Source organism: Mycobacterium sp. ENV421 (assembly GCF_002887815.1).
Classification (GTDB): Bacteria; Actinomycetota; Actinomycetes; order Mycobacteriales; family Mycobacteriaceae; genus Mycobacterium.
In genome coordinates this window covers 1-111,758 of the sequence record NZ_PDHO01000004.1, presented here as the reverse complement: position 1 = coordinate 111,758, position 111,758 = coordinate 1, and the positions used below count along the sequence as shown (strand labels likewise).

Annotated in this window: 112 protein-coding genes and 3 pseudogenes (1 of these 115 running past the window's edge); 55 read left to right on the top strand and 60 right to left on the bottom strand. The window is 67.6% G+C overall.

All coding sequences use genetic code 11. The features are described from left to right. Positions 1-332, bottom strand: the start of a protein-coding gene (locus tag CRM90_RS06820) for a glycoside hydrolase family 2 protein (RefSeq protein ID WP_233209201.1). It extends 2,425 nt beyond the left edge of the window; 332 of the gene's 2,757 nt are visible here — the first part of the coding sequence; it begins with the start codon at positions 330-332; the stop codon falls past the left edge of the window. A 206-nt stretch (positions 333-538) separates the two neighbouring features. Here CRM90_RS06820 and CRM90_RS06815 point away from each other — a divergent pair, with 206 nt between their 5' ends. Beyond that, on the top strand, positions 539-1,204 hold the full coding sequence (locus CRM90_RS06815; protein ID WP_102806242.1) for a GNAT family N-acetyltransferase: 666 nt from the start codon (positions 539-541) through the stop codon (positions 1,202-1,204). A gap of 117 nt (positions 1,205-1,321) precedes the next feature. Then, on the top strand, positions 1,322-2,587 hold the full coding sequence (locus CRM90_RS06810; RefSeq protein WP_102806241.1) for a competence/damage-inducible protein A: 1,266 nt from the start codon (positions 1,322-1,324) through the stop codon (positions 2,585-2,587). On the opposite strand, the gene CRM90_RS06805 is transcribed toward CRM90_RS06810, so the two are convergent. Beyond that, positions 2,584-2,841: a hypothetical protein gene (locus tag CRM90_RS06805; RefSeq protein WP_102806240.1), complete on the bottom strand. Its 258-nt coding sequence runs from the start codon at positions 2,839-2,841 to the stop codon at positions 2,584-2,586. The two genes, CRM90_RS06810 and CRM90_RS06805, sit on opposite strands and share 4 nt — an antisense overlap. A gap of 256 nt (positions 2,842-3,097) precedes the next feature. Here CRM90_RS06805 and CRM90_RS06800 point away from each other — a divergent pair, with 256 nt between their 5' ends. Both CRM90_RS06800 and CRM90_RS06795 read left to right on the top strand, forming a co-directional pair. Beyond that, positions 3,098-3,325, top strand: coding sequence for a hypothetical protein (locus tag CRM90_RS06800; protein ID WP_036347763.1), 228 nt, complete (start codon positions 3,098-3,100; stop codon positions 3,323-3,325). Between the two features lie 55 nt (positions 3,326-3,380). After that, complete coding sequence (locus CRM90_RS06795; protein ID WP_102806239.1) at positions 3,381-3,908, top strand: hypothetical protein; 528 nt, start codon at positions 3,381-3,383, stop codon at positions 3,906-3,908. A 65-nt stretch (positions 3,909-3,973) separates the two neighbouring features. Here CRM90_RS06795 and CRM90_RS06790 read toward each other — a convergent pair whose 3' ends face one another. The 3 genes from CRM90_RS06790 to CRM90_RS06780 all read right to left on the bottom strand — a co-directional run bounded on the left by CRM90_RS06790 (position 3,974) and on the right by CRM90_RS06780 (position 6,921). Beyond that, positions 3,974-4,888, bottom strand: coding sequence for an alpha/beta fold hydrolase (locus CRM90_RS06790; protein WP_102806238.1), 915 nt, complete (start codon positions 4,886-4,888; stop codon positions 3,974-3,976). Between the two features lie 74 nt (positions 4,889-4,962). After that, a complete protein-coding gene (locus tag CRM90_RS06785) occupies positions 4,963-6,432 on the bottom strand; it encodes an amidase (protein WP_102806237.1) in 1,470 nt (489 codons plus the stop codon). 54 nt (positions 6,433-6,486) lie between these two features. After that, positions 6,487-6,921 (bottom strand): hypothetical protein, encoded by a 435-nt coding sequence (locus tag CRM90_RS06780; protein ID WP_102806236.1) that lies wholly within the window; start codon positions 6,919-6,921, stop codon positions 6,487-6,489. Between the two features lie 217 nt (positions 6,922-7,138). Here CRM90_RS06780 and CRM90_RS06775 point away from each other — a divergent pair, with 217 nt between their 5' ends. Beyond that, a complete protein-coding gene (locus CRM90_RS06775) occupies positions 7,139-7,765 on the top strand; it encodes a hypothetical protein (RefSeq protein WP_102806235.1) in 627 nt (208 codons plus the stop codon). A 203-nt stretch (positions 7,766-7,968) separates the two neighbouring features. Here CRM90_RS06775 and CRM90_RS06770 read toward each other — a convergent pair whose 3' ends face one another. Further along, positions 7,969-8,841, bottom strand: a complete 873-nt coding sequence (locus tag CRM90_RS06770) for an AraC family transcriptional regulator (RefSeq protein ID WP_199189807.1) — start codon at positions 8,839-8,841, stop codon at positions 7,969-7,971. 25 nt (positions 8,842-8,866) lie between these two features. Here CRM90_RS06770 and CRM90_RS06765 point away from each other — a divergent pair, with 25 nt between their 5' ends. Then, the gene (locus tag CRM90_RS06765) at positions 8,867-10,129 is read left to right on the top strand and encodes an amidohydrolase family protein (RefSeq protein WP_102806234.1); all 1,263 of its coding nucleotides are present in this window, start codon (positions 8,867-8,869) and stop codon (positions 10,127-10,129) included. A 47-nt stretch (positions 10,130-10,176) separates the two neighbouring features. On the opposite strand, the gene CRM90_RS06760 is transcribed toward CRM90_RS06765, so the two are convergent. Next, entirely contained in the window at positions 10,177-11,034 is an 858-nt protein-coding gene (locus tag CRM90_RS06760) for a DUF559 domain-containing protein (protein WP_102806233.1), read from the bottom strand. A 195-nt stretch (positions 11,035-11,229) separates the two neighbouring features. Between CRM90_RS06760 and CRM90_RS06755 the strand changes: the two genes are divergently transcribed. From CRM90_RS06755 to CRM90_RS06745, 3 genes are all read left to right on the top strand, one after another. Beyond that, complete coding sequence (locus CRM90_RS06755) at positions 11,230-11,727, top strand: lipoprotein LpqH (protein ID WP_102806232.1); 498 nt, start codon at positions 11,230-11,232, stop codon at positions 11,725-11,727. A gap of 100 nt (positions 11,728-11,827) precedes the next feature. Further along, on the top strand, positions 11,828-13,510 hold the full coding sequence (locus CRM90_RS06750) for a hypothetical protein (RefSeq protein ID WP_199189806.1): 1,683 nt from the start codon (positions 11,828-11,830) through the stop codon (positions 13,508-13,510). Continuing rightward, the gene (locus CRM90_RS06745; RefSeq protein WP_102806476.1) at positions 13,507-14,865 is read left to right on the top strand and encodes a CHAT domain-containing protein; all 1,359 of its coding nucleotides are present in this window, start codon (positions 13,507-13,509) and stop codon (positions 14,863-14,865) included. Before CRM90_RS06750 ends, CRM90_RS06745 begins: the two co-directional genes overlap by 4 nt. Before the next feature lie 62 nt (positions 14,866-14,927). On the opposite strand, the gene CRM90_RS06740 is transcribed toward CRM90_RS06745, so the two are convergent. Next, positions 14,928-15,587 carry a hypothetical protein gene (locus tag CRM90_RS06740; RefSeq protein WP_102806230.1) on the bottom strand — a complete coding sequence of 220 codons (660 nt, stop codon included), beginning with the start codon at positions 15,585-15,587 and terminating at the stop codon, positions 14,928-14,930. A gap of 66 nt (positions 15,588-15,653) precedes the next feature. Here CRM90_RS06740 and CRM90_RS06735 point away from each other — a divergent pair, with 66 nt between their 5' ends. Both CRM90_RS06735 and CRM90_RS06730 read left to right on the top strand, forming a co-directional pair. Next, positions 15,654-16,973 (top strand): hypothetical protein, encoded by a 1,320-nt coding sequence (locus CRM90_RS06735; protein ID WP_199189805.1) that lies wholly within the window; start codon positions 15,654-15,656, stop codon positions 16,971-16,973. Continuing rightward, positions 16,970-18,100, top strand: coding sequence for a hypothetical protein (locus CRM90_RS06730; protein WP_102806228.1), 1,131 nt, complete (start codon positions 16,970-16,972; stop codon positions 18,098-18,100). Before CRM90_RS06735 ends, CRM90_RS06730 begins: the two co-directional genes overlap by 4 nt. On the opposite strand, the gene speB is transcribed toward CRM90_RS06730, so the two are convergent. After that, on the bottom strand, positions 18,097-19,092 hold the full coding sequence (gene speB, locus CRM90_RS06725) for an agmatinase (RefSeq protein WP_102806227.1): 996 nt from the start codon (positions 19,090-19,092) through the stop codon (positions 18,097-18,099). The genes CRM90_RS06730 and speB overlap by 4 nt on opposite strands. Positions 19,093-19,223: 131 nt before the next feature. Between speB and CRM90_RS06720 the strand changes: the two genes are divergently transcribed. Further along, positions 19,224-19,619: a nuclear transport factor 2 family protein gene (locus CRM90_RS06720; RefSeq protein WP_102806226.1), complete on the top strand. Its 396-nt coding sequence runs from the start codon at positions 19,224-19,226 to the stop codon at positions 19,617-19,619. Between the two features lie 3 nt (positions 19,620-19,622). Here CRM90_RS06720 and CRM90_RS06715 read toward each other — a convergent pair whose 3' ends face one another. Both CRM90_RS06715 and yaaA read right to left on the bottom strand, forming a co-directional pair. Next, positions 19,623-20,747, bottom strand: coding sequence for a GGDEF domain-containing protein (locus tag CRM90_RS06715; RefSeq protein ID WP_102806225.1), 1,125 nt, complete (start codon positions 20,745-20,747; stop codon positions 19,623-19,625). A gap of 176 nt (positions 20,748-20,923) precedes the next feature. Continuing rightward, on the bottom strand, positions 20,924-21,670 hold the full coding sequence (gene yaaA, locus CRM90_RS06710) for a peroxide stress protein YaaA (RefSeq protein ID WP_102806475.1): 747 nt from the start codon (positions 21,668-21,670) through the stop codon (positions 20,924-20,926). A gap of 127 nt (positions 21,671-21,797) precedes the next feature. Between yaaA and CRM90_RS06705 the strand changes: the two genes are divergently transcribed. Further along, complete coding sequence (locus CRM90_RS06705; protein WP_102806224.1) at positions 21,798-23,078, top strand: diguanylate cyclase domain-containing protein; 1,281 nt, start codon at positions 21,798-21,800, stop codon at positions 23,076-23,078. Positions 23,079-23,125: 47 nt separating this feature from the next. Then, positions 23,126-23,755, top strand: a complete 630-nt coding sequence (locus CRM90_RS06700) for a nitroreductase family protein (RefSeq protein WP_102806473.1) — start codon at positions 23,126-23,128, stop codon at positions 23,753-23,755. On the opposite strand, the gene CRM90_RS06695 is transcribed toward CRM90_RS06700, so the two are convergent. The 3 genes from CRM90_RS06695 to CRM90_RS06685 are packed head-to-tail and all read right to left on the bottom strand — an operon-like array spanning position 23,746 to position 26,081. Beyond that, on the bottom strand, positions 23,746-24,882 hold the full coding sequence (locus CRM90_RS06695; RefSeq protein ID WP_199189804.1) for an alkaline phosphatase family protein: 1,137 nt from the start codon (positions 24,880-24,882) through the stop codon (positions 23,746-23,748). The two genes, CRM90_RS06700 and CRM90_RS06695, sit on opposite strands and share 10 nt — an antisense overlap. A 21-nt stretch (positions 24,883-24,903) precedes the next feature. Next, complete coding sequence (gene modA, locus CRM90_RS06690) at positions 24,904-25,665, bottom strand: molybdate ABC transporter substrate-binding protein (RefSeq protein ID WP_102806472.1); 762 nt, start codon at positions 25,663-25,665, stop codon at positions 24,904-24,906. Between the two features lie 11 nt (positions 25,666-25,676). Further along, positions 25,677-26,081, bottom strand: a complete 405-nt coding sequence (locus tag CRM90_RS06685; RefSeq protein ID WP_102806223.1) for a TOBE domain-containing protein — start codon at positions 26,079-26,081, stop codon at positions 25,677-25,679. A 126-nt stretch (positions 26,082-26,207) separates the two neighbouring features. On the opposite strand from CRM90_RS06685, the gene CRM90_RS06680 reads away from it, so the two are divergent. Continuing rightward, entirely contained in the window at positions 26,208-26,987 is a 780-nt protein-coding gene (locus CRM90_RS06680) for a CDP-diacylglycerol diphosphatase (protein WP_102806222.1), read from the top strand. Between the two features lie 8 nt (positions 26,988-26,995). Here CRM90_RS06680 and CRM90_RS06675 read toward each other — a convergent pair whose 3' ends face one another. Further along, positions 26,996-27,493, bottom strand: a complete 498-nt coding sequence (locus CRM90_RS06675; RefSeq protein ID WP_502693244.1) for an Rv1352/Rv1906c domain-containing protein — start codon at positions 27,491-27,493, stop codon at positions 26,996-26,998. 127 nt (positions 27,494-27,620) lie between these two features. On the opposite strand from CRM90_RS06675, the gene CRM90_RS06670 reads away from it, so the two are divergent. Beyond that, positions 27,621-28,547, top strand: coding sequence for a homocysteine S-methyltransferase family protein (locus CRM90_RS06670; protein WP_158248991.1), 927 nt, complete (start codon positions 27,621-27,623; stop codon positions 28,545-28,547). Positions 28,548-28,554: 7 nt separating this feature from the next. Here the strand turns inward: CRM90_RS06670 and CRM90_RS06665 are convergent, their stop codons facing one another. Together CRM90_RS06665 and CRM90_RS06660 are read right to left on the bottom strand one after the other, a co-directional pair. After that, positions 28,555-28,908: an STAS domain-containing protein gene (locus tag CRM90_RS06665; protein ID WP_353616973.1), complete on the bottom strand. Its 354-nt coding sequence runs from the start codon at positions 28,906-28,908 to the stop codon at positions 28,555-28,557. Positions 28,909-29,157: 249 nt separating this feature from the next. Further along, positions 29,158-30,120: an LLM class flavin-dependent oxidoreductase gene (locus CRM90_RS06660; RefSeq protein ID WP_102806218.1), complete on the bottom strand. Its 963-nt coding sequence runs from the start codon at positions 30,118-30,120 to the stop codon at positions 29,158-29,160. Between the two features lie 112 nt (positions 30,121-30,232). Between CRM90_RS06660 and CRM90_RS06655 the strand changes: the two genes are divergently transcribed. Beyond that, the gene (locus CRM90_RS06655) at positions 30,233-30,808 is read left to right on the top strand and encodes a restriction endonuclease (RefSeq protein WP_102806217.1); all 576 of its coding nucleotides are present in this window, start codon (positions 30,233-30,235) and stop codon (positions 30,806-30,808) included. 11 nt (positions 30,809-30,819) lie between these two features. Here CRM90_RS06655 and CRM90_RS06650 read toward each other — a convergent pair whose 3' ends face one another. Continuing rightward, the gene (locus tag CRM90_RS06650) at positions 30,820-31,680 is read right to left on the bottom strand and encodes an aldo/keto reductase (RefSeq protein WP_102806216.1); all 861 of its coding nucleotides are present in this window, start codon (positions 31,678-31,680) and stop codon (positions 30,820-30,822) included. A 104-nt stretch (positions 31,681-31,784) separates the two neighbouring features. On the opposite strand from CRM90_RS06650, the gene mug reads away from it, so the two are divergent. After that, positions 31,785-32,306, top strand: coding sequence for a G/U mismatch-specific DNA glycosylase (mug, locus tag CRM90_RS06645; protein WP_102806471.1), 522 nt, complete (start codon positions 31,785-31,787; stop codon positions 32,304-32,306). Positions 32,307-32,309: 3 nt separating this feature from the next. Here mug and CRM90_RS06640 read toward each other — a convergent pair whose 3' ends face one another. The 3 genes from CRM90_RS06640 to CRM90_RS06630 are packed head-to-tail and all read right to left on the bottom strand — an operon-like array spanning position 32,310 to position 35,256. Beyond that, positions 32,310-33,554 carry a sulfotransferase family protein gene (locus CRM90_RS06640; RefSeq protein ID WP_102806215.1) on the bottom strand — a complete coding sequence of 415 codons (1,245 nt, stop codon included), beginning with the start codon at positions 33,552-33,554 and terminating at the stop codon, positions 32,310-32,312. Next, complete coding sequence (locus CRM90_RS06635; RefSeq protein WP_102806214.1) at positions 33,551-34,630, bottom strand: DUF1214 domain-containing protein; 1,080 nt, start codon at positions 34,628-34,630, stop codon at positions 33,551-33,553. Before CRM90_RS06635 ends, CRM90_RS06640 begins: the two co-directional genes overlap by 4 nt. Before the next feature lie 2 nt (positions 34,631-34,632). Continuing rightward, positions 34,633-35,256, bottom strand: coding sequence for a TetR/AcrR family transcriptional regulator (locus CRM90_RS06630; RefSeq protein ID WP_199189803.1), 624 nt, complete (start codon positions 35,254-35,256; stop codon positions 34,633-34,635). Positions 35,257-35,389: 133 nt separating this feature from the next. On the opposite strand from CRM90_RS06630, the gene dsbE reads away from it, so the two are divergent. The 3 genes from dsbE to CRM90_RS06615 all read left to right on the top strand — a co-directional run bounded on the left by dsbE (position 35,390) and on the right by CRM90_RS06615 (position 37,119). After that, positions 35,390-35,869, top strand: a complete 480-nt coding sequence (gene dsbE / locus CRM90_RS06625) for a disulfide bond-forming protein DsbE (protein ID WP_502693243.1) — start codon at positions 35,390-35,392, stop codon at positions 35,867-35,869. 12 nt (positions 35,870-35,881) lie between these two features. After that, complete coding sequence (locus tag CRM90_RS06620; RefSeq protein ID WP_102806212.1) at positions 35,882-36,739, top strand: cytochrome c biogenesis CcdA family protein; 858 nt, start codon at positions 35,882-35,884, stop codon at positions 36,737-36,739. Positions 36,740-36,807: 68 nt separating this feature from the next. Then, positions 36,808-37,119, top strand: a complete 312-nt coding sequence (locus CRM90_RS06615; protein ID WP_102806211.1) for a hypothetical protein — start codon at positions 36,808-36,810, stop codon at positions 37,117-37,119. Positions 37,120-37,827: 708 nt separating this feature from the next. Here CRM90_RS06615 and CRM90_RS06610 read toward each other — a convergent pair. Further along, positions 37,828-38,670: pseudogene (locus CRM90_RS06610) on the bottom strand (5-methyltetrahydropteroyltriglutamate--homocysteine S-methyltransferase); the annotation flags it as partial. A gap of 4 nt (positions 38,671-38,674) precedes the next feature. Here CRM90_RS06610 and CRM90_RS06605 point away from each other — a divergent pair. Further along, positions 38,675-38,998: pseudogene (locus CRM90_RS06605) on the top strand (SPFH domain-containing protein); the annotation flags it as partial. Between the two features lie 354 nt (positions 38,999-39,352). On the opposite strand, the gene katG reads toward CRM90_RS06605, so the two are convergent. The 3 genes from katG to CRM90_RS30200 all read right to left on the bottom strand — a co-directional run bounded on the left by katG (position 39,353) and on the right by CRM90_RS30200 (position 42,323). After that, positions 39,353-41,479 (bottom strand): catalase/peroxidase HPI, encoded by a 2,127-nt coding sequence (katG, locus tag CRM90_RS06600; protein WP_199189819.1) that lies wholly within the window; start codon positions 41,477-41,479, stop codon positions 39,353-39,355. A 102-nt stretch (positions 41,480-41,581) separates the two neighbouring features. Continuing rightward, positions 41,582-42,025, bottom strand: coding sequence for a Fur family transcriptional regulator (locus tag CRM90_RS06595; protein ID WP_102806208.1), 444 nt, complete (start codon positions 42,023-42,025; stop codon positions 41,582-41,584). 67 nt (positions 42,026-42,092) lie between these two features. Further along, the gene (locus CRM90_RS30200) at positions 42,093-42,323 is read right to left on the bottom strand and encodes a hypothetical protein (protein WP_142391334.1); all 231 of its coding nucleotides are present in this window, start codon (positions 42,321-42,323) and stop codon (positions 42,093-42,095) included. A gap of 131 nt (positions 42,324-42,454) precedes the next feature. On the opposite strand from CRM90_RS30200, the gene CRM90_RS06585 reads away from it, so the two are divergent. Beyond that, a complete protein-coding gene (locus CRM90_RS06585) occupies positions 42,455-43,351 on the top strand; it encodes a mycobacterial-type methylenetetrahydrofolate reductase (RefSeq protein WP_102806206.1) in 897 nt (298 codons plus the stop codon). Positions 43,352-43,363: 12 nt separating this feature from the next. Beyond that, a complete protein-coding gene (locus CRM90_RS06580; protein ID WP_102806205.1) occupies positions 43,364-44,320 on the top strand; it encodes an enolase C-terminal domain-like protein in 957 nt (318 codons plus the stop codon). Positions 44,321-44,328: 8 nt separating this feature from the next. On the opposite strand, the gene CRM90_RS06575 is transcribed toward CRM90_RS06580, so the two are convergent. The 3 genes from CRM90_RS06575 to CRM90_RS06565 are packed head-to-tail and all read right to left on the bottom strand — an operon-like array spanning position 44,329 to position 46,522. Further along, positions 44,329-44,514, bottom strand: coding sequence for a hypothetical protein (locus CRM90_RS06575; protein WP_096311505.1), 186 nt, complete (start codon positions 44,512-44,514; stop codon positions 44,329-44,331). A 2-nt stretch (positions 44,515-44,516) separates the two neighbouring features. After that, positions 44,517-45,497, bottom strand: a complete 981-nt coding sequence (locus tag CRM90_RS06570; RefSeq protein ID WP_102806204.1) for an MOSC domain-containing protein — start codon at positions 45,495-45,497, stop codon at positions 44,517-44,519. 17 nt (positions 45,498-45,514) lie between these two features. Next, positions 45,515-46,522 carry a DUF3533 domain-containing protein gene (locus tag CRM90_RS06565; RefSeq protein ID WP_233209199.1) on the bottom strand — a complete coding sequence of 336 codons (1,008 nt, stop codon included), beginning with the start codon at positions 46,520-46,522 and terminating at the stop codon, positions 45,515-45,517. Between the two features lie 180 nt (positions 46,523-46,702). Here CRM90_RS06565 and qcrB point away from each other — a divergent pair, with 180 nt between their 5' ends. Further along, complete coding sequence (gene qcrB / locus CRM90_RS06560; protein WP_102806203.1) at positions 46,703-48,328, top strand: cytochrome bc1 complex cytochrome b subunit; 1,626 nt, start codon at positions 46,703-46,705, stop codon at positions 48,326-48,328. 54 nt (positions 48,329-48,382) lie between these two features. Then, the gene (locus CRM90_RS06555; protein WP_199189801.1) at positions 48,383-49,315 is read left to right on the top strand and encodes a zinc-dependent alcohol dehydrogenase; all 933 of its coding nucleotides are present in this window, start codon (positions 48,383-48,385) and stop codon (positions 49,313-49,315) included. Here CRM90_RS06555 and CRM90_RS06550 read toward each other — a convergent pair. Next, positions 49,312-51,840: a glycogen/starch/alpha-glucan phosphorylase gene (locus CRM90_RS06550; protein ID WP_102806467.1), complete on the bottom strand. Its 2,529-nt coding sequence runs from the start codon at positions 51,838-51,840 to the stop codon at positions 49,312-49,314. The two genes, CRM90_RS06555 and CRM90_RS06550, sit on opposite strands and share 4 nt — an antisense overlap. Positions 51,841-51,972: 132 nt before the next feature. On the opposite strand from CRM90_RS06550, the gene CRM90_RS06545 reads away from it, so the two are divergent. The 3 genes from CRM90_RS06545 (at position 51,973) to CRM90_RS06535 (ending at position 54,204) form a co-directional block, all read left to right on the top strand. Then, the gene (locus CRM90_RS06545; protein WP_102806202.1) at positions 51,973-52,521 is read left to right on the top strand and encodes a cysteine hydrolase family protein; all 549 of its coding nucleotides are present in this window, start codon (positions 51,973-51,975) and stop codon (positions 52,519-52,521) included. 93 nt (positions 52,522-52,614) lie between these two features. Then, the gene (locus CRM90_RS06540) at positions 52,615-53,805 is read left to right on the top strand and encodes an acyl-CoA dehydrogenase family protein (RefSeq protein WP_102806201.1); all 1,191 of its coding nucleotides are present in this window, start codon (positions 52,615-52,617) and stop codon (positions 53,803-53,805) included. 54 nt (positions 53,806-53,859) lie between these two features. After that, positions 53,860-54,204, top strand: a complete 345-nt coding sequence (locus CRM90_RS06535; protein WP_102806200.1) for a hypothetical protein — start codon at positions 53,860-53,862, stop codon at positions 54,202-54,204. A gap of 11 nt (positions 54,205-54,215) precedes the next feature. Here the strand turns inward: CRM90_RS06535 and CRM90_RS06530 are convergent, their stop codons facing one another. Together CRM90_RS06530 and CRM90_RS06525 are read right to left on the bottom strand one after the other, a co-directional pair. Beyond that, positions 54,216-55,601 carry an aspartate aminotransferase family protein gene (locus CRM90_RS06530; RefSeq protein ID WP_102806199.1) on the bottom strand — a complete coding sequence of 462 codons (1,386 nt, stop codon included), beginning with the start codon at positions 55,599-55,601 and terminating at the stop codon, positions 54,216-54,218. Positions 55,602-55,628: 27 nt separating this feature from the next. Next, positions 55,629-57,146: a CoA-acylating methylmalonate-semialdehyde dehydrogenase gene (locus CRM90_RS06525; RefSeq protein ID WP_102806198.1), complete on the bottom strand. Its 1,518-nt coding sequence runs from the start codon at positions 57,144-57,146 to the stop codon at positions 55,629-55,631. 81 nt (positions 57,147-57,227) lie between these two features. Here CRM90_RS06525 and CRM90_RS06520 point away from each other — a divergent pair, with 81 nt between their 5' ends. Beyond that, the gene (locus tag CRM90_RS06520; RefSeq protein ID WP_102806197.1) at positions 57,228-58,823 is read left to right on the top strand and encodes a PucR family transcriptional regulator; all 1,596 of its coding nucleotides are present in this window, start codon (positions 57,228-57,230) and stop codon (positions 58,821-58,823) included. A 19-nt stretch (positions 58,824-58,842) separates the two neighbouring features. Here the strand turns inward: CRM90_RS06520 and CRM90_RS06515 are convergent, their stop codons facing one another. Further along, positions 58,843-59,670, bottom strand: a complete 828-nt coding sequence (locus CRM90_RS06515) for a formate/nitrite transporter family protein (protein ID WP_102806196.1) — start codon at positions 59,668-59,670, stop codon at positions 58,843-58,845. A gap of 83 nt (positions 59,671-59,753) precedes the next feature. On the opposite strand from CRM90_RS06515, the gene CRM90_RS06510 reads away from it, so the two are divergent. Beyond that, entirely contained in the window at positions 59,754-60,533 is a 780-nt protein-coding gene (locus CRM90_RS06510) for a hypothetical protein (protein WP_102806195.1), read from the top strand. 232 nt (positions 60,534-60,765) lie between these two features. Then, positions 60,766-61,251: pseudogene (ripD, locus tag CRM90_RS06505) on the top strand (NlpC/P60 family peptidoglycan-binding protein RipD); the annotation flags it as partial. A 101-nt stretch (positions 61,252-61,352) separates the two neighbouring features. On the opposite strand, the gene CRM90_RS06500 reads toward ripD, so the two are convergent. Both CRM90_RS06500 and CRM90_RS06495 read right to left on the bottom strand, forming a co-directional pair. Next, positions 61,353-61,643 carry a DUF4193 domain-containing protein gene (locus CRM90_RS06500; RefSeq protein ID WP_102806465.1) on the bottom strand — a complete coding sequence of 97 codons (291 nt, stop codon included), beginning with the start codon at positions 61,641-61,643 and terminating at the stop codon, positions 61,353-61,355. A 170-nt stretch (positions 61,644-61,813) separates the two neighbouring features. Continuing rightward, on the bottom strand, positions 61,814-62,599 hold the full coding sequence (locus CRM90_RS06495; protein ID WP_102806194.1) for an acyl-CoA thioesterase: 786 nt from the start codon (positions 62,597-62,599) through the stop codon (positions 61,814-61,816). 57 nt (positions 62,600-62,656) lie between these two features. Here CRM90_RS06495 and CRM90_RS06490 point away from each other — a divergent pair, with 57 nt between their 5' ends. Then, the gene (locus CRM90_RS06490; protein ID WP_102806193.1) at positions 62,657-64,510 is read left to right on the top strand and encodes a fatty acyl-AMP ligase; all 1,854 of its coding nucleotides are present in this window, start codon (positions 62,657-62,659) and stop codon (positions 64,508-64,510) included. A gap of 4 nt (positions 64,511-64,514) precedes the next feature. Continuing rightward, positions 64,515-65,303: a transporter substrate-binding domain-containing protein gene (locus CRM90_RS06485; protein ID WP_102806192.1), complete on the top strand. Its 789-nt coding sequence runs from the start codon at positions 64,515-64,517 to the stop codon at positions 65,301-65,303. A gap of 4 nt (positions 65,304-65,307) precedes the next feature. On the opposite strand, the gene CRM90_RS06480 is transcribed toward CRM90_RS06485, so the two are convergent. The 8 genes from CRM90_RS06480 to CRM90_RS06445 all read right to left on the bottom strand — a co-directional run bounded on the left by CRM90_RS06480 (position 65,308) and on the right by CRM90_RS06445 (position 73,387). Then, positions 65,308-66,081 carry an enoyl-CoA hydratase/isomerase family protein gene (locus CRM90_RS06480; RefSeq protein ID WP_102806191.1) on the bottom strand — a complete coding sequence of 258 codons (774 nt, stop codon included), beginning with the start codon at positions 66,079-66,081 and terminating at the stop codon, positions 65,308-65,310. Positions 66,082-66,117: 36 nt separating this feature from the next. Next, entirely contained in the window at positions 66,118-67,008 is an 891-nt protein-coding gene (locus CRM90_RS06475) for an acyl-CoA thioesterase domain-containing protein (protein ID WP_233209198.1), read from the bottom strand. Positions 67,009-67,109: 101 nt separating this feature from the next. Further along, the gene (locus CRM90_RS06470; RefSeq protein ID WP_102806190.1) at positions 67,110-67,445 is read right to left on the bottom strand and encodes a thiocyanate hydrolase; all 336 of its coding nucleotides are present in this window, start codon (positions 67,443-67,445) and stop codon (positions 67,110-67,112) included. Next, positions 67,442-68,152: a thiocyanate hydrolase subunit gamma gene (gene scnC, locus CRM90_RS06465; RefSeq protein ID WP_102806189.1), complete on the bottom strand. Its 711-nt coding sequence runs from the start codon at positions 68,150-68,152 to the stop codon at positions 67,442-67,444. Before scnC ends, CRM90_RS06470 begins: the two co-directional genes overlap by 4 nt. 12 nt (positions 68,153-68,164) lie before the next feature. Then, positions 68,165-69,001, bottom strand: a complete 837-nt coding sequence (locus CRM90_RS06460) for an SH3-like domain-containing protein (RefSeq protein WP_102806188.1) — start codon at positions 68,999-69,001, stop codon at positions 68,165-68,167. A 145-nt stretch (positions 69,002-69,146) separates the two neighbouring features. After that, positions 69,147-69,653 carry an isoprenylcysteine carboxyl methyltransferase family protein gene (locus CRM90_RS06455; protein ID WP_102806463.1) on the bottom strand — a complete coding sequence of 169 codons (507 nt, stop codon included), beginning with the start codon at positions 69,651-69,653 and terminating at the stop codon, positions 69,147-69,149. 5 nt (positions 69,654-69,658) lie between these two features. Then, complete coding sequence (locus CRM90_RS06450) at positions 69,659-70,765, bottom strand: type III polyketide synthase (RefSeq protein ID WP_102806187.1); 1,107 nt, start codon at positions 70,763-70,765, stop codon at positions 69,659-69,661. Between the two features lie 279 nt (positions 70,766-71,044). Further along, entirely contained in the window at positions 71,045-73,387 is a 2,343-nt protein-coding gene (locus tag CRM90_RS06445) for a Tex family protein (protein WP_102806186.1), read from the bottom strand. 97 nt (positions 73,388-73,484) lie between these two features. Here CRM90_RS06445 and CRM90_RS06440 point away from each other — a divergent pair, with 97 nt between their 5' ends. The 6 genes from CRM90_RS06440 (at position 73,485) to CRM90_RS06415 (ending at position 76,662) form a co-directional block, all read left to right on the top strand. Beyond that, positions 73,485-73,916 (top strand): pyridoxamine 5'-phosphate oxidase family protein, encoded by a 432-nt coding sequence (locus tag CRM90_RS06440; protein ID WP_102806185.1) that lies wholly within the window; start codon positions 73,485-73,487, stop codon positions 73,914-73,916. Positions 73,917-74,019: 103 nt separating this feature from the next. Next, the gene (locus CRM90_RS06435; protein ID WP_102806184.1) at positions 74,020-74,304 is read left to right on the top strand and encodes a hypothetical protein; all 285 of its coding nucleotides are present in this window, start codon (positions 74,020-74,022) and stop codon (positions 74,302-74,304) included. A 159-nt stretch (positions 74,305-74,463) separates the two neighbouring features. Then, positions 74,464-75,069 carry a hypothetical protein gene (locus CRM90_RS06430; protein ID WP_102806183.1) on the top strand — a complete coding sequence of 202 codons (606 nt, stop codon included), beginning with the start codon at positions 74,464-74,466 and terminating at the stop codon, positions 75,067-75,069. 99 nt (positions 75,070-75,168) lie between these two features. Next, on the top strand, positions 75,169-75,435 hold the full coding sequence (locus CRM90_RS06425) for a hypothetical protein (RefSeq protein WP_102806182.1): 267 nt from the start codon (positions 75,169-75,171) through the stop codon (positions 75,433-75,435). Between the two features lie 126 nt (positions 75,436-75,561). Beyond that, complete coding sequence (locus CRM90_RS06420) at positions 75,562-76,032, top strand: DUF5078 domain-containing protein (RefSeq protein WP_102806181.1); 471 nt, start codon at positions 75,562-75,564, stop codon at positions 76,030-76,032. 90 nt (positions 76,033-76,122) lie between these two features. Then, positions 76,123-76,662, top strand: coding sequence for a hypothetical protein (locus CRM90_RS06415; RefSeq protein ID WP_102806180.1), 540 nt, complete (start codon positions 76,123-76,125; stop codon positions 76,660-76,662). 5 nt (positions 76,663-76,667) lie between these two features. Here CRM90_RS06415 and CRM90_RS06410 read toward each other — a convergent pair whose 3' ends face one another. Further along, complete coding sequence (locus CRM90_RS06410; protein ID WP_102806179.1) at positions 76,668-77,297, bottom strand: FKBP-type peptidyl-prolyl cis-trans isomerase; 630 nt, start codon at positions 77,295-77,297, stop codon at positions 76,668-76,670. 371 nt (positions 77,298-77,668) lie between these two features. On the opposite strand from CRM90_RS06410, the gene CRM90_RS06405 reads away from it, so the two are divergent. From CRM90_RS06405 to CRM90_RS06380, 6 genes are all read left to right on the top strand, one after another. After that, on the top strand, positions 77,669-78,856 hold the full coding sequence (locus CRM90_RS06405; protein WP_370509908.1) for a S1C family serine protease: 1,188 nt from the start codon (positions 77,669-77,671) through the stop codon (positions 78,854-78,856). A gap of 106 nt (positions 78,857-78,962) precedes the next feature. Next, entirely contained in the window at positions 78,963-79,403 is a 441-nt protein-coding gene (locus tag CRM90_RS06400) for a hypothetical protein (protein ID WP_142391333.1), read from the top strand. Between the two features lie 37 nt (positions 79,404-79,440). Further along, positions 79,441-81,054 carry a S53 family peptidase gene (locus CRM90_RS06395; RefSeq protein WP_233209196.1) on the top strand — a complete coding sequence of 538 codons (1,614 nt, stop codon included), beginning with the start codon at positions 79,441-79,443 and terminating at the stop codon, positions 81,052-81,054. Further along, positions 81,051-82,232 carry a zinc ribbon domain-containing protein gene (locus CRM90_RS06390; protein WP_102806175.1) on the top strand — a complete coding sequence of 394 codons (1,182 nt, stop codon included), beginning with the start codon at positions 81,051-81,053 and terminating at the stop codon, positions 82,230-82,232. The genes CRM90_RS06395 and CRM90_RS06390 overlap by 4 nt, the downstream gene beginning before the upstream one ends. After that, positions 82,229-82,969, top strand: a complete 741-nt coding sequence (locus tag CRM90_RS06385; RefSeq protein WP_199189800.1) for a hypothetical protein — start codon at positions 82,229-82,231, stop codon at positions 82,967-82,969. Before CRM90_RS06390 ends, CRM90_RS06385 begins: the two co-directional genes overlap by 4 nt. Positions 82,970-82,990: 21 nt before the next feature. Beyond that, on the top strand, positions 82,991-84,031 hold the full coding sequence (locus tag CRM90_RS06380) for an alpha/beta fold hydrolase (RefSeq protein WP_102806174.1): 1,041 nt from the start codon (positions 82,991-82,993) through the stop codon (positions 84,029-84,031). A 2-nt stretch (positions 84,032-84,033) separates the two neighbouring features. On the opposite strand, the gene CRM90_RS06375 is transcribed toward CRM90_RS06380, so the two are convergent. From CRM90_RS06375 to CRM90_RS06360, 4 genes are read right to left on the bottom strand one after another with little or no spacing between them, the layout of a single operon-like run. After that, positions 84,034-85,278, bottom strand: coding sequence for a glycosyltransferase (locus CRM90_RS06375; protein ID WP_102806173.1), 1,245 nt, complete (start codon positions 85,276-85,278; stop codon positions 84,034-84,036). Between the two features lie 38 nt (positions 85,279-85,316). Continuing rightward, a complete protein-coding gene (locus tag CRM90_RS06370; protein WP_102806172.1) occupies positions 85,317-86,264 on the bottom strand; it encodes a phytoene/squalene synthase family protein in 948 nt (315 codons plus the stop codon). Positions 86,265-86,300: 36 nt separating this feature from the next. Continuing rightward, complete coding sequence (locus tag CRM90_RS06365) at positions 86,301-87,449, bottom strand: polyprenyl synthetase family protein (RefSeq protein WP_233209195.1); 1,149 nt, start codon at positions 87,447-87,449, stop codon at positions 86,301-86,303. Positions 87,450-87,486: 37 nt separating this feature from the next. Next, a complete protein-coding gene (locus CRM90_RS06360) occupies positions 87,487-89,733 on the bottom strand; it encodes an MMPL family transporter (RefSeq protein ID WP_199189799.1) in 2,247 nt (748 codons plus the stop codon). A gap of 232 nt (positions 89,734-89,965) precedes the next feature. On the opposite strand from CRM90_RS06360, the gene CRM90_RS06350 reads away from it, so the two are divergent. Both CRM90_RS06350 and CRM90_RS06345 read left to right on the top strand, forming a co-directional pair. Then, positions 89,966-90,889 (top strand): TIGR03564 family F420-dependent LLM class oxidoreductase, encoded by a 924-nt coding sequence (locus CRM90_RS06350; protein ID WP_102806460.1) that lies wholly within the window; start codon positions 89,966-89,968, stop codon positions 90,887-90,889. 211 nt (positions 90,890-91,100) lie between these two features. Then, entirely contained in the window at positions 91,101-91,874 is a 774-nt protein-coding gene (locus tag CRM90_RS06345) for a cutinase family protein (RefSeq protein ID WP_502693238.1), read from the top strand. A 67-nt stretch (positions 91,875-91,941) separates the two neighbouring features. Here CRM90_RS06345 and CRM90_RS06340 read toward each other — a convergent pair whose 3' ends face one another. Beyond that, a complete protein-coding gene (locus tag CRM90_RS06340; RefSeq protein ID WP_102806169.1) occupies positions 91,942-93,315 on the bottom strand; it encodes an NAD(P)/FAD-dependent oxidoreductase in 1,374 nt (457 codons plus the stop codon). 184 nt (positions 93,316-93,499) lie between these two features. On the opposite strand from CRM90_RS06340, the gene CRM90_RS06335 reads away from it, so the two are divergent. Further along, a complete protein-coding gene (locus CRM90_RS06335; RefSeq protein ID WP_233209193.1) occupies positions 93,500-95,761 on the top strand; it encodes a putative bifunctional diguanylate cyclase/phosphodiesterase in 2,262 nt (753 codons plus the stop codon). A gap of 42 nt (positions 95,762-95,803) precedes the next feature. On the opposite strand, the gene CRM90_RS06330 is transcribed toward CRM90_RS06335, so the two are convergent. The 4 genes from CRM90_RS06330 to CRM90_RS06315 form a co-directional block, all read right to left on the bottom strand. Continuing rightward, entirely contained in the window at positions 95,804-97,015 is a 1,212-nt protein-coding gene (locus tag CRM90_RS06330) for a thiolase family protein (RefSeq protein ID WP_102806167.1), read from the bottom strand. Positions 97,016-97,047: 32 nt separating this feature from the next. Continuing rightward, positions 97,048-97,446, bottom strand: a complete 399-nt coding sequence (locus tag CRM90_RS06325) for a Zn-ribbon domain-containing OB-fold protein (protein ID WP_102806166.1) — start codon at positions 97,444-97,446, stop codon at positions 97,048-97,050. Positions 97,447-97,521: 75 nt separating this feature from the next. After that, entirely contained in the window at positions 97,522-97,965 is a 444-nt protein-coding gene (locus CRM90_RS06320; RefSeq protein WP_102806165.1) for a thiol-disulfide oxidoreductase DCC family protein, read from the bottom strand. Between the two features lie 58 nt (positions 97,966-98,023). After that, the gene (locus CRM90_RS06315; protein ID WP_102806458.1) at positions 98,024-100,378 is read right to left on the bottom strand and encodes a putative bifunctional diguanylate cyclase/phosphodiesterase; all 2,355 of its coding nucleotides are present in this window, start codon (positions 100,376-100,378) and stop codon (positions 98,024-98,026) included. A gap of 212 nt (positions 100,379-100,590) precedes the next feature. On the opposite strand from CRM90_RS06315, the gene CRM90_RS06310 reads away from it, so the two are divergent. Beyond that, the gene (locus tag CRM90_RS06310) at positions 100,591-101,382 is read left to right on the top strand and encodes an SDR family oxidoreductase (protein ID WP_102806164.1); all 792 of its coding nucleotides are present in this window, start codon (positions 100,591-100,593) and stop codon (positions 101,380-101,382) included. Between the two features lie 187 nt (positions 101,383-101,569). On the opposite strand, the gene CRM90_RS06305 is transcribed toward CRM90_RS06310, so the two are convergent. From CRM90_RS06305 to CRM90_RS06285, 5 genes are all read right to left on the bottom strand, one after another. After that, the gene (locus tag CRM90_RS06305) at positions 101,570-102,139 is read right to left on the bottom strand and encodes an HD domain-containing protein (protein ID WP_102806163.1); all 570 of its coding nucleotides are present in this window, start codon (positions 102,137-102,139) and stop codon (positions 101,570-101,572) included. Positions 102,140-102,225: 86 nt separating this feature from the next. Next, positions 102,226-103,014 (bottom strand): DUF1906 domain-containing protein, encoded by a 789-nt coding sequence (locus tag CRM90_RS06300; protein WP_102806162.1) that lies wholly within the window; start codon positions 103,012-103,014, stop codon positions 102,226-102,228. An 89-nt stretch (positions 103,015-103,103) separates the two neighbouring features. Beyond that, a complete protein-coding gene (locus tag CRM90_RS06295) occupies positions 103,104-103,505 on the bottom strand; it encodes a type II toxin-antitoxin system VapC family toxin (RefSeq protein WP_102806161.1) in 402 nt (133 codons plus the stop codon). A gap of 42 nt (positions 103,506-103,547) precedes the next feature. After that, complete coding sequence (locus tag CRM90_RS06290; protein ID WP_102806160.1) at positions 103,548-104,282, bottom strand: DUF5666 domain-containing protein; 735 nt, start codon at positions 104,280-104,282, stop codon at positions 103,548-103,550. Positions 104,283-104,350: 68 nt separating this feature from the next. Beyond that, complete coding sequence (locus tag CRM90_RS06285; RefSeq protein ID WP_102806159.1) at positions 104,351-104,824, bottom strand: SRPBCC family protein; 474 nt, start codon at positions 104,822-104,824, stop codon at positions 104,351-104,353. A 78-nt stretch (positions 104,825-104,902) separates the two neighbouring features. Here CRM90_RS06285 and CRM90_RS06280 point away from each other — a divergent pair, with 78 nt between their 5' ends. Then, positions 104,903-106,444 carry a phospholipase D family protein gene (locus CRM90_RS06280; protein ID WP_502693237.1) on the top strand — a complete coding sequence of 514 codons (1,542 nt, stop codon included), beginning with the start codon at positions 104,903-104,905 and terminating at the stop codon, positions 106,442-106,444. 37 nt (positions 106,445-106,481) lie between these two features. Here CRM90_RS06280 and CRM90_RS06275 read toward each other — a convergent pair whose 3' ends face one another. Next, positions 106,482-106,691 carry a hypothetical protein gene (locus CRM90_RS06275; RefSeq protein ID WP_102806157.1) on the bottom strand — a complete coding sequence of 70 codons (210 nt, stop codon included), beginning with the start codon at positions 106,689-106,691 and terminating at the stop codon, positions 106,482-106,484. A gap of 21 nt (positions 106,692-106,712) precedes the next feature. Then, positions 106,713-107,201 carry a nuclear transport factor 2 family protein gene (locus tag CRM90_RS06270; protein WP_102806156.1) on the bottom strand — a complete coding sequence of 163 codons (489 nt, stop codon included), beginning with the start codon at positions 107,199-107,201 and terminating at the stop codon, positions 106,713-106,715. 143 nt (positions 107,202-107,344) lie between these two features. Between CRM90_RS06270 and CRM90_RS06265 the strand changes: the two genes are divergently transcribed. After that, positions 107,345-107,932: a TetR/AcrR family transcriptional regulator gene (locus tag CRM90_RS06265; protein WP_102806155.1), complete on the top strand. Its 588-nt coding sequence runs from the start codon at positions 107,345-107,347 to the stop codon at positions 107,930-107,932. Here CRM90_RS06265 and CRM90_RS06260 read toward each other — a convergent pair. Next, on the bottom strand, positions 107,925-108,506 hold the full coding sequence (locus CRM90_RS06260) for a TetR/AcrR family transcriptional regulator (RefSeq protein WP_102806154.1): 582 nt from the start codon (positions 108,504-108,506) through the stop codon (positions 107,925-107,927). The two genes, CRM90_RS06265 and CRM90_RS06260, sit on opposite strands and share 8 nt — an antisense overlap. A 101-nt stretch (positions 108,507-108,607) precedes the next feature. On the opposite strand from CRM90_RS06260, the gene CRM90_RS06255 reads away from it, so the two are divergent. The 3 genes from CRM90_RS06255 (at position 108,608) to CRM90_RS06245 (ending at position 111,402) form a co-directional block, all read left to right on the top strand. Further along, positions 108,608-109,234: a stage II sporulation protein M gene (locus CRM90_RS06255; protein WP_102806153.1), complete on the top strand. Its 627-nt coding sequence runs from the start codon at positions 108,608-108,610 to the stop codon at positions 109,232-109,234. Positions 109,235-109,462: 228 nt separating this feature from the next. Beyond that, positions 109,463-110,995 (top strand): SulP family inorganic anion transporter, encoded by a 1,533-nt coding sequence (locus CRM90_RS06250; RefSeq protein WP_102806152.1) that lies wholly within the window; start codon positions 109,463-109,465, stop codon positions 110,993-110,995. 11 nt (positions 110,996-111,006) lie between these two features. Further along, positions 111,007-111,402, top strand: coding sequence for a MerR family transcriptional regulator (locus CRM90_RS06245; protein WP_102806151.1), 396 nt, complete (start codon positions 111,007-111,009; stop codon positions 111,400-111,402). The last annotated feature ends 356 nt before the right edge of the window (positions 111,403-111,758 follow it).

The following is a 111,758-nucleotide window of genomic DNA, read 5'->3' as shown; positions in this document are numbered from 1 at the left end:
CGATACCACCAGTCCTGCTCGTAGAGGTCTTGCGGCACGTTCTGGAGCAGGTTCTTGCCGTAGTACAGATTCGGGTAGACGCCGTCGTCCTGGAGGGTCTCCAGGACGGTGGCCGGCATCCGGCGCACCGGGTGCCAGGCGGCGGCGTCGTATGTAGTGGCCGAGATGGCGGCGCCGTCAGCGCCCACGCCCTGCGCCGAGGTGAGGCGCCAGCCGTCGGACAGCTCGATGTCCTGGGCGGGTCGCGGCTGCGGGCCGTTGAACACGCGCAGGTCACCGGCGCACAGCAGCAGGAGCAGCAGGACGGAGAGCGTGCCGAGGGTCTTGGCCACCGTCCCCAAACTCCTCAACTCGAGATCCGCGACAGGACACCCCCGCGCAACCGTTCATCAGCCGCGCGTTCATCTTGGCAGAGCAGTGGAGCAAACGCCGTATCTGGTTCGTGTGCAACAGCGCACGCCCGACCCCCGGTCGAGGTTAGTCGCCGGAGTTCGGCGCAGCGCCGCCGAAGTGCGGCGGGCGGATCTACGCTGGGGCCATGACCGACCAAGACCGCGTTGCGGCCCGCCGCGAGATCGCCGATGCTCTGCTCACCGCGCTGGAGCGCCGCCACGAAGTGATCGACGCCATCGTCGCCTCCGACAACCGGGATTCCGCTATCACCGCCATCGCCGAACTGCTCGGCACGTCGCGCCGGGGCACCGAGGCCGTGCTGGGACTGTCCTTCGAGCAGGTGACCAGAGACTCGCGCGACCGGATCGCCGCCGAATTGCGAGATCTGAACAGCCAGCTGTCCTTCACCCTCGGCGAGCGGCCGGCCAGCACCGACGAGAGTCTGCAGCTGCGCCCGTTCGCCGACGAATCCGATCGCGACATCTTCGCCACCCGCACCCAGGAAATCGGTGCGGCCGGTGACGGTTCGGGCGCGCCCGCCGGTTTGGTGGACGACGAGATCCGTTCGGCACGAAGCCGGTTGACGGCCGAGGAGGCGGCCTGGTTTGTCGCTCTCGACGGCGACGAGAAAGTCGGCCTGGTGTTCGGTGAGCTGCTCGGCGGTGAGGTCAACGTGCGGATCTGGATTCACCCCGATCACCGCAAGAAGGGTTATGGCACCGCCGCCCTTCGCAAATGCCGCTCGGAGATGGCGGCGGCATTCCCCGCCGTGCCGCTGGTGGTCCGGGCTCCCGGCGCCGCCCCGCGCTGAGCCTGGCGTTCTACGTCAACGACACCCAGGCCTGGCTGCAGGTGTTGGGCGAGGCCACCGGGCTGACGCCCGATCCCGTGGCCTGATCGGCAGCGCGCCTGCGTAATCTCGCTCGGTATGAGCGTGCGCGCGGGAATCGTGGTCACCGGCACCGAAGTCCTCACCGGACGCGTCGCGGATCGCAACGGCCCGTGGGTGGCCGACCGGCTGTTGGAGTTGGGCGTCGAACTGGCCCACATCACGATCTGCGGTGACCGTCCCGCCGACATCGAGGCGCAGCTGCGGTTCCTCGCCGCCGAAGGTGTCGACCTGATCGTCACGTCCGGGGGGCTGGGCCCGACGGCCGACGACATGACGGTGGAAGTGGTGGCGCGGGTTTGCGGCCGCGAGCTGGTCCTCGACACCGAGCTGGAAGCCAAGATCGCGGCCATCCTCCAGCATCTGATGGCCCGATTCACCGGCGTCGACTTCGACGCGGTGCTCGCGGCCAACCGCAAACAGGCGATGGTGCCGGTGGGTGCCCACATCCTCGACCCGGTCGGCACGGCACCCGGCGTCGTGGTCCCCGGGTCGCCGACGGTCCTGGTGCTGCCCGGTCCGCCGCGCGAACTTCAGGCGATGTGGCCCGCCGCGGTCGCCGATGGCGCCTTCCAGCAGGCCATCGCCGGGCGGACCGTCTACCGCCAGGACACGGTCCGGATGTTCGGGCTGGCCGAGTCGGGACTGGCCGAGACGCTGCGAGAAGCCGAAAGCCTGCCGGGTTTCGGTGATCTGGAGATCACCACCTGTCTGCGCCGCGGCGAGGTGGAGATGGTCACGCGTTACGAGCCGCAGAGCGCGCCGGCCTACGCGCGGCTGATGGACCTGGTGCGCAGCAGGCACGGGGACACGCTGTTCTCCGAAGACGGTTCGCTGGTCGACGATCAGGTCGCTCGGCTGCTGTCGGGGCGGCGCATCGCGACAGCGGAGTCCTGCACCGGCGGATTGCTGGCGGCCCGCCTGACCGAACGGGCCGGCTCGTCGGCCTATGTCGCCGGCGCAGTGGTGGCGTATGCGAACGAAGCCAAAGCCGATGTGCTCGGCGTCGAGCCCGCCCTCATCGAGCGGTGTGGCGCGGTCTCCCAGGAGGTGGCCGAGGCGATGGCGGCGGGCGCGTTGCGCCGATTCGGCGCCGACACCGCCGTCGCGATCACCGGCATCGCCGGACCGGGCGGTGGAACCGAGGACAAACCAGTGGGCACGGTCTGGTTCTGCGTGATGCTGGGCGACGGAACGACGGTGAGCCGGTCGGTCCGGCTCCCCGGCGAACGCGCCGACATCCGGGAGCGGTCCACCACCGTGGCGATGCACATGCTGCGGCGAGCGCTGCTCGGATTGTCCTAAGCCAGACAGCCTTCCGCGTCGGCGACGACAAGCTCGTCGGGGTTGCACAGCGCATACATGCGCGCCGCGAGGTCGGCGAGTTCGACGATGATCTCGGTGCGGCCCAAGCCGGCGTCGAGGGCGTCGTTGAGCAGTAGTTCGATGTCGATGCGGCGGTTCTCGACGGCATCCACGTTCGCGCCGTCGGCGTGCGAGATCCGTGCGGCGCGAATCATCCGCCAGGCGTAATTGCGTTCGGCGAGGACGTCATTCATTACTTCACCTTTCGACGGCGGCGCGCTGACTTATCCGTCAATACACCGGTGAGCCCATTGCTTGAGTCAGCTTCGCTGTTCGTTGCATTCGGCGACAGGGACTTCTGGCCCATGCCGGCAGGGGCATTGGGCATGAGAACGAGTCAGCCCAGCCATTAACGCCGATTGTCGGACCCGTCGAAATTACCTGTATCGGCGTAATTGCTGACGTACCGTGAAACGGTCCAATTCAGCGAGACCCTAATGGGGGGACTTCATGCGAAAATTCATCTTGGGAGTTGCGACGGCAGGAATGATCGCCGGTTCACTGGCCGGCGCGGTCACCGCCAATGCGGCATCGACGAACAATGCCACGCCGTCCGGTCCGGGACATTCACCGATCATCACCGCGCTGGATTGTCAGGGTGGTACCGGAAATATGGGTTGTGGCGCAGGCTTTTTCTGGCGCGACGGCTGGCGCGGCTGGGGCTGCTACCCCTGCTGATCGACTGCTCGTAATTACTCGGCCTTCATTCCTTTCTGAACGGAAGTATTCGAATATGAACTCTCGTTATATTGGCGGCCTCGCCGCCGCCCTGTTATCGGCGGGTATGACGCTGGGCACCGGCCTGGCATCTGCCGACCCCGGTGATTACACCGTCCTGCTGATCGACCCGAATGTGGTGACCGACTCGCTGGCGTATACGGCGGCCCCGCCGACTCTGAATCCCGGCGGCCAGCCCGGCGCCATGACGGTGTACACCCACCGCGACGGCCGCACGATCACCGACACCGTGTGGGTGCTGGCCGATCCGGCCGCGGCTGCCGGTGCGATCAGTTCCGCGCAGGCCGCCACCCCCGTCGCCAACCAGAAGTCGGTGGCCGCGCCGGTCGGGCAGGGCGGACAGCTGATCACCGGAACGTCACCGGACGGCACCCGATCGCTGAGTGTCCTGTACTTCACCGAGGGCAATGCCGCGTCGTCGCTGGAGTTCTCCGGGCCCGTCGCCGACCCGGCACCCAACGATCTGGTGATCGACTTCGGTCAGAAGCAGGACGCGCTGATCAAGAGCCAACTCGGCGCGTGAGCACGACGGCTCGTGTCGCGCTGATCGCCGGCGCGGCGCGGGCTTTCGTCACCGGGCGGGAGTGATCACGCCTTCTCGTCGCGGTCCCACAACTCGAGCATGGTGCGCAGAATGTCTTCGGCCCGTCCCAGGCCGGCCAGGTGGCTCTCCCCGGGGAGCGTGTAGAGCTCGGCGTCGGGCAGCTTGGACACCACGTGCTGGCCGTGGGCGAACGGCACGATGTGGTCGCGGTCGCCGTGCCACCAGCGGACCGGCACCTTGACCTCGTCGAGCCGGAAACCCCAGTCCCGGGCGAACACCACGATGTCGGCAAGCGGCGCCGCCAGCTGTTTGCGGCTGCCGTTGAGCAGGTCGTCGAGGAACATCGCCTTGAATTCCGGGCGGACGAGCATCTTGCGGTCACCTTCGGGGGAGATGCCGGCGTAGATGTACAGGGCCGGTTCGGCCACCGGGCGGATCAACCGGATCAAGCTGACCGCGGCCAGGCGCAGCGGAGCCCCCGCGACCTCGATGATCGGGGCCGCGAACGTGCCGAGTTTCATCAGTCCGCCGGCGATCGCCTCCGGCCCGACGGTCGGGGCCACCCCGCCGAGCACACCGGCGGCCACGATGCGGTCCGGCATCGCCGTCGCGCAGCCCAGCGTGTACGGGCCGCCTCCGGAAAGCCCGACGACGGCCATCTTGTCGACACCGAGGGTGTCGGCGATGATCGCCAGGTCTTTGGCGAACGCCAGCACGTTCTCGTACTGGTACGGCGTGGAGGAGCCGATCCCCGGCCGGTCCACACCGATCAGCCGAATGTCGTTCTGCTCGGCGAACACTCGCGCTTCCACCGGGATCTGACGACGAGCCCCCGGCGTGCCGTGCAGCCAGAACACGGCACGGCCCTGCGCGCAGCCGAACTCAGCAAAACCGATCTGGCGGTCCTCGGAGACGGCGACGTTGCCCTCCAGTTTGGGACGCGCGATAGCGACAACCATGGGCACAGTGTCTCACGCGGCACCGCGGCCGCTGCACCGATCGGCGTAACGGCGAGCTCGCGCAGCAAAGACTCTCAGATCGCGGGCGTACCCAGCCACCCCGCCGGATGCCGCTGCGCCCAGGGCATCGCCTGCTCGAGCTGGGCCGCCAGCTGCAGCAGCACGGTCTCGTCGGGAGCCATCAGCTGAACGCCCACGGGCAGTCCGTCCTCGGTGGTCGCCAGCGGTAGCGAGATCGCGGCCCAGCCAGTCACATTGGCCATTGTGGTCCACCCGGTATGCGCGAATTCCACGTCGAAGAACGCCCTGGTGGTGCCGCGCGGCTGATCCAGGATGCCGTAGTGCGGCGGTGGTGCCAGCAACGTGGGTAACAGCAACACGTCGTGGGCACCCATCCCCGCTGCGAACCGCCGGGTCTGAGCATGGATGGCCGCGATCGCGTCGGCATAGTCCACACCGGCGGTGGTGAACCCCTCGCGCATCATCACCCAGCTGCTGGGCTCGAACTCGTCCTCGCGGGGATCGCGGCCCAGATGGGATTTCGCGAAGTTGTAGAGCTGTACATTGCTGACGTTGTGCAGCACGGCGATCGCGTCGGCGACGACATCGGGGTCGAACGATGGTGCGCCCGGTTCGATGTGATGGCCGGCCGCTTCCAGTGCGCGCCCGGCAGATTCGACGGCGGCCGCGACGCGCGGGTCGGTCGGCGGCGCCGGAAAAGGGGAGTGCGTGGCGATCAGGATCCGCTGGCGCGGCGGCGGCTCACCGATGGCGCGCAGAAAAGGCTGGGCGGGCGGCGAGGCGTTGTACGGATCGCCGGGGGCGCCACCGGTGACCGCGTCGAGGAGCGCGGCGCTGTCGCGGACCGTGCGCGTGAGCGCGTGTTCGACGGCCAGTCCCTCCAACAACTGGCCGGACGGTGCGAACGAGGTGCGGGCACGCCGGGGTTTGAGACCGACCAGGCCACAGCACGACGCAGGCACCCGGATCGAGCCGGTGCCATCCCCGCCCGAGGCGGCCGGCACGACACCGGCGGCCACCGCCGATGCCGACCCGCCACTGGAACCACCGGGGGTGATATCCGGCGACCACGGATTGGCGGTGCGGCCGAACAACGACGGTTCGGTGGTGCAGTGATTGCCCCACTCCGGGGTGTTGGTCTTGCCGAACACCACCAGTCCGGCGGCCAGATAGCGCTGCACGATCCACGCGGTCTCCGGTGCGATGTGGTCGCGCAATGCCCGCGAGCCCATCGCCTCGCGGGCACCGGCCAGCGAGGCCCCAAGATCCTTGAGCAGGAAGGGAACTCCGGCCACCGCGCCGGCGGTCCCGCCGCGCAGCGCGCCACTCTCGTCGAGGGTGACGGCCTGGTCGCGCCCGCGGTCGAACAGGTCGGTGATGACGGCGTTGAGCCCGCGAGCGGCGTCGAGCCGCAGGATCGCCGCGTCGAGAAGCTCGGCGGCGGACACGTCTCCGGAAGCGGCCAGTGCGGCCTGCCCGACGGCATCGAGGTCGGCGAGCTCAGCGGCGAATATGGGATCCATTGTCACGGATCCTCGCCGCCAGGACCGGCACCGGCAAGTTGGCGCGCGGAACTGTCAGTCGCCGCCGGGGGTGGCCAGTTCACTCGACTGGCTCTGCTGGGCGGCGGCGTCCTTGGCTGCCTGCTCCTCTTCGGCCGCCTTCTCCGCCTGGCCCTCCGGGCTCGCCAGCGAGTTGCCGGGCTTGCCCGCGGTGGCGAGCTTCGCGTTGCAGTTCAGGTACAGCAGCACGGTGTCGGTGACGGGGGAGAAGTTGTCGCCCTTGAGCCAGTCGGCTTTCTGTGACCGCGTCACCACGCAGTCGCCCTGGTTGGTCGAGTCTCCGACGGATGTCGCGATGACCGCCTTCTGCCCGGCATCGCCGATCGCCTTGGACGCGTCGGAGTAGGACTGGCCGGCGTAGTCATCGGCCAGCGCGACACCGGATCCGAGCGTGAGTGACATCGCACCGAGCGTGATTGCTCCGAGTCCGAGCCGAACGAGCTTGGTCATCTGTGTTCCTCCACGGCAGATCCTCGACAAAGCAGCGTCACAGGCGCCGGGACGCGGAAACTGAGAATAAGACGACTTACTGGCAACTAACTGGGTGACAGCTGGTGGCATGCTGGCAGCCGCCAGGGGTCGCGCGGCCCCGTCTCTTTGCCTGCCCGAGTCCGGTCTGTCACTTCGCCGATATCGTCCGGTCGGCCCGGACGAGTTGACTGGCTGCATGTCTGAGACCACGACCGAGCCCGACACCGCCGCCGTCCCGGCCGCCGACGAGCAGCCACACGAGCGGTCCACCATCGTCATCCGCCACGTCCTCGAGCGTCAGATCGCCGCGGGCCAGGCACTGAGCAGCCAATTGCTCGATGCTGCAACCGATGTCACCACCGCGATCGCGCATGCCCCCGCTGCGTTCGCGGGCGCTATTCAAGACGGCGAGACCATCGCCGCGGCCTGGGAGCGCGCCGGCACCGGCGTCCAGGATGTCGTCGACGACGCTCGTGGCCGGTTGCGTGCCGCGGTCGTCAGTTATGTCGGTCATCAGGCGACGTTGCCGGTGGCTGTCCTCGGCTACGCCGGTGAGGTCGCCGGTTCGGTGGCCTCCGCGCAGGGCACGGTCGCAGGTTCGGCCCTCGACGGCGCATTCGCCGTCGCGGCCGCCGCAACCCAGGGTGACGATGTACGGGCGGTGCTCGGCCGCAACATCGACGAACTGCGGGCCACCGCGACCGCTGCCCGGGGCGACGTCAACGAGTCGGTCAAGCGGGCCGGCCGCGAGGTCCGCGAGGCCGTCGGCGGTGAACTCGAACCGCTGGTCGCCGCGATCACCGGTGCCAGCGAGGATTCTTGACAGACAACGAACTTCAGGTGACAAGCGGCACACTCAGGCGTGTGGCGCGGCGGCCGGCGTCGGTCGGCTGGCACAGTGGTGATGTGGCACAAACACGGCGGACACGATCGGGCTCCTGGCGGCATCCGTTGTCGCTGGGGTTCGAAGCGCACCGCGGCCTGCTGTTGCTGCGCCTGCGCTGGCACGAGCGGCGCGCGCCCACCTCACATACCGGCGCTGGTGACCCGTCGTCGGTATGACGACGGCGTCTCTCCGCAGAACTGACTGAAGGCCCGGGTGAACGACCCGACGCTGTCGAAGCCCACTGCGGTCGCGGTCTGCTGGACGCTCTGGCCGGGGGCGGCCAGCAGGGCCATCGCGCGCAGCATCCGGGCGTGCAAAAGATAAGTGCGCCAAGATATCTCGGCCTCGCTCTGGAACTGTCTGCGCAGGGTCCGCTCCGACACCGCAACCGCCCGGCACACCTCGGCCAGCGTCACCGACTGCAGATGCTCCTTGGTGTAGGCCATCGCGGCGGCGACCACCGGGTCTTCGGAGCTCGGAAGGCTCAGCGGCGCTTCGTGATCCAGTGCCTCGGCGACCAGGTTGGCCAGCGTGCGAAAGAACCCGTCGGACACCGGGTCGTCCTCGCCGGTGCCTGGGCTTCGGTAGATGGGCCAGCGCAGGGCGTAGAGCATCATCTCCCGGATTAACGGGGATACCGCCAGGATCCGGGCGCGGTCGCCGGCGGTCGGGATGAGTTCCGGGTCGAACATCACCGCGAGGGTCTTGACGGCGGGGTTCATCGTCGCCTGATGTTCCAGCCCGGCCGGAATCCAGGCGGCCTGTTGGGGCGGCAGCAGATAGTGCGCCGATGCGGTCTCGACCTCGACCACGCCGCCGATCGCGTATTCGATCTGATGCACGTCGTGGAAATGCCAGCCGGTGACCAGCAGTTCGCCCTCGTAGAGGTAGCTGCCGGCCAGCACCCGTCCGCCGCGACGCAGCTCGACCTGGCCGATAGTGGCCGGTTCAGGTGCCGGCCTGATTTTGGCCGTTCCGGTCAACTGTCTGGCCGAATGTGCGGAGACGGTCACGATTATCGAGGGTACAACTGAGGCCATGAATGTCGACGACCTGATCCTGGTGAGCATTGACGACCACGTCGTGGAGCCTCCCGACATGTTCCTCAACCACGTTCCGGACAAGTACAAGCCCGAGGCCCCGATCGTCGTCACCGACGACAAGGGTGTGGATCAGTGGATGTACCAGGGCCGCCCCCAGGGGGTTAGCGGGCTCAACGCCGTCGTGTCGTGGCCGGCCGAGGAGTGGGGCCGCGACCCGGCCGGCTTCGCCGAGATGCGCCCGGGCGTCTACGACGTCCACGAGCGGGTACGCGACATGAACCGCAACGGCATCCTCGCCTCGATGTGCTTCCCGACCTTCACCGGCTTCTCCGCCCGGCACCTCAACATGACCCGCGAAGACGTCACGCTGGTGATGGTGTCGGCCTACAACGACTGGCACATCGACGAGTGGGCCGGCTCGTATCCGGACCGCTTCATCCCGATCGCGATCCTGCCGACGTGGACGCCGGAGGGGATGTGCAACGAGATCCGCCGCGTCGCGGCCAAGGGCTGCCGGGCCGTCACCATGCCCGAGTTGCCGCACCTGGAGGGCCTGCCCAGTTACCACGACGAGGACTACTGGGGTCCGGTGTTCCGGACGCTGTCCGAGGAGAACGTGGTGATGTGTCTGCACATCGGCACCGGATTCGGGGCGATCAGCATGGCTCCCAACGCTCCGATCGACAACATGATCATCCTGGCCACCCAGGTGTCGGCGATGTGTGCCCAAGACCTGCTGTGGGGGCCGGCGATGCGTAACTACCCGGACCTGAAGTTCGCGTTCTCCGAGGGCGGTATCGGGTGGATCCCGTTCTACCTGGATCGCAGCGACCGGCACTACACCAACCAGAAGTGGCTTCGCCGCGACTTCGGTTCTCAATTGCCCAGCGAGGTGTTCCGGGACCACTCGCTGGCCTGCTATGTCACCGACAAGACGTCGCTGAAGCTGCGCCACGAGATCGGGATCGACATCATCGCCTGGGAGTGCGACTACCCGCATTCGGACTGCTTCTGGCCGGACGCACCCGAGCAGGTGCTCGCCGAGCTGAACGCCGCGGGCGCTTCGGATTCCGACATCAACAAGATCACCTGGGAGAATTCCTGCCGGTTCTTCAGCTGGGATCCGTTCGCCCGCACCACGCGCGAGGACGCGACGGTCAAGGGGTTGCGCGCCAAAGGTGCCGACGTCGACGTGTCCATCCGCCCGCGGGCCGAGTGGGCGCGGCTCTACGACGCCAAGCAGTTCGCCCAGACCTAGGTCTGATCATCGAGATCGACGCCGGCGTGCGAAGGTGCGTGTGACCCTCACGCCACCGTCGATCTCGATGATGTTCGACGCCGGATTGCGTCGCGCACCTGCCGAAGGATGTCGTCGGGGCGGTCCTCTGCGATCACCCGGATCACGATCCAGCCCAGCTGTTCGAGTCTGCGTATCCGGCGTTGGTCCTTGACGTATTGAGCTCGGTTCGTCCGGTGATGATCGCCGTCGTACTCGACGGCGACTTTGATGTCGTCCCAACCCATGTCGAGCACGGCCAAAATCCGCCAACCATCCAGGACGGGGATTTGTGTGGTCGGCGGCGGAAAGCCCCCGTCGATCAACAGCATTCGTAGCCAGGTTTCCTTCGGGGACGCCGCGCCGCCGTCGACGAGCGGGAGGATCGCTGTGAGCTGCCGGACGCCGCGTGCACCCGGGTGCTCGCGCGCCAGCAGCATGACGTCGTCGATCGAGAAGAAAGTGGCCCACTTCAGCGCGTCGAGGCGAGCAATCGCCAGCTCCGCGGGCAGGTGACGACCAAGATCGAATGCGGTGCGCACCGGCGTTGTCACCGGCAGACCTGAGACCTTCGTGACCTCGCCGCGTGCGAGTGTTTCGTTCCGGACGAGCAGCCCGTCGTGCGGGCGGGAGTTGCGGCCGATCAATTCGATCGGTTCGCCGACGTCGACCCACCGCGAGCCGTGCAACGCGGCGGCCGCCAGTCCCGAGATCACGGCCCGCCGCCCGGACCACAACCACGCCGCCCACGTGCGATCGCCCAAAGACGGCTCGACGGATGCCGCAACGTACACGTCGCGATAGATGGGGCGATACCAGCGGCGCAACTGGTGCTCGGTCAGCTCTCCGGCGGCGAGGGCTTCACTACCGATGAACACGCGATTCATGCCCGCATGCTGGCGTATCCCACCGACAACCCATCGACATCGACGCTGGCGCGCGAAAGTGCGAGAAGCGGGCACGCCGGCGTCGATCTCGGCAGAGCGCCACCGCGAGAAGTTTGGGATCGGTAGCCGCGAGCCGCAGCTGTACTCCTCTCGTGACGGTGCCACCGAGGCGCCGCGCGAACGAAGGGAACTCAGGTGAAGCGAATTCTCGCGGTCGGTGTCGGCGTGCTCGGCTGCAGCATGCTGCTCATGGCTTGCTCCGACAACAACAGCAGCAGCAAGGGCTCCAGTTCGGCGACCGGCGCCGCGCCCACGAGTGTTTCGGTGGCCTCCAGCGGGAAGACGTCGGTGAAGGTCGAGGGCAATGACCTCCAGGGCCTCGACCTGAACTCCGTGACGTGCGTCAAGCAGGGCGGCACGATCAACATCGCCAGCGGCGCGGTGGGCGGTCAGCAGGGGCTCGGCGTGGTCATGAAAGACGGCCAGCCGCCGACCGTGCAGTCCCTCGGGATGGTCGTCGACGGCAACGCACTCGCGGTGAGCGACAACATGGGCATGAAGACCGGTTCTGCGGATGTGAAGGTGGACGGCAACACCTACACCATCACCGGTGAGGCGGCCGGCGCCGACATGAAGAACCCGATGGCCGGCATGATCAGCAAGAAGTTCGAAATCTCCGTCACCTGCACGTGACGTGACCAACCGTTCGGGCGGCGGGAGGCGGACGTGCCGAGCACGTCCGCCGTCTCGCCGTTACCTGTATCGGCGGCCGTGGCAGACCTATGATCCAGCCGTGTCCATCACCGGCGATCTGCAGCGAGCTCGCCAACTCGCCCTCGCCGCTCAGGAGGAGAAGGCCAAAGACCTCCTGCTGTCGCTGATGCCGCAGATCGAGAGCGAGGACCGCGACGACCTCGCGCTCGAAGCCTTCGCCCAACTCGGCGAAATCTATCTCACCCGAACGGCTTACGACGGCACGCGCGAATGCCTCAAGCGGATGACCGACTGCCTCGCCGCGTACCCCGACCGAGGAGCCGACAGCGACCGCGTGGTCGCCCGCTACGCCCTGCGGGCACGCTTCCTGCGCACCGGTCTGGCCGCGGCCGCCGGTGACCACGAGGACGCCGCGGCCGAACTCGGCGGACTGCGCGACGACGACGCCGCGCAGCGGTTCGCCGATCTGGAACCCGAACAGCGGCACCTCGCCACATTGGCCGGGGTGCTGTGCGCGACGGCGCTGTGCGACGACGACCTGCACGTGCCGGCAGCGCACCTGTGGCAGGAGATCATTCCGGTCGTCGACGGGTTGGCCGGCGGCACCGACGATGCCGATCAGCTGTTGGTCGCCGCCGGGCTGGCGTATGGCCGGTTCTGTGTGGAGACCGGCCGACTCGACGAAGGGGAGCAGTGGCTGCATCGGGCTGGTGCCCGCGCCCAGCGCCGCGAGTGGGGATTGTATTGGGCCAGAGCCGAACTCGAGACGGCCGCAGCCATGTGGATGCGCGGTGACCACGAATCGACCGAACGTCTGGTCGGGTCGGCCTATCCGGTGATCGCCGAGCATTCCCGCGCCCACGACGTCGCCCGCTGCTGGCTGTACTTCGGGCTCACCCGGCTCGGTGTCGGCTGGCTCAACGAGGCCGACGAATCTTGGGGTCACGCCGAGACGCAGTGGCGGGAATTGGGCCGCCCGTTGTTCGTCCATCGTATTCTGTTGCAGCGCAGCTGGATTTCGGTGTTCCGCGGCCGGTTCGACGAGGCCGTCGAGCAGGTGGCGGAGGCGCGGCGGTTCCTCGACGGCTGGCCGCGATCGAGTTGGTTGCAGTATGCGCGGCTCGACGATCACCTCGGCTCGATCTGGCGGGCCGACGCGCTGGCCGACCTCAACTTCGACGGAATCGGCGATCCCTCGGACAGCTGGCAGGTCACCAAGGAGCGGCAGGTGGCGTCGCAGGGGGTCACCCGGTTCGACTCGGGAAGCGAGCGCCACCGCAGCGCGCTCGGCAAGCTGGAGAAGGCCGCCGAACTCAAGATCCCGGCCGCGCTCGCCGTCGATTCGGTGCGCTACGCCATGACGGATGCCGACGCGCGCTGGCGATGGGCCTCCCAGGTCTCGGCGCGCATGCTGGCCGGCGCCTTCTCGGTGGCCTGGGAATGGGAGAACGACGAACTGCTCAGTGAGCTCATCGAATACCACTGTGCACGAGGAACGTTCGCCAGTGAGCCGCGCGGTGAAGGCGGCGGCTGGGAGGCGCCTGCCACGGTGACGGTTCCCGTCGAGACCGTCGACGAGGAGGCGTTGGCCGCCGGCGGCTACTCCGTCGACGCCTTGACCCAGACGACGCTGGGAGCGCTGCCGCCGCTGCAGATGGATCCCGACGGCTCACCGATCCTGGCGCGCTACCGGCTGCTTGCGCAGAACCGCTACGGCCAGGCCGTCACCTCCGACGGCCCCGTCTGGTCGACGTGGCCATGACCACGACCCTGGTGCTTCGGTACGCCGATGTCGGCGTGGCGACGTATGCGAGCCTGCGCATCGTCGGCGGGCCCGAGCGCACCGTGACCTGGGTGGTGCACGAGCCGATCGTGCTCGCCGCGCTGGAGGAATTACGCGGGGCGCTGCCCGATCCCGACGGCGACGAGGGCCTGGCCGACGCGCTCGACCGGGCGTTGACCCGCGGCCCGTTCGCCACGCCGAAGGGGGAGTTGACGCTCGCCTACGTCCTCGGTGTGCTGCTGATATCCGAGCCGGCGTGGCAACTGATCAGGGAAGCCACCCGGGAAGCAACCTCCGTCGCCGATCCGCGCCCGGTGCTGTTCGTCTCACCGAGCGCCAGGCTGGCCCGCATTCCGTGGGCGGCACTGGCGGTTCCGCTGATCGGGCCGAGTCCCGAGGAACTGATCGCCGCCCGCAAGGAGGCGGTCACCTTCACAGGGACCACCGCGGCCCGCATCCCGTGGCAGCTCGCCGATATCGACTCCGTCACCGAGGGTGTCCGGCTGATGGAGATGGTCGACGTGGTGATGGCGGTGCCGCCCAACATCGTGCACGCCCCACGCACACCGACTCGGTGGCAGGAAAGAAAGGAAGCGCCGGCACTTCTCGTGGTTGATCCCCGCGTACCGGGCCAGCGACCCGATTCCGCCCTGGGCTCTGTGCTGGGCCGGCCGTCGAGCGAGGGCGCGCTGTCCCGACATTTCGGTGAGCTGCTCGCGCACCGCCGGGTGCTGCCCGAGGTCGCCGCCCCGGTGGAGTTGTTCCGTCGCAGCGACGCCGACCGGGGCTGGCTGGCCGCACAGCTGCAGCGGGCTCCGAGCCGGCTGCTGTTCGTCGGTCACGCCAGTGCCGCCGACCGGGCGCACGGCTACGCCGACCGCGCCGCCCTGCACCTGGCCTGCACGGCCGCGGCGGAGGGCGCGGCCGAACCGGTCGGGGATCACCGCCCGCTACTGGCCTCGGACCTGATGGCCGCCCAGCTACCGGTGCCGCCGCGGGTCGCTCTGCTGGCGTGCGGTTCCGGCGGTGACTATCAGTTCGACGAAGCGACCGGACTGGTCGCCGCGATGGTTCTCTGCGGCAGCGAGCTGGTGACGGCCACGCTGTGGTCGCTGCCGACAACTGCGGGCTACCGGCGGTTCACCGGTCGTGCCGAGGATCCGATGGCCGAGGTGGTGATGGCCGTCGACGACGCGCACGAGGCCGACGACGCGGTGTTGAGCGTGAATCGCTGGCAGCGGGCCCAGCTGCGCCGGTGGCGAGACGGCGATGCCACCGCGAGCCCGTTGTACTGGGCCGCGGTGGTCACCTTCGCGGTCGGGGGTGCCCGGTGAGCGGCGGCGGCCGCGACAGAGCGGCGATGATCAGCTGCGGTGTCGATGAACACGCCGAGCGCTTAGGCAGGGGGCACGCACACCGCGATCGCGGACTCGTTCTCCGGGAGGTAGTAGGCGTCGATGATGCTGCCGGGGGAGACCTTGGCCAGCGCGGCCTCGGGCACCAGGGTGATCTCCTGCGCCGGGAACTGCCCGCCCTCCGGTCGGGTGACGATCAGATCCAGTTCGACCTCGCGGAGCTCCTCGCGCTCGCGGCCGGTGGTGCGCATCCCGGTCACCACACCGCACGAGCGGGTGCCGCGGCGAATCAGATCGAGCTGCTCGTGGGTCAGCACGCCGTAGCGCAGCAGCGTGTGGTCGGCGGTGGCCCGCACCGCGATCGCGTCATCGGCGAGGGTGAGTTGCTTGCGGCTGGCCGGGTCGAAGGACACCAGCACGATCACCCCGGGGCGCAGGGCGGACAGCACCTCGTCGTCGGCACCGTGGCACAGCCGGCCGGTGAAGCGCTGGCCGGCAACGCTTTCCACTTCGATGACGATCACCGGATCGTCGGATCCCGCCACCATCTGCACGGTGCCGACGCCGATCGAGCGCGGGCAGCGGGTACTGCGTGGGCGCCGCCTGCGCGGCGGCTGTCCGGCCAGGCCGGCGGCGACGATGATCGAGGCGAGTGCGATGGCGGAGACGACGGCGATGGCGCCCAGGAGTGCATCAGACATGGCGTGCAGCGTGCCGATCGCCGCCGGCTACCGAACCCAACTTTGCGCCGGCCTTATTCTGTCCCGATGAGCGCCGGCCCGGACACCGTCGCAGGTGTCGGCACATCGCAACCGCGGCGTGCCGTGATCGACCGTGCGTGGCGGATGATCGGCCCCGGCGTCGAGGTTCTCAGCGGCGACGACGGCGGGCCGCTGCGCAGGACGGTGAAGCGGATCATCGATCCGCTGGTGCTGCGGCTGCGTAGCAACCCCGCCTACTCCGCACCGTTCGTCGACGCCGACGTGGCGGCCGAGATGGCCGACGTGATCGGCGACCACGCGGATCGACTGCGTTGGGCGGCAGCATGGTTCGAGTTGATGAAGCAGGAACGCCGGCGCCTGCGCATCACCACCGGTAACGCCCAAGACCTCTATTTCCCGGTGTGTTTCGAGCTCGCCGTCACCGATGGGGCGCCCGGCGGAACCGGGCTCGACATCGCGTCGGCGGCGCTGCGCGCCGTTCATGACGACCGTGACCGCACCGCCGTCGAGGTGCTCAACGCGCATGTCGCCGCACCGCAGGTGATCGATCGGCTGTCAGCGCAATTGCACCGCAGCTGGGCCGATGTTCGGGCTGACGACAGCATCAGCGGACCGTTCCTGGCCGGCCTGACCACGGTGCTGGGTCCCGCCGAGGGGTATCGCGCCGCCGTTGCGCGCCAACGGGTGTGGTCGGCGCTGATCTCCGACGCGACGCCGCACAATCTCGGTGCGCGCGCCCGCAGCCAACCGTCGGCGTTGCCGTGGTCGCTGGTCGACCTCGGTCTGACCGCCGCAGTGCCGCTGGCGCCGCCGCCGTTGACCGGGGGGCCGGAGCGCGACCGGCCGCTCGACCGCAGCGTGGTGGACCGGGTGCGGGCCACCCTGCGCCGCGCGCTGGACCGTGACGAGTTGCCGGACGTGCCGCTGCTGTGTGCCGAGGAGGTCGACCGGGCTTGCGCCCCCTGGGGTTTCCTCGGTGAGGACAAGCAGGCCGCACTGGTGGCGGGTATCGAGGTGGCCGGCCAGCTGGCCCCGCTCGACGAACGGGCCGTGACCACCTATCAGGTGGCGACGATCATCCAGGCCCGGTTGCGCAAGGAGGCCTACGTGCTGCACGCACGCCGGGTGCTGGCCGGCGCCGACCCGGTGCATCCGCGTCAGCGCCGGGTCGTCGAGGACCTTGCGCGCTTCGCCCAGCCCTACCTGAGTCGGCTCTGGGCGCGGTTGCACGGCCGCGACGTGTGGCAGGAACCCTGCGACGATGTCGACGATCTGCGGGCTCTGCTCGAGGGGGTCGCCCGTTCGGTGAGCCTGGACCACCGGCAGCGGATCAAGGCGATGCTGGAAGTGCAGGTAGCCCAATGAGATTGGTAGCAGATTCGGGGTTATGGCGGATCGGGCCCGCGGTGGCGGCGGTGCCACTGGTCGCGGTGCTGGAGGTCGACGGCGCGGTGCTGGCCTGGACCGTCGACGAGTCCGCGACGGCTTCCGGCGTGCAGATCACCCTGACCGACCCTGGCCGGGCGGACTGGCTGTGGCGGGTACTCGGCGAAGACGGTCACCATGCGCTGGCTGCCGCCACTACTGAGCCGCCGGATCATGATGCCGGAGTTGACCTTTCGGGCTTCGAGGTGCGTTCCGGCGCCGTCGACGGGTTGCGCAGGCTGGCGGTGGGACATTGGCTGCGCCGGTGGTGGCCGGCCAGTGTTCGCGACGGCATCGTCGGCCTCGATCCGGCGCTGCTGGATGCCGAGATCGCGCTGCTGACCGCCGATGCCGAGGACTTCGTCGCCGACGACGGCTTGGACGCTGACATCGGAGCGTTGCTGGCCCCGCACGCCGGCGCGCTCGCGATGCACCTGCTCGTCGGTGACCCGCGGGTGGTCGCGCTGGTCCGCAACGCCGTCCGGCTGGCCGAGGAGGTGGGCGTCGACGCACCGGGCTGGGCCGAGCTGAGCGATGCCGTCGAGAACGTCCGGCAACTGCCGGCAGCGGCGCGTCAGGACGATTATGCGCTGGCCGCCGGCGGCGACACCGGACCAGCCCCACCGGGACTCATCGCCCGTGGCACGGCGTCGATCGCCTGGTCGGGGGTGCCCGCCGGCGTGTTCGACGCCGCCGAGGACACCGTCAGCTGGGCGGTGGCCGCCGACGGCGACGCGGTGACCGCGACGCTGCACACCGCGGTGATCGGCCCCGGCTCACCCGCCGCCATCCCCGTCGCGCTGCGCTGTGGGGAGATCACCGCAGTCGGCGAACTCGACGCATCAGGCCGGACGAGCATCCCCGTCCTCGACACAGCGAATGCACCGCTGACCGCCACCGGCGGGTGGGACCAGGACTGGTCGGCCAGCGTCGTCACCGTCGGGGCCGCGGTGGCCGAGTCCGGCGACGCGCGCGAACGGGTCCGGCGGTTCGCCCGGCAGCGACTCGCGCAACCGGGATCCGATGCGTTCCTCGCCGAGACCCTGGCCGCGGAGTCCGACTATTAGGCCAGGGGCGACGGCGGTCCTGGCTTGACGTCGGCCGCGTCGCGGCGGCGGGCCGCCATCCCGGCCAGCGCCTCGAACACCACCCGGTGGGCCGCATTGACCGTCAGTTCGGCGTGGTCATAGGCGGGGGCGACCTCCACCACGTCGACGCCCACGACGTCATGCTCGTAACAGAGTTGCCGCACCATGCGCAGCAGATCGGCACTGGTGATCCCGCCCGGCTCAGGTGTTCCGGTGCCGGGCGCGTGTGCGGGGTCCAGAACGTCGATATCGACTGACACATAGAGCTTTTCGGCCTTGTCGAGCGCTTCGGAGACGGCGCGGCGCATCACGTCCTTGAAGCCGTGGTCCCAGATCTCCTGCATGGTGTGCCAGGTCATGCCCTGTTCCTGCATCCACTCGAAGGTGTCCTGGGGCGGCCAGTATCCGCGCAACCCGACCTGAACGAAATGCGTTCCGGGAACGGCCCCGGACTCGATCAGCCGCCGCATCGGGGTGCCATGGCTGGCCAGATTGCCGTCGATGATGTCGGCGGTGTCGGCGTGGGCATCGAAATGCACGATCCCGACGTTGCCGTACCCGTGCACGTCGGCGACCGCGGTGGCCGACGGCCAGGTGATCGAGTGGTCGCCGCCCAGGACCACCGGCACGATGCCCCGGGATGCGACGGTGTGCACCCGCTCGCGGATGTTGGCGTGCGACACCTCGGTCATTCCGTGCGGGCAATGCGCGTCACCGAAGTCGACGACCTCGAGCCAGTCGAAGATCTCCAGCCCGAGATCCATGTGATACGTGCCGGGTTCATAGGCGGTGGCCCGGATGGCCCGCGGACCGAACCGGGCACCCGGGCGATTGGTGGTGGCGATATCGAACGGGGCGCCGACGATCGCCACGTCCGGGCGCCAGCTGTCCAACTGCTCCGGCTCGGTCAGAAACGGGCGATGCCCGAACGAGGCCAGGCCCGCGTAGGGCAGATCCAGTTGCCCGGCCATCCCCGGAGGCAGGTCACGCGTGGGCTTGTGGTCATGACCGGAACTCATTGGCCAGACATTACCGCCGCGGAGCCTGCCGGGTTAGCCTCGACGGGACAGCGTTGCCGTAGGAGTCTGGGGGAGTTGACACCGTGAGCGAACCGACCCGAGCCGAGATCGCCCGCGCGTTCGCCCAGCACCGATTCGACGACGCTCTTCCGCATCTGGCCCGCGACGTCGTGTGGACCATCGTCGGCTACTCGGTGCTGGAGGGCGCCGACGCCGTCGCCACCACGTGCCGTGACACTGCGGGCGGTCTCGCCGCGACCGTGGCCACCTGGGACCGGTGCCTCACGGTGGAACAGGACGACACCGTCGTCGTCGAGGTGCTGGGCCGATACCGGCGTCAGGACGGCGTCACGATCGTCTCCAGTTGCCACATCTGCCGATTCGCCGGCGCCGAGATCACATCGATCACGTCCTACGGCGTCGAGGTCGACCCGGACTCGGTAGGCGCGCCCAGCGACGTCCGGCACGCCGCCCACTGACCGTCACAGCAGCGGGGTGTCGTACCCGTCGTTGTCGCCATCGCAGATGCTGAGGTTCGGGCTCACCACGTAGCGGGCCTGATTGCCGCCGGCCCGCCGCGCCTCGTACATCGCGGTGGTGGCCAATGCCACGATCTCGTCGAGGATTTCGTGGGGCGGGTGCTCGACCAGCGGGTGCAGCGGGGTGCTCACCACACCGATGCTGGCCGTCATCCCGGCCGGCGACGACGCGATCGCACCGCGGATCCGCTCGATCAGCGGTGACGAATCGGGTGTCGTGAAGCAGTCCGCGACAAGGAATTCCGCCTCGCTGACATGTCCGACGATCGCGTCGCGGCGCACCGTCTCACGCAGTGCCTGGCCCGCGGCCACCCGTGCCCGGTTGCCACCGCGGTTGCCTGCGACGGCGACCATCGCCGCGAAGCTGTCGATGTTGACGACGGCGATCACCAGAAAGCGGTCGTCGCCGCGGTTGCGTGAGGCCAGCAGGGTGGACGTCTGCAGATAGAACGCGTCGCGGTTGAGCAGTCCGGTGAGCGGTTCGACGGCGTCGGCGCCGTCCTCGGCGCCGGTCAGCCACACCACCAGCCGGCAGGCGAAGGCCGCGAACACGTACAGCAGCAGGATCAACGCGACACCGGCCAGCGCCAGCGGAAGGTCGGCTCCGGCCAGCTGCACCGTCAGGTAGATCAGGGTGCCGAGGGCGATGGTGAGGACCGTCGCCAGCAACCGCGGACCGTGGAAGAGCGCGGCGTACCCGATGATCAGTGCGAACGACGAGGCGCCCAGCAGCCCGTACAGCGGGACCACCGGAACGATGCATCCGATCGCGATGGACACCGCGGCGACGGCGACCAGCACCGCCGACTCGGTCCGGGTCGGCCAGCGATGCCGCAGCCAGATGAACGTCGATCCGAAGCACAGGGCCGACACCACGATCAGCAGGGATTGGCTGAACGGCCACCGCATGGCGGCCGAGCTCCCGATGGTCGACAACGTGATCAGGCCCAGCGTGAAGACGCTGCCTGCGATCACCCGAGAGGTGTAGGTCTGCGCGCCGCGGGCCGCGAGCAGAGCGGTCAAGGTGTAGTACTGATTCGCGGATCGGGTGGACAACGCCAGACGCATTACCCCACCCTTCGTGATCGCACCGCTGCTGCACGACTTGTCAGCAACGAAATCGCGGTTGCGCTACCGATGCCGGGTTCCGAGCCTAGCGAACGCTTTCTGCACTGGCCACCCCCGGTTTTCTCAGTTTTTCCGGAGACGACAATTCGGTCGGCGTGGCGAACGGCCGGATTTGGTCACGCTGCGACGACGACGGTCAGCTCGTTGCCTGCCCGCTCGACGTGCATCCCGGCGCGGCGGGCCACGGTGGCGACCGCGGCTGCGTCGCCGGGTTCGGATCGCGACGTCGCGAGCGCTCTGGCGAACCGGCCCTTGTGCGCCTTGTTGAAATGCGTGACGACTGTTCGGCGGCCATCCGGGTGTTCGGCGAGGACGTCGACGCGTACCGCGCCGGGCAGCCGGCCCAGCGCCGCGTACGAGCCGGACCGCAGGTCGACGATCAGCTCGGTGGCGGCCATCTCGGCCAGGACCGGCTCGAGGACCGGACGCCACCGAGCCGCGAGCGTCGCGCTGCCGGGCAGTTTGGAGGTAGCCGACAGCCGGTATGCCGGGATCGGGTCGTCGGCGCGGAGCACTCCGAACAGGGCGGAGCCCACGGCCAGCCGGGCGTGGGCTCGCGCCTTCGCGGCGCCGCGCAACGACTCCACATCCAGGGCGTCGTAGAGCACACCGGTGTAGCGGACGATGGCCGGCAGCGTCGGGGCGGTCAGCAGCGCGGCATTGCGGTCGATCTCGGCGTCCTGGGCGGGGGAGATCCCCAGCGCCGCCCGGCACGCCTCGGGATCAGCGGCCAGCGTGACGAGTTCGTCGATCAGGTCTTGGCGCAGCGGCGTCAAAGCCGGGTTGCTCAGACCGTCGAGTCGCAGCGGGGGTCCGTCCCCGCCACTGCGTTTGGTCTCCGACGGCGGAAGCAGAACGATCACGGTCCAGACGGTAGCGGGCTGCGCGCGACGCCCGTACCGGCCCCCGGCCGCGACGCTGATAAATTTGTCGGTCAGTGTTTTGACACAACAGGACACGACTCACCAGAAGCGCATCGAGGGGTAAAGGGTGGCGTCGGCCGAGCAGCCGGGCCCTGACGACGAACTCCGGCAACTGTGGCAACTCATCAACCATCTGCCGGGCATCGTCGGATATTGGGATCGCAATCTACGCAACAGGATTGCCAATGATGCCTACCTGCAGTACTTCGCGATGGCGCCGCACCAGGTGCACGGCCGGCATATCCGCGAGGTGGTGGGCGAGACCGTCTACGCGCTGAATCTGCCCTACATCATGGGCGCCCTCGCCGGCCGCGAGCAGCTGTTCGAGCGTGAGATCGTCGGCCTCGGCGGGGTCACCCGTCGCACGCTGCTTGCCTACATCCCCAACATCGTCGACGGCGACGTGCACGGCTTCTATGTCCAGGGCACCGACCTCACCGCGGAGGCGCAGGCCGAGCGGACCCTCGACGACGCGCGACGGCTGTTCGAAATCAGCATGGCCAACGCCCCCTACGGAAAAGCGGTTGGGATGACCACCGGCGAGTTGTTGCTCGCCAACCCGGCGCTGTGCGCGTTGACCGGGTATGACGCAGACGAACTGGTCGGCCGCGACTACCGCGAGCTCATCCACCCCGACGACGTCGCTGCCGGTGACGAGGAGATGGCAGCGCTGCTGGCCGGCACCGTCACCCAGGTCTCCTCCGAGCGCCGCTACATCCGCCGCGACGGGAGTGTGATCTGGATGCAGCGCAGCGCGGTCCTGGTGCCCGGCCGGTTACCGGGTGCCGAAGATTTGATCATCGCGCAGTTCCAGGACGTCACCGCGCGGCGGAGCGCCGAAGCCGAACTGGCCCGGCTGGCCGTGACCGACCAGCTCACCGGGCTCTACAACCGCCGAGCTCTGGTCAGTCGCGTCGCACAACACCAGAGCGCCAGGCCGGGAACGCCGGTCGGCATGATCTTCATCGACCTGGACGGCTTCAAGCATGTCAACGACTCGCACGGGCACGCCACCGGTGACGTCGTCCTCGCCGAGGTGGCTCGCCGCCTGGGTAACGCTGTCGAGGAACCCAATTCGGCGTACCGCCTCGGCGGTGACGAGTTCGTGGTTTTGCTTCCGGAGGCCGCGCGGGGCGCGGAGGTGCGCGCTCTGTCGGTGGCCGTGCACTCCGCGCTGACCGGCCGCTACGCCGCTGACTCGAGCGAGTTCGACCTCACCGCATCGGTGGGGTGGACGTGGGGGCACGCCGACACCGCCGAGGACCTCATCCGCAAGGCCGACATCGACATGTACCGGCACAAGGCACGGCTTCACCAGTCCGCCGTCGGTGGCGACCGCGACGTCTGATAAACCGTCTCACCGTGAAGGCAATCAGCAGCGATATCTGGGATGTCATGTCGACGGCCAGAACCATCCGGCGGTTCACCTCCGAGCCGGTCGACGACGCGACGCTGAGCCGCTGCCTGCAGGCCGCGACCTGGGCACCGTCGGGTGCCAATGCCCAGGGCTGGCGATTCGTGGTGCTGCGTTCGCCCGAACAGCGGGCGGTGGTCGCCGAAGCGGCCGCCCGCGCACTCGAGGTCATCGAGCCGGTGTACGGGATGAGCCGGCCCGCGCCGGAGGACACCGGCAGGCAGGCTCGCAACAACCGCGCGACCTACGAATTGCACGACCGCGCAGGGGAATTCACCTCAGTGCTGTTCGCCCAGCAGCACTATCCCACCGCCTCGGAGCTGCTGCTCGGCGGATCGATCTTCCCGGCGATGCAGAACTTCCTGCTCGCTGCCCGCGCTCAAGGGCTCGGCGCCTGCCCCACCGGTTGGGCGTCGTACGGCGGTGCGGAACTGTTGCGCGAGGCGGTCGGCGTGCCCGACGACTGGCTGATCGCCGGCCACGTCGTCGTCGGCTGGCCGCGGGGCAGGCACGGGCCGCTGCGGCGCCGACCGCTGTCGGCCGCGGTCAACCTGGACCGGTGGGACGCGCCCGCCGACGAACTGCTGGCCGCCGACGACGCTCAGCCGTAGGACAGCAGCAGCGGCACCCGCTGTTCGGCGCCGGTCAGCGAACCGTGCTGGCCGATCAGTGCCGACTCCATCGGCTCGGCCGTCCGTCGCACCAGCGCGGCGCGGTCGCGGGTGGCGGCCACCACGTCGCCGATCCGGGCACGCACCCGGTCGGTGACTGCGTCACCGAACCAGCCCGCGGTGATCGCCTCCTCGCGCGAGACCACCCAGGCGTGCTCGGCCAGCGTTTCGCGCCAGGTGGCCAGGACGTCCGCGCCGGCGCCGTCGCGCACGTAGACATGACGGGCCCGCGCCTCGCCGCCGATCGCCGCCACACCGTCGAGCAGACCGGCGGCGGCGTCGAGGTCCACGGTGGCCGCGCCGTCGACAGCCACCATGCCGTGATCGGCGACCACCGCGAGCAGCCCGCCGGCCGGCAGTGCCTCCACGACGGACTCCACCAGCCGGTCGACCTGCCGTAGCTCCATCCGCCAGGCCGGTGATCCGGGTCCGTAGAGGTGGCCCATCAGATCGAGATCCGCGTGGTAGCCGTAGCAGAAGCCACCGCCGGCGACCGTGGCGCGGACTTCGGCTGCCAGATCACCGATTCCGATCACCCCGACGTAGCGGCCGCCGCGCAACACCGCCCGGGTGAGCCCGGAGCCGGTGAACTCCGCGCCGGAGATCACACTGACCGCCATGCCTGCTGATGCGGCGCGCTCGAAATTCGTTGGCAGCGGCTGGATTTCCTCGGGGACGGCGCGGTCGCGTGCGTCGTCGCCCCACGGGTGCGGACGCCACCGCAATGCGTTGATGATGCCCACCTCGGGCAGCCGGAAGGACAGGCCGACCATGCCGTGACCGCCCGACGGCAGGCCGGTGCCCACCGCCGCCAATCCGGCCGCGGTGGTCGACGGGAAGCCCACATGCAGAGTGCGGCCGCGCAGCCCGGCCAGCACCGGGGCGTCGGCGGCGTAGGTGTCGAGCAACTCGGCGCCCAGTCCGTCGATCAGCAGGACGCACGCTCCGGCGACGGGTCCGGGCAACTGGATACGCGGTTCGAAGCCGGCCACGCCCATCGCGGCCAACACCGACGGCACCACGTCGGCCAGGTGGGGGATGTCGGCATCGAGGTGTGGCAGGTTCACGGCATCGAGCCTGCCATGTCCTCAGGGCTTGCCGAAACCGGCTTTCGTCAGGATCGCCTGGCCGGCCGGGCTGGTGACCAGATCCACGAATTTGCCTGTCAGAGTGGGATTGCCGGACTGCTTGAGGGCTGCGATCGGATAGGTGTTGACCGCACCTGCCGCTTCGGGGAACGACACCGCCAGAACTTTGTCGCCCGCGGCCGCGGTGTCGGTGACATAGACCAGTCCGGCGTCGGCCTGACCGCTGGTGATCTTGTTGAGCACGTCGGTGACCGAGGACTCCTCGCTCACCGGAGCCAGCTTCACTCCGGTCTTGTTCTCGACGCTCTGGGTGGCCGAACCGCACGGCACCTGCGGGGCGCACACCACGACGGTGAGGCCCGGTTTGGCAAGGTCTTGAAACGTCTTGATGCCCTTCGGGTTTCCGGGGGCGACGGCGATGGTCAAGGTGTTGGAGGCGAAATCGACCGGCGCCCCGGCGAGCAGTCCGGCTTGGCGGGCCTTGTCCATGTTCTTGGTGTCGGCGGAGGCGAAGACGTCGGCGGGAGCGCCTTGGGTCAGCTGGGTCACCAGATCCGAGGAGCCCGCGAACGAGAACTCCACGGAGGCACCGGGATTGTCCTTGCTGAACTGATCGCCGATCGCGGTGAAGGTTGTCTTCAGCGACGCGGCGGCGAAGACGATGATCTTCTTGTTGCCCGGCGAAGTCGGCGTGGACGACGGTTGCTGTGCCGAGGAACCGCAGCCTGCGATGAGAAGCAGCGCGGCGGCCAGTGCCGGCATCAGACGTGTGATCACTTCGGTCCTGACGTTTCGACGATGACGGTGGTGGCCTTGACGACCGCCACCGCAACGCTTCCTGGTTCGAGGTTCAGGTCCCGCACGGACTCACTACTCATCAGCGAGACGACGGTGAACGGCCCGCACTGCATCTCCACCTGGGCCATCACCGTGTCGGTGACCACTCTGGTGACCAGCCCGGCGAACCGATTACGGGCGGAGCTGGCGACCGACAGCGGGTCCTTCGGGCCCGCGGCGGCGTTCTTGCGGGAGTACGCGGCCAGCGCTGCTCCGTCGACGGTCTTGCGGCCGGACTGGTCGCTGCCGGTCGGCAGGGCGCCGTCGTCGATCCAGCGCCGGATGGTGTCGTCGCTGACGCCGAGGAGCTCGGCGGCCTCTCGGATTCGCAGCATCGGCACGGCCGAACTCTAGCCGATTCTACCCGCGTTTGCGGAGTCACTGTGCGGTTCTATCCGCAGATACGGTAAAGCGGTGCATCGGTCGGCGCGGTTGCGTCCGCGTCGTAGGGTGTCGCCGTGCGACTCATGCGCGGCAGCGCACCGCTGGCGGCGGCACTGGCGCTGGGCCTGCTCGCGCCGCAGACGGCCGACGCCGATCCGAATGCGTTGTGGCGGATCGTCCACGACCAGTGCGTCGTCGATGTTCAGCTGCATCACGACCCGGCCCCGTGTTCCCGCGTCGACCTCGGCCGCGGAGAGAGCGGCGGTTACGCGGTGCTCAAGGACATTGTCGGAGACCGCCAGTATCTGCTGATCCCGACCGCCCGGATCCCGGGTATCGAGAGCCCCGAGCTAGTGGCGCCCAACGCCACCAACTACTTCGGCGCGGCATGGCAGTCCCGGTCGTTCGTCGAGCAGCGGGCCGGCGGAACCATCCCGCGAGACTGGATGAGTCTGGCCATCAACTCGGCGACCGCGCGGACGCAGAACCAGCTGCACATCCACATCGACTGTCTGCGCGCCGACATTCATGACGCGCTGCGCGTGGCGGCCGGTGCCATCGGCGCGACGTGGGCGCCGGTCCCGGTTCCGCTGAGCGGTCACACCTATTGGGCGAGGACCGTCGACGGCGCCGATCTCGACGCCAACCCGTTCACCCTCCTCGCCGACGGCATCGACGGCGCCCGCGACGACATGGGGGAGTACACGCTGGTGGTCGTCGGTGCCACCGACGACGCCGGCCGGCCGGGCTTCGTCATCTTGGCCGACCGCGCCGACGACACCGGAAATGCCGGCGGTGAAGAGTTGCAGGATCACGACTCCTGCCCGCCGACCCTTCCGGCGACGCCCAACACCGCGAAATAACCGACGGCTCAGTACGGCGGCATCTGCCCCTGGCCGGACGCCCCCGCCATCCCGTTGAGGGTGTCAAGAGCATGGCGCAGCTGAAGCTGGGAGAGCAACGGTCCCGCCGGAGCCGGCGGCTGCTGATCGGTCAGCGTCCACGGCTGGCAGCCGTCGGTCTTGAATGTGGCGTCGCCCGGATCGATCTGGACCACCGCCGGTTTCTTGGTCAGCGCGTTGTCGACGTTGGTCTGGCCGTCGGGTCCGCCGGTGCGCTTCCAGTAGCACGCACCGCCCTCGAAGGGTCCTGCCGATGCGTAGGTGCCCGGCACGATGTCGACACCGACCTTGTAGGTGCCGTCGCTGTCGATGGTGGACTTCGGCGCGCCGGCCGGCGTAGCGCCGGGTTCCGGCGTCGGTGTCGCACCGGGCGTGGGTGTCGGGGCTGACGCGTCGACCGGACCGGGTGCGGGCCCGGTCGGGGACGGCGACGGCGCCGGGGCGGTGGTCGGGTCGGCGGCTGCGATACCCCCGCCGACGACGCCGGCGGCGACCGCCAGCGCACTGATCGCGATCACATGTGTTATTCGACCCACGTCAACTAGGGTAACCCGGCGCCGGGTCATGCCCGTCCGGACTGCGTTAACGTCAGCTATGCCCAGCTTCACCGACGCCGTCGCGAGCGGGATTCCGGTGCTCACCGACGGCGCGATCGAGACCCGTGTCATGTTCGAGACACCGATCGTGATGGATCCCGATGTGCAGGTCGCCGGGTTGCTCGGCAACCGGCAGGGTGAGGCGGCCTTGCGCGCGATCTACCGCGGCTATCTCGATGCGGCGACCTCGAGCGGTGTGCCGCTGGTGATCGGCACACCCACGTTCCGGGCGAGCCTGAACTACACCCGTCGCGCCGGCCTCGGCGACACCGCGGCCGTCCGGCGGCTCAACACCGCCGCGGTCGCCTTCCACCACCAGTTGCTCGCCGGGCAGACCGGCCCGCCGGTATGGATTGCCGGGGTGCTCGGCCCGGCCGGCGACGCCTACCGGCCCACCGAGGCGCCGTCGGAATCTGCTGCCTTCGACTACCACCGGCCGCAGATCGACGCCCTGGCCGAGGCAGGGGTGGATCTCATCTTCGCGGCCACCTTCCCCGCGGTCGGCGAGGCGCTCGGTGCGGCCCGGGCGATGGCCCGAACCGGATTGCCGTTCGTCGTGTCGTGGGTGCTCGGTCCGGACACCCGAGTCTTGGATGGAACCCCGCTGGACCAGGCGATCCGGCAGGTGGACGACGCCGCGGCGCCCACCTACTTCTCACTGTCGTGCATCCATCCGACGGTCGCCGCCCGCGCCCTCGAAGCGAGTGGGGATGCGGTCGACCGGATCAGCGAGGTGAAGGCGAACGGGTCGGCGCTGAGCCCCGCCGAATTGGTGACGTTGGACCATGTCGACAGCGACCCGCCCGCCGAATTCGCCGCCGCCATGGACGACATCCGGCGCAGTTACGGGGTTGCCATCGTCGGCGGGTGCTGCGGCACCACTGACGAACATCTGCGCGCCCTCGGGGCGCTGCTCACCCGGTGACGGAGGGTCAGGCGGTCTTGCTCAGCAGGGGAAGCAGCAGGCGACGCCGGTTGAGAACCGCGTCGTCGAACTCGTGCTCCGCCTCGGCGACCGAACCCACGACCGGGAACACGACATCGCTGTCCCTGCGCAGGCGGCGGTTCACCGCGTCGCTGCCGACCACGGCCCATTCCACGCCGGCGACGGCGCAGACATCGTCGATATCGCACAGCAACCGGATCGCCTGCGGAGTAAAGGAGCTCACACCGGACAGGTCCAGAACGAACGGCTTCTCGCCGAGGACCAGCCGCTTGGCGCATTCGGTGACCCGGTCGACGTTCACCGAATCGATCCGTCCGCTGACTGCGACAACCGTTGCCATGTGCCGAGAGTGTGCTCGAACGTGGGCGCCCTCGTAGTCGACAGCGGGGTTGCCGTATCGCGACGTGAAGCTCGACATGGGTGCCTCATTTCGGTCCTGTTGCGTGTGTGACGGGGTGTAGACCGCCTCAACTTGACCCAAACGTTATGCCGCAAATTTAAGGTCACCGGGAGCAGTGGCTAAATCCTTGGTAAGAACCCAACTTTCGGATCCACCCCCCGAAACCGGGCAACGCCGGCCACGTGGCGGCTACCGGAGGGCGGGCAGAACATCATCCGTAAGCAGGGTTACGGACTTCCACGCTTCCTCCACCGGCATACCGCCAACCAGCGGATGCATCACGATTGGGCCGTAGTTTGCCGATCCCCGGACCTCGTCGATCAGCTGGTCGGGAGTGAGGAACCGGTACCTGCCGGAGGCGCGGACCTCAGCCAGGGTCTGCACACCCGGCAGGTGCATGGACGACCGCGACGGGTCGTCGGACCACGCCCCGTAGGTGACCGCCTCCCACAGAATGTGGCTACCGAGTTCGGCCCACGCCCGCTCGGGATCTTCGTGCAGATAGATCATTCCGCGGTTGACTGCGGGCGGCATGAGGACGAACGGCTGAAGGTCGGCCTCCCGGCACAGTTCGGAGTAGTACTCCGCGAGGTCGGGCCGATGGTCGGGCAGGCTCAGCGGCAGACCGAACCGCACTGCCCGCCGGACGGTGGCCCGAACGCCGCCGCCGACATAGAGCGGAGGGTGCGGCGTGGTCCAGGTGCCCGACACGACGCCGGTGTCTCCGGTCCAGGCCGCCAGCATGGTCTCCAGCAATTGATCCATGAGTTCGCCGCGCCGGCCGAAGTCCACCCCGAGGGCCCGGTACTCCTCTTCCCGGTAGCCCAGACCGACCGTGGTGTGCAACCGGCCGCGGCTCATGGCATCGACGAGCGCGATGTCCTCGGCCATACGCACGGGGTTCCACAACGGTCCCAGCGCGCAGTCGATGCTCGCGAAGATGTTGGCCGTGCGGGCCAGAAACATCCCCGCGATCATCACCGGATTGCAGCTCCAGCCGTGGCCGGTGACGTGATGTTCGTCGACGCTGATCGCGGCGATTCCGTGCCGGTCACCGAACTGCGCCAACTCCATTGCAGCCGAAAGCAATTCACCCTGGACGCCCGGATCTCCTCCTGGAGAGGCGAAATTGAAGCGGAGAATTGCAAGCATCTGAGCACTGTATTGCCGTGACTGCGCCAAACTCGATGCGAACTGGTCACGATTTGGCCGCTGTGCTCGGTCGCCGGAAAGGACTGTCGGCGGCCGTCGCTACGGTGACGGCGTGCGCGAGGGCTCGGCCGCGGTGACGACGGCATTGCAGTGGCTGGGACTGTGGATGGTCGCCACCGCGCTGCTGGGGTTCGTCGGCATGCTCAACAGCCTGGGGTGGGTGCTGGCCGCGCTGAGCGCGGTGGCGGTCGCGGTGAGTGCGTGGCGCGCGCTGCTGGCCTGGCTGGATCACCGCCGAGCCCTCCGGCGCGATGCGCTGTACCGCGCCACCGGGCAGGCTGCCGTCGACGCCATGACCGGCGTGGAGTTCGAGCAGTACGTGGCCGCGGTGCTGCGAGGTCTCGGCTATACAGTCGAAATCACCAGGGCCACCGGTGATTTCGGTGTGGATTTGATCGCGACCCGCGACGACACCCGCACCGCGGTGCAGTGCAAGCGGCAGAGCCGGGTGGTCAACGGCTCCGCTATCCAGCAGGTCGTCGCAGGCGCGGCCGTCCATGACTGCACGGCGACCATGGTGGTGTCCAATCACCGGTACACCAGGGCCGCTCAGCAACTCGCCGAGGTCCACGGTTGCGTGCTCGTCGACCGCACCCGCCTGGCGCGGTGGTCACGGGTTCGGCGCTGAACTCGTGGGTGCTAACCGGCTGCGGTAGCCGCGTCGATCGCCCGGAACTCCTCCTCGGTCAGTTCGATCGCGGCGGCGGCGACGTTCGATTCCAGGTGGTCGACGCGTGAGGTGCCGGGGATCGGCACGATCGCCGGGGAGCGCTTCAGCAGCCAGGCCAGCGCGAGCTGGGACGGGTTGGCGCCGTGGTCTGAGGCCAGGGAACCCAACGGACCGTCGGTGTCGGCCAGCGGACCGGCGGCAAGCGGGAACCACGGGATGAACGCGATGGATTCGGCTTCGGCCTCCTCCAGCAGAGGTTCGGCCGTGCGGGTGGTCAGGTTGTAGAGGTTCTGAACCGACACGATCGGGGCAATCTTCCTGGCGGCCCTGAGTTGGTCGACGTCGATCTCCGAGAGCCCGATGTGCCGGATCTTGCCCTCCTGTTGCAATTTCGCGAGTTCGCCGACCTGGTCCTCGAGCGGGAAGTTCGGATCGATGCGGTGCAGTTGATGCAAGTCGATGGTGTCGACGCCGAGCCGGCGCAGGCTGAGTTCGACCTCCTGGCGTAGGTAGCTGGGATTGCCAAGCGGTATCCAGACGTCCGGACCCGTGCGGAGCAGCCCGGCCTTGGTGGCGATCACCACGTCGTCCGGGTAGGGATGAAGAGCCTCGTGGATCAGTTCTTCGGCGATGTAGGGACCGTAGGAATCGGCGGTGTCGATGAAGTTGACGCCCAGCTCGACCGCGCGACGCAGGACTCGAACGGATTCGTCGTGATCTTTCGGCGGGCCCCAGACACCTTGGCCGGTGAGTCGCATCGATCCGAAGCCGAGCCTGTTCACGGTCAGATCACCGATGGTGATGGTGCCGGCCGCTGCCGCGTTCGTCATGGTGCTCCGTTCATCGTGGGTGGGATCTACCTCGAGCCTGGCATCGGTGCCCGGGCCTGTCCATCGACGGCGTGGATTTCCGGTCCGTGGTTCACTCCTTCTCGATGACGACGTATCAGCCAAACATCCTTGCCCGCGGTCTGGATGTCGTCTTCTGCGGTATCAATCCGGCGCTGACGGCAGCGGCCGACGGCCACAACTTCTCCAGCCCCACCAATCGGTTCTGGTCGGTGATCCACCTGGCAGGGTTCACCGACCGGCGGTTGTCGGCAGCCGAGGAGCGCACACTTCTGCAATACGGTTGTGGCATAACGGCTGTCGTAGCGCGGCCGACGTCGAGTGCACGCGAAGTGTCGACGCTCGAGATTCAGCAGGCGCTGTTGTCGTTCGAGTCCACAATGCGTGCGGTATCGCCGCGCGTGCTGGCGTTCCTGGGTAAGCCGGCAATTTCGGTGGTGCTCGGCACCGCGGCGGTGAGCTGGGGCCGGCAATCTGCCCCGGTGGCCGGCTCGACCGCGTGGGTGCTGCCCAACCCGAGTGGCCGCAACAGGCGGTTCACCACCGAGGCGCTCGTCGCGGCCTACGCCGAACTGCATGCTTTCGTCCGAGCCGGCGCAGACGGGTAGGCCTCAGCCGACGAACCGGTCCCGGTAGGCGCCCAGCCGCTCGGCGACCTCGCCGGCGTCGAGTCCCACATCGGCGAGGTCGTAGATCACCTCGCCGTGGCGGCCGCGGGGATGCTCGGCGATGAACTCGGCCATGGCGGTTCGCACCTCGTCGTCGAACGGCTGATCGGCCGCCGCGTAGATCGCCGCCAGGGTGCCGGCCTCGTCGGCCATGAAGTCGGTGAACCGCACGTCGATCGACTGATCGGCCGGGAGCACGTCGCGGTCGCGCAGGCAGCCGCTGAACAGGTCGTCGGCCCGGTCGAGCCAGTACCGCGCGATCATCACCGGATCCGGCTGGGCGCAGGCCATCCGCGAGGCGTAGGCGATCATGGTGACCATCGACCGCGTCACCTCGACCGGATTCCGATGTGTCACAACGAAAGTCGCGTCGGGAAAGGTGGCGTACAGGGTGGGGAACTGCTCGAGGTGTTGCGGCGACTTCAGCACCCAGCGGGTGCCGCCACGCAGCCACTGCATGGCCTGCAGCTGACGTTTGAGGTAGGCGTACGACGGCCCCTGGTCATGGGATTTGTAGTGTGCGGCGAACGACGGCAGATAGTAGGTGGTCTCGAACAGCATGCCGGAGATGTCGTTGGCCAGCAGCTGGATCTCCTCGTGCGCATGGTCGACGGTCATGTCGTGCATCCGCTTGAACTCCGGCATCGTCGTCTCGATCAGGTCGAGTCCCGCCGTGCATCGGTCGCGGCGTGCCTGGTCCTCTTCACCGGGAGCGGGGAAGGGTTCCAGGCTCTCCCAGTAGGGCAGGTATCGGATGTTCGGGTCGGCGGCGATCAGGTTGTGCAGGTGGGTGGTGCCGGTGCGGGGCAGCCCGCAGATGATGATCGGCCGGGCGATCTCGATGTCCTCGATCTCGGGGTGCTCGGCGACCAGTGCTTCCAGCCGCAGCCGGTTGACCAGGTTGCCGACCAGCTGCTCGAAGACCACGGCCACCCCGACGTCGGAGAGCCCGGCCTCATCGCGCAGGGACGCGGTCAAGACGTCCAGTCGTTCCCGGAAGCTGTCGTCGCCCCACCCGGTCAGCCCGGTGCGTTGGGTTGCCGTGTCGAGCAGCGCTTCTGAGGTCAGCTCGAGGATGGATCCGTAACCGGCGAGCGCGTCCCGGATCGGCTGGGCGGCCTCGGGGAACACCGGCTGCGCCAGGTCGGTCAACCTGATCGGCTGGGGGCGCTGCACGTCGGCGGTCATGCCAGACCCCCGGCGACCTGAGTGACGTCGACGACCCGGCAGGTGGGCCGTTTCGGGGTTTCCTCGGGCAGGAACCAGCGCAGCCAGATCAGGCCCTTGGTGCGCCCCGCCGTCGACACCCAGTTGGGGTGGCCGGGATCGGTGTCGCTCACCACGATTCGCCAGGACCCGTCGGGTTCGTAGGTGACGTGCGCGCCGTTGATCGTGACCCGCTCGTAGGTGTAGTCGTAGGTGTGCAGGAACGGATTCCACAGGCACAGATTCCAGAACACGCACTCCGGCGACGTGCCGTCGATGATCAGTGCCTGGCCGGGCTGCAGCTCGTAGGCGCCCATCGCGTACGCCGCGTCGCCGGCGGCCCACCCGTAGGTCTGCTGCGGAACCGGGTAGGGCTCGGCGATCTCGTTGGCCGGCTCGACCTTGGTGGGGATGAATGAGTACTGCTCGGCGAGCCAGGTTCGTGCGGCGCGCAGCCGACGGACCAGGTCGGCGCGATCGTCGTGCTTGCGGGCCGGGGGATCGATGGCCTCGATCTTCCACTGCGCCCGGCGATCTGTTTCGGGGTTGTCCAGGTAATCGCGGGTCAGTGCGACGACGGCGTCGTCCTCCAGCTCGAGCCACGCACCCGCTTGCGGGTCGGGGCTGATGGTGAAGTCGAAGTTGCCGTCGGCGTCGAACTGCAGGGAGCGGTCGTTCAGCGTTCCGACGATGCGGTTGCTGTAGTGGCCGTCGTCGGGCCCGCCGTAGACGGTGATCGACAGGTAGACCGAATCGCCCCGGTTGCCGGTCACCCGGTAGGTGCGGGTGGGGTCGATCGGCGCGAGTTGATAGAACGCGTCCGAGTTGTCGCCGCCCCACCGCTGATAGGGGCCGATCACGTCGACGAACCGCGGATTGTCCTTGTCTCCCCAGACATAGGTGTCGACGGCGACGCGCAGCAGGCTGAACGTGAGCCGATACCCGTCGAGGATGTCGGCTTCCGGCAGTGGTGGGTCGCTGGCCAGAAACTTGCGTTCGATCCCGCCGAGTTCGTCGAGCAACTCGTGGAAACCGGTCGACAATTCATCGTCTGCCATGTTCAGTCCTTTTCTCGTGCTTGGGCGCCATGCATGATCAGAGAGCACAGGGTGTCGACGAGGTGGTCGGTGTCGGCCCGCCCGTCGACCAGGGCGCCGTAGAACGTGGTGCCGACCAGCACGTTGAACAACGTGTCGGTGTCGACGTCGGCGCGCACCACCCCTTGGGTGGCGGCGGTCCGAACCAATGCGGCGAGCTCGGCCCGAATCTTGTCGTCGAGCAATTGCTGTGTGCGGATGTGCAATTCGGAGTCTCGGCGCCGTTCGGCGAGGATGCCCAACGTCGCGGCCTCGACCACCGGCTCGCGCCAGAAGGCCACCGCGCCGCGAACGAATTCCCGCAGATCGGTTTCGAAGTCGCCCGACCGCGGCAGTTCGGCTGTGCCACCGTCGGTTCCGAACGCGGCTTCGAAGACGACATGGGCCTTGGACGGCCAACGGCGATATATGGTCGGGCGGCTGACACCGGCGGCCCGGGCGATCGACTCCATGGTCACCTGGTCGTAGCCGACGTCGGTGAGTAGTCGGCGGGTGGCCGCCATGATCGCGGAGTCGGTGCGCGGGTCCCGCGGCCGGCCTCGAACCGGCTCTGGCGCTGCCGCCTCATTGCGATCGGGAGCCGTCATCGAGAATTATGTTCCGTTACGTCACGTAACTTGTCAACAAAGTGTGACGTCGGGGTTGAACCGGTTCACCCCCGGGCATCGTGCCTACACAATGAAGGCGCCCCGACGGCCAGGAGGTCATGCCATGAAAGTCATGCTTCGAGCGCTGGCCGTGGTGCTCTCGGCGCTGAGCATCGCGGTCGCGGCGCCGCCGACGGCCGGCGCCGACGACCAACTGGCGTTCACCGGCACGACGCTGAGCGGCGCACCGTTCAACGGCGCGAGCCTGCAGGGCAAGCCGGCGGTCCTCTGGTTCTGGACGCCGTGGTGCCCGTTCTGCAACGCCGAAGCCCCCAACGTCAGCCAGGTCGCCGCGGCCAATCCCAAGGTGACCTTCGTCGGCGTCGCCGCGCGTTCCGATGCCGGGCAGATGCAGGCCTTCGTGTCGAAGTACAACCTGAACTTCACCAACCTCAACGACGCCGACGGATCCATCTGGGCGCGGTTCAACGTGCCATGGCAGCCCGCGTATGTGTTCCTGCGTCCCGACGGCTCGTCCACGTTCGTCAACAACCCCACCTCGGCGATGTCGGAGCAGGAGCTCAGCGACCGGGTGCAGGCGCTGGTGTCCTGAGCTTTCGAAAAAGTGGATGCGAATCTGACCGGCCTGGCATTGGCCGCGGGGATGGTGGCTGCGCTCAACCCGTGTGGGTTCGCGATGCTGCCGGCCTACCTGACACTCGTGGTGCGTGGGGAGGACGCCGATCCCGGCCGCACCGCCGCGGTGGGCCGTGCGCTGGCGGCCACCGCGGCGATGGCGCTGGGCTTCCTCGCGGTGTTCGGCCTGTTCGGGTTGCTGACCGTCCCGGTCGCCACCGCGGTCCAGCGCTATCTGCCCTATGCGACGATCGGTATCGGGATAGTCCTTGTCGCCCTTGGCATCTGGCTGGTCATGGGCCGGGAATTGACCTGGGGGCCGACCGGGCCGAACTGGCGGGGGGCGCCGACGGCGCGGCTGGGGTCGATGTTCGGCTACGGCGTGGGCTACGCGGTGGCGTCGCTGTCGTGCACCATCGGGCCGTTCCTCGCGGTCACCGGAGCCACGCTGCGTGCCGGTTCTGCTGTCGACGGCGTGCTCGTCTATGCCGCCTACGCCGCCGGCCTTGCTCTCGTCGTCGGTGTACTCGCCGTCGGAATCGCCCTGACCAGTACGGCTTTGGTGGACCGGCTGCGCCGGTTGTTGCCCTACATCAATCGGATCAGCGGCATCGTGCTGATCGCGGTGGGGGCCTACGTGAGCTATTACGGCCTCTACGAGATCCGGTTGTTCAGCGCGCAGGGGGATCCGGCCGACCCGGTGATCGCCGCCGCCGGCCGGCTGCAGGGTGCGGTGGCCGGCTGGGTCTACCGCACCAGCGCCTGGACGTGGGTCGTGGTGCTGGCGGGGCTGATCGCGGCGGCCGCGGTGGTCAGGGTTCGGCGCAGCCGTCACCAGCGGCGCTGATCGCCCGAATCCGTCCGTCGCGCGTGGATATACTCCGCAGCACGTTCGATGCAACCAAAGGGGACGCGATGAAGCGACAGATGCGAACCTGGTGGGCTGCCGGGGCGGCCGTCCTGGCGCTCACCGGAGTGGCCGCCGCGATCGTGACGATCCAGCCCGGCGGTCAGGCCCACGCCGACGTCTGCGCCAGCGCGGGCCGCCGGGTCACGGTCAGTGGATGTGCCAACCTGTCCGACGTGATGGCGCCCTACGTGCCGCCGCCGTCGTACTACGCTCCGCTGCCGGAGGACTACCCGCCGCCACCGCCGCCACCACCGCCGCCGGTGACCGGCTGCGTGGGCTACAACGGCCGCTGGGTCAGCGCCGGCGGCTGTCGCTAGGTCTCTCCCCGCAAGCGTGCGGTTCGGTACTGTCCGCAGGGCGCGTCGCGGGACCAACACGCACACTCGGCGCAACGCAGGAGGACGAACCCCGCAGGCGACGCCTGCGCGGTCGCGTTGACCGCTGATCTCAGGCCAGGTCGAACCTGTCGGCGGTAGCAGTACCTCGCCCAGGCGTTGAGCGCGTGGTCGATCGCCCTGCTGCGATTTGCCGAGCCCCCGCAAATCCACCAGGCAACACTGCCACGGTCGTGTCGGGTTCAACTGACGCACCCACCGTAACGGCGCCCACCATATGCGTGGGATCAGGACGTGAACCCAAGGCGAACTTGGCCGTTGCCGAAGCCAACTTCCAGCCATCCCCGTTGCGCTGCAAATTGATACGCGCGAGACCGGTCAGCACAGACGTGCTTGGTGTCGCCGGGTTGAGCAGCTATATCATTTGAACTCTCGGCAGGAAGTCGGCTGGGTGAACGAGCAGACAGGTGATCACGCCGGGCGGCCGCGTCGAGAACGGTTGCCGCGCAACAGGCAACGGGAACGTGCACTTCGGATGGTGCGTGAGCGCACCGGCGCGGTCGATGCCTCCGAACTCGCCTCGCAGATCGGATTGCACGTGACGACCGTGCGATTCCATCTCGACGCGCTGTGCGACCAAGGCGTCAGCGTGCGCACCCGGGTGAAACTCTCGGGCGCCGGGCGCCGGGCGCCGGGCGACCGCGCACGGGCTTGCACCATGTCGTTGCGTTCCGGCTCACCGTGCACAAGCACATCCAGCCCGAGCTGCTCCTGCATCCCGATCACCTCGGCCACCTCAGCCTTCATCCGGGCGGTGTATTGGGCCCGGTTGATCTGTCCGGCAAGCAATGCGGCGCGCGCCTTGCGGATCGTCGGCGTCTGCGGGGAGGAGCCGATGGTGGTGGTCGGCAGCGGTGGCAGACGCAAGCGGGCGTCCTGGGCCGCTCGGCGCCGCTCGGCGGGTCCACGCCGAACGCCAGACGCGGTGATGGCCTCGATACGTGCCCGGATCTGTGCGTTGTGGAGGCGAGGATCCGTTGTGCGCGACGCGACTGCATCGTTGGATGCCTCGATCGCCCCGGCAGCCGCGTCGCGCCCGTCGCGCAGCGCTTTGGCCAACGTGACGACTTCGGCAACCTTTTCAGCGCCGAACGACAGCCAGCCCCGCAGCCGGGCGTCGATGTCGGTTTCGGCTTCCAGCGAGTAGGGCACATGCAACGTCGAGACCGCCACAGTGTGTGCGGCACCCGACACGGTGCCCAGCGTTGCGAGCGCAGCCTGCAGGTCGGTGCGCCAGATGTTGCGTCCATCGACGCTGCCGGCTACCAGCGTCTTGTCGGCGAGGTCACGTACCGCGGGCATCGGCTGATCGCGGCCTGGCACCAGGTCGACTCCGATAGCCTCGATCGGTGTGCGTGCCAGCGCGGGCAGGGCGGCGCCGAGCTCACCGAAGTAGGTGGCCACGAAAATCGCCGGCCGGTACGGCAGCACCCCCAGCTCACAGTAGGTGTGCTGGGCCAGTTGGGGGCCGTTGTCGATGGTGGAGATCAAGGACGTGGAGATTTCCGAATCGATGCAACGCGCGATGGCGCGCGAGGCGGAGGCCGAGCGGGAGCGTCGCGCGAAGGTCATCAACGCTCGCGGCGAACTCCAGGCCGCCGAGGAGCTGCGACAGGCCGCCGAAACGCTGTCGAGAAACCCGGCATCGCTGCAATTGCGATACCTCCAAACGTTATTGGAGCTCGGCGCCGATCACAACTCGACCGTGGTCTTCCCACTTCCTGTGGACATGATCACCCCATTCCTCAAGCACCCCGAGATTCTGAAGAGCCTCGGCGGCCCTAACGACACCAAGGATTGAGCCGCAACACAATTCCACCCCAACGTGTTCGGGCTCGGGCCACCAGGTTCGAAGCGCGTAGCTTCGCGTCGGCCTGCGTCTACGCCAACTCGCTCCCGCGACGTAGTCGCTTAGCCTGCCAACCTGCAAGCCATTCGGACCTTCCCGCATCGACTGACCGCAGTGGCCCTCGGGGGCGGCGCCGGGTTGATGGGGTGACGGTTCGCTGCGTCGAGATTGTCCGAAGCTTCTCGGGCGCAATCCTCTTAGTGGCGGCCAAGCAAGCCTGTCGCATACGAATCGTCACTCGACGCCAACCGCGAGCGGGACGAAACCCCGCGGGCAAAGCCCGCGGGGTTTCGCTTACTACTCAGGTCAGACGTCGAACCGGTCGGCGTCCATCACCTTGACCCAGGCCGCGACGAAGTCCTTCACGAACTTCTCCTTGGCGTCATCCTCGGCGTACACCTCGGCCAGTGCCCGCAGCTGCGAGTTCGACCCGAAGAGCAGGTCCACGCGGCTGGCGGTGTACTTGTCGGCACCGCTGGCGCGGTCCGTGCCGACATAGGTTCCGTCGTCGGCCGACGACGGCGCCCACTTGGTGCCCATGTCGAGCAGGTTGACGAAGAAATCGGTCGTCAAAGCGCCCGGCTTGTCTGTCAGCACACCCAGCTTGGTGCCACCGAAGTTTGCGCCCAGCACCCGCAGGCCGCCGACCAGCACCGTCATCTCCGGCGCCGACACATTCAGCAGGTTGGCCTTGTCGATGATGTGGTACTCGGCAGGCAGGGACAGCCCCTTGCCCGCGTAGTTGCGGAACCCATCGGCCTTCGGCTCCAGGTAGGAGAACGACTCGACGTCGGTCTGCTCCTGGGTGGCGTCACCGCGACCCGAGGTGAACGGCACCTCGATGTCGAAACCGGCCGCCTTGGCGGCCTTTTCGACACCAACGTTGCCGGCCAGCACCACCAGGTCGGCGAAGGACACGTCGACACCCGCCGAGGCCTGGATCTGCTCCAGCTTGCTGATCACCTGAGCCAGTTCGTCGGGCTCGTTAGCCTCCCAGCCGAGCTGTGGCTGCAGCCGGATCCGGCCACCGTTGGCGCCGCCTCGCATATCGCTGCTGCGGTAGGACGACGCGGCCTTCCATGCCGTCGAAACCAGCTGCGGCACAGTCAGACCCGAGTCCGCGATCGCCGCCTTGAGCGTGGCGACCTGATCGGCCGACAGGCTCTTGCCGGCTGGAACGATGTCCTGCCACAGCCAGGTCTGCTTGGGCACAAGCGGTCCGAGGTAACGAACCACCGGACCCATGTCGCGATGCAGCAGCTTGAACCACGCCTTGGCGTACTCCTCGGCGAGTTCCTCGGGATGATCCAGCCAGCGGCGGGTGATCTCGCCGTAGATCGGGTCCATCCGCATCGACAGATCGGTGGTCAGCATCGACGGGTGGGTCTTGCCGCTGCCCTGAGCCATCGGCACCGAGTTGGCCCACCCGCCATCCTTGGGCTTCCACTGATTGGCACCCTGGGGGCTCTTGGTGAGCTCCCACTCGTTGCCGTAGAGGATCTCCAGGAACGAGTTGTCCCACTTGGTCGGGGTGTGGGTCCAGGTCACCTCCAGGCCGCTGCTGACGGCCTCATTGCCGACGCCGGGGTTGCTCCAGCCCAGGCCCAGCTGCTCGAGCGGGGCGGCTTCGGGCTCCACCCCGTTCTCGATATCGGTGGCGCCGTGGGTCTTGCCGAAGGTGTGGCCACCGACGATCAGGGCCGCGGTCTCGATATCGTTCATCGCCATCCGGCCGAACGTCTCGCGGATATCGATGGCCGCCGCAACCGGATCCGGATTGCCTTCGGGGCCTTCGGGGTTGACGTAGATCAGACCCATGTGGCTGGCGGCCAGCGGGTTCTCCAGCTTGGTCCGGTCACTGCCGGCATAGCGGTCCTGCGAGCCCAGCCATTCAGCCTCGGCGCCCCAGTAGATGTCCTCCTCGGGCTCCCAGAAGTCGGGGCGGCCGAAGGCAAAGCCCGCGGTCGCAAAGCCCATGTGCTCCTGTGCCCGGTTGCCGGCGTAGACGATCAGGTCGGACCACGAGATCTTGCTGCCGTACTTCTTCTTGAGCGGCCACAGCAAGCGGCGGGCCTTGTCCAGGCTGACGTTATCGGGCCAGCTGTTCAGCGGCGCGTATCGCTGCATCCCACGCCCGCCGCCACCGCGGCCGTCCGCGACGCGGTAGGTGCCGGCGGCGTGCCAGGCCATCCGGACGAAGAGCGGACCGTAGTGCCCGAAGTCGGCGGGCCACCAGGCCTGCGAATCGGTCAGCAGGGCATCGAAATCGCGCTCGAAGGCCTCAAAGTCGAGAGTCTTGACGGCCTCGCGGTAGTCGTAGCCTTCGTCCGTCGGGTCGATGGCGGGCGGATTCTTCTGCAGGATCTTGAGATTCACCGCGTTGGGCCACCAATCGCGGTTGCTGCCACCCTCGACGGGCGGCTTGATGCGCATCGGGCAGCCGCTTTCGGCGGGCTCGGTCTGAGCCGCTCCGATTGGGGGGCTGGTTTCCTCAGGCACTGTATTTCCTTTCGGGAGTGGTGAATCGTGCTGCGATCACGGTTGTGCTCGCGAAATCTGCTGGGTGGAGCAGTCGGGACACAGTCCCCAGTAGATGACCTCGGCTTCGTCGAGCACGAAGCCGTTGTTCTCAGACGGTGTCAAACAGGGCGCCTCGCCGACGGCGCAGTCGACGTCGCCGATGACACCGCACGATCGGCACACCACGTGGTGGTGGTTGTCGCCCACCCGCGCCTCGTATCGGGCGACCGAGCCCGACGGCTGGATGCGCCGCACCAGGCCGGCCGCGGTCAGGGCGTGCAGCACGTCGTACACCGCCTGCCGGGACACGTCGGGCAGGCCGGTGCGGACGGCTCCGAAGATGGTGTCGGTGTCGGCGTGCGGGTGCGTGTGCACTGCGTCGAGTACCGCCAGACGAGGGCGGGTGACCCGCAGCTGCGCTGCCCGCAGCTGGTCGGAGAGATCCGAGACGGAGGTCACGTTTTGATAGTCGTCTCTTTTCTGGAACCAGTCAAGAGTTGTCCCGAAGTGAATCCTGCGGGCCTGGTCAGGGGCGTTGAGCCGGGTCGTTTTTCGGACTGACAGTGGGGTTCAGCGGCGCAATCGGGGCCGGGCTGAAGCTGTTCGGCCCGGGCAGGGTGGCCTTACTGGTGGGCTGCACCGACGAAATCGACGGAGTGGGTGCCGGAGCACTGTCCGTGGATCCGCATGCCGAGAACGCGACGACACCCACGCCGGCCAGCGTGACCAGCCAGATCGCTCTCCTGGGACCCTGCATCGCTGAAAGCTACCGCGTTTGGCGGCGAAGTAAGGCCGCGACCGCGCTTTCTGTATGGTGATCGGCGGATCGCGTCCGGCGGCCACCTCGGACCGCACCCGGAAATCAGTCGTCTCGTCAGGAGCAGTTTCGTGCCCCTCAACACCGTTGCGCTCGAACTCGTGCCGCCCAACGTCGACCGCACGCCGGACGAGATGCTCGAGGAAGCGCGCAAGGTCGTGCAGCTGTCCGCGGAGACCGGACTGGACGGCCGGATCCGGCACGTGATGATCCCCGGGATGATCGAAGAGGACAGCGGCCGTCCGGTCGAGATGAAGCCCAAGCTCGATGTGCTCGACTACTGGTCCCGCATCTCGCCGGAGCTGCCCGGTGTGCGCGGATTGTGCACCCAGGTGACCGCTTTCATGGATGAGCCGACGCTGGTCAGCCGTCTGACCGCCCTGCTCGACGCGGGCATGGAAGGCGTGGCGTTCGTCGGTGTTCCGCGGACCATGAACGACGGCGAGGGCGCCGGTGTGGCACCCACCGACGCGCTGACGATCTTCTCCGAACTGGTCCCCAATCGCGGCGCGATCCTGATTCCGACCCGGGCCGAGGAGGCCGGCCGATTCGGTTTCAAGTGCGGCCGGGGCGCCACCTACGGGATGACGCAGCTGCTCTACTCCGACGCGATCGTCGGCTTCCTGACCGAGTTCGCCGCCACCACCGACTACCGCCCGGAGATTCTGCTGTCGTTCGGTTTCGTGCCGAAGGTCGAGTCCCGGGTGGGTCTGATCAATTGGCTCATCCAAGACCCTGGCAATGCCGCTGTCGCCGCCGAGCAGGACTTCGTCCGCACACTCGCCGAGAGTGAGCCGCAGGTCAAACGGCAGCTGCTGGTGGACCTCTACAAGCGGGTCATCGACGGCGTCGCCGACCTCGGGTTCCCGCTGAGCATCCACTTCGAAGCCACCTACGGGATGTCCCGCCCGGCCTTCGACACCTTCGCCGAGATGCTGGCGTACTGGTCGCCGACATCCGCATCCTGACGGTCGCGGCCCATGAAGGAAATGATCGACTTCGACGGCGCACCGATTTTCGCGATCCCGGCGCGTGCGGGCTATCGCGGGTTCGGCGGCTGCGAGGGAATGCTGCTCGAAGGCCCGCAGGGCTGGGGTGAGTTCTGCCCGCCGCGCATCGGCAGTGATCTGGTGGCGGCCCGCTGGTTGACCGCGGCCATCGAAGGCGGAACGGTCGGCTGGCCGGACCCGATGCGCGGCCGTGTACCGGTCGCGGTCGCGGTGCCCACGGTGGGAGCCGAGGAGGCGGCCGGGATCGCCGCCGGCAGTGGATGTCATGCGGCCGACGTGATGGTCAGCGGTCTGCCCGACGATGCCGACCGGCTCGCGGCGGTGCGCTCAGCGCTCGGACCGGACGCGTCGATCCGTTGTCTGGTCGACGGAAGCTGGGACGTCGACACCGCCGCCGCGACGATCCCCGGGCTCGACACCGCGGCGGGCGGTCTGGAGTTCGTGCAGCAGCCGTGCGCGACCGCGCGAGAGCTGTCCGCGCTCCGGCGCCGTATCGACGTGCGGGTCGCGGTTGACGTCTCCGACCTCAGCAGCGACGGGCTGACCATGTCCGAGGTCGCCGACATCGTGGTGCTGGACGCCGCACCGCTCGGCGGCGTGCGCCGAGCATTGCGGTTCGCCGAGAAATGCGACCTACCGGTTGTGGTGTCCGGCGCCGGTCAAACCAGCATGGGGCTGGCCAGCGGCTTGGCGTTGGCCGGTGTGCTGCCCGAGCTTTCCTTCGCCTGCGGGCTGGGCACCGCCGCGGCCCTGGCCGCCGACATCGTGCCCGCCGGACGCACATTGATCACCGTCGACGGGTACCTGCCGGTGGCGCCATCGGCCCCGGCGCCAGACCCGGATCGCATCGCGCAATTCACCCTCGACGATGTCGAGAGCATCGCGTGGTGGCGCGAGCGGCTGCGGACCGCCCGCGAACTTCTCTGAGTCGCGCGTCAGCGCCGCGGGCGCCAGGCCGCGACGGCCAGTACGACGCCGACCAACACGACGATCGGCCCGAGCACCGACCACGTCGTGGTGTTGCTCATCGGGCTGCCCTGAACCGCCCCGAACCCCTGCAGGGTGAACAACACTCCGAACAGCGCGACCAGCACGCCGAGACCTCCGACAACGTGACGCATGGTCACCCCTTCTTTCCGCTGGGCATGGCCGCCGAAACCGCACGCATGACGGCCCGCTTCACTGTCGCCGCGCCGCCGCCGGCGGTGGCGCTCAGCGCGGTCCGGTTCGGTGGATTCAGGTGCAGCACATCACCTTCGGCGATTCGGCCGGCGCGGGTGACATTGCCGTAGACGCCGAAGCAGCGGCGGGTGTGCGCGGCGATGGTGCGGGTGATCTCCTTGTCCCGCTTGAGTTCGGGCTGCTCGTGGGACGGCATCACGCAGCGAATGGTCGGGATCATCGGCGCAAGCTCGGCGTGCGGTGCGTGCAGTCGTCCGCCGCACCACTCCCATTCCGGGTGGGCCGCGGTGCTGGGGGAGTCCACCACGAGCGTCGGGCGGAACCGTCGCACGTCGAAATCGGAGTCCGGCGCCAACGACCCGAGGGTGGCCAGGCTCTGCTCGGTGATGATGTGCACGGGATAGGCGTCCACATAGCTGCCGACCGGCGTCGCATAGCGGCTGATCTCCGCGAGCTTGCGTACCGGGAACATCGACAGATCGGGCAGTGGCTCGTCGTCGTCGAGTCCGAAGATCGTGCGCAGGTCGGTTTTGGTGGCCATCGGCGCGCGGTATTCACTGCGACGGTCGATCGGCGGCAGTGGCCGAAGTTCCACCTCATGGTCGAGGTACCGCGAGAGTGTCTGGTGCGCAGCCGGATCCGAGCTCGACACTTCGGTACCGTCCGGGAAGCCGATCAGCACCTCCGGTGCGTGTCCCGGCCCGGCATCGGGGCCGGGTGGCTGCGCGTAGCGCGCCGTCAACCACAACAGGCCGGGCAGCCGTTTGGCGCTGGTGGTCGCGTCGGACTCGACATCACGCACCGCCCACGTCCGGTCGGCGTGCACGCCCAGGTCGCCGACTTCGGCCTCGGTGACCTGCTCGCCCTGCATCGACTTCACCGGATAGCGCCAGATCGAGGTGATACGGCCGGCCTGAATCATCCACTCAGCCTAGAACCTCACTCCGCCGGTGAACGGCGAAGCGTCCGGGACGCCACGATCAGGGCGGCCAAGCTGACCACCAACCACAGCCCCAGCACGATGAACGGCAGCGGCCGCTGGTTGTGCGGGAAGTAGGTCGCGGCGTGGATCGCCGACACCGTCGCGCCGCTGGGCAGCGCATGGTTGAAGAAGGCGAACGGCTGGGGCAGCAGCGACGCCGACACCGCCCCGCCCGACGAGGTGTTGCCCAGCAGGATGAACACCAGCCAGGTGGGGATGATCGCCCACCGGTGGATCAGCACCAGCATGGTCGAGTTGAACGACGCGGCGACCGCGATCTGGACCGAGACCAGCAACCACAGCTGAGCAAACGGTGTGCTCAGCGCGCCCAACACCGGGCCGGTCACCACCGCCAAAGCCGCGCCGCCGACGACGGCGAGCACCGCCATACTGAGCAGCCAGCGGCGCAAGGTCAGCGTTTTGACGTTGGCCCGCAGCTGGAACATCGTGATGAAGCCCAGGATCGTGGCGGCGATGACCAGATAGAAGGTGGCCAGCCCCGCCGGGTCGGACGGCGGCAAGGGATGCAGATCGACGATCGGCAGGATGAACTGTCCCGGTTGCGTCTGGTCCAGTTGGATCAGAGCGCGAGTCCCCGACGGATCGCTGGCGCTGGACAACAACAGTTGCGGCGGTTTCGACGTGGCGTCGATGGCGGCGGTGATGCGTTGCTGATTGATCTCGGCGACCGCGGCGTCCCGGGTCGCGTACTCGTGGACGTCGAACTCATTGCGGTTGGTGCGCAACGCTTTCTCGAACGGTGCGGTGTCGGCCGTCGACCCGATGACGCCGACGGGCAGGTTCCGCGGGGAGGGCCGGCCCAGCGCGACGGTGTAGGCCGCGGCAAAGCTCGACGCCAGCACGATGGCGATCGCGAGCACCGTGGCGACCTTGCGGATCTCCAGCGGGATCCGCCGAATGCCGCGCAGGGGAGCCTCCGGCGATTCCTCGGTCACTGCGGCCACAGCACTCCTCGTCCTTGAGATGGCAGGTCAACCTACCTCGGTGACGCGGCCGCTGACCGCAAGCGCCAGGAAGTCTGACGTAAGAATGACCAACAGTGCGTGCGGCCATCCGCGCCGGACCCGGCTCCGAACCACTGACGCCTGCTCAGTTCAGCCCGGGCGCAGCTTCGGAGGATCGCTATGAAATCAGCCGCCACGCTCGCCGCATCCCAAGGCGATGCGATCGACTCTCGCTACCACCCGTCGGCCGCGGTCCGACGGCAGTTGAACAAGGTCTTTCCCACCCACTGGTCGTTCCTGCTGGGCGAGATCGCGCTGTACAGCTTCATCGTCCTGCTGCTCACGGGCGTTTATCTGACGTTGTTCTTCGACCCGTCGATGACCGAGGTCACCTACAACGGCGTGTACCAACCACTGCGCGGCATCGAGATGTCGAAGGCGTATGCCTCCACCCTCGACATCACCTTCGAGGTGCGCGGCGGCCTCTTCGTCCGCCAGGTGCACCATTGGGCGGCGCTGCTGTTCGCCGCGGCGATCATGGTGCACCTCGCGCGGATCTTCTTCACCGGCGCCTTCCGCCGGCCGCGCGAGGCCAACTGGGTGATCGGGTCGCTGCTGTTGATCCTGGCCATGTTCGAAGGGTTCTTCGGCTACTCGCTGCCCGACGATCTGCTGTCGGGCACCGGAATCCGGGCGGCGCTGTCCTCGATCACGCTGGGGATTCCGGTGATCGGCACCTGGATGCACTGGGCGCTGTTCGGTGGCGACTTCCCGGGCGATGTCCTGATCCCGCGGCTCTACGCCATCCACATCCTGATCTTCCCCGGAATCATGTTGGCGCTCATCGGTCTTCACCTGGCGCTGGTGTGGTTCCAGAAGCACACCCAGTTCCCGGGCCCCGGCCGCACCGAGAAGAACGTCGTCGGCGTGCGGGTCATGCCGGTGTTCGCGGTGAAGTCGGGTGCGTTCTTCGCGATGACGGTCGGCGTCCTCGGCTTGATGGGTGGCCTGCTGCAGATCAATCCGATCTGGCAGCTCGGCCCGTACAAGCCCGCGCAGGTGTCGGCGGGCAGCCAGCCCGACTTCTACCTGATGTGGACCGACGGGCTGATCCGGTTGTGGCCGGCGTGGGAGATCTACATCGGCCACCACACCATCCCGGCGGCGGTGGCGGTCGCCGTCCTGATGGGCGTCATCTTCCTGCTGCTCATCGTCTACCCGTGGATCGAGAAGCGGTTCACCGGCGACGACGCGCACCACAATCTGCTGCAGCGGCCACGGGACGCGCCGGTGCGAACGGGCATCGGCGCCATGGCGATCGCCTTCTACATCGTGCTGACCTACAGCGCGATGAACGACATCATCGCCTATCAGTTCCACATCTCGCTGAACGCGACGACCTGGATCGGTCGCATCGGGATGGTGGTGCTGCCGCCGCTGGTCTTCTTCATCACCTACCGCTGGGCCATCGCATTGCAGCGCAGCGATCGTGAGGTGCTCGAGCACGGCGTCGAGACCGGCATCCTCAAGCGGCTGCCGCACGGCGCGTACGTCGAGCTGCATCAGCCGCTGGGGCCGCTCGACGCCGACGGCCACCCGATCGCGCTGGAATACCAGGGCGCCCCGGTGCCCAAGCGGATGAACAAGCTCGGCTCCGGCGGCGCACCGGGCCGGGGCAGCTTCCTCACCGCCGACCCGGCCGACGAGGACGCCGCGCTCACCGAGGCGGCCCACGCCGCCGAGCAGCGGGCGCGCACCGCGCTCATGGAACGGCAAGAGCTGAACGGCTCCTCGAACGAGAGGTGACCGCTGCGACGGGCCGCTGACGGCGGCTGATCGCGCAGTCGGGACAATCGAGCGATGATGCGCGCCGTCCGCTCGATCCAGGGGTCAGCCACCGTCGTCGACGTCGAGGAGCCCACGGGTGACTGGCCGATCCTCGAGGTCGGGTCGGCCAGCATCTGCGGCAGCGACCTCGGCATGTTGTCGTTCGGCCTGCCGGTGACGATCGGCCACGAGGTTGCGGGCACGGCGGACGGCCGGACCTACTGTGTCGAACCGACAGTGGGCTGCGGGCACTGCGATCAATGCGGTGGCGGGTCGCCGCAGCGGTGCCGGGGAAGCGCACCGCACGGGCTGCTCGGGGTCGCGTTCGACGGTGGCCTCGCCGACCGGGTCCGGGTGCCCGCCGAATGCCTCGTGCCGCTGCCCGACGGTCTGCTGGTCTCCGACGCCTGCCTGGTCGAACCGCTCGCGGTGTCCTGGCATGCGTTGCGCAAGGTCGGCGCCGACGCCACCGATCGGGTCCTGGTCGTCGGCGGCGGAAGCGTCGGGTTGCTGGCCGTCGCCGCGGCCCGCGCCATGGGCCTCGACGTCGACCTGCAGGCCCGCCACCCGCATCAGATCGACGCGGGCGAGCGGCTCGGCGCCGGGCGCCCGGACGGCGAGTACGACGTCGTGGTGGAGGCGGTGGGCACCGACGAGGCGGTGGCCGACTGTGTGCGGCGATCCGTGCCGGGCGGCCGGATCGCGATAGTCGGTGTGTCACATGGCAACCGGGCTGTTCCGGGCATCCCGTGGATGCTCAAGGAACTCACGCTGACCGCCTCGATGTGCTACGACCGCGGGCGTGACAACCGTGAATTCGTCGATGCGGCAGCGGCTTTGGCCGCCGATCCGGTCATCGCGGCGACCGTCGTCACGCACCGCTTCCCGCTGGCCGACGCGGCGGAGGCGTTCCGGGTTGCCGCCGACCGGCGCAGCGGGGCCATCAAAGTGGTGTTGGAACCCTAGAGCTTCACCGGCATCGCGCCGACATGCCAGATCTCGTCGGAGTATTCGGCGATCGCGCGGTCCGAGGAGAACTTGCCGCTGCGGGCCGCATTCAGGATCGACATCCGCGACCAGGTGTCCGAGTCCTGCCAGGCGGCGCTGACCCGGGCCTGGCAGTCGACGTAGGAGCGGTAGTCGGCCAGCACCAGGAACGGGTCGTGGTGCAGCAGGTTGTCGACCAGCGGACGCAGCACCTCGGTGTCACCGTGGGTGAAGGTGCCGTCGACGATCAGCTCGAGCACTTCGGCCAGTTCCGGATCGCGCTCGACGAAGGCGGTCGGCCGGTAGCCGTCGGCCTTGAGCTGCTCCACCTCGTCGACGGTCAAACCGAACAGGAAGAAGTTCTCCGGCCCGGCCTCCTCGCGGATCTCGACGTTGGCACCATCGAGGGTGCCGATGGTCAACGCGCCGTTGATCATGAACTTCATGTTGCCGGTTCCCGACGCCTCCTTGCCCGCGGTGGAGATCTGCTCGGACAGGTTGGCCGCCGGGTAGATCAAGTGGGCGTTCTTGACGTTGAAGTTCGGCAGGAACACCACCCGCATGAACCGGTTGACGTCCGGGTCGTTGTTGACGGTGGCACCGACAGCGGTGATCAACCGGATCATCCGCTTGGCGATGAAATATCCGGGTGCGGCCTTGCCGCCGAAGATGAATGCCCGCGGGGCGATCGCAAAGCCCGGGTTGCGCTTGAGCCGGTTGTACAGCGTGATGATGTGCAGCACGTTGAGGTGCTGGCGCTTGTACTCGTGGATGCGCTTGACCTGGACATCGAACATCCAGGTCGGGTCGAGCTCGATGCCGGTCGAGGCGTGTACATATTCGGCAAGCCGGCTCTTGTTGGCGCGCTTCATATCCCGCCACCGTTCACGGAACGCCGGGTCGTCGGCGTAGGGCTCCAGCCTGCGCAGCTGGTCCAGGTCGGTCAGCCAGCCGTCGCCGACGGTCTCGTCGAGCAGCGTCCGAAGTCCCGGGTTGGACAGCGCCAGGAAGCGTCGCGGCGTGACACCGTTGGTGACGTTGCCGAACCGCTCCGGCCACATCTCGTAGAAGTCCTTCAGCACACTGGCTTTCAGCAGCTCGGAGTGCAATGCGGCCACCCCGTTGACAGCGTGGCTGCCGACGGTGGCCAGGTGCGCCATCCGCACGCTCTTTCCGCCGTCCTCACCGATCAGCGACATCCGTCGCTCCCGCTCGGTGTCGCCGGGGAACTTGTCGCGCACCTCCTCGAGGAACCGGTCGTTGATCTCGTAGATGATCTCCAGGTGCCGGGGGAGTGAGTCGCCGAAGATGCCCAGTGGCCAGGTTTCCAGCGCCTCGGGCAGCAGCGTGTGATTGGTGTAGGCGAAGGTCGCGACGGTGATGTCCCAGGCCTCGTCCCAGCCCATGTGGTGTTCGTCGATCAGCAGGCGCATGAGTTCGGCGACCGCGATCGACGGGTGGGTGTCGTTGAGTTGGATTGCCCACTTGTCGGGCAATGCGCTCAGCGGCAGCCGGGCCCGCTCGGTGTGGATGCGCAGGATGTCCTGCAGCGACGAGCTGACGAAGAAGTACTGCTGCTGCAGTCGAAGCCGCTTGCCCGCTTCGGGTTCGTCGTTGGGGTAGAGGACTTTCGAGATCTTCTCGGAGAGGACCTCGTCCTCGACGGCCTTGTAGAAGTCACCGGTGTTGAACGCATCCAGCGCAAAGGAGGACACCGATCGGGCGCTCCACAGGGTCAGCGTGTTGCAGGTGTTGACCCCGTAACCCTGGATCGGGGTGTCATAGGAGACCCCCTTGATCACCCGTCGCGGAATCCAGCGCACCCGGTGATTGCCTGCGACGTCCTCGTACTGCTCGGTGCGACCACCCCAGTTGACCAGATAGCTGGCGTCGGGTTTGTCGATCTCCCAAGGGTTTCCGGCCACCAGCCAGTTGTCGGTCTTCTCGACCTGCCAGCCGTCCTGGATCTCCTGGTCGAAGATGCCGAACTCGTAGCGGATTCCGTAGCCGATCGACGGCCGCTGCAGCGTGGCCATCGAGTCCAAGTAGCAGGCGGCCAGCCGGCCGAGGCCACCGTTGCCCAGCCCGGGCTCCTCCTCGCACTCCAGGATCGCGTCGAGATCCTGCCCGAGTGCGGCGAGTGCCTCGCGGGCCTGGCGCTCGATGCGCAGATTGAGCAGGTTGTTGCCGAGCTGCGGGCCCATCAGGAATTCGGCGGACAGGTAGCAGGTCACCTTGGCCGGCCCGTGCAGCAGATCCTGGGTGGTGGCCATCCACCGCTGCTGCATGCGGTCGCGCACGGCAAGCGCCAGCGCGCGGTAGTAATGCTCGGGGGTCAGCACGCTCGGCGGCCGGGCGATGGAGTACGCCAGGTGGTCGGCGATCGCGCGGTGCAGCGCGTCGGCCGACAACCCCGTGCGGCTGTGTTCGTGCGGCTGCGTGCGGCTCACACCCCCGTCACGGTCGGCGACATCACCGGGTGCACTGCTCACCACATCGGTCATTGCGTTCTCCTGGTCCCAGACCACGTCTCGATCTCGTACGGGCCAGCAGTCTGGCACCGCCGTATTTCAGCGAGGCGAGGTCCATGAGTCGGTCCCGTGAACTATTGGCCCGCGCGTCCTACCATCGCGACCATGAGCACAGTGACGAACCGGCCGAACACCGCCCTGCTCGTCATCGATGTGCAGAACGGTGTGGTGGAACACGCCCACGACCGGGACGCGACCGTCGCGCGGATCGCCGGGCTCGTCGACCGCGCCCGCGGTGCCGGCATCCCGGTCGTCTGGATTCAGCACTCCGACGCCGAATTGCCTGAGGGGAGCCAGGAGTGGCAGATCGTCGCCGACCTGACGCCGGCCGACACCGAGCCGCTGATCGCCAAGAGTTACGGCGACTCGTTCGAAGGCACCACGCTGGAGGCGACGCTCGCCGAGTTGGCTGCCGGTCATCTGGTGGTCGTGGGCGCCCAGACCGACCAGTGCGCGCGCTCGACGATCCATGGCGGCTTCGTTCGCGGCTACGACGTCACGCTGGTCGCCGATGCGCACACCACCGAGGACCTCTCGGAGTGGGGCGCCCCGCCGCCCGAGCAGGTGATCGCCCACACCAATCTGTACTGGTCACATCAGGCCGCACCCGGTCGCACCGCACGAATCACATCCGCCGCTGACATCCTCTGGTAATCACTTCCGCCGAGCAGTTCCGCGCTATACAGTTTTTCGAAGTTGTTCACTACCGTTGGTGTACCGCGCCAGCAGATCGGACAAGGCTCGGAAATGACTCAGACGTCGACAATTGACTCGAAGACCCAGCCGCTCGGGTTGGCCCGCGGCATGCGCGACCTGGTGGTGGCGCAGGCCGGTGAGTCCGAGCGGCTGCGCACCATCGCCCCGTCGATCGTCGACGAGATGTGGGCCAGCGGACTGATGTCGTCGTTCAATCCCGTCGCGGCCGGCGGGGTGGAGCCCTCGTTCGCCGAGATGATCGAGACCTGGATCGAGATGGCCTGGCAGGACGGCTCGTTCGGCTGGATCGGGATCGCCAACCTGCCGTCGTCGTTCGCCGCCGCGGCGTATCTGTCGGACGAGGGCTTCGCCGAGGTGTTCACCGCGAACGACAACCGCGTCACGATGGGTGGCCAGTTCTTCCCCAACGGCCAGGGCGTCGTGGTCGACGGCGGCTACCGGGTGACCGGATCGTGGAGTTTCGGGTCGGGCACCGGCCATGCCGAGTACGTCTGCGCGGGGTTCTTCCCGATGGTGGACGGCCAGCCGGTGATGGGGGCCGGCGGCCTGCCGGAGATGCATGTGGCCGTCGTCCCACGTGCGGACGTCGTGTTCAAAGACGGCTGGCATGTCCAGGGCCTCAAGGGAACCGGATCCTACGACTACGGCCTCGAGGACGTGTTCGTGCCGGCCGGCCGCACCTTCCCGCTGTTCTCCAGCTCGCCGCACCGGGGCAGTTCGCCGGCGACCCGGATGGGACTGATGCCGGTGACCGCGGCCGGCCACGCGGCGTGGGCCCTGGGCGTCGCCAAGAGCATGCTCGACGACGTCGAGGAACTGGCGGCCACCAAGTTCCGGATGAGCGATATGGCCTCACTGGCCAGCCGGCCGACCTTCCAGAAGGGGCTGGCACACCACGTCGCGGCGTGGCGGGCAGCGCGGCTGCTGGTGTTGGATGCGTTCGGCACCGCCGAGGCCGCGGTCGCCGCCGGCGAGGACCTGACCCCCGGGCTGCGCGCCGACATGCGAGTGGCCGCGGTGTACGCCACCGACGTGGCGCGCGAGGCCGCCGAGTGGGCGCACCTGGCGGCGGGCACCACCTCGATCCGTGAGGGCAGCCGCCTCGAGCGCGCCTTCCGCGACATCTACACCGGCACCCAGCACGCGTTCATCAGCGAGAAGGTCGCCATCGACGTCGCCCAGATCTGGCTCGGCATCATCGAGGATCAGCCGGGGTTGTGACGCCCCGCTATTTCGGGCGCGGCGCAGGTCCGGCCGCACTAATGTCCAACGGTTATGACCGACTGGTCCGATCCGCGGCTGCCGACGACAGCGAGTAGTCCCCGCCAGCTCAAACGGCTGAGCCGGACTTTCGCCGGCGTCGGTGTCGGCATCCCGCCCGAGCGTCTCCAGCAGATCGCGATGGGTCAGGTGGCCACCGAGGATGAGCTCGTCGACGTGTCGTTCGCGCTGACCGCGACGGCGCTCCGCAGCGAGCAGCGGCGATCCAAAGTCGGCCGCGCACAACGGCGTTGTGTGCGCGGCGCCATCGTGTTCGTCGCGATCCTGATCGCGATCAACGTGCTGATGTGTCTGGGTCTGTTCCTGTTCGTCCTGACCCAGCACACGTCTCCCTATTAGGCCGCCGGGCCCTAACCCGTCACGTACCCGTCGGCGACATCGAGCGCCTTGTCCAGGATGGCCAGTCCCTCGGCCACCTCGGCGTCGCTGATGTTGCATGCCGGCACCGCGTGGATCCGGTTGAAGTTCGCGAACGGCAGCAGCCCGCCGGACTTGCACGCGGCCAGCACCGCGTTCATGGCCGGGCTCGACCCGCCGTAGGGCGCCAGCGGTTCGCGGGTCTGCTGGTTGGCCACCAGTTCGAGCGCCCAGAACACGCCGAGTCCGCGGACCTCACCGACCGACGGGTGGCGAGCCGCCAGCTCGCGCAGGCCCGGGCCGAGCACCTGCTCGCCGAGCCGGGCGGCGTTGGCCACCATGCCTTCGTCTTCCATCGCGTTGATCGTCGCGACCGCCGCACCGCAGGCCAGCGGATGCCCTGAATAGGTCAGCCCGCCGGGGTAGGCGCGGTCGGCGAACGTCGAGTAGATCGCGTCGTTGATGGCCACGCCACCCAGCGGTACGTACCCCGACGTCACACCCTTGGCGAACGTCATCAGGTCCGGCACCACGTCGAAGTTCTGGATTGCGAACCACTTTCCGGTCCGGCCGAAGCCCGCCATCACCTCATCGGCGATGAACACGATGCCGTGGCGATCGCAGATCTCCCGCACGCCGGCCATGTATCCGGGCGGCGGCACCATGATGCCGGCAGTCCCCGGCACCGATTCCAGGATGATCGCGGCGATCGAGTCCGCGCCCTCGTGCTGGATCAGCCGCTCGAGGTAGTCCAGCGCCCGCTCGGACTCCTGCTGCTCGGTCTCGGCGAAGAACGACGAGCGGTACAGGAAGGGTCCGTTGAAGTGCACGACGCCGGAACTGGCGTAGTCGTTCGGGTAGCGCCGCGGGTCACCGGTGAGGTTCACCGCGGTGTCGGTGCCCCCGTGGTACGAGCGGTAGCGGGAGAGCACCTTGTAGCGCCCGGTGTGCAGCCGCGCCATTCGGACGGCGTGCTCGACGGCATCGGCGCCGCCGTTGGTGAAGAACACCCGGTTCAGGTCACCGGGGGTGCGCTCGGCGATCAGCCGGGCCGCCTCGGAGCGGGCGGCGTTGGCGTGCTGCGGGGCGATCGTGCACAGCTTCGCGGCCTGCTCGGCGATCGCGGCGACGACCTTGGGGTGCTGATGGCCGATATTGGTGAACACCAGCTGGGAGGAGAAGTCGAGCAGCTTGTTGCCCTCGCCGTCCCACACGTAGGAGCCCTCCGACGCGACGATCGTCATCGGCTTGATCTGGGCCTGCGCCGACCACGAGTGGAAGACGTGCGCACGGTCCAGTTCGTAGGCCCGGGCGGCTTCGGCCCGCGCGGTGTCGAGGTCCTGACCGTTGGGCAGGAGGTGGGATTCGGTCGTCGTCATGCGTGCCTCTTTCGAGCTCGGTGGTGCTCAGTGGTTCTGGGGGAAGCCGAGGTTGATGCCGCCGTGGGAGGGATCGAGCCACCGCGTCGTCACCACTTTGCCACGGGTGAAGAAGTGCACGCCCTCCGTGCCGTGGGCGTGGGTGTCACCGAACAGTGAGCTCTTCCAGCCACCGAAGCTGTAGTAGGCGGTCGGCACCGGGATCGGCACGTTGATGCCGACCATGCCGACCTCGACCTCGTTCTGGAAACGCCGTGCCGCGCCGCCGTCGTTGGTGAAGATCGCGGTGCCGTTGCCGTACGGGTTGGAGTTGATCAGTTCCAAGGCTTCGTCGTAGGTGTCGACCCGGACCACCGACAGCACCGGGCCGAAGATCTCGTCGGTGTAGACGCTCATCTCGGGGGTGACGTTGTCGATCAGGGTGGGGCCCAACCAGAAGCCGTCCGCTTCGCCATCGACCTGGGTGCCGCGGCCGTCGACGACGATCGTCGCGCCGTCGGCTTCGCCCGCGTCGATGTAGGAGGCGACCTTGTCGCGGTGGGCCTTGGTCACCAGCGGGCCCATATCGGTGTTGCGGGTGCCGTCGCCGATCTTCAAGGTCGTTGTGCGATCGGCGATCTTGGCGACCAGCTCGTCGGCGATCGGGCCGACCGCGACGGCCGCCGAGATCGCCATGCAGCGCTCACCGGCCGAACCGAAGCCGGCGTTGACCATCGCGTCGGCGGCCAGGTCGAGGTCGGCGTCGGGCAGGATCACCGCGTGGTTCTTGGCGCCGCCCAGGGCCTGCACCCGCTTGCCGTGCAGGGTCGCGGTCGAGTAGATGTACTGCGCGATCGGGGTGGAACCGACGAACGACACCGCCTTGATCGACTTGTTGGTCAGCAGCTCGTCGACGGCGACCTTGTCGCCCTGCAGCACGTTGAACACCCCGGCAGGCAGACCGGCCTCGGCCCACAGGTTGGCGATCCACAGCGCGGCCGACGGGTCCTTCTCAGAAGGCTTGAGCACCACGGTGTTTCCGGCGGCGATCGCGATGGGGAAGAACCACATCGGCACCATCGCGGGGAAGTTGAACGGGCTGATGACGGCCACCGGGCCGAGCGGCTGGCGGATCGAGGCGACGTCGACGTTGGTCGAGGCGTTCTCGGTCATCCCGCCCTTGAGCAGATGCGAGATGCCGCAGGCGAATTCGACGACCTCCTGGCCGCGGCTGACCTCGCCGAGGGCGTCGGAGAGCACCTTGCCGTGCTCGGCGGTGATGATCGCGGCCAGCTCCTCCTTGCGGGCGTTGAGCAGCTCCCTGAAGGCGAAGAGCACCGTCGTGCGCTTGGCCAGCGAGGTGTCGCGCCAGGCCGGGAACGCCGCGGCCGCGGCGGCGATGACCGCCTGCGCGTCGGCGACGTCGGCCAGCGCGACCTGTCCGGTCACCTGGCCGGTGGCCGGGTTGGTCACCGCGGCCGTCCGGTCGCTACTGCCTGCGAAGTTCTTCCCGTCGGCCCAGTGGGCGATGGTCCGGACGCGGGTGTTGGGCGCTGTGAGGGTCATACCTGCGATTCTGGTGCGCGATCGCCCAGGTCGATGCCAACGATATGTCAACGAAGTACGGCTTTCTCTTACACTGTGTCAATGCAGTTAACCCTTGCCGACATCCTCGATCTGCCGTCGGTGCGCCGCGGCGATCCGGAGGTGGTGTGCGCCGGACCGATGGACCAGCCGGTGCGCTGGGTGCACGTCAGCGATCTGGCCGACCTGTCCGGCCTGCTGACCGGCGGGGAATTGGTGCTGACCACGGGTCAGGCGCTGGCCGACCCGTCGCGCCGGGACGCCTATCTGCCCGGGCTCGCGAACGCCGGCGCGGTGGGCGTGGTGATCGAGCTCGGACTGCACATCGACCGGCTTCCGGAGTCCGTGCTCGCCATCGGGTCTGCGCTGTCCCTCCCGGTGATCGTGCTGCACCGGACCGTGCGCTTCATCGATGTCACCGAGGAGGTGCATCGCCGGATCGTCGCCGACCAGTACGCCGAAGTCGAGTACGCCCAACGGGTACACGAGGAGTTCACCGCGCTGAGCATGCGCCGGGCATCGATCGACCAGATCGTCAGCGCGGCAGCCCAGATGCTCGACACACCCGTGGTGTTGGAAGACCTCAACCGTCAGGTGCTGGCGTTCGACGGCCGGGACCTGTCGGCGGCGACACTGCTGGTCGACTGGGAGCGGCGATCGCGGCTCGCGGGAGGTGACGCCTGGACCGCCTGCCCGGTGGGCCCGCACCGCGAGGAGTGGGGCCGGCTGATCGCGCCGCAGATGGCCGCGGCCGACGGCCGGTCGGTGATGACGTTGGAGCGCGCGGCGCAGGCTCTGGCGTTGAACCGGATGGTCGAGCAGAACCGCAGCTCACTGGAGCTGCGCGCGCAGAGCGGCCTCGTCGACGACCTGCGCCGCGGCCGCATCACCGACGAGGCCGAGGCCACCGCCCGTGCGCATGCGCTGGGACTGCGGCCGGCGCTGACGTATGTGCCCATGGCGGTGCGGTTGCGGGAGACCCCGGGCGCCGATCAGGTTGCGACCGCCCAGCGGCGGGTCCGCACCCTGGACGCGATCATGCACACCGTGCGGGCGGCCGGCCATACCGGTTTGGCGGCCACCCGTGACGACGGGCAGATCGACGTGGTGTTGGCGCCGCAGCGCACCAGCCGGGTCCCCGGATCGCTCGATACCGTGCTGGCCGAGGTGTGTTCGGCTACTCGGCGCGCGGTCGCCCACCTGGACGGGGTGAGCGGATGCGCCATCGGGGTGGGGCCGGAGAGCAGCCGCCTGGTCGACGCGGTGGGCGGTCTGCGCGAAGCAGGGCACGTCGCCGAGGTGGCGATGTCGATGCCCTTGCAGGACAAGCCGTTTCATCGAGCTTCGGATGTCCGCTTGCGCGGCCTGCTCTCGCTGATCCGTAGTGATCCTCGTGTGCAAGCGTTCGCCGAGACCGAGCTGGCCGGGTTGCTGGCGGATCGGGCCAAGCACGGTGACGAGTCGTTCGACCTGCTGTGGCACTACCTGGCGGCGGGCGGGAACAAAGCCGAGCTCGCCAGGACGCTGCACATGTCGCGGCCCACGCTCTACGCCCGGTTGGAGGCGCTGCAGCGGATCGTCGGACTCGACCTCGACGACGCCGAGTCCAGGACGTCGCTGCAGGTAGCGATGTTGATTCTGAACGCGGCGGGGGACTAGCGCCGGACCCGGTATGTGGTTAGTCCGCCGTCGGATCTTCGGCGTCGCGGCGCTCGTCTTTGAGGCGTTCTTTGCTCCGCAGGAGACGCAGTAGCGTCACCAGCACCAGACCGCCGACGATATTGCCGACGAGCGTGTACCAGAACCACCCCAGCCAGTCGAGGTAGCCGAAGGGTGCCTCACCGGTCGACAGGGCGCCAAAGATCAACAGCGAGTCCAGAATCGAGTGGAACAGCTGCAATCCGGCCAGGACGAAGGCACCGGCCACCGCGGCGGCGATCTTGCCGGGGACCGAGTCGGTGCCGTGCTGCATACGGGTCATCAGCGTGATCACCATGCCGCCCAGCACTGCCAGCGCCATCGTCTGCACCGACAGTGGTTCACCGACGAAATGCTCGGCGGAGGTGATGGTTTGGCTCCTGAGCTTGGGGAACGCCGCGATGATCAGCGCCATGATCACCCACCCGCCGACCAGGTTGGCCACCAGCGTGCCGGTCCACAGTTTGGCGAGCTGGCCGACGCTGGCACGCTTGGCGGCCACCGTCGTGACGGGAACCAGGAAGCCTTCGGTGAACAGCTCGCTGCGGCCGAGCAGCAGCGCCAGGAACCCGATCGCGAAGGCGACACCGGCCAGCAACTGGTTGTGGGTTTCGTGCAGCACTGACAGGTATGCCAGCACTCCGATCGCGACCTCGGTACCGCCGAAAAATCCGGTGACCAGGACTTCACGCCAGCTTCGATGCAGCCGCTGACTGCCCTCGTCGACCATTCGGTTGAAGGCGTCCTCGAGTTCGTCTTCGATAGGGCTGTCGGACTCCCCCAATTGGCGCTGGCTCGTTGAACTCACGAATCCGTGTACCCATCGGCGGCCAACCCGACACCGGACGCCGCTGAGCAGTCGCTCAACGCTCGCCCATACACTGGGCCACCGTGGGCATTCTCGTTGGCTTCGCGCCGTGGATCGTCTATTGGGTACTGGTGGGCAACGCGCCGTTCACGACGGCCGTCCTGGTGGCCCTCGCCGTCGCGATCATCGGGCTGGTGATGAGCCGCACCAGGAAGGTGGCCGGCCTGACCTTCGAAATCGGTTCTGTCGCAGTCTTCTTCGTGCTGACAGTGCTGACGTTCGTGGCCGGCCACGGGTTCTTGGAGCAGTGGATCTTGTCGCTGAGCACTGCGGGCATCTTCGTCATCACGCTGGTCGGGGCACTGGCCGGCACGCCGTTCGTGCGGGGATTCGCCGCGGCGGGACGCTCCGAGGAGATCGTCACCAGCACGCTGTTCACGACAATCACGTCCCTGCTGACCTGGATCTGGATCGCCGCCTTCGCGGGGATGACGGTCTCCTCGGTGATCCCGCCGCTCGTCTCGGGCGACGCCACGATCCTCGACTCCGCGAACCCGCTGTCCGTTCTGTGCTACTGGGTGATCCCGTTCGCGCTGCTGGGCCTGGCCGCGGTCGCCTCACGCATCCTGCCCGACACGATGGTTCTCAGCGACGACGTCGTGCGCGAGACGTCCTTTGTCGCGTACAGCGAAGCCGCGATCGATGAGCTGTACTACCTGGCTCAGGAGCATGCCAACCGCGAGGTCGGCGCGGGCAAGGAAGCCTACGACGTCAAAGTCGGCGGGATGGGGATGACGCTGACGGGTGACGAGTCCCGCAAGTCGTGGCCGTCGACGTATCGAGTGCGCGACCGGCGCCGCTGAGCGGTTCTGGCGTCGGGCCTGCTCGTTGCTGATGTCCGCGGGATGATCGCAACCGATCGGGCAAGGATGCACACCGCTTTGGACACCTTTGCGTCACGGATCGGCTAAAAGCCCTGTTCAGGGCGCAAGCGTGGTAAGCGGCTGTCAGCTGAGTGCGGTAGAAAGTGACAGAAGTGACCTCTGTGAAGAGGACGGAGCTTTGCTCAGAGGCGCCCGGAAGGTGGAGACCATGATGAAGAAGCGCGTGTACGCCCTGGCGATCAGCCTGCTGATGCTGTTCGCCGTCCCCGGCCTGGTGGCCCCGACGGCGACCGCCGCTCCGGTGGGCCGGGATCAGTACGTCAACCTGGTGATCCAGCGCGGGCTCGCCCAGCGGGGCGTGCCCTACGCCTGGGCCGGTGGCGACATCAACGGACCCACCCTGGGCAAAGGACCGAGCGCAGCCGTCGTCGGCTTCGACTCTTCGGGCCTGATCCAGTACATCTACGCCGGCGTCGGAGCCAAGCTGCCGCGCTCCTCGGGAGATATGTACAAAGTCGGCCAGCACGTCACCGCTGACCAGGCGTTGCCCGGCGATCTGATCTTCTACGGGCCCGACGGCACCCAGAGCGTCGCGATGTTCCTGGGCAACAACCAGATGCTGGAAGTCACCGACACGGTCGTCGCGGTGTCCGCGGTGCGCGCCAAAGACATGGCGCCCTACCTGGTCCGCGTCATCGCCTGAGTGTCACGCGGGGGGCGTGCCGTTGACCCGCCGTGCAGATTCACGGCGCGACGACGAGCACGCCCACCGCTAGGTGGGACCGTGCCGGCCGCCGGCTAGGCGCAGTCGGTGCAGACCAGACTGGCGGCATCCGCCAGTCGGCTGCGGTGGTGCACCAGAAAGCAGCTGCTGCAGGTGAACTCGTCCGCTTGCTTGGGGACGACCCGCACCGTGAGCTCTTCGTCCGACAGGTCGGCACCGGGCAGCTCGAAGGAATCCGCTGCTTCCGCCTCATCGACATCTATTACGGCCGTGGCCGTGTCCTTGCGCCGCCCCGCCAGGTCTTCAAGCGACTCTTCCTCAGGCTCGGCCTGGGTGCGGCGGGGGGCGTCGTAATCAACCGTCATGATCCGTGCCTTTCGTTTCCGCATTCGACGTCGCGTCAACGCGGTCGAATGCGAGTTTGTTCCCGTAGCCGGTCTCTGCTAAACACCGTTGTTTCCGGCTGTGTGTGCGCTGGGTCCTGCCTTGCTGTGGCCTGCGGATTCGCACGCCATAGGCACGTTGAAAGCTGGGCTCAGGTTCGCCAGAGAGATTCCTGGGCGACGCTGGCGATCAGGGTACCGTCATCACGCTGAAATGAGCCGTGCGCCAACCCCCGCGCGTCGCTGTGACTTATCGCGGTGGCGTCGTAGAGATGCCACTGGTGGGGATCGGTCGGCCGGTGCAGCCACACCGCGTGGTCGAGGCTGGCGGCACCGCCCGGACCGGGAAATTCCGGGCCCGGCGGCCGCGCCGAGGACACCATGCCCAGGTCAGAGATGAAGGTCAACGCGCAGGCCCGCAGCAGCGGATCGTCCTCGACGGGCTCGCGGGTGCGGAACCAGAACGGCTGGGTGGGCCATTCGACGCGACTCTGCGGACCGGGTGCGAGCCGGATGTCGAAGTGATCGGCCCACTCGACCGGCAGTCGAGTGAGAATCGTCGCCTCCGTCAGCGGCACCCGTGGTTCCTGCGGCAGCTGCCAGTCGGTGGTCGTCTCCGGTTGGTGGAACGACGCCAGCATCTCGAATATCGCGACGCCGTCCTGTGTTGCGGTGACACGGCGGGTGTTGAAAGAACGGCCGTCCCGGGTGATCTCGACGGTGAAGTGGATGTCGACGCCGATCCGGCCGCCTTTGATGAAGTAGGCGTGCAGCGACTGCGGCAGCCGGCCGGGTTCCACGGTGGCGCCCGCGGCCGCCAGCGCCTGCGCGGCGATCAACCCGCCGAAGAGACGGGGACCCGCACCGTAAGACGCTGACGCTCGAAAAGTGTGCCCGCTGCGGTCGAGTTGGACCAGCTCGGCGATCCAGCTCGACATGCTCTCCTCGGGTCGTCGTCGAAAATCGCACTCACGATAGCGTCCTAGACTCCTGGCATGGACCGCGGCCACGTCGACGCACCAGAGGGTCTGCTGCGGATCGAAGACTGCCTGGACGCCGACGGGAACGTCGTCTTACCGCCGGGCGTGACGCTGATCTCGTTGATCGACCGCAACATCGCCAACGTCGGCGACACCATCGCCTACCGCTACCTCGACTACAGCCGCTCGGCCGAACCGGCGGTCTTCGAGCTGACCTGGACACAACTCGGTGAACGCCTGCGCGCGATCGCGGCCCAGGTACAGCGCAGCGCTGCCCGCGGCGACCGGGTCGCCATCTTGGCGCCGCAGGGGCTGGACTACATCACCGGTTTCTTCGCCGCGATCAAGGCCGGAACCATCGCGGTGCCGCTGTTCGCTCCCGAATTGCCCGGCCACGCCGAACGTCTCGACACCGCGCTCGGTGATTCGCAGCCCGCCCTGGTGCTCACCACCGCGGCCGCCGCGGACAGTGTGCGCGGATTTCTGGCCAAGCTGCCATCGGCTCGGCAACCGCGGCTGCTCGTCATCGACGACATTCCCGATTCCGCCGGTGCCGACTTCGTCGAGACCGTTGTCGACGTCGACGACGTGTCGCATCTGCAGTACACGTCGGGCTCGACCCGGCCGCCGGCCGGCGTGGAGATCACCCACCGGGCCGTCGGTACCAACTTGATCCAGATGATCCTGTCCATCGACCTGCTCGATCGAAATACCCACGGCGTCAGCTGGTTACCGCTGTACCACGACATGGGCTTGTCGATGATCGGCTTCCCGACGGTGTACGGCGGACATTCCACCCTGCTGTCACCGACCGCCTTCATCCGCAGGCCGCAACGCTGGATCCGGGCGCTCTCCGATGCCTCCCGGTACGGCCATGTCATCACCGCCGCACCGAATTTCGCCTACGAGTGGACCGCTGCGCGCGGCGTCCCCGATGCCGGTGACGACATCGATCTGAGCAATGTGGTGATGATCATCGGGTCCGAACCGGTGAGTGCCGACGCCATCACGACGTTCTCCGAGGCGTTCGCACCGCACGGTCTGCCGGCGACCGCGTTCAAACCCTCCTACGGCATCGCCGAGGCCACCCTGTTCGTCGCGACCATCGCACCGACCGCCCGGCCCACCGTCATTCGCCTGGATCGCGAGCGGTTGGCGCAGGGAGAGGCGCAGGAAGCCGGCGAGGACGCCGATGCGGTCACCCAGGTGTCGTGCGGCCAGGTGGCGCGCAGCCTGTGGGCGGCGATCGTCGACCCGGCGACCGGCGCAGAGCTGCACGACGGCCGGGTCGGTGAAATCTGGTTGCACGGCAACAACGTCGGCCGCGGCTACTGGGGCCAGCCGAACGAGAGCCGCCGGGTCTTCGGGGCGAAGCTCACACACCGGCGGTCCGAGGGCGGCCACGCCGGCGAGGTGCCCGCCGACGCCGCCTGGTTGCGCACCGGCGACCTCGGCTTCTATTACGGCGGCGAACTCTACGTCGCCGGGCGCCTGGCCGACATCGTGGTGCTCAACGGCCGCACCTTGTATCCGCACGACATCGAGAAGACCGCCGCGGATTCCTCGGCTCTTGTCCGGCGCGGGTACGTGGCGGCGTTCACCGTTCCGGCGAACCAGATGCCCGGTGCGACAACGCAAGACACCACCGAGCGGCTGGTGGTCATCGCCGAACGGGCGGCTGGCACCAGTCGCAGCGACCCGGCAACGGCGATCGCAGCCATCCGGTCGGCGGTGGTCGAGCGTCACGGTATCGAGGCAGCCGACGTGCGGCTGCTGCCCGCAGGCGCCATCCCGCGCACCACCAGCGGCAAACTGGCCCGGCGGGCCTGCCGCACCGAATACCTCTCCGATGCGCTGCGAGTGCGGTGATCGTATGCGGCCGTTGACCTTTGGTGCGCTCGCCATGACCGTGGCGCTCACCGCCTGCGTCGCGCCGTCGGTCGCCTGGGCTGGCGGCCCGGCCGCCCTGAAGGTCTGCACCACCGGCGACTACCGGCCACTGACCTACCGCGACCCGGCGACAGGACAGTACAGCGGGGTCGACATCGACATGGCCGCCGACTTGGCCGAGCATCTCGGACGCACCGCGGTGTTCGTGCCCACCACATGGTCGACCCTCGTCGCGGACCTCACCTCACCGGGCCGATGCGATATCGCGATGGGCGGCATCACCGACACCCCCGAGCGCCGCCGCGTCGTCGACGTCACCCGGGCCTACCTGGCCGGCGGCAAGACCGCGTTGGTCCCGGCGGCCGAGGCCGAGCGGCTGGCGACCATCGAGCAGATCAACCAGCCCGGTGTGCGGGTCATCGAGAACAGCGGCGGCACCAACGAACAATTCGCTCGCACCCACTTCCCCGAAGCGCAGCTCACGATCTGGCCGGACAACACCACCATCTTCGAGCAACTCGCCGCCGGGGGCGCCGACGTCATGGTCACCGACGCCATCGAAGCCATCTACCAGGCGTCGCTGCACCCCGAGCTGGTGGCCCAGCACCCCGCGGACCCCTTCACCTCCGAGGCCAAGGCCTATCTGCTGCCCAAGGGCAGCCCCATCGCCGCCGCGACCGACGAATGGCTGGCCGGTGCGCTCCACGACGGCACCTACGCCGGCAGCTACGAACGGTGGCTGCACGCGCCGGCGCCCGACCCGCCGACTTAGGGGTTCAGCGGCCCTTCCACTGCGGCTTTCGCTTCTCCCGCCAGGCCTGCAGGCCTTCGCCGACGTCCTCGGTCGCCCCCGCCACCTTGCGCATCACCTCGCCGAAGCGCACCGACTCGATCCAGCCCATGTCGGCGGTCCGCCACGCCACTTCTTTGGTGGCTCGTTGCGCCAGCGGCGCGGCTTCGGTCAAGGTTCTGGCCCAGGCCTGGGCCTCGGCCTGCAGATCCTCGGGTTCGACGAGCTTCCACACCAGCCCGATCTCCTTGGCCCACTCGGCGCTGATGGGCTTGCCGGTGAGAAGCAGCTCCATCGCGTTGGCCCAACCGACGCGGTGCGGCAACCGAATGGCACCGACGATGGTCGGCACGCCGAGGGCCACCTCGGGGAAGCTGAACGTGGCTTCGGTGGATGCGATCACAAAGTCGCAGAACAGGATTCCGGTGACCCCGTAGCCGACGCAGGGGCCGTGCACGGCGGCGATCGTGGGCTTGAAGAGTTCCATGCCGGACTCGAACGAATTGATCGTCGGCTTCTCCCAAAAGGTCCCGCCGAAGGTGCCCACCGAGCCCTCGCCGTCCTTGAGGTCACCACCCGCGCAGAAGACGTCACCGTTGGCGGTCAGAATCCCCACCCAGGCGTCCTGTTCGTCCCGGAACCGATCCCATGCGGCATTGATGTCCTGGCGGAGCGGGCCGTTGATGGCGTTGCGGGCTTCGGGCCGGTTGAGGGTGATCGTCGCGACGTGGTCTTCCAGCTGATAGGTGACGAGGCTCATTGCTGCACTCTAGTTTCGGCCGGGGCCGCCCGATGCTCAGTCGCGCGGGCGGGTGCCCCTGCGGCCCGCGGGATTCGCGACCGCGGTGACCATGCTGGTGCCGAATGCGCCCGCATCGTCGAAGAGGGTGGCGCTGCCCACCGACACTCCGTTCTCGGCGAAGTGGGTGTCGGCTTGCACGCCGATGAACACGCCGCGGGGCAGCCGCGACAGGGCCACCGTGAGGTCTCCGTTGATGTAGCCGATTTCACCGGTGCCCAGATTGGTTACCAGGTTCGCGGCCGCCTCGGCGACCACCGCCGCACGGACGAAAGGCGTGGCCTGCAGACCGGCCACGGCGTCCAGACCGCCGTAGTACGCGCGCTTGCGTCCGGCAGTGTTCTGCTCGCCCATGGGGCTCCAGCCGGTTCCGTCGTCGTCGACGTAGAGGGCGTGATCCTCGGTGTCGCGCGGTGAGCCGGCGGACTGTGCGGGCGCGGTGTCCGTCCCATCCGGGGTCTGAGACAGTCGGTATTGCAACAACGTTGCGCGTGCCACGATCCAGTCGTCCTGGATGATGTCGCATTCGGCGGTCCGCATCCGGTTTCCGTGCCGGATCAGCCGCGTCTGAGTATGGGTGGGGACGGCACGGGCAGGTTTGAGCAGGTCGAGCGTCAGCCGGGTGGGCAGGTACCCGACGCTGCCGTACTTGCGTTCCAGCGTCGATGCCGCGAGCCCGGCGATCGCCTGACCGCTGAGCAGACCCTCGCTCCAGGAGGCCGCCGCCGACGGGGTGGGGCGGAAGATGCCGTTTCCGTGCTGGACGAAATACGCTGGGCGGATACCGATTGCGCTCGAAGCCGCTGCCGTGCGCTTCGACAAGACCATGCCGCTGTTCATCGTTGCCATCCTCTGAGTCGGGGAGCCGCCGCTTTCTTGACGGCTCACCAGGCAACTATGACCCGGGGTGGCCTCCCGGGATATCCACCGATCGGCCCCAGCACCGGATGAATGAGATGTCCACCGATCGGGGGACATGCCCGCAGGTGTCAGGCCTCCAGGCGGGCGCGGACGGCGGAAAGACGTTGTTGCAGTTCGTCTTCGGTGATGACACCCCGGGACAGCAGCGAGTGTGCCAACGAGACCAGCTGGCTCTCGGGGTAGGGCAGGTCGGAGTACTCGGTGGCCGACAGATCGTCCTCCTCGTCGCGGCGCTCTTTGAACGTCGGGAGGTCGGCCTCGCAGGCCGCGTGATCCAGTGCGTCACACAGCCCGTCGAGGCTGGTCTTCCACGGCGGCACCGGGTTCTCCACCCCGTATTTGGCCGCCATCACCGGCCAGACCTGGTTGCGGTCGACGATCTGTTGTAACGGCTCGGGTTTCATTCGCCGACCGGATGCATGGCGGGCCGGGTGTCGGTGATGACGTTGGTGGTCACCCCAGGCTTCGGCAGCGCGACGCCGATCAGGCAGTCGCGGGTGATGATCTCGGTCAGCTGGTCTTCGCTCCAGCCGTCGGTGCCCTCGGGTCGCATCGGCATGACCATGAAGCGGTGCTTCTGGTTGGAATCCTGCACGCGGACTTCGATGTCGTCGGACAGGTAGAGGCCGAACTCGGCGAGAACCTGCCGGGGCCAGCGCACCAGCCGCCGCCGGTAGTTCGGTGTGCGGTACCACTCGGGGGAATTGCCGAGGATGGGCCGCGGATAGCAGGAGCACAGGGCGCACACGATGACGTTGTGCACGGCCGGGGTGTCTTCGAGGATCTGGAATGCGGTGAAGTCGCTGGGGGTCCCGAAGCCGGTCGGCTCGAGCCAGTCGACACCGACCTCCTTGCTGGCGGTCATCGGTTCGGCGAGGGCAAGGGCTTTGAAGTCGGGATCCAGCCACGCGCGGGCCACCAGGCGAGCCGCCGGTGTTGGGCCGATCTGCTCGGCGAACTCGGTGAAGCGGCGGTGCTCCTCGGCGGTGAAAATGCCCTTCTCGATGCACAATTCGCGCAGCGCGATCTCGAGCACCTCGAAGTCGGTGATCTCATCGACCATCGGTTTGACGGTGCGGTCGTGGTCGTGATCGTGATCGTGATCGGTCATGTCCGTCCGTTCCTATGCGGGCGCAAGCCAGTGCTCGGGGATTTCGGTGCGCAAGCTGTCGCTGTCCGGGCCGTTGAAGTCGTCCCACAGCTCGGACATGCTGAATTTGACGACGTAGAACCATTCGGGCTTGGCGTCGGGGATGTCCCACGTCTCGTCCTCGGCGGCCGGACTCTCATAGGCCACCGCGTCGATGACCCCGGTGGCGCCGCGGACATACTCGGGGGTGCGGGTGTAGAACAGCACCGGAAGTTCGCGCACGACGACGGCGTCGCCGACCTTGAACCTCGGCTCGCCGGCCTTACCCGCGTAGACCTGCGGATCACCCTTGCCCTGGGCGTGCACGATGTGACTGTTTCGCTTGACCTGCGATCCGTCGCCTTCGAACTTGGGCTTGGCCGCCAGAGTCTTTCCCGCCAGGCCGCCGGCGTAGCGCTCCTTGACCTCCGCCATCCGCTCGGTCAGTTCGGTGAGACCGATGTGGTGCTTTTCGATCAGGACCCGGGCCACCGACAGCAGCCAGCGGCCGTAGTACGGGAAGCCGAGGTAGACGGCGCGCTGGACGTCGACGTTGCCGATCCTGCGCCGTTCCTCCGAGAGCCAGATTCCGCGCCACGCGAGCACTTCGCAGATGACGTACGTCATGTGCTCCCAGTACTCGTAATCCTTGTTCTCGTACTTCATCGGAGCGTCCGGTTCGCCGCCGACATCGTGCACCGGCTTCATGTAGGCGACGAACCTGGCGTGGTCGAGCAGATCCGGGGTGGGAGCATCCGGCAGTTCCGGATACGCGGACTTGAGCCGGGCCACCAAGGCAAGCTGGTCGGCGCGTTCGGCAGCAGTGCTCATCGAAGGCCCCTTGATGTGGCGGTGCACAACGTCAACAAGAACCCAACGTAGCACCGGAGGCCCGCGCGGGCAGCTGAAATGGCCTCACCGTCGAAAGGCGTTGCGATTCAGCGGCTCTGACAGCCGAGACAATTTCGGCCGGGCCTCAGGCATACCCCAGCGCGGTGTTCTCGGCACGAATCCGCACGGTGAGTACCGCAGCGTTGGCGATGCTGAACACGATCGCGGTCACCCAGGCCGAATGCACCAGCGGCAGCGCGGCCACTTCGGCTGCGACGGCCGTGTAGTTCGGGTGATGCAGCCATCGGTACGGTCCATTGCTGACCAGGGGAGCGCCCTTGATCACGATCAGCCGGGGATTCCAGTGCTTGCCCAGCACAGCCACACACCACCAGCGCACCACTGTGCTGGCCACGACGACGGCCAGCATCGGCCAACCGAGCCAGGGCAGGAACGGCCGGTGCTGAGTCGCCACCTCGGCCACGCACGACGCGAGCAGCAGGGTGTGCATCGTCACCATCGCGGGATAGTGTCCCCGCCCAAATTCTCTGCCGCCCTGGGAAAACGACCATCGGGCGTTGCGACGGGACACCACCAACTCGACGAGCCGCTCGACGGCGATCAGCAGGATGAACAGGTAGTAGACACTCATCTCGCTCACCAGCCCAGCAGCAACAGCTCGAAGCTGAAGCCGGGCCCCATCGCCAGCATCAGTCCCAGTGAGCCCGCCGTGGGGCCGTCGGCGACGGTGCGGTCGAGGACGTCGAGCACCGATGCCGAGGAGATGTTGCCGTTGTCCCGCATCGACTGCCAGCTGTGCCGCAGCGCTTCCGGTGGCATGCCGATCGCGTTGTGCATGGCGTCGAGCACCTTGGGCCCGCCGGGGTGACACACCCACGTCGAGATGTCGGCGGTGGTCAACCCGTGGTCGGCAAGGAACCGGTCGACTTCGTCGCGCAGATGGTCGTCGGCCATCTTCGGCACGTCACGTGACATCACCAGCTGGAATCCGCTGGAGCTGACGTTCCAGCCCATGACGTCGACGGTGTCGGCGAACAGCCTGCTACGGGTGGCGAGGATCCGCGGGCCCGGATGAAGGGGGAGTCCGGCCGGCACCCGATCGGCTCCGGCGGCGACGACGGCCGCCGCGCCGTCACCGAAGAGGCACACACCGATCAGTGCGGGGATCGACGTGTCGTCGCGTTGCAGCGTCAGCGAACACAGTTCCACCGACAACAACACAGCGACTTGATCGGGGAAGCCGCGCAGGTAATCGTGCACCCGGGCCAGCCCGGCCGCACCGGCCACGCAACCGAGCCCGAACAGCGGGATGCGTTTGACGTCGGGACGCAACCCCACCGCGGACGCGATCCGGGCATCGATGGTCGGCACCGCCACGCCCGTGCTCGACACGGTCACGATCGCGTCGACTTCGTCGGGACGCACGTGAGCGGCGTCGAGCGCCCGCCGCACGGCCTGCTCACCGAGCTCCGCGGCCACCTCGAGGTAGGCCGCGTTGGCCTCGGTGAAACCGGTCAGCCGCGGGTAGCGCTCCAACGGCAGTGCCAGACTGCGGTATTCGACCCCGCTGCTGGCCGCGAACCGAGCGAAGCCGGGTTCGGCGAACGAGGTGAGCTGAGCTGACACCTCGTCCTGGTTGTACCGATGTTCGGTGAACGCCACCGCGGTGCCGGTCACGCGCGGATCGCCGTGCCGGCGGACCGCGATCGGGTTGAGGGATTCGGAAAAAGCGGTATCTGTCATGGCCGCATCAGCGCGTGAATTCGGCTACGAATTCCGTGTCAGACCCGTGCGGTGAAATATCGCACAGCGCGGCGAATTGTCATTAATGTGGGGGTATAAGCGCAGTTCAGCAGAGTTTTATTACAGCAGGTCGGGTAATACATAAATGCCGCCTGAGAAATCCCAGGAACGTGTCCGAATCTGGTAGTGAATTGAATACCGACTGCGGGTGCACTGGGAATCCGGGGAACGGTGAACGTTTATCGGCGGCATTTCGTGCACGGTCGGACCGGCTCCGGCTTACCGACCGAATCCCGCGTCGCGCAGCGCCTGCGCCATCGAACCGGAGGAGCGCTTGTCGTCGCGCCGTCCATGATCGGCGCGGGCGGGCTGGCGTCGATCGCGGCTCGGGGCAGGCCGGGTGCCCGGCTCTGCGCGCTTGGGCTGATCACGCTTGGGCGTATCGCCCAGGCGCAGGGTGAGCCCGATCCGCTGGCGATCGACATCGACGTCGACGACCTTCACCCGCACCACCTGGCCCGAGCGCACCACCTCATGCGGATCGGACACGAATCGATCCGACATCGCCGAGACATGCACCAAACCGTCCTGATGGACGCCGACGTCGACGAAGGCACCGAACGCCGCGACATTGGTCACCACACCTTCGAGCACCATGCCGACCTTGAGATCGGCCACCTTCTCCACACCGGCGGCGAACGTCGCGGTGGAGAAGGCCGGTCGCGGATCGCGGCCCGGCTTCTCCAACTCGGCGAGGATGTCGGTCACCGTGGGCACGCCGAAGCGATCGTCGGCGAAGTCGGCGGGCCGCAGTGTCCGCAACGCTCGTTCGTTGCCGATCAGTTCGGCCATCGTGATGCCCGAACGGTCCAGGATGCGCCGCACCACCGGATAAGCCTCCGGGTGGACACCCGATGCGTCGAGGGCATCGTCACCGCCGCGAATTCGCAGGAAGCCGGCGCACTGTTCAAAAGCCTTGGGGCCCAGCCGGGGAACGTCGAGCAAGGCGGTGCGGCTGCGGAACGGTCCGGTCTTTTCGCGATAGGCCACGATCGCTTCGGCCAGCGACTCGGAAACCCCCGACACCCGCGACAACAGCGGAACCGATGCCGTGTTCAGGTCGACCCCGACGGCGTTCACCGCGTCCTCCACCACCGCATCGAGGCTGCGGGCCAGGGTGCCGGGGGTGACGTCGTGCTGGTATTGGCCGACACCGATCGACTTCGGTTCGATCTTCACCAGTTCGGCCAGCGGATCCTGCAGGCGGCGGGCGATCGACACGGCACCGCGGACCGTCACGTCCAGACTCGGTAACTCACGGGCGGCGTAGGCCGACGCCGAATACACCGACGCGCCGGCCTCGCTGACCATGGCCTTCGTCGGTGCGCTGGCTCCCGCCGCGCGAATGTCGGCGATGAGTTCGGTGGCCAGTGCATCGGTCTCCCGCGACGCGGTGCCGTTACCGATCGCGATCAGCTCGACGCCGTGCCGGGCAACCAGAGCGGCCAGGGCCGCCTTGGCCGAATCCCATTGGCGCTGAGGCTGATGCGGGTAGACCGCACAGGTTTCGAGGACCTTGCCGGTATCGTCGACGACGGCGACCTTGACCCCGGTGCGAAACCCCGGATCGAGCCCGAGGGTGGTGCGGGTACCGGCAGGTGCCGCCAGCAGCAGATCCTTGAGGTTCTTGGCGAAGACGGCGACCGCGTCCTCCTCGGCGCGCTGACGCAGCCGCATCCGGGCATCGACCGCACCGGAGATCATCAGCCGGGTGCGCCAGGCCAACCGGACCGTGGTGGCCAGCCATGGGGTGGCCGCCGCTGTGGCGGTCAGATCGACGCCGAGGGCGTCGGCGACCATTACCTCGTAGGCGTCGTCGCTGCCGCCGTCGAAGCGCACGGCGAGGGCTTGTTCCTTCTCGCCGCGCATCACCGCCAGCACCCGGTGCGACGGCATGTCCTCCAGCCGCTCGGTGAAGTCGAAGTAGTCCCGAAACTTCTGTGCCGCTGGGGTCTTCGCGGCCTCGTCGGAAAACGGTGCGGTCCGCACCGCGCCCTCGGCCCAGAACTTGACGCGGATCGCACCCACCAGCTCGGCGTCCTCGGCCGCCCGTTCGACGATGATGTGCCGCGCACCGTCGAGTGCCGCCGCGGCGTCGGCGACATCGGCGGTGAGGAATCCGGCGGCCGCGGCTTCGGGAGCGATGGCCGGGTCGGCGAGCAGCCGATCGGCGAGCGGCTCCAGGCCGGCTTCCCGGGCAATCTGGGCTTTGGTGCGCCGTTTCGGCTTGTACGGCAGGTAGATGTCCTCGATCCGCGACTTCGTGTCGGCGCTCAGCAGCGCGGACCTCAGCTCGTCGGTCAGCTTGCCCTGCTCGTCGATCGACGCGAGCACCGCGTCCCGCCGTTCGTCGAGCTCGCGCAGATAGCGCAGCCGCTCCTCGAGGTCGCGGAGTTGGCCGTCGTCGAGGCTGCCGGTGACTTCCTTGCGGTAGCGGGCGATGAACGGAACGGTCGCCCCCTCGTCGAGCAGCCGGACCGCGGCGGCCACCCGGGCCTCTTCGACGGCGAGTTCTTCAGCAAGACGGGCATTTACAGATGTGAGGGTTGGGCTCGAAGTCACGCGCAGACCCTACCGAACCTCGCCGACAATCCCGTGACCCGTCGAGGGGTGTTGCGCGCGCAGGAATAGCCCCGCAGATCGGGGAGTTGGCCGCTATATGCCCAGACAACTGACCGAGTCCGAGCGGCAGGATTTCCTCGCCGCCAAACACGTGGCGGTGCTGTCCGTCGCCACCACCGACGGCCGGCCGCCGGCCAGCATTCCGATCTGGTACCAGTACGCCCCCGGTGGAGACATCCAGATCTCGACCGGGCCGTCGACGCGCAAGGCCCGGCTGATCGCCGAGGCCGGCGCGGCGACGCTGGTGGTTCAGGACGAGGAGCCGCCGTACCGCTACGTCGTGGTCGAGGGAACCCTGGTCGACACCACCGACCCGACGCCGCCGGAGGTCCTGGAAAAGACCGCGGTGCGCTACCTCGGTGAGGAAGGCGGTCGTCAGTTCCTCGAATCGATGGCGGGCCACGCCAACGTGTTGTTCACGATCCGGCCGGACCGTTGGCTGACCGCTGACTTCTCCGACGAGCTGTAGCCGCCGGCCGACCGGGTGTGAGTTGGGATCGGTAGCCGTCCGGTAGTTCTTCACTTCTCTCATCGACGCCACCGAGGCGGCGGACAACGAGAGGAAGAACCCCATGAAGATCGTGCCGAGTCCGATCGCGCAGCACATCGACCGCGTCGAGCGCCAGCACAGTCTCTACATCGCCATCAGCACGGGCCTGCTGGCCTTCTGGTCGATCTACCGGGTGCTCTGGTCGATCTACCTGGCGGCGACCTACGACGTCATCTTCGGCTCGCTGGTGTTCCCGATCGTCCTGTGGGGCGTCATCGGTGTGGTGGCGGCGATCGCGTCGATCGGCTTTGCCACCCGCTACCTCAAGGGATCGGCCACCGGCACCACCGAGACCAACCAGGTCTGACTCTGGCACCGGGGCGTGCTGAAACGGGATGTGCCGGCGGTGCGATAGGTCGGAAAGTACACCGGTTTGCCGCCGGCACGCCGACGGCCAATGTGTGCGACGATGCCCCTACGCCAAGGGGCAACCCTTCGCAGGGAGATCGAGAGGACCGCCGGATCCATGATTGAACGGCACCGCACCGCGGCACTTGTCCACGCAGTCGCCATCGCGAGCTTCACCGTCGGCGCTGCCCTGGCCGGAGCCGCGACGGCCGCCGCCGACCCGATGACGCCGACGCCCATTCCGGTCCCGTCGGATCCAGCCGCGGTCCCGCCGGGTCAGCCCGTGGCGATGCCGGTCGATCCGGCGGCTCCACCCGCGCCCGCACCTCCGCCACCCGGGGCGCCCCCCTCGGTGCCGGAGATCGCCAACCCGAGCTACGGTTCGCAGAACACCCCCGGCGTCCTCGGCTCACTGAAAGACATGTGGCATAACGTCCGCGACCCGTACTACGGGCCCGACGAGTCCGCATCGGCCAGCGGCTCGGTCGCACCGCCACCTGGCGCCGGAGCGCCGCCGCCGCTGCCGCCCGGATACAAGTCGTATACCGCCCCGGGTTCGGAGGCGCCCCCGAGTGAGTACGGCCCGGGTAAGCCGCCGCCGCCCGGAACTCCGGCGCTACCGCCGGGCTATTACTCGCTGAACGGTCCGCCGCCACCGGGGTATGAGTTCAACGCCCCCGGTCAGCCGGCCCCGATCACGCCGACGCCCGCACCGACGCCCTAGCCCGCGACCCGCGGAGGTCCGGGGTAGGGGATTACTCGCGCCATCTGCTGGTTATATTTGCTAAGTATTCGCACATCGTCTGAACGTTGGAGTCGGCACATGGCTGGGATCAAAACTGCGCTGAGCATTGCGGCACTCGCGATCGGACTGACGATGGGCGCCGCGCCGGCGATCGCGCTCGCGGACCCGCCGCCGCCGGATCAGAACGTGGGGGAGCCGGTTCCGGACTGGGCGCCCCGTAAGCCCGCCGAGGTGTGGGCCAACCATCCGGTGGTGTGGACGCACATGTGGGGCGGCCGCTGGGGTGTGTGGATCAACGACCAATTCATCACGTTGTCGTCCAACCCGGTGACCAACGGCGGCTGAGTCCGTTTCCGGCGGCGAGTCTCACTCGTCACATTCGCCGTCCAATCGCGGACAGGGGTGGATACTGCGATGTGGACCGCTATATAGTTAGCGCGCTTAAGGTTTTAGGTATAGGGCAGGAGAACGATGGCTGGTTTGATGAGTCGCGCGAAGCTGGCAGGTCTTGCGCTGAGTGCGGCGGCGGCTGCAAGCGTTATCACCGCCGGCCCCGCTGCCGCCGATGCCAGTGACGACTTCCCGATCCCGCACCGCATCATCATCACCCAGTGCGATGTCGAGCAGTACATGGCCGCGGCACGCGACACCAGCCCGGTGTACTTCGAGCGCTACATGATCGACCGCAGCAACCGGCCCGCCGATGTGCAGCAGATCGCCTTCGATCGCATCCACTGGTTCTTCTCGCTCGATCCCGTCGCGCGCCGGCAGTACTCCGAGGACACCGCGACCAACGTCTACTACGAGTTCGTCGCGACCCGCTGGGGCAACTGGGCCAAGCTGTTCTTCAACAACAAGGGCGTCGTCGCCAAGGCCACCGACGTCTGCATGAATTACCCGCCCGGCGACATGTCGGTCTGGGACTGGCCCGTCGCCAGGTAGCCACGGCTAATTCCTGAACGGTGGTAACACCGCCGTCAATTCCAGCTATGTACAGGCATCAACGGTGGTGCCCCAGTACGTAGGTGGACTATGAAGCAAACCCAACTTATTGCGGTCGCGGCGCTCGTTACCTGCACCTCGACCATCGCGGCGCCCCCGGTCGCCGCCGATCCCGGCCGGGTGCCCTGCGGGGTGCTCGACCAGGTCCGCGAGAGCCTCGACAACGACATCAACGCCGGTATCGGCGGAGTGCGGATCGTGATCAGCTCGCCCTATGCCAGCGGAGCCGCCCAGCAGCGCGACACGAACGTGAAGCTCGCGATGATCAGCCACGGCGTGCACTACATGGAAGACGTCAACGGGCCCGGCGTCGTCCCGGGCCTGGCTCCGGCCTTGGTGGACCTGCGCCGGGCCAGCGACGACATGCGAGACGCCGTGGGCGCGCTGTTCGTCGTGTCCCCGGGGTACGGGTACGGCTTTGGCTATGGGGATGGCTACGGAGGCTACGGGCCGACGGTGTCCAACGCCTGGCCACAGCCCTCGACCTGGACCGCGATCGACTATGCGGACCAGAAGAAGGACGACATCTACGCGCTGGTGAACGGCCTGCAGAGCACCTGCATGCCGTAGTCCGGCTACGAGGCGCTGAGAATCTTGATGGCGAAGACCAGCGTGTCACCCGGCATGATGCCGGCCCGGGGCTGGCCCTGCGGGTAGCCGTCGGCGGACACCATGGCGACCGCGACGGTCGATCCGACCTTCTGGCCCGCAATGGCCTTCTGGAATCCGGGAACCACGCCGTCGAGCGAGAACTGGGCCGGTTCGCCACGCTGGTAGCTGCTGTCGAAGACGCTGCCGTCGCGGCCGTTGACACCCTCGTAGCAGACCGAGACGGTGGCCGTCGGTGCGACGACGGGTCCGGTACCTGCCTGCAGCGTGTGCACCTCGGTCGCGTTCACGCTGAAGGGGGCAGTCACCGTGACGACCGGTGCCGCGGTATCCGTCGATCCGGTGACAGCGACACTGCCGGTCGCGCCGGGCAACGTCCACTCCGGAGTTGCCGGGTTGGCCGGCGGAGCGGTCGGGCAGGTGGCATCCGGGCCGGCCGCCTGGGTGACGGTGGCCGAGACGGCCGGGACGGTCGAGGACTTGCTCGCCGACGGGGTGGTGTCCGAGCCGCAGGCCGCAAGAGTCACGGCAAACGCGGCAGTGCAGGCGCCGAAGGCAACAACAGAGGGCAGGCGGGAGAAGTTCACGCTCGTCACGCTACAGCGGATTGACCCGCCGAAAGTCTTGGCTCACACCGAACTCATTCTCAGCAAAGCCTCAGATGGTGTAGGCAAACTGCTTTCAGGCGCCTCGAGGCGCAGATGATCCTTGTCACGAGAAAGCGAAGCTGAACGCAATGGACTACAGGTCAGGACACTCGCCGCAGGAAGGCCACTACCAGTGGCAGCCGAAAGATTCTGTGGAACATTCTAATTCACGACAGTGGAACTCCGCCGGATATCAATACGGTTACGGCAACACCGACACGACACAGATGTATCCGCCCCCTTACGGGGCCCAGCCCAGGGGCGGGAGATCTACGTCACAGCAAAATCCTCGGCAACGGATGAAGTCGCGAGTGGGTGTTTTGGTCGGCGGAACGGCCGTGGTCGCGATGATCGCCGGGGCTGCCGGCGCGGTTGCGGTGGTCGATCACTCCGGACACCCGGCGGCTACCCAACAGGGGCAGCTCGTGGCCGGAGCTCCGGCGCCGAAGAACACCGCGGTGGCCGGCCAGCCGACCGGCTCGGCACCCGTCGGTTCGGTCGAGCAGGTCTCGGACAAGGTCCTGCCCAGCGTGGTGAAACTGCAGATCACCACTGGTCAGGGCAGTGAAGAGGGCTCGGGAATCATCCTGAGCTCCGACGGGCTGATCTTGACCAACAATCACGTCGTCGCTGCCGCTGCGCAGGCCGCGGGTAGCGGGCCGATGCCGGCCGAGGACGCGCCGGACGGCCAACTCCCCGGCGGAGGAGGCGGCCGGCCGTTCGGCCAGAGCGGCGGCGGCATGGCCGCGACCGTGACGTTCTCCGACGGCCGGACCGTGCCGTTCACGGTCGTCGGCGCCGACCCGACCGACGACATCGCGGTGGTTCGGGCTCAGAACGTTTCGGGGCTCACCCCGATCACGATCGGATCGTCGAAGGATCTGAAGGTCGGCCAGAACGTCGTCGCGGTCGGCTCCCCGCTGGGTCTGCAGGGCACCGTGACGACGGGCATCATCAGCGCGCTGGACCGTCCTGTCGCGACCGGTGACGAGCAGTCCGGCCAGCATTCGGTCATGAGCGCCATCCAGACCGATGCGGCGATCAACCCCGGCAACTCCGGTGGCGCGCTGGTCGACATGAACGGTGAGCTGATCGGTGTCAACTCCGCGATCGCATCCCTTGGCGGCAGCCAGGATTCGCAGGCAGCCCAGAGCGGATCGATCGGTCTCGGCTTCGCGATTCCGGTTGACCAAGCGAAACGTATTGCCGACGAACTGGTTTCGACCGGGACCGTGCAGCGTGCCTCGCTGGGCGTTCAGCTCAGTTCCGACGACAGCGCCCGGGGCGCACTGGTCGCCGGTGTCGCGGACGGCAGCCCGGCGGCAGCGGCAGGCATGTCGAAGGGTGCGGTGATCACCAAGGTCGACAACAAGGTGATCGACGGCCCGGAGGCGCTCGTCGCCGCCATCCATTCCAAGGCGCCCGGCGACAACGTCACGCTGACCTACAACGACCCGTCGGGCGCGTCACGCACCGTGCAGGTCACCCTCGGACAGATTCAGTCCTAGCAGCACAACCCATCTCGAGGTGGACGGTAGCTATTGTTCAATGGCTACCGTCCACTTTTGGCAGTCCATTTTTGGCAGTCCATTTCAGCATCGGGGGAGACCGATGATGAACCGCACCGCTCGCCGGCTTGGCCTCCTCATCGCGTTCGCGGCGGTGACGATGATCGGTCTGCCCGGCTGCTCGTCGTCGCGTCCGCCCGCGCCTGCGGGCACGTCGAGTACCGCAACTGCCGCCGCGGCCGGCTGCGACAAGGCCGAGTTCGCCGACGCGGCCACCGCGGCCGTCCACGCCGTGAGCAAGGACAACATCTACCGGATCGACGAGGTGACATGCGCCGACGGCTGGGCGGTGACCAGCGGCCTCTGGTCCAGCACAGCCAACCCGGACATGGGCGCCCCGAGCACGCTGGTGTTCCAGCAGCTCGGCGGCCGGTGGGTCAGCCAGGACAAGCAGAAGGTCTGCGGCACGAACGCCTCGACCACCCCCGCTCCCGCGGACGCGATGATCCCCGCCGCGCTGTACGAGCTCGGCTGCCTGACCGGTTAGGCCCCCATACGTTTGCCGCATGCGCTAACTTGGCGGGGTGTCGAGGGGAGCACACGTCGCTGTGCGCGCACTGCGGGTGCCACTCGTCCTGATCGTCGCGGCTGCAGTGGCCATCACGGCGATCGTGCTCAAAGCGCAGTCGGACTCACGGCTCCCGCAAGTGATTTCGGGCCCATTCGCGTTGTTGCTTGCCGCGGCCACGAACCTGGGCGACTCGCAGGCGCGCAGTGTCGAGCTGACCGCGGAGCTGCCTGACGCGAAACGCCCCGACCGGCTCGACGCGTGGGCGGCGGCCAACGGCTTGTCGGTGCGCTGGCAGCCCGGCCAGCGCTGGGCGGTGATCGGCGGCCCACCCGCTCGTGTCGCCGCCGCATTCCAGGTGGCCGTCCAGGACTTCCGTGGGAAGTCCGGCCAGGTGTTCTACGCCTCGCCTCAACAGCCAGGAGTCCCGGCGTCGTTGCGTGACAAGGTGACTGGCCTAGGGCGCATCCTCAGCTATACCCCCTACCACTCCAACAGCCCCTCGTTCCGGCCGCTGGACGTGCCCGACCACAGCCTCCCACCCGCGTCGTTGCGGACGACCTACAACGTGCGCCCGCTGACCGAGGCCGGTAACACCGGCAAAGGTGGCACCATCGCGGTCTTCGGATTCGACGGGTTCGATCAGGCCGACCTGGACATGTTCACCACCACTTATGGACTGCCGCGGCTCGTACCCGAGGTCGTCGGCGGGGTGCCCGAACAACGCAGCGGCGAATCCACGATGGATTTGCAAGTCGCCCACGCGATTGCGCCTGACGCACGCAAGGTGCTGGTCAACGCCAGGACGACAGTCGCCGGTGGCAGCACCTACGTCAAGATCGCCGAACTGATGCAGTCGGTGGACCGGCAGTTCCCCGGGGCGGTGTGGAGCTTGTCGATCGGTTGGGGCTGCGACAGGCTGATCACGGCGGCCGACCTGGCTCCGATCCGGGGTGCGATCTCCACCGCACTTGCCCACGGCACCACGGTCTTCGACGCGAGCGGGGATCTGGCCGGCCTGGAATGCAAACGTGGCCATGACTGGTCGGCACCGCCCGGACCCGCCGACGTGGGGCTCGATGCCGTCGCGTCGCTACCCGAGGTGACCAGTGTGGGTGGTACCACGCTGTCCACCGACGAGAACTATCGGTGGCTCGGTGAACAAGCCTGGAGCGACGGTCCGTTGACGCAGGGGAGCGGCGGCGGGGTGTCCAATCTCTTCGACCGGCCGCCATGGCAGGCCGGTGTGACCACGACGACCAACACCGTTCGCCGGCTGACGCCCGATGTGTCGGCGGTGGCCGACAATTCGACCGGTGCGGTCATCGTGCAGAACCAGCAACTGGTGGTCGGGGGCGGCACGTCGCAATCCGCACCGATCTGGGCCGGCATCGCCGCGGTGATGAATCAGTTCCTGGTCGCCAACGGCGGGCGGCCGCTCGGTGAACTCAATCCGATGCTCTACCGACTGAAAGCCGGTGCGGCCCGACCGGCATTCCACGACATCACGCTGGGCACCAACGCCGTCGCGATCTCGCAGGCGGGCTACGACATGGTGACCGGGTTGGGCAGCCCCGACGTCGACAACATGGTGCGCGACATCCTCGACGTCCAACGGTCTCCGCGATGACCGGCCGGTCAGGCATCGCGACGATGCCGTGCCCGGGCTGCGCCCATGACGTGCCTGCGGGGCGGTTCTGTGTGCGCTGCGGCGCGCACCTCTCGGTGGCTGCGGGTGAGCGCCCCAGCCCGCTGCGGGTGAGCGACTTCGCTGCCGCGCCGGGCGAGAACGTGCTCCAGCCCTCGATCGTCAGCTCGATGTTCCCGCACCTGCCGAGCCGCTCCCGGGTGGCATTCCGGTTCGCACTCGGGCTGCTGCTGGCCGTACTCGTCGCGTTCTGCGTGCTGCAGTGGTACGTGCCGATGTTGGCACTGGCCATCTTCGCGCCGCCCACGCTCATCGCGATCTATCTGATCGAGTCACGGGTGCTGGCCGACCTGCCCGCCTGGGTGTGGGTGCTGACCGCCGTTCTGGGTGCCGCGGTCGGGGTGGCGTGGGCGACCTTGACCGGCGCCATCGTGGCCGAGTCCTACAGCCTCGGACTGGGCGCCCAGGTCCCGACGACGCGCCTGCTGCGCGACGCGGTGATCATTCCCTTCGGCGGCCTGCTGGCAATGCAACTACCGGTGATCGTGGTTCGGCTGCTGCGGCCTCCGGTACGAGAGTCGTTGCACGGCGCCGTGATCGGTCTGCTGGGTGGCGTGATGTTCCTGCTCGCCACCAACGTGATCAGGATGATCCCGCAGGTCGGGGACAGCGCGGTGACCGGCGATCTGCCCATCGAGGATCTGTTGCTCCAGGCCGGGGTGCGGGGAATCGGCGAGCCGTTGACCGGGCTCTCGCTCAGCGCCCTCATCGGAGCGTGGCTGTGGTATGTCAGCCGCCGTAGTCTCCGCACGGTGGCCGTCGGCGGCTTCGGATTGATCATCGGCGCCGCGGCCTATGCCTGCGTCGGCCTGGCCGAGGCCTACCGCCTGCCGCCATATCTGCAATTCTCCGTGCACATGGTGTTCGCGGTCGCGGCGGTGATCGCCCTGCGACTGGCGCTGCAGGTGACCATGTTGCGGGATCAGGACGTCGATACCTATCCGGCGCTTCCGATTCTCTGTGTGTGGTGTCAGCATGTGGTGCCGGACACCAGGTTCTGCCCGTCCTGCGGTGTCGCCGCACAGGCGGCGTCGCAGACCTCCCGGGCCGCGCGCCGACAAGACCGCCCACAGCTCCAGCGTGCGACGGCGGAGTCATGAGCGCCCCGACAGTGCCGCAGGTGCCGGAACTGTATCCCGGTTACGCCGTCGAGCCCGGTGCATATACCGCTGGGCCCCAACGGTTTACCCCGTTGCGGCGGATGCTCGTGCCACTGGTCGTCACACTGGGTGTACTGGTCGGAGCCTCGACGGCGGCCTGGGCGGTGGCAGGTGGCCCGTCGGTGCGTTATGCGTGTCCACCCGATTGCGGGCGGCCGCCGACGGGTGTGCCGGTACAAGCCAGCCCGCGTTTCGTCGCGGCGGACGGCGCGTTCTCGGTGTCGTATCCGGCGGAGGGCACGGCGTACAAGGTCACCATGCAGAACGACGGCGTGTCGGCGACGTACACCGGCGGCGACGGCGGGGTGATGGAGCTGTTCGGGGTGCCGGCGCAGGGCCGCTCCGCCGAGGAGATCATCGACGATCTTCTCAAGGAGAAGCAGCCCGACGCGACGGTGGCCTACGTGCTGCCGAACACCACGGTCGGGTACCAGCTCGGTTTCGGTGAGGTGCTCGACGTCTACCCGCAAGGCGGCGCCGCGGTGTCTCGCACGCGGATCGTCGTGATGGCGGCGGTGAAAAACGATCTCGCGTTGGTGGGTGCGGCGATCGGTCCGTACCGCAAGTTCGCACCCGGCAATGGGCCCGGCGTGCCGTCGGGAGCGAATCTGGAACTCGCGCAGGATCTCGGCAAGTACGTCAACAGCTTCTCGTGGAAGGGCGATCCGCCCCGATAAGGCGTCGTACGCTCAACCGCGATGCTCGAGAAATCCGAGATTCGCTTCCTGCCGGTCGGCGATCGACGCCTGGCGTACGAGGTGCGCGGCGACGGTCCGCCGCTGGTGACGCCCGCGTGGTGGGTGAGCCACCTCGAACTCGACTGGCAGAACCCCGGCGTCCGGCGGTTCTGGGAGGGTGTCGCGGCCGGGTACACCCTGATTCGCTATGACCGGCTCGGGGTCGGAATGTCGGACCGCACGGTGCAGCCGGGCGATCTGAGTCTCGATGCCGAGGTCACGATGTTGCGCGCCCTGCTCGACGAGCTCGGGTTTGATCGGGTGTCGCTGATCGGCGGATCGTCGGGCAGCTGTACCGCAACGGCCTTCGCCGCGGCGTTCCCGGATCGCGTGGAGCGACTGGTGCTGTACGGGTCGTATCCGCGCGGCGAGGAGCTGACGGCCCCGGGGGTTGGCGACGCGATCGTGGCGGCGGTGCGCGCGCACTGGGGTCTCGGTTCGCGGATGCTCAGCGATATCTTCCTCGGCGGTGCCGAGGCGGCGGAGCATGAGCGGTTCGCGCGGCTGCAGCGTGAGTCGGCGTCCGCGGAGACCGCCGCCGAACTGTTGAGCCTGGTCTATCGTTTCGACGTCCGCGAGTATCTTCCGCGCGTGAACCGGCCTGCGACGGTGGTGCATCGTCGCGATGATCGGGCGGTGCCGTACCGGCTCGGACGTGAGGTGGCGGCCGCGATCCCTGGCGCGAAATTCGTTCCGCTACAGGGGAGATCGCACTTTCCCTGGCACGGTGACGTCGATTCCGTCATCCGGGCCTGCCGCCAGGGGTTGCGTCCCGAGCGGCAGGCGGAGCCCGATACCAACCGCGTATCAGTGCTGTTGTCCGAGCGGGAACGCGAGATTCTCGGTTGTGTCGCACACGGTCTCGGTGATCGCGAGATCGCCGAGCAGCTCCAGCTGAGCCCGCATACCGTGCACCGGCACGTCGCGAACATCCGCCGCAAACTGGGTGCGACGTCCCGGACGGCCGCGGTCGCGCAGGCAACTCGCCTCGGGTTGGTCTAGCGTCACGGCGTTCGCAGCGGCCATTTCTGCAGCAGGCCCTCCACCCGGTCGGCGCCGCGGCGCACCCCGCCGGTCGCCTCGAACCCGGCGGCCACCGCGGCCGCACCCTCGCCCATGGCCATCGCCTCTTCGACCGCGGAGCGCAGGCGCCGTGCGGTGAGCCGGCGGGCGGGTAAGCGCGTCCCGCACCGCGCGATCTCGACCCGGCGCGCCACCTCGAACTGGTCGCGCCCGAACGGCACCACGCAGACCGGAATTCCACGGGCCAAAGCCTTTTGCGTGATGCCCATTCCACCGTGGGTGATGACGCACACCGTCCGGTCCAGGATCGCCGAGTGCGCGGTGAAGCGCGACAGGGTCGCGCCGGGACGTTGCCGCACATCGACGTTCCCGCCGCCGGGCAGCGTCGCCACCACGTGCACCGGCAGTCCTTCCAGTGCGTCGATGGCGGTGCCGACCAATTCGTTGTCGGCCTGGGCCAGCGATGAGGTTGTCACCAGCACGATGGGGGCGTCGATGTCGTCGAGCCACGATTCGTCTCCGGTACGTGGTGGGTCGAACGCGGCCGGGCCGATGAGCTCCACATTCGGGCCCCAGTCGGTGTGCCGGTACTCGAACGGTTTCCCGGTCGCGATCAGTAGCATCGGGGCCCGTCGCAGCAGCTGGCCGGCGCTGCGGACCCTTGGCAGCCCCAAACGTCTTCGCACCGGCGATAATTCGGACCTGAAGGGCACATCGAACACCACACTGGTGACCAGTTGGATACCCCAGTCGCGCACGAAGCCGACCGGGCCGGGACGCGGTGCGACACCGGCGCCGAACGGCGCGGAGCCGGGGGACCGCAGGTAGGGGATGAACGGACTGAGCACCACCCACGGGCCCGGCATCGCCTCGGCAGCAGACTGGGCTCCCCAGCTGTTGGCGTCGATCAGGCAGATATCGGGTTCGACGTCGGCGACCGCGTCGCGGAAGTCGTCGACTTCGTACTGTGCGCACTGCCCCAGCACGCGCACCGTGTTGCCGGCCGCCCGCAGCACGCCGCGGGCGACCGGGCCCGCGCTCTGCAGCGCTTCGATGCGCGGATCAACGGCATCGGCCTCGAAACCCAACTGGCGGCACAGCTCTACTCCCGCGGCGAGCGTGCGCACGTGCACCCGGTGACCGCGCGAGGCGAGTTCGGTCAGCAGCGCGCAGAACGGGAAGAGGTGGCCCAGCGCGGGGGCGGTGTAGGCCAGTACTACCGCCATCGCGGCTCAGGCCGGGTCGCGGCGACACAGCAGCCCATTCAACGGCTCCTGTCGCGGATGCGGGCGGCCCAGGCCCGTCCGAGGCCGCCGGCGGCGACGACGACACGCTGGGGCGTGCCCACGGTGGCCCGCTGGGCGAAGATCTCGAAGTCCAGCGCTTCGATGCGCGACAGGATCTTGGCGTACAGGGTCAATGCGGTCTCGACGCAGGGCCGCGAAATCGGTGCCAGCATGGCGATTCCCGGCTGCGCCTGCGCGTACACGGCACGGGTGAGCGCATGTTGTTCCATCAGCGCCGAACGTACCCGCGCATCGGTTCGCCGGTGCGCCTGACACCAGCACAGCAGGTCGCGGTCGACTCCGTGCGCGGCCAGTTCGTCGGCGGGCAGGTACACCCGGCCGCGTGCAAGGTCTTCGTCGACATCGCGCAGGAAGTTGGTCAGCTGGAAGGCTTTTCCCAGAGCGGCGGCGTACGGTGCGGCCTCCTCGCGCGGCACGACGGTGCCCAAAACCGGCAACGTCTGGAAGCCGATGACCTCGGCTGAGCCGTACATGTAGCGCTCGAGGGCGCTGCGATCCGGATAGTCGGTGACGGTGAGGTCCATCCGCATCGACGCCAAGAAGTCGTCGAACAGCTCCCAACCGATGGCGTATCGCCGTGCCGTGTCGACGACGGCCGCCAGGATCGGGTCGTCGTCGCACGGCTCGTGATCGACCAAACCGGTGAACAGCTTGTTCGACAGCGCGGTGAGCTCCGAGGTGCGCTGGTCCGGACTCAGGCCGGCGTCGCGATCGTCGAGGATGTCGTCGGCACGACGCGCGAAGGCGTACAGCGCGTGCACTGCCGGGCGCTGATAGGGGGCGAGCAGGCGGGTGGCCAGGAAGAAGGTCTTGCCGTGCCGGGCGTTGAGCACGCGGCACTGCCGGTAGGCCTCACGAAGAGCGGGCTGGTGCACACCGGCGGCGTCGAGTTCGGAGCCGATCATGGGCGTCTCACCGCGGCTTCGGTCGGTCGTCGTACATCAGGCCACCCGCACCGTGCACGCATGTGCCATGCCGGTCAGCGCGCTGCGCGGCTGACTTGGAATCTGAACTCCGTCAAGCAGATTCAGCGCGCGGCTGCGCAACTGAAGAATCCGGTCCTCGACCCACTCCACGGCGCCGCTGGCGCGCACCAATGCGCGCCAGCGCTCGACGGCATCGTCGTCGAGTTCCGGGAGAGCTCGAAGCTCGTCGAGCTCCGATCGCACCCGTGGGTCAGCCAGTTCGTGGGCGGCCACCAGCACACTGGTCGCTTTGCGGGACTCCATGTCGGTGCACGCCGATTTGCCGGTCACCTCAGGCGATCCGAAGACGCCCAGCACGTCGTCGCGCAGCTGGAAGGCTTCGCCGATCGCCGCGCCGTATCCCGAGAGGGCTTCGAGGACCGCGGAGTCGCACCCGGCCATCGCCGCGCCGAGTTCCAGGGGTCGCCGCACGGTGTAGTTCCCTGATTTGCGGCGAAGCATGTCGAGCACGGCGTCCAAGGTCGGCAGGCCGCCGGAACCGCCCACCAGGTCGGCGAACTGACCGACGGCCAGCTCCACCCGCATGTCGTCGTAGCGCGGCCATACCCGGGCCAGGGCGTCGGCGTCGACGCCGCTGCGCCGCAGCATCTGCTCGGCCCACACCAGGCACAGGTCGGCCAGCAGGGTCGCCGCCGACTCGCCGAAACGGTCGGCGGGCCCGGCGAGGGAACGGTCGCGATGCCATTGCCGCAACCGGACGTGGACCGAGGGCTTGGCCCGGCGCATCACCGAACCGTCCATCACGTCATCCTGGATCAGCGCGAATGCGTGGAGCATTTCCAGGCTGGCCGACGCCCGCACTGCGGCCTCGCTGGCCTCGGCACCCGACAACCAGCCCAAATACATGAACGTCGAGCGCAGATACTTGCCGCCGTCCACGAAGTCGGCCAGCACCTCACCGGCGATGTCGACCCCCGAGTGCGCCAGCCGGGGCACACATTCGGTCCGTACGAAGTCGCCGACGTGGGCGCGCGCCGCGGCGCGTATGTCATCGAGCAAGCGGGTCGACTCGGGCGAAAGCGGGCTGACGGACGTGTGCTGCGCACCCGCTGGCCCGATGACGTGCGTCATCAGTGGTGTGCCGGCTCTGTCACCGCTGGTCAACGGCCCAACTCCTTCCTGAGGCAAACGATGGCATCCATCATTCGGAGTCGACGCTGCCATGGATGGGTTCTTTTTTCGCCGGCTTCGGCGACGGCGTCTGATGACCGGCGACGCGAGCATGCCAGCGGGCAATCGGGGCCGGTGCCCACCAGTTGTGCCGGCCCAGCAAGTGCATGAAGGCGGGCAGAAGCATCATCCGCACCACCGTGGCATCGAGGACGATCGCCAAGGTCAGGCCCACCCCGAACATGCGCATGAAGGACACCTTGGCCGCGAACAGCGCGCCGAACGAGATCGTCATGATCGCGGCGGCGGCAGTGACCACCCGGCCGGTGTGAGCAAGCCCCTGCGCCACGGCTTCGTCGTTGGCGAGCCGACTTCGATCGCTGGCCAGCCAGAACTCACGGATGCGCGCAACGATGAACACCTCGTAGTCCATCGACAGCCCGAACGCGATGCAGAACAGCAGGATCGGCATGTTGGCGACCAGCGTCCCGGTGACCGTCGTGCCAAGCGCTCCGAGATGGCCTTCCTGAAACACCCAGACCAGCGCCCCGAACGACGCTGTCAGCGACAGCAGCGTCAGGATCAATGACTTGACCGGCAGCACCACACTTCCGGTCAGGACGAACATCACCGCGAACATGACCGCGGCGATGATGCCCAGCACCACGGGCAGCCGCGAGGTGATCGCGGCCACACTGTCCTGGCCGACCTGCGTCGCACCGGTCAACCAGATGTCCCGGCCGCCGGGCCCCGGCACCGCCTCGACGCCGCGGAGTGTGTCGACCGCGGCGGGGGAGAACGCCGGCTCGGTGGTGTTGACCGTCAGGAAGGCCGAGCCGTCGCGCACGGCTGCCATTCCCGCCGGCGGACCCGCGCGCAGCCCGGCGGCGAAGACGGCCGTCGGGGTGCTCACCTCGGCGACGCCGCGCACCTGTGACACGGCCAAGGCGTAGGTGTCGATGTCCTGGCTCGACAGCCCGGCGGCGTCGGGCACGACGATCTTGATCGCGCCTTCGGCGTTCTCGGTGAAGTCGGAGCGCAGCATGTCACCCACCCGATGAGCCGATGCCGAAGCCGGCAGCACTCGTTCATCGGGTAGACCCCAGCGGACGTCCAGGAACGGCAGGCACAGCGTCAGTAACGCGGTCGAGCCCAGCACCGCGACGATCCCGGCCCGTCGCGTCATCAATACCGTTGTGCGATACCAGAATCGGTCGTCGGCGCGACGGTGTTTGCCGCCGGCGTCCCGTGCGGTCAGCCGGCTGCCCAACAGGACGATCGCCGCCGGTGTGATCACCATGGCGGCGAGCGAACACAGCGCCACCGTGGCGACGCCGGCGTAGGCGAACGACTTCAGGAAGTACAGCGGAAACACCGCAAGCGCGGCCATCGACATCGCCACGGTGAGCGCGGAGAACAGAACAGTCCGCCCCGCCGTCGCCATCGTGGCGAGCAGGGCAGCGTCCGGCTGCGCACCGGCGGCGATCTCGTCGCGGTAGCGGCTGAGGATCAGCAGGGTGTAGTCCACCGCCAACGCGAGCCCCAGCGCCGCGCTGAGGCTCAGAGCGAAAACTGACACATCGGTGATCGAGGCGATCACGCGGAGCAACGCCAGCGAGCCCACGATCGAGAACGTGCCGACCGAGATCGGCAGCAGCGCGGCCCATACGCCGCGGAACACCCAGATCAGCACCAGGAACGTCAGGGGTATCGCAATCGACTCCATGACCACCACGTCGCGCTGGGTCTGAGAATTGATCTGCGAGAACACCATCGCCGAGCCGCCCGCCAGCACGTCGACCTGCGGGTACTTGCCGTCCAGGCTGGCCGCGACGGCGTCGGACAGACGCTGCGCGTGCCCGGGTGCGGCGTCCTCGCCGCCACGAAGACCCACCACAACCAGCCCGGAACGGCCGTCGGTACTGATCAGCGACGCGGACACGGCCGACGGCGCCGTCCACGGGGAGGCCACCGCTGTGACCGACGGGTCCTTGCTCGCGCGATCGGCAATGGCCGTCCCGACGGCGCGAGCGGCCGCGCTTCGGGCGTTCTGCGGGTCGGTGACGGTGAAGACGAGCTGCATGTCGCCCTGGCCGAACGTGTCGGTCAGAATGCGGGTTGCCTGCGCGGATTCCGCATCCGGATCGACGAAGCCGCCCGCCTTGAGATTGCCTGCCGCCGAGGCCCCGAAGAGACCCGCCGCGACCATCACGAACACCGCGCACGCCACGATCCGACCTGGTGCTGCCAGAGCCAGCAAGGTCATCCGGTGCAGCACAGCGGCTTACCTCGCTTCCTGACCGACGGTGACCATGTACCGACCAGCTTGTGGAAGATCGACAACCCGGGGAACCGAACTGACGCGTTCGTCACTGAGATGTCACCGTTGGCCGAGCCGGATCGGGCGTGCTTGATGTGGGGCGCCCGGGTGCAGCAGAGTGAGGTGCGGATCGGGTCGCTCAGCGGACCGGCGCGATGACGGACAGTGACGCGACAGGAGCGTGGTGGTGATGCAGGTAAGCATGTTCGCCCAACTCAGCGGATCGGGAACCGACTCACCGATCGACGCGACGATCGCCAACCTGGCAATGCTGCGCGACGAAGGCTTCAAGCGGGTGTGGATGAGTCAATTGCCCTACGAGCCAGATCTTTTCGAGGTGCTTGCGATCGCCCTGCACGAGGTCGACACCATCGAAGTGGCCAGCGGGGTGGTGCCGATCCAGAACGTGCATCCGATGCTCATGGCGCAGCGCGCCCTCACCCTCAGTCTCGCCTCGGGCGGCCGATTCACGCTGGGGCTGGGGATGACCCATCAGGCGGTCACCGAAGGGATGTGGGGAATCCCGTGGGACAAGCCGGTACGCCGACTCAACGAATACCTCGACGGGCTGCTGCCCCTGCTGGCCGGTGAGCCCGCCGACGCGGCAGGGGAGACGGTGACCACCCGCGGGGCCCTGATGATCGCCGGGGCGCCCCGGCCCGAGGTCTACATCGCGGCGCTCGGTCCCCAACTGTTGAAGATCGCCGGCCGACGGACCTCGGGAACCTGCACGTGGATGACCGGACCGAAGACATTGGCCGAGCATGTCGGGCCGGCACTGCGTGAGGCCGCGGAGGGCGCCGGTCGACCCGATGCGGTTCGCGTCGCCGCGTCGCTGCCGATCAGTGTCACCGACGACGTCGACGCGGCCCGCACGCAGGCGGCCGAACAGTTCGCCGTCTACGGTCATCTGCCGTCGTACCGTGCGATGCTCGATCGCGAGGGCTACGCCGGTCCCCAGGACGCCGCCATCATCGGTGACGAGGAGACGGTGCGGGGGCGCCTCGACGAACTGGCGGCGGCCGGTGTCGACGAGTACGTCGCGGCGACGTTCGATGCGTCGCCGGAGGGCCGGGCGCGCACCCGCGCCCTGTTGCGCGCTTACGACACGTAGGTCCGCAGAGGTCATCGCACCGGAGTCCGCGGACGGCGATGAGCCAGCGATGAGCCGGCGATGAGCTATTGCCAACGCCGAGCGCGACGCAGGCCATCCCGGTCGTCCCGGTTTTGTCCCGGTGAGATAGATCACTTGACACCGGCGGAATCGCAGGTAGGGGATCCCCGCTTGTAGCAGGCAGAAGCCGCTCGAGGATGGGGACGATCTGATGAACACACCACTGGCCCGCATGAAGAACGCCACCAAGACAGGCGCGCTCGCCGCGGTCGCGTCGTTCGCCGTCGTCGCCGGTCTGTTCGCCGGTCCCGCCGCCACCGCCAACGCCGCCGAGGACTCGTGCGCCGCAGTCGAGGTCGTCTTCGCGCGTGGCACGTTCGAGGCACCCGGCGTGGGCGCCACCGGCCAGGCATTCGTCGACGCGCTGAGCGCGCGGCTGCCGGGTAAGACGGTCGAGGCGTACGGCGTGAACTATCCGGCGTCGCTGAACTTCGGACAGGCGGTCGACGGTGTCGCCGATGCGGCCAACAAGATTCAGTCGGTCGCGACGGAATGCCCGTCGACCAAGATCGTGCTGGGCGGCTACTCGCAGGGCGCGGCGGTGGCCGGCTACACCACGTCGAGCACTGTTCCGGCCGGAGTCACGCTGCCCGCCAGCATCTCCGGGCCGCTGCCCGCGTCCGTCGCATCCCATGTTGCCGCGGTGGCGCTGTTCGGCACCCCCGACGACTGGTTCCTGGGCTTGGCCGACCGCAGCGCACCCCCGATCGCGATCGGCGGCGCCTACGCGGGAAAGACCGTTCAGCTGTGCGCCACCGGCGACCCGGTCTGCTACCCGGGCGGGCTGGACCGCAGCGCCCACAGTTCCTACAAGAGCAACGGGATGGCCGATCAGGCTGCTGACTTCGTGGTGAGCAAGCTCGGCGGCCCCGCCCCGGCGGCCACGCTGGTGCAGACCGCCGCGCAGGTCGACGCAGCCAACTGACCCCCGTCACCGACGGCCGGATGCCAGTCCGAGAGGACTGGGTCCGGCCGTCGGCTTGTCGCCACGCTCACCCGGCGCTCTGATCGTCACGGTCGGTCGGCGTCGCCTCTTCGCGGCCCTGGTGCACCGGCGACTGCCACGTATACGGCTCCTCGGGGTGACCGGACCCACCCAGAATGAAGGTGCGGTCACTGCGGTTGGCCCGTGCGATGGACGCCATCCACGTTGCGACGGTGCTGAATCGGTTGCGCACGCCGGTGAGGAATGCGATGTGGATGAAGCCCCACCCAAGCCAGCCTGCGATACCGGTGAGCTTGATCGGACCGGCCTGTAGCAGGGCATGGCCGCGGCTGATGTAGGCCGCGGACCCGAGGTCGCGGTAGCGAAAGCTCTTGCGGCTTCGCGCATCGAGGTCACGCTTGATGCACGCGGCGACGTGCAGACCGCCCTGCATGGCGTTCTCGGCGACACCGGGCAGTCCGTCGCGGCCGGCGAGGTCGCCGATGACGAAAACCGTGGAATGCCCCGCCACCGACAGGTCGGCGTCGACTGCGATGCGGCCCGATCTGTCGGTGCCGGCGCCCAGCGCCTCGGCCGCGTGGCGGGCGAAGGGCACCGCCTCGACGCCGGCCGTCCACAGCACCGTGCGCGTCGCGTAATCCTTGTCGGGTCCGCCGCTTTTCGAACTCACGGTCACTCCGCCGCGGCGCACATCGGTGACGTGGACACCGAAGTGCATTTCGACGCCCAGCTTCTCGAGTTCGCGCGTTGCACGCTCGGTGAGGGCGGGAGCGAAGCTCTTGAGTACGCGTTCTCCGCCGTCGAACAACAGCACCCGGGCCTCCTCCGGCTCGATGCTGTGAAACTCTTTGGCCAGTGCCCGCGTCGCGAGTTCTCTGATCTGCCCGGCCAATTCGACACCGGTAGGTCCGGCGCCGGCGACCGCGAAGGTGAGCCACTCGTCGCGCTCGGGGCCCGGCGGCAACGTCTCGGCGATCTCGAACGCCGCGAAAACTCTGCGCCGGATGCTGAGCGCATCGTCGAGGGTCTTCATCCCGGGCGCCCACGCCGCGAATTCCTCCTTGCCGAAGTAGGACTGCCGCATACCGGCCGCGATCACCAGGTAGTCGTAGTCGATGTCGAACATCGTCTCGTCAGGACGGCGGGCCGTGACCCGGCGCGCGTCGGCACCGAGCCGGATGGCCTCGCCCAGCAGCGTCGTGACGTTGCGGTGGTGGGCCAACTCCTCGCGCAGGGACCGGCTGATCTGCCCGATGCTGAGCGTCCCTGTCGCACATTGGTAGAGCAGCGGCTGGAAGACATGGCAGGCCGCCCGGTCGAGCAACGTCACGTCGACGTCGAGGCGCCCGAGCCGACGCGCGCAGAACAGGCCACCGAAACCGCCTCCGATGATGAGCACTTTGGGGCGTCCACTACCCATGTCGAATCAACCTCATTGTCGTTGAAGTGCCGGTTCGGAAAGCGATGTATACGGGCTACCCGATCGATTTGCCGGTCGAACGCCGACCGTGGTCAGTTGCGCGATAACGGCTCCGGCCGTCGCGCCATTCTGCCACGCTGTGGAGGGTCGACGCCGCGGGCTGGAGGGGAGCGCGTTGTCGCTTGTGAGTCGCCGCCTGCGTTGCGGGCTGTCTGCCGCGGTCGTCGCCGCGGCAGCGTTCAATGCGCTCGGCCTGTGGGGAGTGGCGACGGCGCTGCGGGTGCAATTCACCCTCGAGGCAATCGTGGGTGTGGCCGCCTTGGTGGTCGGCCTCGCCGTGATCCCGCGAGTGACCGGGCTGTCGCGGTGGTGGCGGACGACCCTGCTCGCCGCGGTCGCGATCTTCCTGGGGGCCGAACTCCTGTGGCAGCTGACAGGGCACGCCGACCGGAATGCGCCCGTGCCGTGGTTGACCGTGGCCGGCTATTTCGTCGGCGCGTTCTTCTTCTGCGCGGCGATGGTCCTGCTGATCCGCGCAGGCCGCGACCACGACCTGCCCCGCCGAGCGCCGGCGTGGCCACGGATCTTCACCACCCTGCTCGACGGACTGATCAGCGCACTGTCGTTCGCTCAGTTCATCTACCTGGCCCGGCCAGGGGCTGTGGACAGCAGTGCATTACCGCGATCGACCAGTACCGCGGTCATTTTCGGCATCGCCATCGTGGAACTCGTCGTGGTGATGGTCGCTGTTCTGCTCGCGATGTGGTACCCGCCGTACCGCTTGGGGCGGGCCAACTACATGTTGATCGCGGCTGCGGTGATCACCCTCGTCTCCGCTGATCGGCTGTTGGCCTACCTGCGCAGCGTCGAGGTGACGAACCTGGATCTATGGATCGGCACCGGGTTCGTGTTCGGGCCGCTGCTGATCGCGTGGAGCCTGCTCGAACTGCCGCCGCGCCCCCGCCCCGAGAACGAGCTGCCGACCAACTGGGCGCAGCTGACCTTGCCCTATGTGGGCTTCATGGGCAGTACTGCCCTCCTTGCGTTCCAGGTACTCGTCGGCCGCGGCATCGACATGTTCTTCGCGTCCACCTATCTCGCCCTGGCGTTGCTGGTGGCGACCCGCTATCTGGTTGCGATGCGCATCCAGCGGGTGCTGACCGCGCAGCTCGTCGACGCCAAGCGCCGCCTCGCTCATCAAGCGCATCATGACGCGTTGACGAATCTGCCCAACCGGTTGCTGCTGGCGCAGCGGCTGGACGACGCGATCCGGGATGGGCCGTTTGTGTTGATCTTCGTCGACATCGACGACTTCAAGGAGGTCAACGACCGGTTCGGGCACGCGGCCGGTGACGAGTTGCTGTGCGCGATCAGCGCCCGCCTGCGCAGCTGCCTGGGACGCGACGACACACTCGCTCGTATCGGGGGAGACGAGTTCGCCATCCTGATCGCCGGCGCCGTCGGAGCACCGGAGATCGTCGCCGACCAACTGCGACTCGCACTTCGGACTCCGTTCTCGGTGCACGGGACGTCGATCCGGGTACGGGCAAGCATGGGGCTCGTCAGCCCGGGGCATCACGGTCTGCCGCCGACGTCGGACGACCTACTCCGGCAGGCCGACATCTCGATGTACACCGGCAAACGAATGGGCAAGGACACCGCGGTGGTCTACCGGCCGCCGTTCAGCGTGTCGGAGGATTTCCCGACGGCACTCCGCCAGGCGAAGGGCGGAGTCCCGCAGGGCTTCCGACTGAAATATCAGCCCATCGTCGCACTCCCGCACGGCACGCCGGTCGCGGTGGAGGCGCTGGCGCGGTGGACCACGCCGAGCGGGATGCAGATCCCTCCGCAGACGTTCGTCTCGCTGGCCGAAGCCAACGGCCTGGGGGCGCAACTGGATTCGTTGGTCCTGGATCAGGCCTGCGCGCAGATCGCGGCGTCGGACCTGGACGTGGACGTCCACGTGAACATCGGTGCGGCGCGCCTCGGCAGCGCGGAATTCGAAGGCATCATCAGCCGCACGCTCGCTCGGCACGGGCTGCCCCCCGCCCGGCTCGTTTTGGAGATCACCGAGACCGTTCCGATCGTCGACCTGGCCGAGGGAGCGGCGGCCATCAGGCGGTTGAATGACCTCGGTATCAGAGTCGCTCTGGACGATTTCGGCGCCGGTTACAACTCGCTGACGTATCTGCACGAATTACCGGTACAGATCGTGAAGTTGGATCGCGGCCTCGCTCTGGGTGTCGACCCCGCGCGCAATCTCACCCTGTACCGGTCGGTCATCGGACTGTGTGAAGCGTTGAGTCTCAACGTCATCGCCGAAGGCATCGAAACCGCCGACCAGGCGGAGACCATATTCCTGGCCGGCTGCGGCCTGGCCCAGGGCCACCTGTTCGGGCGGGCGAAAGAGCTGTCCGATATCGGGGTGCCGTTGACCGCGTGGTAGCCGACTGCTGTGCGAGCGCCGAACAGCGCTTCCGCCCAGCGCTCAGGCCGCGGACTTCTCCAGGATGTGGACACCGCACGCCGACCCGAGCCCGATGACGTGGGCAAGCCCAACCTTGGCGTTCTCGATCTGACGATCGCCGGCCTCGCCGCGCAGATGGTGGCAGATCTCCCAGATGTTGGCGATGCCGGTCGCCGCGATCGGATGACCCTTGGACTGCAGACCACCGGACACATTGACCGGGGTCGAGCCGTCGCGCCAGGTGGCGCCGGAGTTGAAGAAGTCGGCGGCACCGCCTTCCTCGCACAGCATCAGGTTGTCGTAGTGGACCAGTTCAGCGGTCGCGAAGCAGTCGTGCAGCTCGACCAGGTCGAGGTCGCCGGGCCCGATGCCGGCCTGCTCGTAGGCGGTGGCGGCGGCGTTGCGCGTCAGGGTGTTGACGTTCGGAAGTACCTGGCAGCCCTCTTCGTAGGGGTCGGAGGTCAGCACCGACGCCGACACCTTCACCGCGCGCCGACGTTGTTCTGCCGACAGTGTTTTGAGGGTTTCGCCGTTGCACACGATCGCTGCCGCAGCGCCGTCACAGTTGGCCGAGCACATCGGGCGGGTGTTGGGGTAGGCGATCATGACGTCGTTCATGATCTGCTCCAGCGTGAAGCGCTTCTGGTAGGCCGCAAGCGGATTCAATGTCGAATGCGCGTGGTTCTTTTCGCTGATCTTGGCGAACAGCTCGAAGCTCGTGCCGCCGTACTTGTGGCCGTATTCGGTGCCGATCTGGGCGAACACTCCGGGCATGGCCTCGGTACCGATGCGCCCGTCGATCGGTGCGACGGCGCCGAAGCGTCCGGCCGGCTGCCAGACGTCGGAGTCGTCCTTTTTGCGACCGCCTGCGCCGAGAAGTCCAGCGCCCGAGAGCTTTTCCACACCGACTGCCATGCCGTAGCGAACCTCGCCGGCCTTGACCGCCATGATCGCGGTGCGCAGCGCGGTAGCCCCGGTGGCGCACGCGTTGGCGACGTTGTACACCGGGATCCCGGTCTGGCCGATCTGCTTCTGCAGCTGCTGGCCGATGCCGGCGCTGGCGTTCATCAGGTTGCCGGCGGCCAGCACGCCGATGTCGGCCATGGTCACGCCGGCGTCGGCGAGCGCGGCCATCGCGGCTTCCGCGGCCAGGTCGACGGCGTCCTTATCGGCATGCTTGCCGAATTTGGTCATCCGGATACCGAGGATGAAAATGTCGTCGCTGGCACTCATGGCATCTCCTTGGAACGGTGTGGTGGCGGGACTCAGGCCACGGGCTCGAAGCCGAAGCCGATGGCCTCGGTTCCTTCTGCGTCGGCGCCGAGTGAGTAGGTGCTCAGCCGCACCTTCATGCCGTCGTGGACGTGTTCGGGATCGGGTTCGACGTTGACGAGATTGGCACGCACTTGCGTGCCGTCGCAGTCGATGATCGACGCGACGAAGGGGACGGGCACGCCCGGTGCGGCGAAGGTGACGATGGTGAACGTGCGCACTGTGCCTTCGGTTGCCAGGGGGACGGTCCGAAAATCGGTGGCGAAACAGTTGGCGCAGGCGTTGCGCCGGTCGAAGAATCGGGCGCCGCACGCCGTGCATTCATGGGCCACGAGATGGGGTTCACCGTCGTCGAGCACGAGGTAGTCGACCATCGGGATGCGCTCGGCCATGTGAACCTCCGTTCGTAGGTCCCTGTGACGCTAGCGAAGGGGCGGCGGCCTCGACAGAGCGGGTGTGCCGACAGCTCAGCCGTAGGCCGAGTCCAGGAAGCGGTTGCGCACCTCTGCTGTCGGGATCGGGCAGGTGTCATGCCGGCCGCCGATCCGGTAACGCACGGCGGCGAACCGTTCGTAGAGCCAGTCGCGCGCGGCCCGCGGGATCACGTACGCCGTCAGTGTCAACCGCCACCAGCCGCCGAGATATGCCGCGACCTGCAGCAACGCCGTCGAGCGCAGGTACACGGTTTCGCTGGGTCGCCCGGCGTCGCGTACGAAGACCGCGGTGTCCGCACCGGCCAGCTCGGGGTGCCGAGCGATCATCTCGCGAGCGAAGTCGCTGTCCAACGCCGCGAAGCGCAGAGTCCCGCGCCGGTCGTGTCGAAGAATGGCGCGCACCGCGCTATTGCAGACCCCGCACACACCGTCGTAGAGCAGTACCGGCGCGGTGGGGGAGTTGTCTGTCGGTGTCATCACGACCTCCCTTGCCAACGCGGCGATTCGGCCTTCATCATCCCAAATCGGGCCGGGCTCAGGTCCGTTCTGTTCCTGACGTCACAGGGGTTCCGGCACCGAGGGGTTCCGGCGCATCGGTGACCATCCGCAACACGTCGTCGGCTGACAAGGGCACGCTGAAGTAGAAGCCCTGCACCACATCGCAGCCGAACTCGATGAGGCGCGCGGCGACGTCGGCGTCTTCGACACCCTCGGCGACGACGATCAAGCCCAGTTCGTGAGCGAGCGTGATCACCGCATGGACCACGGTCGCCACCCTGGCATCGTGCAGAATCTGGACGACGAGCCGCCGGTCCAGCTTCACCTCGTCGACCGGCAGCTCGCACAGATAGGACAGGGTGGAGTAGCCAGTCCCGAAGTCATCGATGGCGATACGAATTCCACTGCGGCGCAACTGGTTCAGAACTTCCCGAGTGCCTTCGATGTTGCCGAGTACCAGGTCTTCGGTGATCTCGACGGTCAGCGCACTGGCGGGCAGGTTCCGGTCCGCGAGCGCCCGACGGATGCGGGCGGGCAGATGCGGATCGGCAAGCAGCGGTGCCGACATGTTGACGGCGATCGGCAGATGCACCGCGGCCTGATGCCACCCCCGCGCAGCGTCGAGTGCGGTGTTGATCACCAGATCGGTGACCGGGCGCATCAGACCGTGATGGCGAACGAGTGGCAGGAATTCGTCGGGACTGAGCAGCCCGCGGCGATGGTGCGGCCAGCGCACCAGGGCCTCGACACCCACCATGTGGCCGGTGAGGAGGTCGAACTTGGGCTGATAGGCCAGCGTGAGCTCGACGGAGTCGATCGCTTGGCGTAGCTCACCCAACAGCTGGGCCGCGGCTGAATCCTCGGTGGACGGTGTGCTGCGCAACCGGTGGACCAGGCCGTCGTCGGGAGACGTGGCCACCTGCAGATCGGGGGTGAACCGGTGCACACCGTTGGTGCGGGTTTTCTTGGCCGCATACATGGCGGTGTCTGCGCGTTTGACCAGTTCTTCGGCGGATACCTCGGGTTCGTCGGCGCCCGCGACGGCCAGCCCGACGCTGGGTCGGATGAACAATTCCTGGCCATCGATGGCGAACGGCTTGTCGAAGGACTCGGCCACCCGCTGGGCGATCTGGTCGGCGTGCTTGTGCAGCGGGTCGTCGTCGACGAGGACGACGAACTCGTCGCCGCCCAGGCGGGCCACGGTGTCGCTGTTGCGGACACAACCCAGGATTCGTTCACCGGCCCGGTTCAGCAATTCATCGCCGGCTGGATGACCGAGTGTGTCGTTGACAAGCTTGAAATCGTTCAGGTCCAGGATGATCAGCGCCACCGCCCCGCTGTCCCGCTCGCGGCGCTGCATCGCCTCCTGGAGTCGGTCGGAGAACATCGCGCGGTTGGCCAGGCCCGTCAACGGATCACGCAGCGCCTGTTCGGCGACGGTGGCGAGCAGTCGGCGATTTTCCCGCACCGCCAGATACTGGCGGCCCAGAACCGCGAGCATCAGCAGCGTTCCGACCGTCCCTACCAACGGGGTTTGGAAGACGGTGGCCGGTTCGGCGGCGGCGACGATGCCGGCCAGGAGAAGTGGCGCGTAGGGGAACCAGACCGGAGCCCAGCCGGCCAGGCTGGCGCGTACGCGGGGCCGGCGAACCTCGTCACGGCTGGCGGTGGCCGCCACCATGATGAGCATCAGGCCGGCGACCCATCCGATGTCGATCAGGTTTCCGCTGGAGTAGTCGTTCTTCGCCGATAGGTAGGCAAAGCCGCTGTCGGACAGAGCAATGACAACCATCGCGATGGTCAACAGCGTCGACACCCCGCGCTGATCGTCGGCAGCGCGCAGCCACGCCATCGCCGCGATGGTGAGGACCACCACATCCGACAGCGGGTAGGCCAGGGAGATGATCACCGCCGGTGCGCCGTCCGAGCCGGCTGAGTAGATCGGGTTCAGGATCGTCACCCAGCTCACCAGAAAGAGCGACCCGGCCACGATCACCCCGTCGAGCAGTGTCCTGGCCCGTGACTGGCCGCTGTCGGCGGGGAACAGCAGCAGACCCACGCCGAAGCCGACCGGCATGATCAGATAGGCCGCGTCGGCCAGGGATGGGAACGGGGGTTCCTCGAGAGCGAGCTCGTAATAGGTCCACAGGATCTCGCCGAGTGCCCAGCCGACCATCCCGATCGTGATGGCAACCCACGCGGCCCGCAGCCTCCCGTGCACTGCTCGCGCCGCCAGGGCCGTGAACAACGCAGCGGGAACCGTCAGCAGCACGAACACGATGTCGTCGACGGCTTTGACGGCATCACCGTGCGATCTCCCGCTGAGAATCCAGACCACGAAGGTCGCGAAGATCACCGAGGTACCAATCGCGACCCGGGCGGTCTTGGGCATCGCGGCCCCTTCCTGCACCGCCCGGTGGCACAACTCTCCGGGACAACGTGAAGCCGCAGCCAGAATAGCGGACGTGCAAAGGAGTACAAAGGCAAATCACCGGTCAGAAGCTGGTCTAAACACCCGCTGGTGCATCAGCAGCAACGTTTCAGCTTTTCAACGTGTGGGTGGCTGGACGCGCAACCTCCGTCCCGTGCGCTAGACATGTGCCCGTGGACATCGACAACGCGGTGGCGGTGGTCACCGGAGCGGGCTCAGGCATCGGCAGGTCTGTCGCTGCGGCCCTGGCAGCGGGCGGCGCCTCGGTGGTGGTCGGCGACATCGACGCGGATTCGGCGGCTGACACCGCTGCGATGATCGGTGGCGTCGGGGTGGCGGCGGACGCGTCGAGCCGGGACGGAATCGCCGCCCTGCTCGATGCCGCGCGCGGGGCGTTCGGGCGAACGGACATCTACGTTGCCAACGCCGGTATCACCGGTGAAGCCGGACTCGGCGACGACGAAGCCGCCTGGGACCGGATCATCGACATCAACCTGCGTGCGCACATCCGGGCGGCCAAGGCAGTCATGCCGGAATGGGTTGCGCGGGGCAGTGGGCACTTCGTCGTCACCGCGTCGGCCGCCGGTCTGCTCACCCAACTCGGCGCCGCCCCCTACAGCGTGACCAAGCACGCTGCCGTCGGGTTCGCCGAATGGCTGGCGATTCGATACGGCGACAACGGGATTGGTGTGAGCTGCCTATGCCCGATGGGGGTGGACACCCCGCTGCTGCGGGGCATGTCCGACTCGCCGGACGAAGAGATCCGGGTGGCCGGCTCTGCGGTCACCAGTGCGGGCGAGGTGATCAGTCCGGACACCGTGGCAGCCCTCGTGGTTCAGGCGATCGTCGATGGGACGTTCCTGGTGCTGCCACACCCCGAGGTGCTGACGATGTACCGGCAGAAAGGCGCCGACTACGACCGCTGGATCGCCGGTATGCGCCGCTACCAACGCACCCTGCGGTAGCGGCAAGGCGACGACGTTTCGAGCGTGACGGCGCGGGGTAAGAATCCGCCAGCGTCGTCGACAGCCGACGTCGGACCGCGAGACGAAGGAAACCTGATGATTCCGTTCATCTGCCCGGCTTGCGGGCAACTCGACATCGACAGCCCCGACTGCGCATCCTGCGCCAGCGCCCAGGACGCCGCCTGAATCAGCGTGCCGCGAGCCACGGCTCGCGGGCGAAGACGTCCTCGACCATGGGCCGGAAGAACTCGAGCGGCCGGTGCTCGAACTGCGCGTCGAAACAGTTCTGGTCGTAGCTTTCACAGAACTCCACGGCGTCGCCGAACCACGGGTGCCCGCGATACCGCTCCCGGGCGTCCCGGAAGCCGCCCATGTGCGGCGCGTAGTAGTACTGCTGAAATTCGGGGTGCACCCGGACGATCCAGGCCACCTGTTCGGAGACGTACGGCGCTATGACGGCGGACGCGAACGCCCCGTGCGCATGGGGCGCATAGGTGTCGCCGATGTCGTGTAGCAGGGCCGCCACGACGTAGTCGGGCGGGCGACCGTCCTCGAAGGCGCGGGTCGCCGATTGCAGGGAATGATCGAGCCGGCTGATCGGGTAGGCCTGCTGTCCCTCGGCCAGGGCTTCCACCAGGGCCAGCACCCGGTCCACCAGTCCGGCGTTGTTGGCCGCTTCGGCCCGCTCGATCAGCGCATAGTCCTGCGCGGTGCCTTCGGCCATGGTGCGGTATGTCGCCCGGGTCGGCGCGCTCATCGTCGGCTCCTCTCGGGACGGCGTCCGGCCAAACCTAGCCGGGGCGTGTTTCGGCTAGGTGACGCGACGATCGCGCGCAGATGCCGTCACGGATGCAGGTTCCACTGGCCGACATCGGAGGCCAGGACGTCGTTGACGTCGACTTCCAGGCCGCCGACCAAAGGGCCGGGGTTCGACGCGGTGCTCACGATGCGCTGGTAGAGAACGGCGGCGGGGTGCACCCGGTTGCCGGACCACGCCTTGGTCTGCCAGGCCCACGCGCGGCCAGGCGTGCACGACCGCCCGATGACGCCGTCTGCCAACGCCCACTGGCACACGTCGATACCGCCGTAGACCCCCGTGCGCTGAACACCGAGCACCGAGTTGATCCCTCGAAACCATTGGAGTGCAACGCGATTCCATGTGTCGCGATTGATGTCCTCGTCGATGGTGAAGAATACCGGGGCACTCTGGCCGCCGCCGGCCGCGGTGTGCAGCTGCCAGGCGGTGCGTGCGTCGGCGACACCGCCGGCGTAACCGCGCAGGAAGTCCGACGGTGCTGTCCCACCTGGCTTTCCGTATTGGTAGTTGCTGACGATCACCAGACCCGCGGCGGTCAGCGACTGTGCGTAGGGCAGGGTGATCGGCTTGGCGCCGAACGACGAGCCCGGCCGTGAGGTCGAGACATAGTTGACCACCCCGGAGTGGCCGGCGGCACGGATGTGCTGGGCGGGGATCTGTTTGGCCGCGAAGTCGATCAGGGTGGGGGCCGCGGCGGCGGCCTCCGGCGTGCCCCAGCCCAGCGATGCGGCACCGAGGCCCGCCACGGCGCCGGCGAAGCGCAACGCGTCACGCCGGGTGACCGGACGGCCTGCGGCCGGGGGCAAATCGTGCATCGCGCGATGTTAACGATGTGACTGCCGTGAACGGTGTTCCCACGCTGATTGTTGTCTGTTTCAGGTCAAGATGAGCTTCGATCGTTACGCTAGGGCCGCAGAATCGCGGCGGGGGAGACGGTTTCGACGAATGCGCCTGCCGCTGCCTCGAGTTCCTCATCGACGGTGGCCAGTGCGTCTGCTTGCAGCTGCGTCAATGCGATGTACTCGGAGCGATAGGTGTCCGGCCAGTTCAGCGTGGCGGCGATCCGCCACGCACGATCCTGCAGCGCTCGATCACCGAGAAGGCGGATTCGAAGTCCCCGGATATCGTCGAGAACCTTCCGCCCGGTCCGTTCGTCGTAGTCGCCACGGCGCACCGAGCTGTAGACAAGTGCGAGCGCCTGTGAGCGGAGCAGGGTGGGGGCGGTGAGGCTGTGTTCCGGCGCAACGGTCCGTCCGCCGGTCGCGAGGTCGATGGCCACCTGTGCGTCGACGACGAAGACTGTCATCGGAACACCGTCGCACGGCCCTGCTCTATGCGCAGGAACAGCTCATCGGTTCATCGCCGGGCAACTGCCGTTGTCGGCCGGCCGCAGGCCGATCATGGTCGCCTGAAGCGTGCCGCCGCCATCCTTGGTGCCGCGCGCGTTGACGCACATTCCTTGCGCGATCGCCTGGACGTCGCCGGCAGCGCGCTTGGTGTAGGTGGTGGTACCGGCCAGGGTGACATTGGTGGGTGTGTTGCTCCCCGCCGCCGTCACGACCAGCGTGCCGCCACTGACCGAGGTCACCGTGCCGCGCACGCCACCGTGACCCGCGGAACCGGCCTGTTGACGGGCGCCGGCGAAGCATTGGCCGTCTCTCGGTGCGCTGACCGATATCGCCGCCGCCGTCACCGGACCGTCCGGCGCCGGGTTGCTGCCGCGGGCCGGACGCACAGAAACACAGCTGCCGACGGTGACGTCGGTGACCGCGGCCGGGGTCACCTCGGAGACCTTCGTCGCCGAGGTGAAGCCCACGTTGGACGTGACGTTCTTGTCGCTGACCACGGCCGTGCCGCCGTTGACCGACGTGATCAAACCCGACACGTGGTCCTTGGCACCGCCTTTCGACGGTGCGGAACCCGAGGTCGCCGGCGCCGTCGCGCTCGTCGACCCCGCTGCTTGTGTCGAGGAGGTCGCGGCGGTGGGAGAGGACCCGCATGCCGCCAGCGACAGTGCGGTGAGGCCGATCAGGATCGGCACCGCATGCCGACGCGTCAGTGATACCGGAACGGGGAGAGTCATGGGTCCACAGTCGGCCGCCGAACTTGGACTGCCCTTTACAGCCCGCATGAGTGAGCTGTGCGTTGCGGCTACCGCGGATAGCCTCGCCGCACGGCCCGCTCAAGGATGCCGAGTGTCGCGCGCAGTGCCGGCTCGCCGACGATCGGGAAAATCTTGGCGTCGCGCCAGTGCTGGTCGATGTCGGACCAGTCATAGAACGACGTGACCGCCGTACCGCCATCCGCGGGCTCCAGCCGGTAGCCGTACACGTGCCCGATATCGGGCTTCAGCTGGCCGAAAATCGTCCAGGCGATCAGCGTGTCCTGTTCGAACTGCGTGATCGACACGGTGACGTCGTACTTGCCCAACGGATAGTCGTTGAGCGATTCACGATCCATGTGCACGACGAAGCTGTCGCCGACCGCGCCGACGGACGACCCGTCGGCGTCCTGCAGCATGCCGGTGGCGTCGATCGCGACGTGCCCTTGCGGATCGCAGAGCACCGCGAAAATGTCTGCGGCAGGCGCGGGGATGAGTCGTTGAACCTCGATGCGTTCGCTCACGGATCGATCCTGTCACGCGCGGGACGACAGTAGGGCCCTGGTGTAGCCCGAACTGCGAACGGGCACTTGAAGGGCGTGGTGACGCCCGCCGAATGGTTCCTGACCCGCGATGAGCGGGGCAACCCTGCCACCCGGATACCAGCGTGGTCGGAGCGCAATCGCGTCGAACCTTTGATTCACGGTGCCACCTATTTCGAGCGACTCGCCGCCGAGGTGGAGGCGCTGCAGGCGGGTGACTATGTCTTCTTCACCGACTGGCGTGGCGATCCCGACGAACTCCTGCGCGACGGCGGACCGACGATCCGCGAATTGTTCTGTCAGGCCGCGCAACGGGGGGTGGTGGTCAAGGGGCTGGTGTGGCGGTCGCATCTGGACAAGTTCCAGTACAGCGAGGAGGAGAACGAGCACCTGGGCGAGGCCATCGAAGCGGCAGGGGGCGAAGTGCTGCTGGACCAGCGCGTGCGGGCCGGCGGCTCGCATCACCAGAAATTGGTCGTGATTCGGCATCCTGAAGCGCCGCAACGGGATATCGCGTTCGCGGGTGGCATCGACCTGTGCCATTCCCGCCGCGATGACGAGTCGCACGACGGCGACCCCCAGGCGGTGCAGATGGCCGATATCTATGGGAGCACTCCGCCGTGGCATGACGTACAACTGCAGATCCGCGGTCCGGCCGTCGGCGCCCTCGACACCACATTTCGGGAGCGCTGGAACGACCGCACGCCGCCCGACGCGTTGTCGCCGGTGGCATGGGTGATGGACAAGCTACGCGGCGCCGACCTTTCGCCGGGACGGCTGCCGGATCAGCCGCCGGATCCGCCGGAATGCGGACCCCATGCCGTACAGGTTCTGCGTACCTACCCGGACGCACATTTCCGGTACGACTTCGCACCCCGCGGAGAGAGAAGCATCGCGCGTGCGTACAACAAGGTGGTACCCCGAGCCCGCCGCCTGATCTACGTCGAGGACCAGTACCTGTGGTCGGCACGAGTGGCCACATTGTTCGCGCAGGCACTGCGCGAGAACCCGGATCTGCATCTGGTGGCGGTCATTCCGCGCCATCCTGACGTCGACGGCCGATTGGGCCTGCCGCCGAATCTGGTCGGCCGCTGGCAGGCGATTGCGACATGTCAGGCCGCGAGTGCCGAGCGTGTCCACATCTTCGATGTCGAGAATCACCGCGGGACACCGGTGTACGTGCATGCGAAGGTCTGCGTGATCGACGACATCTGGGCTTGCGTCGGCAGCGACAACCTCAATCGGCGGTCATGGACCCATGACAGCGAATTATCCTGTGCTGTACTCGATTCCGAAGGAACGTTCGCACGCGACCTCAGGCTGCGGCTATTGCGTGAGCATTTGGACCGGCCGGCCGACGGTAGCCAGGACGGAAATCTGACCGACCCGGTCACCGCGATACGTGACATCACCGCCGCGGCCGAGGCGCTGGAGGGGTGGTACCAGTCAGGATGCCAGGGCGAGAGGCCACCGGGCCGCCTGCGGCCGCACCGGCCGGAGCGCCTGAGTTGGCGAACCCGCGCGTGGGCAGAACCCTTGTACCGCGTGATCTATGACCCGGACGGGCGCTCGTATCGCGACCGGCTGCGTGATCGGCTGTAGAGCGGCGTAGGGAGCGCCGGGATTTCACTGGGGGCGTTCACGCGACACTGCTGACGATCGCGATCACCAGGCCGAGAAGGGTCAGCAACCCGACCATCACCGTGGCGGCGATCGCCCGGCCCCGTCGGTGCCGACGTACGTCGTAGATCGCCACCGCGATGCCGGCGAAGATCAATGCTGCATAGACCGCCAGTCCAATCGTCAGCGCCGCCGTCGACGCGGCACTGGCCAAAATCACGTTGTGCACGCCGTGCAGCCTACGAGGTAGTCAGAGACCGAGGTCAGACAGGCTCGGATGATCTGCCGGTCGTGGCGCGCTGCGGTCCCAGAAGAACTTTCGCTCACTGTCGTCGATCCGCAGATCGTTGATGCTGGCGTGACGACGTGTCATCAGGCCGTACTCATCGAAGAGCCAGTTCTCGTTGCCGTAGGCCCGGAACCATTGACCAGAATCATCGTGGTACTCGTAGGCGAAGCGGACCGCGATGCGGTCGTCACTGTGCGCCCACAACTCTTTGATGAGTCGGTATTCGTGTTCGCGGTCCCACTTTCCGCTCAAGAACTCGACGATCTGTGCACGGCCCGTCACGAACACAGACCGGTTACGCCAGACGCTGTCCACCGAATATCCCTGCGCCACGACCTGCGGATCGCAGGTATTCCAGGCATTCTCAGCCAGCCGGGCCTTCTGAACGGCGAGTTCATCAGTGAACGGTGGAACTGGAGGCTTGGACGTCGTGGCAGAGGCCGTCGTCATGGTCGTCTCTCACTTTCTTGGGTTGATCGAATGGGATGCCTATGTAGACGAAGCTGTCTACATGACCGAAACCGTAACCCATGTAGACAACTCTGTCTACATGGCATGGTGCATATGTGGACAGATCTGTCTACAATCGCGGAGTGAGCATCGCCGAGACTCTTGATCCGGAGATCGATCTGCCGGCCCTCCCGGCCCGGGATCGGATACTGGCCACCGCGTACCGACTGTTCTACCGCGAGGGAATTCGGGCGACCGGTATCGACAAGGTGATAGCGGAAGCCGGCGTCACCAAAGTGACTTTCTATCGCCACTTTCCAAGCAAAGACGCACTGATCGTTGCGTATTTGGAACTGCGACATCGTCGTTGGATGGACTGGTTTGTCGATGCTCTCGATCGCCACGCAGGCAATCGTCGCCGACCCCCGGTGGTAGCTGCGGTCGAGGAATGGCTGACGGCAGACTCGTTCCGTGGGTGCGCGTTCCTGAACAGCGTCAGCGAGCTCGGCGCCGAATTGCCCGAGGTTCACGCCATCACGGCACGGCACAAGGCAGACGTGGTCGCGGCGATCAAGGAGACGCTCCCGCCGGGGGCGAATCGAACCCGGACGGCGCAGGCGCTCGGCGTGGCACTTGATGGCGCCGTCGTGCATGCCCAGTATCAGCGTGACGCCACAGCGGCGGTGAAAGCACTGGCGACGATCGCGTCGACGCTGGGCCGCGCTAGTTAGCCCCCAGCACCGCGTCGACGGCGGTGCAGAGCGTCTCGGTTTCGGCCTGCAGAACCGATACTGCGGACGGCAGCGCGCGTTGTACAGATAGACCGTTGAGAACGGTGAGTAGGAACCGCACCTTCTGTGCGAAACCCTCTCGGGGAAGCGCACCTTCGTCGGCCAGCACGCCCAGCCAGTACTCGACACGACCTGCCGACGCACGTTCGTGCGCGAGATACGCCGAACGGATTTTATCGTCAGGTTCGGGTGCGATGAAGTGCTGATACGCAGCACCCCAAGCCTTTCGGGCTTCGTCACCGACCCCGGCCGCTGACAGCACCTGCCGTAGGCAGTCGACCAACCGGTCCCGAGCTGGCCGAGACGAGTCGCGGATCGGATCGTCGGGGATGAAGTGCTCATAAATTCTGGTGAGCACTTCATCCTGGAGCGCGCGCTGGGTGGGGAAGTGGAATCTCAGCGATCCTGTGCTCACGCCGGCGCGCGCCGCGACCGCGCGAACGCTGAGAGTGGTGGTCACGTCTTCGGCGATCATCTCGGCCGCCGCTGTGAGAATGCGTTCTCGCGCGTGCATGGGGAGTCCTCCTTCGGCGGGGATCCCGCGCAGATCACTGTACTAGCACACTGTGTTACTTTCGACTAATACAGTGTGTTAGTGCAGGACGAGAGGACCGTATGACCATCCGACAGTGGCGCCCGTTCCGTATCGTCGCCGACAATGCCAGGGCCTACCTGGTGGCGAATGTGGGCGTCTACGGCGTGCTTCTCGTCGGCTTCGGGCTCGGGCTGGCTTTCCCGCAACTCAGCGAGGCGCAGCACAGACGGTTACAGGATGACGGGACAGCCGATCTCGTCCAGTCGCTGATCACCAACCCCTGGCTGTTCGCACTGACGATCCTGGCGGTCAACACACTCCGGATGGGCGTGCTGACCATCGTTGCGCCGTCATTGATCGTGCCGTTCGCCGGTGTCGCGCTGTTCGCCTATTGGGCCGTAACGACGGGGATGACGCTCGTCCCGGTGACCGATATCGGCTGGGTGGCCCTGATACCGCACACGCTGACAGTGGTCGTCGAACTTCAGGCCTACCTGCTGATGCTGCTGGGTGTCTATCTGCTCGGCAGGGGCTGGGTGAGCCCCCGGACCGTCGGCGCCGACAACCGCCGCCAGGGCTATCTTCGTGGGCTGCAGGATCTCGCCTGGCTGGCGCTGCCGGCGCTGGCTCTGCTGGTCGTCGGTGCGGTGTACGAGGCGTTCTCGTTGCGCTACCTGGTGCATCCGCTGGCCTACTGGCTGCTGTAGCGGAAGGCGCTACGTTCGCACACGAAACCGGTTCGCCCGCAAGGGGAGTGGCGCGAGCTGAAACGGGTGAGCTCGCGCGGGCGGATGGCCCCGCGCTGTGATTCCACCCACTCGATACCAACTCTTCCCTCACTGGAGAGTAGGGTTCAATCCCGATCGTTGTCCCGCAGCGCGGCCCACCGGGCGCGTCCGACTGGCATTACGGTGCCTAGATATCGAATGAGATCCATGAATTCGCAGCCGATTTCGCCTGCTTCCACCGTGCGCGAAGCCAGTACCGACCCTTCTTCGTCGGTGCTGGCGGCGCTGCGATCGCCGAGACGCCTCAAAACGGAGGTGCTTGCCGGTCTGGTCGTCGCGCTGGCACTGATTCCCGAGGCCATCTCGTTCTCCATCATCGCCGGCGTAGACCCCCGTGTCGGGCTGTTCGCGTCGTTCACCATGGCCGTGACGATCGCGATCACCGGCGGCCGTCCTGCCATGATCTCCGCGGCCACCGGCAGTATCGCCTTGGTGATCGCGCCGCTGACCCGAGAGCACGGCCTGGACTACCTCGTCGTCGCCGTATTGCTCGGCGGCGCATTGCAGATCGTGCTCGGTCTGCTCGGGGTGGCGCGATTGATGCGGTTCGTGCCTCGCAGCGTCATGGTGGGATTCGTCAATGCCTTGGCGATCCTGATCTTCTTGTCGCAGCTGCCGTACCTCATCGGCGTCCCTGTTCTGGTCTATCCGTTCGTCGCAGTCGGGCTGATCATCATGGTGTTCCTGCCGCGGCTGACGACCGCCATACCGGCGCCTCTGATCGCCATCGTGATCCTCACCGCGACTGTGCTCGCGTTCAAGATCCACATCCCCAACGTCGGGGACCAGGGAAAACTGCCCACCAGTCTGCCGTCCCTGTTCATCCCGCACGTCCCGCTCAATCTCGACACCTTGTCGATCGTCGCGCCCTACGCACTGGCGGTGGCGCTGGTCGGGCTGCTGGAGTCGTTGCTCACCGCCAAGCTGGTCGACGACATCACCGACACGCACAGCGACAAATCCCGGGAAAGCTGGGGGCAGGGCATCGCCAATATGGTGACCGGCTTGTTCGGCGGCATGGGTGGTTGCGCGATGATCGGCCAGACGATGATCAACGTCAAGGTCGCCGGCGCCCGCACCCGCATCTCGACGTTCCTCGCGGGCCTGTTCTTGCTCGGACTGGTCGTCGGCCTGCGCGACGTTGTCGGCACCATCCCGATGGCCGCCCTCGTGGCCGTCATGATCATGGTGTCGGTCGGAACCATGGACTGGCACAGCATCTCTCCGGCCACCCTGCGGCGGATGCCGCGCAGCGAGACTCTGGTCATGCTCACCACCGTGGCCGTCACGGTGGCCACCAACAACCTGGCCTACGGCGTGATCGTCGGGGCGCTGACCGCGATGGTCCTCTTCGCCCGCCGCGTCGCCCACCTGGTGACCGTGGTGAAGGAGGAGGAGCCGAATGGTGCGCCTGATACCGCTGTCTATCGCGTGACCGGTGAACTGTTCTTCGCCTCGAGCAACGACCTTGTCTACCAGTTCAACTACACCGACGATCCGACCAACATCGTCATCGACATGTCCGGCTCCCACATCTGGGACGCCTCGACCGTCGCCGCCCTCGACGCGGTGACAAGCAAATACCGCGCGAAGGGCAAACACGTCGATATCGTTGGCTTGAACACCGATTCCGCCGACCGTCACGACCGACTCTCGGGAACGCTCGGAGCAAGCCATTGACCGACACACACATGCAGATCGGGCAAGTCGCCAGCCGCACTGAGCTTTCCGTCAGCACGGTGCGTCATTACGACGAAGTGGGTCTGGTCACGCCCTCTGCACGCTCCGCCGGGGGATTCCGCCTCTACACCGACACCGACGTGGACCGGTTGCTCGTCATCCGCCGGATGAAACCACTCGGGTTCACTCTGACCGAGATGAAAGACCTCCTGGACTCACTCGACGTGCTGGGCGATGCGGGAGCACCTGCCGATCGACGCACCGCCGCCGCGCGCTTACTGCATGATTTCCAAGTCAAGACGCAGGAAAGCGCTGCAAAATTACGCAAGCAGCTTGCCTACGCCGAAGAACTCAGCGAGTTGCTCGTCTCCCGAGCAGCCGGAATCGACCACGAACAGCGCGGGTAGCGGACGTCCGGTCTCAATGTTGTTGTCATCCGTCAGCTGCAGAAATGCCATGTTGAGTGAGACGATCGTGGTCCTGTTCGTCTCAGTGAACTTGTCATCTCCGTGATGACAGGGGAGTCACGGCCTACCATTCCGGCAGGGGATGTTTTTCTACTTCCGCATCTACGGGCCTCAGACGGAGGCATCCAACGGGGACTGGCGGCCTGGCGACTTCCGCATTATCAGCTGACCAACTGAACGCGGAACACGGTTGCGGTGGTGGGCGGCCAGACCCAGCGAACCGTCATCGATGAAGGTCACGTCTTAGCCTGAAACCGTGGACGGGTGATTTCGTGTTGCCCGTTGACGTGGTTGTT

Coding starts and splice junctions, on each gene's coding strand:
- CRM90_RS06815 (WP_102806242.1), top strand. CDS start 539: ATGACCGACCAAGACCGCGTTGCGGCCCGCCGCGAGATCGCCGATGCT.
- CRM90_RS06810 (WP_102806241.1), top strand. CDS start 1,322: ATGAGCGTGCGCGCGGGAATCGTGGTCACCGGCACCGAAGTCCTCACC.
- CRM90_RS06805 (WP_102806240.1), bottom strand. CDS start 2,841: ATGAATGACGTCCTCGCCGAACGCAATTACGCCTGGCGGATGATTCGC.
- CRM90_RS06800 (WP_036347763.1), top strand. CDS start 3,098: ATGCGAAAATTCATCTTGGGAGTTGCGACGGCAGGAATGATCGCCGGT.
- CRM90_RS06795 (WP_102806239.1), top strand. CDS start 3,381: ATGAACTCTCGTTATATTGGCGGCCTCGCCGCCGCCCTGTTATCGGCG.
- CRM90_RS06790 (WP_102806238.1), bottom strand. CDS start 4,888: ATGGTTGTCGCTATCGCGCGTCCCAAACTGGAGGGCAACGTCGCCGTC.
- CRM90_RS06785 (WP_102806237.1), bottom strand. CDS start 6,432: ATGGATCCCATATTCGCCGCTGAGCTCGCCGACCTCGATGCCGTCGGG.
- CRM90_RS06780 (WP_102806236.1), bottom strand. CDS start 6,921: ATGACCAAGCTCGTTCGGCTCGGACTCGGAGCAATCACGCTCGGTGCG.
- CRM90_RS06775 (WP_102806235.1), top strand. CDS start 7,139: ATGTCTGAGACCACGACCGAGCCCGACACCGCCGCCGTCCCGGCCGCC.
- CRM90_RS06765 (WP_102806234.1), top strand. CDS start 8,867: ATGAATGTCGACGACCTGATCCTGGTGAGCATTGACGACCACGTCGTG.
- CRM90_RS06760 (WP_102806233.1), bottom strand. CDS start 11,034: ATGAATCGCGTGTTCATCGGTAGTGAAGCCCTCGCCGCCGGAGAGCTG.
- CRM90_RS06745 (WP_102806476.1), top strand. CDS start 13,507: ATGACCACGACCCTGGTGCTTCGGTACGCCGATGTCGGCGTGGCGACG.
- CRM90_RS06740 (WP_102806230.1), bottom strand. CDS start 15,587: ATGTCTGATGCACTCCTGGGCGCCATCGCCGTCGTCTCCGCCATCGCA.
- CRM90_RS06735 (WP_199189805.1), top strand. CDS start 15,654: ATGAGCGCCGGCCCGGACACCGTCGCAGGTGTCGGCACATCGCAACCG.
- CRM90_RS06730 (WP_102806228.1), top strand. CDS start 16,970: ATGAGATTGGTAGCAGATTCGGGGTTATGGCGGATCGGGCCCGCGGTG.
- speB (WP_102806227.1), bottom strand. CDS start 19,092: ATGGCCGGGCAACTGGATCTGCCCTACGCGGGCCTGGCCTCGTTCGGG.
- CRM90_RS06715 (WP_102806225.1), bottom strand. CDS start 20,747: ATGCGTCTGGCGTTGTCCACCCGATCCGCGAATCAGTACTACACCTTG.
- CRM90_RS06700 (WP_102806473.1), top strand. CDS start 23,126: ATGTCGACGGCCAGAACCATCCGGCGGTTCACCTCCGAGCCGGTCGAC.
- modA (WP_102806472.1), bottom strand. CDS start 25,665: ATGCCGGCACTGGCCGCCGCGCTGCTTCTCATCGCAGGCTGCGGTTCC.
- CRM90_RS06680 (WP_102806222.1), top strand. CDS start 26,208: ATGCGCGGCAGCGCACCGCTGGCGGCGGCACTGGCGCTGGGCCTGCTC.
- CRM90_RS06670 (WP_158248991.1), top strand. CDS start 27,621: ATGCCCAGCTTCACCGACGCCGTCGCGAGCGGGATTCCGGTGCTCACC.
- CRM90_RS06665 (WP_353616973.1), bottom strand. CDS start 28,908: ATGGCAACGGTTGTCGCAGTCAGCGGACGGATCGATTCGGTGAACGTC.
- CRM90_RS06660 (WP_102806218.1), bottom strand. CDS start 30,120: ATGCTTGCAATTCTCCGCTTCAATTTCGCCTCTCCAGGAGGAGATCCG.
- CRM90_RS06650 (WP_102806216.1), bottom strand. CDS start 31,680: ATGACGAACGCGGCAGCGGCCGGCACCATCACCATCGGTGATCTGACC.
- mug (WP_102806471.1), top strand. CDS start 31,785: ATGACGACGTATCAGCCAAACATCCTTGCCCGCGGTCTGGATGTCGTC.
- CRM90_RS06640 (WP_102806215.1), bottom strand. CDS start 33,554: ATGACCGCCGACGTGCAGCGCCCCCAGCCGATCAGGTTGACCGACCTG.
- CRM90_RS06635 (WP_102806214.1), bottom strand. CDS start 34,630: ATGGCAGACGATGAATTGTCGACCGGTTTCCACGAGTTGCTCGACGAA.
- CRM90_RS06630 (WP_199189803.1), bottom strand. CDS start 35,256: ATGACGGCTCCCGATCGCAATGAGGCGGCAGCGCCAGAGCCGGTTCGA.
- dsbE (WP_502693243.1), top strand. CDS start 35,390: ATGCTTCGAGCGCTGGCCGTGGTGCTCTCGGCGCTGAGCATCGCGGTC.
- CRM90_RS06615 (WP_102806211.1), top strand. CDS start 36,808: ATGAAGCGACAGATGCGAACCTGGTGGGCTGCCGGGGCGGCCGTCCTG.
- katG (WP_199189819.1), bottom strand. CDS start 41,479: ATGCGCATCAAGCCGCCCGTCGAGGGTGGCAGCAACCGCGATTGGTGG.
- CRM90_RS30200 (WP_142391334.1), bottom strand. CDS start 42,323: ATGCAGGGTCCCAGGAGAGCGATCTGGCTGGTCACGCTGGCCGGCGTG.
- CRM90_RS06580 (WP_102806205.1), top strand. CDS start 43,364: ATGAAGGAAATGATCGACTTCGACGGCGCACCGATTTTCGCGATCCCG.
- CRM90_RS06575 (WP_096311505.1), bottom strand. CDS start 44,514: ATGCGTCACGTTGTCGGAGGTCTCGGCGTGCTGGTCGCGCTGTTCGGA.
- CRM90_RS06570 (WP_102806204.1), bottom strand. CDS start 45,497: ATGATTCAGGCCGGCCGTATCACCTCGATCTGGCGCTATCCGGTGAAG.
- qcrB (WP_102806203.1), top strand. CDS start 46,703: ATGAAATCAGCCGCCACGCTCGCCGCATCCCAAGGCGATGCGATCGAC.
- CRM90_RS06555 (WP_199189801.1), top strand. CDS start 48,383: ATGATGCGCGCCGTCCGCTCGATCCAGGGGTCAGCCACCGTCGTCGAC.
- CRM90_RS06550 (WP_102806467.1), bottom strand. CDS start 51,840: ATGACCGATGTGGTGAGCAGTGCACCCGGTGATGTCGCCGACCGTGAC.
- CRM90_RS06545 (WP_102806202.1), top strand. CDS start 51,973: ATGAGCACAGTGACGAACCGGCCGAACACCGCCCTGCTCGTCATCGAT.
- CRM90_RS06540 (WP_102806201.1), top strand. CDS start 52,615: ATGACTCAGACGTCGACAATTGACTCGAAGACCCAGCCGCTCGGGTTG.
- CRM90_RS06535 (WP_102806200.1), top strand. CDS start 53,860: ATGACCGACTGGTCCGATCCGCGGCTGCCGACGACAGCGAGTAGTCCC.
- CRM90_RS06530 (WP_102806199.1), bottom strand. CDS start 55,601: ATGACGACGACCGAATCCCACCTCCTGCCCAACGGTCAGGACCTCGAC.
- CRM90_RS06525 (WP_102806198.1), bottom strand. CDS start 57,146: ATGACCCTCACAGCGCCCAACACCCGCGTCCGGACCATCGCCCACTGG.
- CRM90_RS06520 (WP_102806197.1), top strand. CDS start 57,228: ATGCAGTTAACCCTTGCCGACATCCTCGATCTGCCGTCGGTGCGCCGC.
- CRM90_RS06500 (WP_102806465.1), bottom strand. CDS start 61,643: ATGACGGTTGATTACGACGCCCCCCGCCGCACCCAGGCCGAGCCTGAG.
- CRM90_RS06495 (WP_102806194.1), bottom strand. CDS start 62,599: ATGTCGAGCTGGATCGCCGAGCTGGTCCAACTCGACCGCAGCGGGCAC.
- CRM90_RS06490 (WP_102806193.1), top strand. CDS start 62,657: ATGGACCGCGGCCACGTCGACGCACCAGAGGGTCTGCTGCGGATCGAA.
- CRM90_RS06485 (WP_102806192.1), top strand. CDS start 64,515: ATGCGGCCGTTGACCTTTGGTGCGCTCGCCATGACCGTGGCGCTCACC.
- CRM90_RS06480 (WP_102806191.1), bottom strand. CDS start 66,081: ATGAGCCTCGTCACCTATCAGCTGGAAGACCACGTCGCGACGATCACC.
- CRM90_RS06470 (WP_102806190.1), bottom strand. CDS start 67,445: ATGAAACCCGAGCCGTTACAACAGATCGTCGACCGCAACCAGGTCTGG.
- scnC (WP_102806189.1), bottom strand. CDS start 68,152: ATGACCGATCACGATCACGATCACGACCACGACCGCACCGTCAAACCG.
- CRM90_RS06460 (WP_102806188.1), bottom strand. CDS start 69,001: ATGAGCACTGCTGCCGAACGCGCCGACCAGCTTGCCTTGGTGGCCCGG.
- CRM90_RS06455 (WP_102806463.1), bottom strand. CDS start 69,653: ATGAGTGTCTACTACCTGTTCATCCTGCTGATCGCCGTCGAGCGGCTC.
- CRM90_RS06450 (WP_102806187.1), bottom strand. CDS start 70,765: ATGACAGATACCGCTTTTTCCGAATCCCTCAACCCGATCGCGGTCCGC.
- CRM90_RS06440 (WP_102806185.1), top strand. CDS start 73,485: ATGCCCAGACAACTGACCGAGTCCGAGCGGCAGGATTTCCTCGCCGCC.
- CRM90_RS06435 (WP_102806184.1), top strand. CDS start 74,020: ATGAAGATCGTGCCGAGTCCGATCGCGCAGCACATCGACCGCGTCGAG.
- CRM90_RS06430 (WP_102806183.1), top strand. CDS start 74,464: ATGATTGAACGGCACCGCACCGCGGCACTTGTCCACGCAGTCGCCATC.
- CRM90_RS06425 (WP_102806182.1), top strand. CDS start 75,169: ATGGCTGGGATCAAAACTGCGCTGAGCATTGCGGCACTCGCGATCGGA.
- CRM90_RS06420 (WP_102806181.1), top strand. CDS start 75,562: ATGGCTGGTTTGATGAGTCGCGCGAAGCTGGCAGGTCTTGCGCTGAGT.
- CRM90_RS06415 (WP_102806180.1), top strand. CDS start 76,123: ATGAAGCAAACCCAACTTATTGCGGTCGCGGCGCTCGTTACCTGCACC.
- CRM90_RS06400 (WP_142391333.1), top strand. CDS start 78,963: ATGAACCGCACCGCTCGCCGGCTTGGCCTCCTCATCGCGTTCGCGGCG.
- CRM90_RS06390 (WP_102806175.1), top strand. CDS start 81,051: ATGACCGGCCGGTCAGGCATCGCGACGATGCCGTGCCCGGGCTGCGCC.
- CRM90_RS06385 (WP_199189800.1), top strand. CDS start 82,229: ATGAGCGCCCCGACAGTGCCGCAGGTGCCGGAACTGTATCCCGGTTAC.
- CRM90_RS06380 (WP_102806174.1), top strand. CDS start 82,991: ATGCTCGAGAAATCCGAGATTCGCTTCCTGCCGGTCGGCGATCGACGC.
- CRM90_RS06375 (WP_102806173.1), bottom strand. CDS start 85,278: ATGGCGGTAGTACTGGCCTACACCGCCCCCGCGCTGGGCCACCTCTTC.
- CRM90_RS06370 (WP_102806172.1), bottom strand. CDS start 86,264: ATGATCGGCTCCGAACTCGACGCCGCCGGTGTGCACCAGCCCGCTCTT.
- CRM90_RS06350 (WP_102806460.1), top strand. CDS start 89,966: ATGCAGGTAAGCATGTTCGCCCAACTCAGCGGATCGGGAACCGACTCA.
- CRM90_RS06345 (WP_502693238.1), top strand. CDS start 91,101: ATGAACACACCACTGGCCCGCATGAAGAACGCCACCAAGACAGGCGCG.
- CRM90_RS06340 (WP_102806169.1), bottom strand. CDS start 93,315: ATGGGTAGTGGACGCCCCAAAGTGCTCATCATCGGAGGCGGTTTCGGT.
- CRM90_RS06330 (WP_102806167.1), bottom strand. CDS start 97,015: ATGAGTGCCAGCGACGACATTTTCATCCTCGGTATCCGGATGACCAAA.
- CRM90_RS06325 (WP_102806166.1), bottom strand. CDS start 97,446: ATGGCCGAGCGCATCCCGATGGTCGACTACCTCGTGCTCGACGACGGT.
- CRM90_RS06320 (WP_102806165.1), bottom strand. CDS start 97,965: ATGACACCGACAGACAACTCCCCCACCGCGCCGGTACTGCTCTACGAC.
- CRM90_RS06315 (WP_102806458.1), bottom strand. CDS start 100,378: ATGCCCAAGACCGCCCGGGTCGCGATTGGTACCTCGGTGATCTTCGCG.
- CRM90_RS06305 (WP_102806163.1), bottom strand. CDS start 102,139: ATGAGCGCGCCGACCCGGGCGACATACCGCACCATGGCCGAAGGCACC.
- CRM90_RS06300 (WP_102806162.1), bottom strand. CDS start 103,014: ATGCACGATTTGCCCCCGGCCGCAGGCCGTCCGGTCACCCGGCGTGAC.
- CRM90_RS06295 (WP_102806161.1), bottom strand. CDS start 103,505: ATGACAGTCTTCGTCGTCGACGCACAGGTGGCCATCGACCTCGCGACC.
- CRM90_RS06290 (WP_102806160.1), bottom strand. CDS start 104,282: ATGACTCTCCCCGTTCCGGTATCACTGACGCGTCGGCATGCGGTGCCG.
- CRM90_RS06270 (WP_102806156.1), bottom strand. CDS start 107,201: ATGACGACGGCCTCTGCCACGACGTCCAAGCCTCCAGTTCCACCGTTC.
- CRM90_RS06260 (WP_102806154.1), bottom strand. CDS start 108,506: ATGCACGCGCGAGAACGCATTCTCACAGCGGCGGCCGAGATGATCGCC.
- CRM90_RS06255 (WP_102806153.1), top strand. CDS start 108,608: ATGACCATCCGACAGTGGCGCCCGTTCCGTATCGTCGCCGACAATGCC.
- CRM90_RS06250 (WP_102806152.1), top strand. CDS start 109,463: ATGAATTCGCAGCCGATTTCGCCTGCTTCCACCGTGCGCGAAGCCAGT.
- CRM90_RS06245 (WP_102806151.1), top strand. CDS start 111,007: ATGCAGATCGGGCAAGTCGCCAGCCGCACTGAGCTTTCCGTCAGCACG.